Here is a 109,326-nt window from a genome sequence, read left to right on the forward strand (position 1 = left end):
AGGAGCAAGTTCGGCGCCGAACTTGCTCCTGGTAGCAAGATCATCTTTAGGAGGGGCCCAAGTCCGCCCCGTGCGAATCAGACCCGGACACGCCGCCGGATCTCGGGGAGCGCTTCGCCACCGCCCTGGGGGCAGTGGTACCAGCGTGCCTCGGCCTCGTGGCCGTTGAAGGCCACCTCACCGATGGTGTTGCCGAAGTAGGGGCGCTCGGCCAGCAGCCAGGACAGCGGGCTGCGGCGCACCCCGGCCAGTCGGGTCATGATCTTCCCGGCCAGGTGGAAGGGCCAGCTCGCGGACAGCGCGGCCGCGCGCCGGAAGTTCGGCGGGAGCTGGTTGCACAGCGCGGAGGAGACCAGCTGGGCCACCCGGGAGGTCGTCTGGCTCGTGCGTGCGCGTGCGCGCGCCAGGTAGGAGAAGTGGACGTCCCCGCTGAGCAGGAGGATGGTGGCGGGGGCCGGGCCGCGCCCGCCGCGGGCCACTTCCAGCACGGCGTCGGCGAGCCGGTGGAAGGAGTACTGGAAGGCGCCCCAGTGCTCCAGGTCCAGGGCCTGGCGCAGCTTCTCCGCGGGGCCGCGCGCCGCCGACCCCCAGGCGCCGCCGCAGACCGCCTCGTTCCAGGCCTCCAGGTGGTGCACGGAGGGCGGCAGCAGGATCGGGACCGTGGAGGCCACCACGAGGTGCTCGGGGCCGCCGGTGAGGTGCTGGTCGAGCCAGTCGTGCCCCTCGGGCCCCAGGATGGACCTGGAGCCGTCGTGGGGGTCTCCCTCGCCCAGGGCCCGCCCGCAGCGGGTGTCGGCCACCAGGACGCGCACACCGCCGATGTCGTGGCGGTGGCTCCACCGGTAGGAGGCGGGCTCGTCGTGCGCCCGCCAGGCGAAGGAGTCCAGGGTGTCCCCGGCATCGGTACCGCGCTCCCGGTGGTCGCGCACCACGGCCCACAGCGGGTCCTTGTCGCGCGCGTCGGGGGAGAGGTTTCCCACGTGCTGGTACACCCAGTACGCGCCGAGCCCACTGGTCACCCGGGTCCGCCACCACGGGTGGCCGTCCATGGAGCGCCGCCAGGCGGCCGAGGTGTTCCAGTCGTCGCGGATGTCGTGGTCGTCGAAGACCATCAGAGTGGGGACGGTCGACAGCAGCCACCGCACCTGGGGGTCGGACCAGGCTTGCCGGTAGAGCTCGGCGTACTCGTCGTAGCGCACGACCTCGTCCTCGGGCGCGTCGTCACCGGGATCCTCGCCGCGCACCTGCTTCAGCCGTGCTTGCCGGAGGAAGGCGCGCATGGGCTCTTGGAGCTCGTCGGCGTAGACCTGGTCGCCGATCAGCAACAGCGCCAAGTTCTCCCGTGCCTCGCCGTCCACGGCACCCAGACCCTCCCGGGCCAGCCGGCGCGCGGTGGCACGGAGCATGTCGGGACCGTAGCGCACCAGGCCCTCGGGTGTGTCGCCGGTGGGGGTGTGGCAGGAGCCGTACAGCAGGCGCGCGGGCGCATCCGGGGCCAGAGTGCGCAGGACGCTCGGCGGCAGCGGGCTGTCGGGTTCGGGCCAGACCCGGTCCTCAGCGAGAAAAACCTCGTAGGGAAGGACCGAACCGGGGGCCAGACCCTCGATTTCGCACACGGCGTAGTGGTGTCCGTGGACGGTGAAGGTCTGGGCGGCCGCGACCGCCACGCCGTTCACACGGACCCGGACGTCACAGGGCGCGTCAGTCTCCACCCACACCGTCGCCGTAGTGGGTCCCACATGTCGGAGCACCGGCCCCAGACGTAACGAGACAGTCACCCTTTTCCCTTCTTTCCACCAGTTTCACATACACCGACGACGAGTATGGTCGCTCCACGGCGCCCCCGACCATCCCTAAGCTGACCGGGGATGGTTGCACCGCGGGCCCGGCTGCGCGAAGGTGTCGCTATGCGGACACAGATCCTTGAGCTGCACACCGGCGGATCGGAGAGCATCACCGACATCACCGCGCAGTGCGGCGACTTCGTCGCCCAGAGCGGCGGCGACGGCCTACTCAACGTCTTCGTCCCGCACGCGACCGCGGGTGTGGCCATCATCGAGCTGGGAGCGGGGTCCGACGACGACCTCCTCGCCTCCCTCGACGACCTGCTACCGGCCGACGACCGGTGGCGCCACAAACACGGGTCCCAGGGGCACGGGCGTTCGCACGTCATGCCGGCGTTCGTCGCGCCACAGACCACGGTGCCCGTTCTGTCCGGCAGACTCGAACTGGGGACATGGCAGTCCATCGCGGTCGTGGACCTGAACGTGGACAACCCGGACCGACAGGTGCGGTTGTCCTTCCTAGGGTCCGGATGACGCGGATTCGACGCGTGCCGGGTTCGGCCGCGCGTTGACGGGAGATGCCACTAGCGTGTGAACTAGGCCATCAGCGATGGTTACGGACCCACGTGACGGGCGACGAAAAAGCCCGGCATCGTTGTGACAACTGCTTCGTGCAGGCAAGATTGAGAAAAACCATCTGTGGAGGAGAACTTTCGTGAGCGCGACCGCGGGCCAGGCACAAAGCGAACGCGGCTTGGCTGACCGACTCGGATTCAAGCCGGGTCAGGTGGTGCAGGAATTCGGCTTCGACGACGACGTCGACGAGGGGCTGCGCGCATCTATCGCCGAACTCACGGGCGAGGCGCTGGTCGACGAGGAGTACGACGGCGACGTCGACGCGGCACTGCTGTGGTGGCGGTCCGACGAAGAAGGCGACCTCACCGACGCTCTGATGGACACGGTGACGACCATCGCCGACGGGGGGACCATCCTGGTCCTGACCCCGAAGGCCGGCCGTGATCTGCACGTGTCCCCGAACGACGTCGCCGAGGCGGCCAACACATCGGGCCTTTCCCAGACCAGCGCGGTGAGCATCGGCGCGGACTGGTCGGGCACCCGCCTGGTCGTTCCCAAGCGGTGACGGACAGCACCCTCACCGGGTGAGACGTCCGGTGCCGCGCGCCCCAGCCAGAAAGGGCGCGCGGCGCTGAAGGGCGCCCGCTGACCGGCGGGCGCCGACTCCGGCCTGTGCAGCCGACGAACACGAACGTGAGCATGACCGACACCGCCACCGTGGGCAGCCGTGCGCCCGAGATCACACTCCAGGACCAGTACGGCCAGGACATCGTCCTGAGCTCCCTGCGGGGCGGCCCCGTGCTCGTGGTCTTCTACCCGCTGGCCTTCTCCGGCGTGTGCTCCGGCGAACTCGCCGACCTGCGCGAGCACCACGCCGAACTCAAGGCCCTGGGCGTCACGGTCCTGGCGGTGTCCGTCGACTCAACCTTCGCCCTGCGCACCTGGTCCGACCGGGAGGGCTTTCCCTTCGCGCTGCTGTCCGACTTCTGGCCCCACGGCGCCACCGCCCGGGCCTACGGGGTCTTCGACGACCAGCGCGGCGTCGCCCGCCGGGGCAGTTTCCTCATCGACGCCGAAGGCACCGTCCGCTGGACCGTCCACACCCCGGCCGGTCAGCCCAGGGACGTCAAGGAGTACATCGACCAGGCACGCCGCCTGGCTGGATAAATCAGGCGCGAGTACCACCACAAAGCGGTATGATCACTCGCGACGCACAAACGGGGCGCGTAGCTCAGTTGGTTAGAGCAATTGCCTTACAAGCAATAGGCCAGGGGTTCGAGTCCCTTCGCGCCCACCCTGGACGGCTTGCTGGAACCCTTGACCAGGTCAGGGGAGTCGAGAAGCGCGTCCACAGAGATCCACACGGCGCTCTCTCCGCCACCGGAGGGAGCGCTGTCGCCGTTCCGGGGCAAGTCCATCAACTTTTGTCCCGTTCGTTCCGTGTCGGCGCCCTGGAGGGCGGGAGCCGGTCGATCACAGCCGCGTCAGCCCTACAAGTAGCCGCCACATGTCTTCCGAGCCGAGAGGCGCGGGCGGGCGAAACACGGTGCGGAGCGTGCTGGTCGGCACTGGTCGTGGCCGGTACGTCATGGAAGGTCTGGGAGGGGGCGCCTCTCCTGGTCGATCCTGCGTCGGCCTTACGGAGTTGCGGGCGAGTACGCACCACACGGTCTTGCCGTCACGGGGTGAAGGGGTGACGCCCCATCGTTGGCTGAGCATCTCCACCAGGAGCAGCCCGCGGCCGTTCTCGGCGGCCTCATTGACGGGCTGTCTTGTGGGGGTGCCGTCTCCGGCGTCCCAGACGTCGAGGTAGAGCTTGCCGCCCTGGACGCGAAGTGTGAGGCGGATGAAGTGGCGCCGGGAGATGGCCGACACCGGGGTCGTCATGGTGAGGCCCTCGGCCTCGACGGGATTGGTCACCAGCTCGGAAGCCAGGAGTTCGGCGCTGTCCACCACGTCGCGGAACGGCAGGTGCGCGAGCGCGTGGCGGGTGAACTCGCGGGCGAAGGACGGCGCGTTTGGCAACGCCACTAAGGTCAAGGAGGCGAGCATCAGCGCCCCACCTCCCACACCGTGACGCCGAGCGCTTCGATCTGCGTCACCACACCTGCTTGCAGGCTCGGGAAGCGGGTGAAGTGCTCCAGGGCGGGCACCAGCACCTCGGTCGCGTCGCCTTGCTTGAGCCGTGCCACCAGGCGTCCGAAGCCGGATTCGCGCGAGGTGGACAGATCCACGAAGACGTCCCCGAGGGTGAAGCCCCGCTCTTGGGCGTAGGCGCTCATCTGGCTGCGAAAGCGCATCAGCCTCTCGCGGTCGGCTGGGCCGGTGACGCGCACATAGCCGTAGGCCAGTGGTCCGGCCTCGTCGGTGATCACGGGCGCCGCCCCTTCACCAGGTGCAGGCAGGGGCGAGCGTCAGCCTCGTCGTGTGCGTGAGGCCGGTGGCGGTAGGCGAGCACCAGTCGGACGGCTTCGCGGATGTTGCTGAGGGGGCAGTGGATGACGCGGAGCTGGTTGGCGTCGTTGTCGAGGTGCTCCACCACGTAGTGCTCGTTCGTGGCCGAGACGCTCACACAGCCGATGTGCAGAAACACCAGGGTGGTGCCTTCGCGGTCGGTTATCGGGTGGATGCCCTGCTGGCACAGGAGGTTGCTGAGGCGGCGAAGGGCGATTGGACCTTTTGGCCGGTTCATTAATCACCTCTAAGGAGGAAAGTAGGGGCTTTGTAGTGGGCTTGCCACACCCCGACCTTTCCATCGCCCCAGGTGAAAGGGGTATGACTACACGGCGATTGGCCACAAGGGGTAAAGCGGGGTTGTCTTTGGTTGTGGCTGTGTAGTTAACTGCCAGTCATGGCACGAAAACCCCCGGCGGAAAACCCCGCTATACGGCGCTTCGGGCGAGAATTGGCTCGCTTGCGCAATTTGGCCGGTATGTCACAAAGCCAGTTGGCCAAGGCGATCAATGTGTCGGGTGCGCTGGTTGGGCACATCGAGAGAGCGGAGCGCACGCCGACGCAGCGCTTCGCCAGGAAAGCCGACGAGGCACTCGAGTCCGGTGGCCACCTGATGGGCCTGTGGAAGGACGTACAGCAAGCGGCCTACCCGGAGTACGCCGGGAGCTTCATGGAGGCCCTGCCCCACGCCCTGATGATGCGGGACTACCACCCCATGCTCGTACCAGGGCCGCTCCAGGCTGAGGAGTACGTCCGCGCTTTCTGCCGCTCCAGCAACCCGATGGAGACCGAAGACCGTATTGACCGCTTGGTCGAACAGCGCATGCGGCACCAAGAGCTACTCACGGAAAGCGATCGGCCGGTCATCTGGACGATCATCACCGAGTCGGTGCTGAGCTGCCTGGTTCATACCCCTGACATCCTGCATGCCCAGGTCGACCGGCTACTCGAGCTCACCGGATCCGGGCGAGTACAGCTCCAGGTCATCCCTGGTACTGTCCGCTTCGACGAACACCCTGGCATGGACGGCCCCTTCACCATCCTCTCGTTGCCCGACAGGCAAGAGGTGGCCTACATCGAGGGTGTGATCTCCGGCAACCTCATCACTGAGCCGGAAGCTGTCGAGCGGCTGTCCCTCAAGTTCGGCAGTTTGCAGGGCGTTGCCCTCTCCCCGGGGCAGACAACGGAGTACTTGAAGAATGTGCGAGGCGAGATCAATGGACAACATTCAGTGGCACACCTCGAGCTACAGCAACGCGGATGGTGGCCACTGCGTGGAAGTAGCGGAGACTCCCCGAACGGCGCTGGTGCGGGATAGTCAGAACCGACAGCTCAGTCACCTGGTGTTTCCGGTGCTGGAGTGGGGGGCGTTCTTGGGGGATGTGAAGGGCGAGGCTGTGTAGTTCTTTACGCTGGATAAGGTATGGCGCTCGCTCTCAAAGGAGGGCGAGCGTTCTTCAAGAAGAATCATCTCTACTTGTGTCGATTTTCTTATATTCCATGCCATGGTTGTAAACCATGGTTGCAGTCGATCCACTCTTCTGGGCAAGTAGATGCTTGAGTTTATCTTTTTTGACGGTTTGGTCTGGGTGTTTTGATCGAAACTTGAGTGTCATGCTGACCTGTGCAACAAGATTCTCCTGATTTACCTCGTTTGAGACTACGAGGGGACACCCGTTTCCCATATTAAATCCTATCGTGCAAGGGCTTTCTGTGAATTCGATTATGATTGCATCTGAATTAGATCTAAGTTCTCCCTTGTGAATTAATGGCCAGAAATCTTCTGGTGTTAGGCTATATGGCTCGTGGACTGGGTCTCCTGTTACGCGTAGGCAGTCGGTCGAGCAGGGGTCGACTAGTTCAGATCTCATAAATGCAAGGATGGCCGGAAGGATGTTTTGACTGTGCTCCCGAATTACTTCTAGATCTACAGCATCGCTTTTAATAAAATTCCAGGGTGAGCATACTAGGGGGACTGCGGCTTCAGGGGGCAAGACCCGGAGGGCACCAAGGAGTATACGGGAGACAGCTGCGACAGCCCTCATGTTTTCAGTTGGCCGAGGTGCTTTCTCATTTGGCAGTATGCACGGCATGACGACAAGAGCGTATTGTGTTGCCTGGGCGGCGTTCCCCTCGTCGATTAGGCTCCACCAAGGGCGTTTTCTGGGAAGTGGAATTCCCTCAAAGTAGAGAAAGGTTCCGATCGCCTCAAAGAAGAGAGTGTCATCCTGCTCTTTCAGCCAATCGCGCTTGCTCCAAAAGTAGTCGGCATCGCGAACTGTGGGTTCCTCACCGAGTTCCGAAAATCGCTTCGTGAGCAGCCGCAATCGGTCGCTATCTGGTAGGTTTGTAGGCAATATTCTTGCGGCGATCTCTGGATATTTGCGAACCAAGGATTCGATCTTGTCTCGATCCCAGAGTCTTACTTTGAAACCTTGTCGATCGCGAACACGTGAATCAACCCAATCTCTCGTTGGATTGCTGAATCGACTGCTTGTTGCGACGACAAGAACATCTATGTCACTCGCCAGCGCATCGTTTACTGCGTTCTGTACGGCGCTCTTTTCGAGGGTTGATGAGCGCCTCTTGCACTCAATCCACCATTTTTGCTGTTCGAGCTCTCCGTCTGGAGTTGGTTGATTGAATGTAGCTTCAAGGTCTCTGCCTCCATCGGCTGCATTGATGCCAGAGTTGGTGCCAGATCGCCAGACTAGTCTGTTTGCTCCCATAGCTTCGAGAAGGCTATAGAGAAGCTCCTCGAACTGTGAATCAGATACCTCATTCCAGAGTACCTTGGTTACTGTGCTTGTCGCCCCTGGTGTTGTCATCTAATTCTCGCTCTCGTGAATATATAGATATGGTATTCGATGAAGTGGGTTGGTAGTGGTCCAGCTCATGGCTGGCTTATGACCATTTATCCCCAGTTTGCCGTCCTGTCGTGGGCATGTTTACCCCATCCATTCCCTGGCTCAGGGAATGTTGTGGGCGGATCCGATCCTTCATAGAACCACTCGTCTGATGGCTTGTCTTTCGCTCCTATGCCGAGTACCCACCCTGTGATTGTCCGCCGATAGGCATACCATGCCTGTCCATCGGGGTGAACTTCCATGATGACCCCATGATTCTTTGGGAGGTTGTGCCGGTCGAAGATTGTTCCTTCAGTTAACATGTTCAGGAGTTCGGGGCGGTAGCGGCCTCCGCGGTTTCTGTACCATCCCATCTGACAAGAAGACAATTTGATGAGAAAATTCTTCGTTTCTGCAAATTCACGCCTATCGAGTCTTTGGCCGTTTTCGTCCACGCCTTCCACGCCAGCATATTCTTTGAGGCGATCGTGGTTTTCTTGCTCTCGCTTTGTTCGCTCATTTTGTTCGTCTAGGAGATTCCGAACGGCTTCAACGCCGTCGCGGAACTTCTTTACTCGACCTCCATGGTATGCGGCGCGCCCTTGAAATGTGTGTATCTGTCGCAGGTTGCCTCGGAGTGCGTACATCACTCCAAGCTTGGCTCGCAGCGGTGCCGGTGCGATCTTCCCTTTGCTCCGTTTCTTCATAAGTCCAAAAATGGTCTGGTATCCACCAATGACAGCGATCGCGTAGATAAATGGCAGTGCGCCCATGGTCAGCCAGACCGGCATGAGAAGTTTCTGGAACTCAAGGACCTTGTCGATCTGATCCCAACTCGTTGCAGCCCAATGGATCGTGTAGACGGTCAAACCTAGCCCGATGAGGCCCAGAAACACATGGGCGAAGGTGCGCTCGCCGGTTCGTTCCGTGGAGACCTGCCTAAGGACGAGCAGGGCGATGATCGGTTGCAAGATCAGTTCAAGCCAAAGGCTGAGCGGTTTGATGTTGATGAAGAATTCAAAGAGCACACCAAGCTTTATGGTGTCTACAACCTTGTCGCGAAAAAACTTGGCTTTCTTGCTGGCGTCCGTAGATGAAAACAGCAGAGAGATCGCTGCACCCGACCAGAACAAAGACTGGCCTACAAGGCTTGTTTCCCAGAGTCCTATCTTCCAAGCGAGCCAGTGGATCGCAATTATCCAGATGCCGTATAGGGCGAATATTGGGAGGAGCTTGAAGTCTAGGATTTTCTTGATGGTGCTCGCGAACGACTTATGCACGTCTCCTTTTGTTGTCAGAGAGTAGATGATTAATAGGGCTGTGGAGAGGGCGAGTATTATGAGGGTGGCCGTCTGGCGATTGTCAAACATGGGTAGCTCAATTATATCGCAGTCCGGGATCTGAGCCTGATGTCTAGATGTATGAGGTGTTTGTAGCGCCGTGTCGGTTCGAGAGATGTCGATGGCTGTTGTTCGAGTATGGCGCTGTACCGCTCGATCAGGTGAGACTAAGTGGCCTTCCTGTCAACACTTACAGTACTCCGCACCTGGAAGCACACGCGGGGGCGCTTTCGTGTTCCATATGCTGCCACCGTCGGCAGTCGGTCACGAGGGCGGTACCGACTGGTTAGGGTAACCGTCACGCCGAATCCCTCCTATGGAAGCGGTTCGCGCAGTACCGGGGCAACCGCTCCAGTGGAAGAAATTACCGGGCGTCGATCACGGCCTGATTTTGCAGGCAGGGCTCGGTCCGGCCAAGAGCTATCGACATCATGGGCTCGCGATGACACGCAACTTCACCCTGTGTGTTTCCGCAAGGAAGCGATCAGTTGCTCCAAGGAGAGCCCTCATGTCCTCGCTCGCACCAGACTTCGACATACCAGGCTGCACGATCGCAACGGTGACGTGAAGAGCACGGTAGCGTGCCTCACTAACGATGGTTGCCAGGCTTCTAATGTCTCCGGTGATGAGGCCACTTCTTCCGTCAGCTTGACGCTCTTGCTCGCGCCGGAGGAGTCGTTTCGTGAGCAACTCCGGCATCGACTTCGCCCGGTTCATCTTCATCGATTGACCGCACACGTCGTAGAGGTCCTTGATCCGTGCACCCGGCCTATCGTCCGTCGAGTACTTGCAGTGAGCGAGCAAGACCTCCAGCGCATCATCTGTTCGCCTCAGGAGTACAATGTCGGCCAGCTCACCAGGGCCGTCGTCGTCGAGCACGACCTCCCACTCCTCTTCGGCTGACAGAGCTTGGATGGCGCGATGTTGGATCGTTGCCGGGTCACGCTCGATCCCCTGGGACTCCCGCTTCAAGTTGATGCCGGACCAGTTGATCGTCTCGATGTCCTCGATGGGGAAGAGGCGCCGTTCTCGATCTGGTTTCAACAGGAATCCCTGCTCCACCATGACCACCTCGTCCTCGAACGTCACCAGCAGCCCGTGGGCGGTAAGAAATGCGGCAAGGCTACCCGCCCCGGAAGCGGTAATGATCTCCCCATCGTTGCCCACGGGGCGGATCGTCGGCGGCTCATCTTCGTGGAACTTGAATTCAAACTCGAGTTCCCAAGATGGTGTCCTGAGCTCGAACCGCAAGGGCTGGTCAGGAGTGTGATTGGTGAGGGAGAATTCAGTATCGAGCAGCGAGAATGCTTGTTCGTTGTAATTCACCTTCCGTCGATCGCTGAGCGTTGCGGTGAGCTGATGCGGCCACTCGATTGACAAGGGAACGTATGGAGGCCGCTGCCGCGCGGGCTCGGGAAGCAGGAAGCCCGACATGACGGACTCAAGCGAGATGGAAGTATCCGTAATGGTCGGTCCGACCTGGTTCGCCCAACGGACCCAGTCGTGAATGTCACGAGCTTGTTCATGACTCCAGACACGCCCCTTGCGTGATGCACCAAAGCTCACTGCGCGACTCTCTGAGAAACCATGAGCGAAGATGTTCGTCTTCATCTTCGTACCGCCCTCTCCACGCCATGCATGAAGTACGTCCTGGCCGACGTGCAGAGAGAAACGGCGATTGCGGCTGACAGAGTCGAGGAGACCGACGTTGGTCGGTATCCTGCGCTTGACCTTGGAGAGTATCCGGTAGACTGTCTCTCCCTCGATCAGCGCGACATCGTTGCCGCCTACAGCTTTCGCGATGGTCTCATGCATCGATTCGTTATTTGTGCTGTTGATGTAGAGGAATCCAGCAGTATCGTCGACATAAACGATGTGAAGGTGGTGGACGAGTTCGTTAAAGCTAGCGAAGTCTCCCCACCTGACGGGTATCGCCTCTCGTGAGACCCACCACACGACCTTGTCCCTGTTGTTGATGCCGAGCTGAGTGGTCAGCAGCCTGTCCTCGAACAGGTCGTAGATGCTCTCCGGGTTCCAGGTGAGCGGCTGTGTGGATTGGTAGGTGACCGTGCTCATCTTTGGGCGAATGCTGCGCATCGCGACTTCGTGAGGAAGCGACCCGAAGGCCAACTCGAATTCAGTGCGATCTTTCTCGTCGCTAACCCCGTGCTCAGTAAGGTCGCGAATGACCTCGTTCCAATCGGCATCTTCGCCGTAGAGCTTGCGTAGCCGATCGTCGACTCCTGCGACTTGTAGTGGGACAAACGCGGAGGCGTCTCCGAGTGAGTCGCTACCAGCTCGAGTGAAGCGTCCAACGAACTGCAAGGTGACGGCAAGACTCTTTTGTGGATCGTGGATGGCTGCGATCTTGAGCGACGGCAGATCGAAGCCTTCTCCGAGCATGTTGACGCACACGACGATGCGACTCTCGCGGCTGAAGAGTTTGTCTCGGTGCTTGCGCCGAGTCGACTCCGCCATTCCCGTGTCGATGCGGACAGGAGCGAAGTCGGAGCCGAGCTCCTCGTACACCTTGATGATCTCCTTGGCCCGTTCCACGGAACGCACCCGCGCCATGAGGAGATGATCGAGTCCAGAGTCCCTGTCCGCGCGGAGCTGCTCGATCGCCGCGGAAGCTACGGCATGGTCAGGGTCGGCGAGGTCGATCACGGAGTGGTAGTTGATTCGAGCGAAATAGCCGTGAACCTGTGCCAGCCGGAGCGGGTAGGCGTATGCGATGCGGCCGCCGAGGTGCCGACCGTCCTCGCGGTACGGAGTGGCAGTGAACTGAACAACTTCCTTCTCAGTGAACAGATCGACTACTTCGCGCCAGGTTCGGGCGCCCAGGTGGTGCGCCTCATCGACAAACAAGCGCCGACAGGACTCAGCGAGGTAGGAGCGTGCCTCAGTCGAGCACGCGTTCAGAGCTTGGGCCGTGGCCACGACGACGCTCGAGCGCGCGAGAAGGTGCTGAACCTGGTCGACCGTTTGGAGGCCACTTTTTAGCACGAGGACGGGAGGGCAAAGGAAATCGCCGTCTACGGCGTTGACGAGCGGTAGTACTCCGAGCGTTACGAACTTCTCCGCGATCTGGGTTCGGAGTGCATCGGATGGCACCACCGTCAGTGTCAGAGCTGGCGAGTGGCAGTAAGCCGCGAGCATTGTTTCCGTCTTACCTGTACCGGTCGGCATCACCACCGTGATGGGTTCGCGTTCCTCTGTGGAGCGGTAGGCCAAGATTGCATGCAGCGCCCCGAGTTGCGGCCTTCGAAGTCCGGCCTTCGTTTCCGACTCTTCAACGAACCGGAAGCGCCCAGCTAGAGACGCAGCCACGGCCTCGCCGTCCTGCGGCTCTCGTGGGTGCGCCCCGTGTCCCTCACTGAGCCACCACAACTCGTTGCCGTCGATGTCGCGCTTCCCGATTGCCGTCACGTGGGCACCTCTTCGTTCCTGGACTTGCGAAGTGCCCTTGGGTCGTGTTGACCTGGGCGCCTCCGTCTTCAGTATGGACGTGGTAAAGGATCCTGGTGTTGTTCCCGAGCGCTGTGTCGAGACAGCGCGTGAGCAGTTCCAGTGGTCCTTCCTGGCCCACACCGGGCTGAAGATCCACCCTTCAACCTGACAGAACTGAAGAAAAACTCAGCAGAGTAGGTGATTTCGCACTGTGGTCGAGTGGGTCCCAAGCTTCCGCGCGATCTCCGCCAGTGGCCATCCCTGTTCGTGTAGCCGCGCCGCCTCGTCCACCTGCTCATCGGTGAGGCGGTTCCACCGGGTCTGCACACCGTGGCGCTTGAGGATGTTGCTCACCGTCTGGCGGGTAACCCCGAAGCGCTCGGCCAGGTCGTAGATTGTCGCGCCGTCCCGGTAGGCGGCGACCAGCTTCTCTGCCTCCTCGCCCCGGATATGCTTGGCGGTCTTCCTCCTGGCTCGTGGTGTCGGTGAAGCCGCTGGGGTCGAGGCGTCGGGCAGCTTGCGGAGGAGTTCCTCCAGAGAGTCCGCCTGGTACCCAGGGTTGTAGTTGGCTTGCCCAGGGTCCACTCCTCACTTCGGAGCGCTCGCGAGGGCGCTTTCGTCGTTTCACGATGCTGGCCATCGCCAGCCGTCGGCCTCGATGGCGGTGGCGACCAACTCCGGTAACCGTTCTGTGTAGTTCGCGCTGAATCGCTCTGCCTGGGGGCGATCTCCATCCACGATTGTCATGACCCGGCAGTCGGACCAGGAGCGCGACTCATGGCACAACGAGCGACGTATGCCTGGCTCACCGAGTTCCTACGCGGCAGTACGCGGGACGTGGTGACCGTGGCATGGGACGAGCTGGACGAGGTCGTCGGCGGCCTTCCCGCCTCGGCCGTCAACCACTATCCGCAGTGGTGGCACGGTGATCGCTCACATACGCGGGCGTGGCGGCGTGCGGGATACGAGCTGGAGTCCGTGAGCCCAGGGCATTCGGTGACCTTCCGAAGGAAAGGGGAACCCGATGTTCCTCAGGGGCGGGGTTCCGTGCGATCGAGTCCGTCTGCGGCAAATCGATCCAGCACAGAGCTGCCCCCGTTAGATCCCCGTAGTGCTTTGCTGGTCATCGCCTGTTCATCGGCCAAGGCCCCAGGAGGGCGCCATCTCGCGGAGTACGGCGGTGATGCCGGTTGGCCTCGGGAACTGATCGAGGCCCGAGCCCGTGTGCTCGCCCAGGCTGGAGCGGACGACGGCCGCTTTCTCCCCGCGTGGCAGCGCTATACCGGCCACTTCTACAAGCATGCCGAGCCCGCGTTAGCCGAGGCGGTCGCCAGCGGCCGGGTGCTGATCATCAGTGGTGGATACGGCCTCGTACGGGCCGATGAGCCCATCGCGTACTACAACCGCCGCTTGCAGCTGGCGGACTGGTCGCCGGGACTACTCGAACGAACCCTCGTCGCGGAGGCCTGCCGTGTCGGTGCGCGGTCCGTCGTCGGATTTCTCGCAACCTCGAGCGATTACGCGAGGCTGTTCCGTCGTGTCGACTGGCGCGTGTCGGGTGCACAGGTGGTGCTGGCCACCATCGAGGGAGTTCAGGGCGGAGCGCAGGCGCGCGTGCCGCGGGCACTGGGCCAGGCCTTCTCCGCGTCCTGGCGACAGAATCCCGGCGGCCAGCCAGCCGGACTGGCATGGGAGCCGCTGACGTGAGTACCACGCGACAACGCCACATCGACGAGTTCTACGCGCTGCTGGACGACCTCGCCCGCGTGGTTGGTGGCCCGCGCCTGCTGCGCGATTGCACCGGCCGCGATGGTTGGCCGAGCCACGGCGTCTACTTCTTCCTCGAGGAGGGTGAGCGGCTTCCCTCGGGCAAGCACCGAGTCGTCCGAGTTGGAACGCATGCCCTGACCTCCACCAGCCGGACCACCCTCTGGAAGCGGCTCGCCCAGCACCGGGGTAACCGCTCTGGCGGCGGAAACCACCGGGCGTCGATCTTTCGCCGCCATGTCGGTGCAGCGCTCATCGGCCGCGACGACAGCCATGACGGCCTCTTGGAGGCGTGGCTGGCCCCGTCCCGGAGTCCTGCGTGGACGAGCCACGAAGCCGAGGCCGAGCGGCGGGTCAGCGAATACGTCGGCCGCATGCCGTTCCTCTGGCTGCCGGTGCCCACGGGCGCCGACGGGAACAGTGACCGGGGCTTCGTCGAACGCAACTGCATCGCCCTGCTCTCTGGAGCCTCGGGCACGCTCAAAGCCCCGAGCCGGACATGGCTCGGGTACCACGCGGTCAGCCCCAAGGTGCGAGCCTCGGGGCTGTGGAACGTCAACCATGTCGACGAGTCCTACGACCCCGCCGTCCTCGACCTCATCCGCGACCTGGTGCGCCGCTGCGGACACCAAACCGAGTAGAGGCAAGGCAGCCGTTGACACGCAGCCGGTCAACCGCTCCCGGAGAAGCCTGAGAGAACCGCTAGAGGCGAGGCCAGCGAGCAGACGCGGCCCTCGCCAGGCGGTCAGAGTTCGTGTCGGCAGGAGGTCGGGTCCGACGGCGGGATCTTCTCGTGCTCGGGCGCGGCAATCATGCGGGTGTTGGAGAAGGAGATGAAGACCTGATTTCTACATACCTCGTTCGCGCAGCCTCTTACGCACCGTTCCGGGTTTGGAGCTCAGCTCCTCGGCCTCCCCGCCCCGGATCTGCTTGGCGGCCTTCTTCCTGGCCCGCATGTGCACCCGCCCTGAGCCGTCGCAGAACCGTGCGGTCGGGTGGGAAAGGGGCCAGCACCCCGCCCCGCCGGAGACTCGCCCCTTCCTGGCCGGACCGCTCAGCGGTCCTTCCACGCCTGTTCCAGCAGGCGCTTGACCCGTTGCACGTCCCCGTGTTCGGTGCGTCTGATCACGGCACTGATCACAGGGCGCAGCAGGCGGTCGCCCCCGCTCAGGGTCACCCGCTTGACAAGGTCCACCCGGCACGCGTTCGTGTCGGTTGGGGTCACCGAGCGGCTGCCCTCGGCGTTCGAGCCCTCGACGACCCGCCACGAGAACGAGTGCCCCTCGTGTACGTCGCGGACTTCGACCAAGCTCTCCACGGTCCTACCCAGCACGCGGAGGGTCTCTTCTACCCGGGCGCCGTTCCGTACCGCGCCCGACGGGCTCTGGGCCATCTTCTGCAATCCGGACCGCCAGGCCAGATCGTTGTCGTATACGCGCAGGAAGTCCCACACGAATCCGGCGGGGGCTCGCACGGTGGCGCAGGAGTGCACGGCGATGGGTTTCATAGGGCACCTTCTCCATATAGTTAACCAGTTCACTATATACTGGTTGCAGTACACTCGCCGTATGGCCGACAGAACCGACCCCCGCCCCGACTTCGCCGACGTCGCCGTGTCCCACTGGGAGCGGGAGCGACCAGACCTCGACTTCTCCGCGATGGCCACACTGGCGCGATTCGCCCGCCTCCACATCGCTGGCAGCCGTCACGTGGAAGCGGTCTTCGCCGCCCATGGTCTGGACCGCGGGGAGTTCGACGTCCTGGCCAGCCTGCGCCGCACGGGAGCGCCGCACGAGCTCTCGCCCTCCCTGCTCGCGGAGACCCTCCTCATCACCCGGGCGGGAATGACCAAGCGCGTCGACCGTCTCGAGGCGCGCGGCCTGGTCACCAGGCGCGCCGCTCCGCAGGACCGCCGAAGCCTCCGCATCGGCCTCACCCCGGAGGGGCTCGCACTGGTCGACGCCGCCGTCGCCGACCACGCCGCGAATGAGAACCGCCTCCTCGCACTGCTCACCGAGGATGAGGTGCGCACGTTCGACACCGTTCTGCGGAAACTGTTGGACGCCCTCGAAGAATGAGCACCGGGCCGACGCCGTCACCTCCGGCGCACAGCGGTGGGGCGGCCCTGTCCCGCCGGAGCACCTCCGCAGCACGGGGTGGGCCCTCCGTCGCCTCTCGGGACGCGAGGCACTGACCAGACCGTGACCGTCCAGGTGCCCCCGCGGTGGTTGCGGTCGCTGCCGTCGGGGTTCGTAACCGACCTCGGTGTTGACGGCGATGTCCACCACGAACCAGTGGACGGTAGTCGTCATCACCCGTTCCCGTGTCGACCATTGGCGTTATGGTCGGGCCTCGAGGACCATGAAGTTAGGGGTTTCGGTGGCCTGGCGGAACCGGGTGAACCCGGCCTCCTCGGTGATGTGTCGGAGCGCGGTGAACCCGGCTTGTGCCCCGAGGGCGTTGCTGCTGCCCTGGGAGAGCGCGCTGGGAGTACAGACGAAGGTCGACACCGAGTAGAACGTCCTGCCGCGGACGCTCTCGACGGGGTGGTCGTCGGTGCGCGGCTCGGTGAACATCCAGGTCCCGTCGGGTGCGAGCGCGTCGAGGATGTGGCCGGCGGCGGTGACGGGGTCACCCCACTCGTGCAGTGCGTTGAACACACAGACCAGGTCGAAGCCCTCCCCGGTGAAGTCTTCGGCACCGGCGACCTCGAACGCCACCCGGTCGGAGAGCCCGGCCTGTGACGCCTGCGCGCGGGCGGTGTCGATCGACGGTGCGTGGTAGTCGAACCCGGTGAACGTCGAGGCGGGGTAGGCCCGGGCGAGAAGCATCAGCGAAGCGCCGTGTCCGCAGCCGACATCGGCGACCCTGGCCCCCGCGACCAGCTTGTCGTGTACTCCGGAGAGCGCCGGGATCCAGTGGTCGACGAGGTTGGCGCGGTAGACCGGTCCGAAGAAGCGCTCGGTGCCGGTGAACAGATGGGGGTGGTGCTCGTCCCACCCGATACCGCCGTCGGTCGTGAACGCCTTCTGGACGCGTTCGGTGTCCTTGTGGGTCGAGCTGGCGACCATCGCACCGCCCGCGACGAACGCGGGGCTGGCCGGGTCGGCCAGGCAGGCGGCCTGTTCCGGGGTGAGCCGGTAGGTGTCGTCAGCCGGGTCGTGTTCGCAGTAGGCGCTGGCGGCCTGTGCGTTGAGCCATTCGCGTACCAGCCGGGGATGGCAGTCGGTGGCCGCCGCCAGTTCGTCGGCGGTCTGCCGGCCACCGTCGGCCAGTGCCCGGTACAGGCCGAGCTGGTCGCCGATGACGACCGTGGCCGCGTGCATGGTGGCTGCCTGGTCGGCTGCGTATCGCTGGAGGAACGCCCGCAACCGGTCGGTGTCGAGGTCGTTCATGTGGCTCGCCTCCTCGTGCCGGGGTCCTGTATCCCAGGACGGTACGCGTGGCGGACCGGTCCCGGCATCGCCGGAGCTGACCATTTCCGATGCGGCGCGGATGGTCAGAACGGACCATCGGGCCCTTCCCTTCGGACGAGGCCGTGCTCGAACGCGAAGGCGGTCGCCGCGGTGCGGGATGACACCCCGAGCTTGGGGTAGATGTTGCTGAGGTGACGCGCCACCGTGTGCTCGCTGAGGACGAGCTCGGCGGCGATCCGGCGGTTGGTGTACCCGGCGGCCACCAGTCGCAACACCTCGCACTCCCGGTCGGACAGGTCCCCTGGGCGGGCGCCGTCAACTGTTGTTCGCGGAGTCAGCCGATCGGTGTGCGCGCCCAGGCGCGTGAACATCCGTCGGGCGGCGTCGATTTCGAGTGCGGAACCCTCCTCGTCACCGAGAGTCCGCAGGGCCACCCCGGTGAGCAGTCGTGCCTCGGCCAGTTCGCATTCCAGCCCGAGCGCCCGCCATGTGGCCATCGCGGGACGGAGCAGGGCCAGCGCGGACTCGGCGTGCCCTCTGGCCAACCGCAACCGGGCTCGCGTAACACCCGCCAGCGCCGAGACGGCTTCGCTCGACGCGGCCTCGGCGACGGTGTCCAAGTCGTCACAGGCGGCACCCGCGAGATCGGTCCGATCGGCGTCGAGCGCCACCTGCACCTGCGCTGCCAGGAGGGACGCCCTGCGGAACGGCAACCCGCCAGAATCGGCGAGCGCGGCGCGCAGCGCGGTCATCGCCGCATCGGTGCGCCCCTGCGCGAGCCGGATCATGGCCAGGCCCGGCTGTGGGTCGTGGCCGAGCTCACGGGCCTGGGCGAACGCCTGCTCGGCCGCGGAGGTCTCACCACGGCGGCGCAGGATCTCTCCCGTCACGTAGAACGCCTCGCCCGCCAGGTGGGGTTCGAAGAGCAGCATCTCCTCGCAGGCACGCCGCGCTTCGGTCGCGGCCTCCGCCAGCTCGCCGCGCAGGCACATCACCTCCACCTGCCGCACCCGGCACAGGCCCTGGTAGGGCGTGGCTTCGGGCAGGGACGACGCCCAGTTCCACGCTGTCTGCGCCCAGCTCGCGGCGCGGCGCAGGTCAGCGACGCCCATACACATGCCCACCGCGAAACACGAGATCCAACCGGTGAAGTGCGCGTCCAACTCCCCGGACACGACTGACGCCATCGCCTCGTCCAACAACCGCAGACCGTCGTCGACTTCGCCGCGCATCAGATGGCACAGCCCTTGCCAGGAAAGTGCGAGCGCCACCAGGTTGGGTGCGCCGAAGCGCTCACCGGCCACCAGGGCCCGCCTGGCATGGGCCTCGGCCCGATCGACCTCCCCGGCGCCCAGCGCGGCCTCCGCCTCGCTGCACGCCAGGTAGCCGAACTCGACGCAGTCGGGGTGGTGCTCCAGTTGGCGCTGCGCGCGGCGCAACCACCCCGATGACGCCACCGGCTCGCCGTGCAGGCCGTAGCGCACCGACAGCATCCACGCCGTGTACGCGGCCTCGCAGGGGCGGCCCGAGCTGACGAACCCGCGAAACGCCCGCTGCCGCAGCCCGATCTCCTCCGGTACTCGACAGCACCACCAGGCCGCGTCGGCGAACAGCACGAAGTCGTCAGGTGACAGTTCGGTCGGATCGATGCCCTGGAGGAGCCGGTACGCCTCGCTCCACCGCAGGTCGCGAGCAGCATGACGGGCGTGCTCCACCACCTGTGCGAGCTCACCCATCGCCAACCACCACCACGAGGTCATCGCCGACGGACGCACCATCGACCGTTCCCTGATTGTAGATCGCCGCTGCTCAGCGGTGCTTGGGTGGTTCAACTCCGCCCGCTGGGCCGGGGCGCCGGTCTCCTGCGCCAGCTCCGGTACGTACGAGCCTGGAAGGTGTGATGGGGGTGCGTGTGCTCGTCTCGGTCGATATGGAGGGCGTGGCCGGAGTGGTCCGTCCTGACGACATTCGGCCAGGGCACAGTGAGCACGAGCGCAACCGCGCACCCATCACGGCGGAGGCCGGCGCGGCCGATCGCGAGGCCTTCGTCGCACGCCACCCGAAGACCGTCGCGGACGCCGACGGAGCCCGTGTCCTCCGCGGTGTCCTGATGAAACCGGAGTCGGAGCACCACGTGGAACGCGTCCACGCCCGAGTCGAACAGATCACCCGCGCGCGGTAAGCGCCCGAGTTTGACTGGAAATAACCCTTTCTTTTTCTGTTCGATCCTTCCTCTTCGGGACGTTCGTCACATTCACGGCGATTGGTGCAGATGGCGAACAATGAACTTAGGAAGGTTAGGCTAACGTAACCCGCGTTGCGAGAAGCGGCTTGCCGGATCGGCGGGCCAGATCAAAGGGCGGGGCCAGTGGAAACTACGGTGCGAACACGATTCGCTACTTTTGGTGTTGTCGGTTTGCTGCTGGCCTCGGCTGGTTGCGGGGCCTCCGAACCCGTGCCCGAACACACCGCCGTCGCCGGTGAGAACGCAACGAAATATCCCCTGGCCGTGGAGAACTGCGGTCAGGAAGTCACGTTCGACGCCGCTCCGCAGCGGGTCGTCTCCCTCGACCAGGGGTCGACGGAGATCCTGCTCTCCCTCGGGCTGGAGGAGCGCATGGTGGGGACGGCGTCGTGGACCGACCCCGTGCGCGAGAACCTGGCCCAGGCCAACGGCGAGGTGCCCCGACTGGCGGACGAAGCGCCGACATACGAGGTGACCCTGGACACCGACCCCGACTTCGTGACGGCGTCGTTCGGACGCCACTTCGCCCAGGGCGGAGTGGCCGAGCGCAGCCGGTTCGCCGAGGCGGAGATCCAGACGTACCTGTCGCCGACGGACTGCGACGGTGAGATGAGCATCAACGGCGGCGGCACCCGCACCAACCCGCTGACGCTCGACCCCCTCTACCAGGAGATCCGCGAACTCGCCCGGATCTTCGACGTGCCGAGCCGGGGCGAGGAACTGGTCGACGAGTTGGAGACCCGGCGCCAGACCGCGCTGGACGACATCGACGCCTCGGACTCGAGCATGGTGTTCTGGTTCTCGGACCTGAAGACGCCCTACGTCGCCGGAGGGATGGGGTCGGGGAACGTACTGGCCGCCGAGGTCGGCGCCTCGAACGCGTTCGCCGACCTCGACGACGACTGGCCGGCCACCACCTGGGAGGTCTTCGTCGACCGGGACCCCGACGTCATCGTCCTGGGTGACCTGAGCCGCGAGCGGGCACCCGGTGACCAGCTGCAGGAGAAGATCGACTTCCTGCGGACCGATCCGGTCACGAAGGATCTCGCCGCGGTCCGGGAGGAGCGGTTCGTCTCCCTGCACGGAGCCGAGATGAACCCGTCGATCAGGATCATCGACGGGCTGGAGGGCCTCGCCGAAGGACTGCGTTCCCTTGAGGAGACCCGGTGACGCTCAGCCCCTCCCGGCCGGCGTCCGGCTTCCTCCCGACACTTCCGGACCGCTCAGGGCTGCGGTTCCTGGGGGTCACCTCGGGAACGCTGGCGCTGCTGCTCGTGTCGATCGGGGTGGCGATCACCCTGGGACCCGCCGACGTGTCCCTGGTCAACGTGCGCGACATCGTGCTCAACCACCTCGGGATCACCGACGTCCCGGTCCGGGTATCCAAGGACGCGATCGTGTGGAACGACCGCCTGCCCCGGTCCCTGGTGGCCGCGGCCTGCGGCGCCGGACTGGGTCTGTGCGGGGTGATCCTGCAGTCCCTGCTGCGCAACCCGCTAGCCGACCCCTACGTCCTGGGGATTTCCTCGGGGGCCTCGACCGGCGCCGTCGTCATCGGGATCCTGGGGATCGGCGGCACCGCGCTCGGTGTCTCCGGGGGTGCGTTCATCGGCTCGGTCACGGCCTTCACCATCGTCCTGCTGCTCGTGGGCATGACCGGCGGAGGCAACGACAAGGTGATCCTGGCCGGGATCGCCGTGACACAGCTGTTCTCCGCGCTGACCTCCTTCGTCGTCTTCGCCTTCGCCGACTCGGATCAGGCCCGGGGTGTGATGTTCTGGCTGCTCGGCTCCCTCGAGGGGGTGCGCTGGAACGACGTGGTGCTGTGCGGCCTCGTCGTCCTCGCCGGAACGGTCTTTTGCCTCCTGCGGGCTCCGGTCCTGGATGCGTTCGCGTTCGGAGACGACGTGGCCTCCTCCCTGGGCGTGTCCGTGCGACAGGCCCGCATCACGTTCATGACCGTCACGGCGCTGCTCACCGCGACGATGGTGAGCGTGGCCGGTGCCATCGGGTTCGTCGGTCTCGTGCTCCCGCACGCGGCCCGCTTCCTGACCGGCCCCCTCCACGCCCGCCTGGTGCCCGTGACCGCGCTGGCCGGAGCGGTCTTCATGGTGTGGGTCGACGCGATCTCGAGGGTGGCCTTCGCCCCCTCACCGCTGCCCATCGGCGTCGGTACCGCCCTGGTCGGTGTGCCCGTCTTCATCGGCATCATGTTCCGTCGAAGGAGGACCCTGTGACACTCCGGACCCGAGAGGTCACGTGGAGCCGCGGCGGCCAGCTCGTTGTCGACGGCATCACCCTGAGCCCGCGCCCGGGCGAGACCATCGGGCTCCTGGGCCCCAACGGCTCGGGCAAGTCCTCTCTGATCAGGCTGCTCTGCGGTGCGGTGCGGCCCACCTCCGGCGCCGTCGTACTCGACGGCACCCCGCTCACCGAACTCGCACGGCGGGACGCGGCCCGTGCCATCGCCACCGTCACCCAGCACGCCGACACGGTCGTGGACATCATGGTCCGGGACATCGTCGCCCTCGGCCGTATCCCCCACCGGGGCGCTTTCGGGGGCGACCGGGAACGGGACTCCGAGGCCGTGGCCGACGCGCTGGAGCGAACCGGGCTCACCCACAAGGCAGGGGAGCTGTGGCACCGGCTCTCCGGCGGCGAGAAGCAGCGCGTTCACATCGCCCGCGCGCTGGCCCAACAGCCTCGGGAACTGCTCCTCGACGAGCCCACGAACCACCTCGACATCCGCTACCAGCTCGATCTGCTCCAACTCGTCACCGAGCTGCCGGTCACTACCGTCGTAGCCCTCCACGACCTGAACCTCGCGGCGATGTTCTGCGACACGCTCATGGTGCTCAAGAGCGGTCGTGTCATCGCGGCCGGTCCCCCCGACGAGGTCCTGACACCGGAGCTCATCGCCGATGTCTACGAGGTCAACGCCGCCGTCCGGATCGATGACCAGACCAACCGTCCGCTGATCACCTTCCGCCCGGGCCGGGTCCCCGGCCAAGCCCCGGCGCGCAGCTGACGCGGGGCGTCACGGCCCCGGCCCCGGGCCCGGGGCGGTGTTCGGTGTCGGTGAGCTCCGCACTGGCACGGCAGGGCCCTGCCCGGGGCCTGGGATCCCCGGGCAGGGCCGTATCTTGGCCGGTGCGGTCGGGTCAGTCAGTGATCGTCCAGGTCCCCCTGCGGTGGTTGCGGGCGTTGCCGTCGGGGTCGTAGCCGCCCTCGGTGTTACCGGCGATGTCCACCACGAACCAGTGGACGGTGGTGGTCTCCTCGATCAGCAGGGTCTCCAGCTCCCCGCGCACGCCCGTGAGCTCCAGCTTGGGCGAATCGAAGTCCGGTCGGCTGCCGTCGAGGGTGTAGTAGATCTCGGCGGGTTCGTTGGTCTGGAAGGTGACCTCCACCGGGCCGGAGTGCTCACCCGGGCGCGGCGAGACCGAAGAGCGCGGGCGGTACCGGTCGTTCTGGTACTCCAGCGCCACCTCCAGCATGGTGTAGAGCCCGTTGGCGTACTCCATGCCCTGCGCGTGGGCCTCGTCCCACGGAGGCTGGAAACCCGCCTGGCCCAGCTCGAAGTTCCAGGCGAAGATGCCGTTCTCGTACCAGAGGTGGTCGCCGGAGTTGCCTGCGGCCGAGTACAGGACGTCGATGATCGGGCCGGTACGCGCCGGGGTCACCACGGTGCCGCGGTGTTCCTTGATCGCGGTCAGGATGCTCGCTGAGGACTCCCAGAAGTAGGCCTCCTCCATCGCCGACGGCCGCGGCGTGGGGACGCGCCCCTGCGCGATGTAGGCGCCCGGCGACCACATGAAGTAGTCGCCCGAGGAGTGGATGTTCATCGAGAAGTCGATGTTGTCGTGGGTGTCGACCAGCCACACCAGGTTCTGGTTCTCCGGCTGCGACAGCGGCCCCAGCTCCTCCGGCCCGGCGAACGTGGTGCTGGTGCAGCTGAAGGATGCGCCCGCGTAGCCGTCCCACAGGGTGTAGGCGCCGTAGTTGCGGTTGTTGTCCACACCCCACTGCGCGCCCCGCTCCACGGCCCACTGGTCGCGTGCGCCGTCGGTGTCGCAGTAGTTGGTCATGTTCTTGCGGTGCATCGGAACGTCGTAGAACGAGTAGTTCGCGCCGTCGGGGTTGAACGAGGGCATCAGGAAGATGTCCAGTTCGTCCACCAGCTCGGTGGTGGTGTCGTGGATGCCGTAGTTGCGCACCAGGCGCTCGGCGGTCTCGATGGTCACCAGCGGGGTCTGCCACTCCCGGGCGTGCTCCTGTGCGTAACCCAGCACACCGGTCTTGGAACCGTCCCGGGTGGCGCCGATGCGCAGTGCGTACACCGTCGCCGGTTCACGGGAGACCTCGTCGGGGGCGTTGAGGAAGTCACTGGCCTGGACCTGCTCGGCCCGTACCGTTCCGTCCCCGGCGTTGCCCCGGAAGGTGAAGGCCCGGACCAGGTCACCGGCCCCGGCGTTGACCGCGTCCACGACCTCGGCCGCGGTCGTGGTGATCTCCCCACTGCCGTCGGTGGCCAGGGACACGGTGATCTCGTCGCCCTCGACGCCGACCGACAGGTCGGAGCTGGGCGCGGAGGGGGCGTGCAGGTCCACCACGACGTCGTTGCCGCCCTCGTGCCCGTAGGCGAGCGACTCCACGATCACACCGCGGTCGGCGTTGCGGCCGTTCACCTCCACCCCGAGGATCGCCTGGGCGTGGCGGCGGTAACCGTTGGTCAGGTGGGGCAGCTCGATGACCTCGGCGATGTCCGGGTACTCGTCGGCGATATGGTGAATGCGCTCGTACAGCTCACCCGGGGTCATGTAGGCGTTGAGGAAGTCCGTGTAGGGCAGCGGGTCCCCGGGGCCGTCAGGATCGGGCAGCCACTCGTCGACCTCGGCGACCGCGGTACCGCCGTGCGGGCTGGTGACCCGGATCCGGTCGGGCCGCTCCTGCACCTGTGCCTGGCCGCGGTGGTACATGTACACCCCGACGTCGACGAAGGGGTTTAGGGTCTGTGTGCCGCCGTCACCGATCTCGGTACCGGGCCCGGCGTCGCGCTCCACGGTCAGCTGGAAGCGCCCGTCCTGCCCGAGGCTGGAGCCGACCTCCACGGACAGGAAGGAACCGCTGCGGCTCTCGAAGTAGTCCGCCCGCAGGATCTGCAGGTCGTCGGAGTCGGTTGCGGAGAAGGTCCCGACTTCGTTCTCGGCTCGCAGCTCCTCGATGGCGGCTTCGCGCTCCTCGACGCGCTCCTGGGCGTCGGACTCGGTGTAGACGACGTCGCCGAAGGTGAACCCGGCGTCGTTGTAGGTGTCCAGGTCGAAGGGTCCGATCACGGCCTGTGCGACGAACCCGTGCTCTCCGTCCGGGTCCACCTGAGCGATGTCACCGCCCAGCTCCACGAGCTGGTCGAGTTGCTCGCGGTCGTTCAGGAAGACCTCCACCACGGAGACCTCGTCGAGTTCGAGAGTGGTCGCGCCGGGTTCGGCCGTCGCGGGCACCGAGGTCGGCAGCAGCAGTGCGAGAGCCGCTCCGACGACGATCCCGGTGCGTGCACCGCGCCGCGACCGACTCCATGTCACGTATCCCATCCAGGTCCTTTGCGCTCAGCGCGGAGCAGGCGGGTGGCCCGGCATCCGCGACAAGGGGTGCCACCGCCGGTCGGGCGGTGACGGACGGGCACGATCGGACCGGCCGCGGGACCACAGGGCAGCACTCACACCGTCGGGATCAACGTGCTCTGCGAGGAGATGGGGGAGGTGGGGGTAGGGGACACGGGGGAAGTACCCGGGGTGGACGGCGCGGCCACCGTCACGCACCCGAATCTGGCTGTCGGTCCGAGGCTGCCGTGGGGCCGGGGCCGCGTCAAGGACGGTAAGGCGAGAAATGTGAGCGGAGTGCCGTCACGGCTCGCAGTGGCACTGTGACACGATCGAGCAGCGCACTGAACGGGGGAGTACGGTCCGCCGATGACCGAGAAGACCGACTTTAAGAAGAGCCTCGACTCCTACCAGGCCGAACGCGGCCGGTTCCGGATCTTGGAGGTCCCCGACCGCCAGTACCTCGTGGTCGACGGCCACGGCGACCCGAACACCTCGGCTCTCTTCAGCGAGGGCATTGAGGCGATCTACCCGGTGGCCTACAAACTGAAGTTCGCCAGCAAGCGCGAGCTCAGCCGCGACTACGTGGTGCCGCCCCTGGAGGGCCTGTGGTGGGCCCGGGACATGGACACCTTCACAGTGGCGAGGGACAAGTCGAAGTGGGACTGGACGCTGATGCTCATGGTCCCGGACTGGATCGGCCCGGACATGGTTTCCGTCGCCGTCGAGCAGGCGGGGCGGAAGAACTGCCCGACCCGGCTCGACGACGTCCGGCTGGAATCGCTGCACGAAGGCCGTTGCGTGCAGACGCTACACCTGGGCCCCTTCGACGACGAGGCCGCCGTGCTCGCGCGCATGCACGACGAGTTCATTCCGGAAAACGGGCTGCGGATGGTCGGCAGGCACCACGAGATCTACCTCAGCGACCCCCGCAGGAGTGCACCCGAGAAGCTCCGCACCATCCTCCGGCAACCCGTCAGCTCCGCTGACTGAACGCCGAAGTACCGAATTCCTGCTCTGAGTGCGCGGGCTGCCGACCGTCCCGGCCCCGAGATCAGGACCGGAACGGGAGGTGCGCTCCGCGGTACACACGGGGTTCGGGGCGGGAGTTCTGCGCTCAGTCCTTGGCCAGGGCGCCCTCGGTCACCAGACGCGCCTGGAGGTCCGCGACCCGCTCGCGGCACTCCACGGCCGTCCACACCAGGGCGGTGACGCCCGTCAACAGCCATGCATCGGTGATCGCGGGCAGGAAGGAACGGACGATCCCGGCGAGCTCCTCGACGCACTTCCTCTTCTCGGGCAGTTTCATGTCCCGAGGCTCCGCCCGGTCCGTGGCGGAGGCGATTCCACGTCCCAGATCCTCCGGCACGGCTTTGAGGAGGGTCGCGGCCAGCTCCGCGTCCACGGCCCGGAGCGCGGCCGACCCCTCCTGGTCCCGCACCCGCATGTGCTGCCACCAGCCCGGCGGAAGCACCAGCGCCGTTCCCGCCGCGTACCGGTGGCAGTACTCACGGACCGCCATCAGGCCGCTGGAACCGCCCCGGCCGATGCGGTGGGCGGCCAGGATCCGACCCTCGGAGTCCACCAGCTCCTGGTGGCGTCGGCTCACACGGCGGACGGTGACCTCCGCGCCGCCGGGGAAGCGCCCCCGTTCCTCCGTGGCCTCTCCCGGACCCTCACCGTGTTCGTGCGTGCACCCCTTGAGCGGTCGGCCTCCGACCTGGGCGGTGAGGCACACCGAACACCACCGCTTTTCGACGGAGGACCCCAAGCGGGTCGTCAGCACCGGTTCGAGACCTTCGGGCCTGACCTGCCTCATCGAGGAATCGAAGGTCCTCACCCCGTAGGCGAGGTACAGGTCGGGCCCGCACTCCTCGAGAGCGTAGGAGTAGTGGGGATCCAAGCCCTCCAGCACGGGGAAGTGCAGCTCATCGGTCACACCACCGCTCAGGGTCACGGCCAGGGACTCGGCCACCCGGGCCCCGGCCAGGATCGGCCGCACCCGATTGATGACCTGCGGGGTGGGTTCCCTCCAGAGGAAGCGCTCCGCCGCCCGCACCGCCGCGTAGAGCACGGGCAGCCCCGGAGCGGTCGGTCCGCTGATCCATGTGCGGTGGTCGGCCAGGATGTCATCGACGACGTCGGCGCAACCGGGTGTGTGGACCAGGCCCCGCGTGTACTCCGCAATCCGCTCCCGGATCTGGCGCGCGTGATGGTCCCCGTCTTCGGGGATGGGCGAATCCGTGGAACGCCCGAACCCCGACGTGCTCTCGAACCGCGTATCCCCGTCCACCGCGGCCCGCAGGCGTTCACGCCACTGGGGATCGGCTGCCAGACCGGTGAGGTCGTGTGGTGCCGGGGCCTGGAGCAGCCAGCTCTTCGGGTTGATCGCCCGGAGCCACTCCGCTCCCTCCGGGTTCTGGCCGCGGTAGCCCTCGAGCGGCACTCCGCAGGACACGACGAAGTCGAGTGTTCCCAGCGGCTGCGGATCGTGCCAGCTGTAAGGGGACAGCAGCGGCGAGCAGTCGGCGGCCAGGCCCGCCTCGCGCAGCACCGCCCCGGCCTGGCGGAGGGGTTCACGGAGCTCTTCGGCCGGAAGCGCCATCCCCGCGTAGGTGCGCAGGAACGCGTCCGCCCAGCGTTTGACCGCTGCGCTGGAAAGCCCCGAAGCCGCACCGAAAGGCTCCTTGACCCCGCTCTCCCGGAGCACACGGGCCCAGAGTTTGGCGGCGGCGGCCTTCGCTTTGGCGGTCTGCCCGGAAGGAGCCGGGACCTGGATGGCCAGCAGCCCGCCCAACCGCGGGTCCTCGGCGACCATGGAACACAGGAGGGGGAGCAGTGCGGTCCACGTCTTGGCCGGAACCAGGGCCAGGGAACCGTTGGTGAGCATCGCCCGGACCGCGCGTGCGTCGGCTGCTCGGTCGTCGGTTCCCTCACCACCCGGCACGATTCCAGCTGCCTGGGCCAGGGTGACCAGTCCGGTCGCGAGGTCCTTGGACGCCCGGTTCTCGGCTTCGCACCAGGCGGTGACCAGTTCACGGTGGCGACGGTAGGCCTGGGCCGGGTCCAGCCGGGCGGCGAGGGCCTTGGCGTGGGTTTTCAGGCTGTGGGGGAGGGAACCGGGGGAGGGGAAGTGAGCGTAGGAATCGATGACGGCTTCCTCGTCCACGTGGTCGAGTTCGCGCTCGGCCGCCCTGGCCTGGTCGTGGAACCCGGTGGCGTAGGAGGTGTTACCGACCTCGGCGAGGACCTGCGCGCATTCGTCGAAGAAGAGGTAACGCAGGTCGGGGGCGGTCTGGAGTAGGTTGTCGGCGGCCTCGCCGAGCGCCTTGCGGGCTCGTCCGGGTTTGGCCAGGGCGACCTCGCTCTGGGCGCGGAGCACCGGCAGGAGTGCGAGAGCGTGTTCGAACAGGGCGGGGTGGCGGTCGAGCACGGCGGCCAGGAACTCGGGCGGGCGGTGGCGGGTGGTGCCGACCTCGGTCTCGGACTGCTGGACCAGGCCCAGAGCCTCCCAGAGGGCCCGCCGACCCGCGACCGAGTGGTCGGGGACGAGCATGACGATGTGTCCGTCGAGTGCGGAGTGGGACAGCCCGAGCGCGATGAGCGCGTCCTCCCCGTCTCGGCTGGGGGAGAGCGCGACACCGCCGGCATGGACGAGGGAGGCGCGTTCGTCGCGCTCGGGCAGTGGTGTGGGCGGGGCCGGGTCGCCGGTTCGGTAGTCCCTCGCGGGCACCTGCTGTTCGGTACCATCCTGGTGGTCCTTGGCGTCGGGGCTGCGCTTGTACAGCTCCATGAGGATGTTCACGCCCTCGGACCAGGCGACGTCGTCGACGGGGCCGGACGGCGTGTGCCAGGCCAGGTCGTTGACCGCCACGCAGCTCTCCAGTCCCTGCCAGCGCAGCCATACGGCCACGGGGATCGGTCCGGCGGCGTGATCGGCCCCGTAGACCTGGAAGTGTGCTGTCTCGTCGCGGATCCGCCCGCCGAGCCGATTCACCTGCTTCTCGAAGGCCGCGCCCAGGTCGTAGCCGAAGAAGGGCTGGAGCCCGACGGAGCTGGTCTCGGGGGCGAAGTCGTCCGGGCGTAGCCACACGGGCCGGTCCAGCTGAGGGGATCCGTCTGCGGCGCCGTGCTTGTCGGCGAGCGCGCGCCAGGACGGCAGGTCGGCGCCGAGTCGGACGGGATGGGGGAGGGTGAACACGGCCGCCGATGACCAGGTGCGGGTGCCGTTCAGGGCGACCAGTTCCACACCGTGCTCGGGGTGGGTGTCGCTGATCAGGCCGGGCGACTGCGTGTGCGGGGCGTCTGAGGTGGGGACGACGACGGTCCCGGCCAGTACCTGCCGCCAGACGGGGTCGGACCAGACCGCGGTGACCAGGGCGGCCGGGATCGACAGTGAACGCAGCACCCACGTCCGGACCTGTGCGCGGACGTCCTCCTCATGCCGGGCGAGGCGTCCGCGCAGGTCCCGTAGGGCGACGACGACCGGATCCCTGCCGAGGGAGGAGGGCACGCGTGCCAGCTCACGACCCTTGGGGTTACGGCAGACCAGCTGTGTCTGGGAGCCCTCGCCCCGCAGACACACCGTGTACCCGTCGCTGACGGTTACCCATCCCATTGCTGCCGCCCTCTTCGTCCGTATGTCGAGTGAGTGGCAAGCATCGTGGCACAGGGCTCTGACAGCGGTGCGGAGCGGTACTCGGGGGTGGTCTGGAACGGCTTCCTCGTAGGGGGTTGCGGGGTTCCGGGTCGGCGTACCCCCTTCACGATCGAACCCAGGGACATGCACGGTGGCATGGGAGGCGGCGGCGCTGAAGGCGGCCGGGACGGTCGGCAGTAGGGCGGGCCGGAGGTGGCTGGCCCAGCGGTCGGCGGCGGCTGACCGGGGCAGGGACCTCACCGAGCTGATCCGGGTCAACTTCCGCGACGGCATTGCCCGCCGGAAGGTTCAGCACCAGCTGGACGGGATCGTGCCAGCGGTGATGCAACGACTTCAACCACTGTGTGAGCAGGAGTTCCGCGGGCTGGACGATGCGACAAGGCCTCGCTGCCAGCAGAGCTGGCCAACCTCCTGGAGCGCGCGGACCCGTCCGGCGAAGTGGTCTCAGGGGGCAACGGGAATATGTGCCACTTCGATTCTGATTCCGTCGGGGTCCTCCACGAAAACCGCGAAGTAGCCTTCGCTGTACTCAGGGTACTCGCGTGGTTTGTGGACCACGGTCCAACCGCCGGAAGTAACGGCTTCGTGCACTCTCAGGACGCTTTCTCTTTCAGTTACCGAAAAGGAGGCGTGGTGCCAGCCGGGGCGCCCGAGTGTGTGCGGTGAGGAGTCCTCTCCCTCGACCTCGAAGAGGAGGATCTCGGGATGGGGGCCGTGCCAGGTGGTGAGCTTGTCGTTGCAGGAGCCCCTCTCGTAGCCGAGCGGCAGCAGGACCGCGTCGTAGAACCGGCGGCTCTCCGCCATCTGGGAAGTGGTCAGGGCCAGGTGGTGCAGCATGGTCATGCTGCTAATTTATCATGTTGGTTCAATGATTTATGGTAAATGCCTGTCCGTGAAATTCCCAGGGCTATTATCGGAAGTCCCTTTTTTTGGAAAAAGGGCTGGGGGAATCCCTGACCCCGTGTTCGCCGACGCGCAACGCCCCCGACCCCGGGCGGATCCACCGCAGCGGTCTTCGTGACACGGTGTCCACGACACGGAGGTGCGCCAACGGCCCTGACCATCGGGGTGGCGTGAGAATGGAGCCAGCTGCGGGTATCCGCGGCCAGGGACCGGTCTGCGGTTCCAGGGCCTCCCGGGCGGGCCGGTGTCCGACAGTCCGTAGATATCGGTCATCTCGAACCCGTCTTCCGGCCGCCCCCGGATGGCTCCCCGGCACCCTCCGCACCCACCCGGTTGTGGCAAACCTCGCGTCCGGCGTCCCCCAGCGGCCCCTAACCGAGTACTTTTTGTAGGGATCCCACAAATCTGGGGCTCCGGCGTGAGCAATTCGGGACATTGGTGTACCAGGAGGTAATCCACCAAGCTAGAAGACAGGTGCAGGCGGCGCTCCGAGACCCGGACGTCGCCTTCTGCGTGTTGGTACTTGGGAGGGGCATACCGGTGTTCAGTCGTGTCGCCATCGTCAACCGTGGAGAGGCCGCGATGCGGCTCATCCACGCCGTTCGGGATCTCTCGGCGGAAACCGGGGCCCGGATCGAGACGGTCGCCCTCTACACCGACGCCGACCGGAACTCGACCTTCGTCCGTGAGGCCGACGTCGCCTACGACCTGGGTCCGGCCTCGGCCCGGCCCTACCTCGACCTCGCCGTCCTCGAACGCGCCCTGCTGGAGACCGAGGCCGACGCCGCCTGGGTCGGCTGGGGCTTCGTCGCCGAGGACCCGGCCTTCGCCGAGCTGTGCGAGAAGATCGGCGTCACCTTCGTCGGACCCAGTCCCGAAGCCATGCGCAAACTCGGCGACAAGATCGGCGCGAAGCTGATCGCCGAGGAGGTCGGCGTCCCCGTCGCCCCCTGGAGCCGCGGTGAGGTCTCCACCCTCGAGGACGCCCTGCGCGCCGGGGACGAGATCGGCTACCCGCTGATGCTCAAGGCGACCGCTGGCGGCGGCGGCCGCGGTATCCGTATGGTCGCTTCCTCCGAGGACCTGACCGACGCCTACGAGCGCACCAGCCAGGAGGCCCTGCGCGCCTTCGGCTCCGGTGTGGTCTTCCTGGAGCGCCTGGTCACCGGCGCCCGCCACGTCGAGGTTCAGGTCATCGCCGACGGCCAGGGCACCGCCTGGGCCCTGGGCGTCCGTGACTGCTCGGTGCAGCGCCGCAACCAGAAGATCATCGAGGAGTCCGCCTCCCCGGTCCTGGAGCCCGAGCAGGTCGCCGAGCTGAAGGCCTCCGCCGAGCGCCTCGCCGTGGCCGTCGGCTACCGGGGCGCCTGCACCGTCGAGTTCCTCTACCACCCCGGTGAGCGGCTCTTCGCCTTCCTCGAGGTCAACACCCGCCTTCAGGTCGAGCACCCCATCACCGAGATCACCACCGGCACCGACCTGGTCCGCTTGCAGCTGCACGTGGCCGCCGGCGGCAAGCTCGAAGGCGTCCAGCCCGAGGAGTCCGGCCACGCCGTGGAGGCCCGGCTCAACGCCGAGGACCCCGACCGCGACTTCGCGCCCTCCCCTGGCCGCATCGCACGCCTGAACATGCCCGCCGGCCCCGGCATCCGGGTCGACACTGGTGTGCGCGAGGGCGACAGCATCCCCGCCGACTTCGACTCGATGATCGCGAAGATCATCGCCTACGGCCGCGATCGCGAGCAGGCGCTGGGCCGACTGCGCCGCGCCATGGCCGAGACCACCGTCATCATCGAGGGCGGCGCGACCAACAAGAGCTTCGTGCTCGACCTGCTCGACCAGCCTGAGGTGATCGACGGCAGCGCCGACACCGGCTGGATCGACCGGGTGCGCGCCGAGGGCCGCCTGGTCACCCACCGCCACTCCGCCGTCGCCCTGGCTGCCGCCGCCATCGAGGCCTACCGCGACGAGGAGGAGGCCAGCCGCCAGCAGCTGCTGTCCACCGCTCACGGCGGCCGCCCGCAGGTGCAGCACGACTCCGGCCGTCCCCTGGACCTCAAGCTCCGCGGGGTCGGCTACCGGGTGAGTGTGGCCCGCGTCGGGCACAACCGCTTCCGCGTCGGCGTCTCCGGCGGCGGCGACGTGTACCCGGCCGACGTCGAGGTGGAGCGCTTCGATGCCCACAGCGGCCACATCGTCGTCAACGGCGGCCGGTTCCGGTTCGTGTCAGCCACGCACGGACCGGTCCACCTGGTCGAGATCGACGGCGTCACCCACCGGGTCAGCCGCGACGAAGGCGGCGTCGTCCGTTCCCCCGCCCCCGCGCTGGTGGTCGCCACCCCGCTGGCCGTTGGCGACGAGGTCGAGGCGGGCGCGCCCATCCTCGTGCTGGAGAGCATGAAGATGGAGACGGTGCTGCGCGCGCCGTTCCGCGCCCGCGTGCGCGAGTGCCCCGTGGCCGTGGGCGGCCAGGTCGAGACCGGCGCCCCGCTGATGCGCCTGGAGCCGCTCGGCGACGACGACGCCGAGGACACCGAGGCTCAGGCCGAGACGGTCGAGATCGACCTGCCCGCACCGGTCCCGGCCGCCTCCGCCGCCCAGCGCGCCGACCAGGGCCTGAACGACCTGCGCGGCCTGCTGCTCGGATTCGACTTCGAGCCCGACGAGCGCGAGCGTGTGCTCAAGGACTACCTCACCGCCCGCTCCGGGATCGGTGTGCAGCCGGTCGAGGGCGAGCTGGACCTGCTCACCGTGTTCGCCGACCTGTCCGAGCTGAACCGCAACAAGCCCGGCGGCGGCGTCGACGCCGAGCAGGACAGCCGCGTGCACAGCCCGCGCGAGTACTTCCACAGCTACCTGCAGAGCCTGGACGTGGAGCGCGCCGGGGTCACTGAGGACTTCCAGGGCAAGCTCGCCCGGGTCCTCGCCCACTACGGCGTCACCGACCTGGACCGCACCCCGGAGCTGGAGGACGCGGTCTTCCGGATCTTCCTCGCCCAGCAGCGCATGGGCGGCTACGTCACGATCGTTTCGGAGCTGCTGCGCTGCTGGCTGGCCGACGCCCCGCCGCAGGAGGAGGTCAGCGAGCGCGCCGGTCTCGCCCTGGAACACTTGGTCGAGGCCACCCAGGTGCGTTACCCCGCCCTGTCCGACCTGGCCCGCGGCGTGGTGTTCCGCTGGTTCACCCAGCCGCTGCTGCGCCGCAACCGCGCCAAGGTCTACGCCGCCGTCCGCGATGACCTGCGCCACCTGGACCGCGACCCGAACGCTCCGGACCGCGCCGAGCGGATCCAGTCCATGGTCGCCAGCTCCGAGCCGCTGGTCCGGATCATCGGGCAGCGGATCGGCCGTCCCGGCAAGGACCACGCGCCGCTGCTGGAGGTACTGACCCGCCGCTACTACGGCAACCGCGGCCTGTCCGAGGTCACCGCGGGCCAGAGCGGGGGCTGCCAGCTGGTCACCACCGAGCACACCAACTCACACGGGGTGACCCGTGTGGTCACCACCGCCGCGGACATCACGGCTCTGCCCGAGGCTCTGGGCGCGGTCGCCGAGCTCGCCGCCGGTGCCGCCGAGCACAGTCTGGTCGCTGACCTGTACCTCACCTGGGAGGGCCAGCCGGACGCCGACGCCATGGCGGTGCGGCTCGGCCAGATCCTGGCCGAGAACCCGCTGCCCAAGGGCGTGCGCCGGGTGACCGCCACCGTGGCGGGGACCAGCGGTGCGGTCATGCACCACCACTTCACCTTCCGGCCCGAGGGCGGCTCCCTGGTCGAGGACCGGCTGATTCGCGGCCTGCACCCGCAGATCGCCCAGCGCCTGCAGCTGCAGCGGCTGCGGGAGTTCGACCTCACCCGACTGCCGTCCGCGGACGAGGAGGTCTACCTCTTCAAGGCCGTGGCGCGCAGCAACCCGTCCGACGAGCGTCTGATCGCGCTGGGCCAGGTCCGCGACCTGACCCCGCTGCGCGACCACGACGGCCGCCTGGTCGCCCTGCCCGCCGTGGAGGGCACGCTCGCCGCCTGCCTGGACGCCATCCGCAACATCCAGGCGCAGCGCCCGCACAACAAGCGCTTCGACACCAACCGCATCCTGATGTACGTGTGGCCGCCCACCGAGCTGAGCATCGACGAGCTCAACGCCCTGGTGGAGCGCATCCTGCCGACCACCGACGGAGCCGGTCTCGAAGAAGTCCAGTTCGTGGCCCGCCAGCGCACCGACGAGGGCGAGCTCACCGAACTCGCCGTGCGGATCAGCCTGGACCCGGGCAACGGCGCCAGCGTGCGCGTCGAGGAGCCCTCGACCGAGCCGGTCCTGCCGCTGGACGACTACCGGCAGAAGGTGCTGCGCGCGGCCCGCCGCGGCACCACCTACCCCTACGAGCTGACCGGCATGCTCACCGGGCCCGACGGCAGCTTCGTCGAGCACGACCTCAACGAGGACAACATCCTCGTCCCGGTGGAGCGGCCCCGCGGGCAGAACTCCGCCGCCATCGTGGCCGGTGTGGTCACCACGCCCACCGAACGCCACCCCGAGGGCGTCACCCGAGTCGTCCTGCTCGGCGACCCGACCAAGGCGCTGGGCGCGCTTTCGGAGCCCGAGTGCTCGCGGGTGATCGCCGCGATCAACCTGGCCGAGAACATGCGGGTTCCGCTGGAGTGGTTCGCGCTCTCCGCCGGTGCCCGGATCTCCATGGCCTCCGGCACCGAGAACATGGACTGGGTCGCGGCCGCGCTCAAGCGGATCGTGGAGTTCACCCAGGACGGCGGCGAGATCAACATCGTCGTCGCAGGCATCACCGTCGGCGCCCAGCCGTACTGGAACGCCGAAGCCACCATGCTCATGCACACCAAGGGCATCCTGGTGATGACGCCGGATTCGGCGATGGTGCTCACCGGCAAGCAGTCGCTGGACTTCTCCGGCGGCGTGTCGGCCGAGGACAACTTCGGTATCGGCGGCTACGACCGGGTGATGGGCCCCAACGGCCAGGCCCAGTACTGGGCGCCTAACCTGCCCGCCGCTCGCGATGTGCTGATGGCGCACTACGACCACACCTACGTCCTTCCGGGCGAAGCGGCGCCGCGCAAGGCCCTCACCATCGACCCGGACGACCGCGACGTCTCGGACTTCCCGCACAGCATCGAGGGAAGCGACTTCAGCACGGTCGGCGAGATCTTCTCGGTCGAGCACAACCCGGACCGCAAGAAGCCCTTCGACATCCGTACGGTGATGCGGGCCCTGGCCGACCAGGACCACGCGGTCCTGGAGCGCTGGGCGGGCATGGCCGACGCCGACACCTCCGCCGTCCAGGACGTGCACATCGGAGGCTGGCCGGTCTGCCTGATCGGCATCGAGTCCCGCTCCGTCGCCCGTCGCGGCTTCCCGCCCACCGACGGCCCGGACACCTACACCGCGGGCACCCTGTTCCCGCGCTCGTCCAAGAAGACCGCTCGGGCGATCAACGCCGCCTCTGGGAACCGGCCTCTGGTCGTGCTGGCGAATCTCTCCGGTTTCGACGGCTCTCCGGAGTCCATGCGCAAGCTCCAGCTGGAGTACGGCGCGGAGATCGGCCGAGCCATCGTCAACTTCGAGGGCCCGATCGTCTTCTGCGTGATCTCCCGCTACCACGGCGGGGCGTTCGTGGTCTTCTCCAAGGCGCTGAACCCGAACATGACGGTCCTCGCCCTGGAGGGCTCCTTCGCCTCCGTCCTCGGCGGCGCCCCCGCCGCCGCGGTGGTCTTCGCCGGTGAGGTCAACAAGCGCACCGCCACCGACCCGCGCGTCACGGAACTCCAGACCCGTGTGTCGGAGGCCAGCACCGACGAACGCGCCGAGCTCAACGCCGAACTCACCGAGGTCCAGTCCGCGGTCCGCGCCGAGAAGCTCAGCGAGGTCGCCACCGAGTTCGACGGCGTCCACAGCATCCAGCGCGCGGTCGAGGTGGGTTCCGTCGACGCCATCATCAGCGCAGCCGAGCTGCGCCCGAAGATCATCGAGGCCATCGCCAAGGGCATGAAGCGCTAATCCCGGACAGCGAATGTGAGCGGCCGGTCCCGAGCGGGACCGGCCGCTCATGTGGTTTCCAGGGGCCCGAAGCGGTCCTTGGTCTGTCATGATGTGCGCCTGGGGCCAGAAACTCGCTGATCCGCGATATGGTCACGCGGAGATAACGCCCCGCGTCGTCGCAGGTCGTTAAGTGTGAGCCCCGCGCACGCGGGGATGGACCGTTCTTGCCAGCGCCGTTGTAGTGCAGGACGGCGTGAGCCCCGCGCACGCGGGGATGGACCGCGGTCCGAGCAGCGCAAGAAGCAGGCGGTTCCGTGAGCCCCGCGCACGCGGGGATGGACCGCTCCCGCCCCTGCCCCGCTGCACGCTCACGAGGTGACCGAGAACGACGCCGCGATGATCCGCATGATGGCCGGTGCGAACTTCGGCGACGGTGCGACCGTGACCCTGCCGTCCGGGAAGACGATCACCGGCGCGGAGATGCGCAAGTGGATCGAAGCGCAGGACAACTGACCCCACACACAGCAACGCCCCGGACCACACGGCCCAGGGCGTCCCTCGTGTTCCGCCTACTCCTTGACCTCCAGCACCGCCACCGACGGGGCATCCCACGCCGCCGACAACAGGGCCGACTCCATCACAGTGCCCGCCTCCACCTCGAACGGCAGTCGCACCGTCACCGATCCGTTCGGGTTCACATCCTCGTACAGGGCGTCGTCCTCATCCAGGGCGAACAGGGCGTCCGTGTGGTAGCCGTACCGGTTGCCGTCCGCGTCCATCACCTCGGAGTTGTCAACCTCTGGCATCTGCGGGCCGTTCGAGGTGTTCGTCAGCTCCACCTCCAACACCACGAACTCCCACCCGTCATCGGCGACAGCGTTGGAGTAGGACCCGTTCACCTGGTCGGTGCGCTCCACCCCGGACAGGGTGATGTCCCAGATCCCATCGGAGGCCGCCTCACCCATCGGGGCGGCGTCCGGGAGTTCCTCGACCAGCTCATCCGACTCGTCTACGGCTGCTTCGTCCACGTCGTCGGTGTCAGAGGTGTCCTCGAACTCTGCGCCGATGTCGTCGAACGCGGCCGTGAACTGGGCACGAATGTAGGCCTGGTTACCGAACCAGCCGACACTGAACCCGAGAAGTAGCGCGACCACACCTGTGGCGATGGTGGCGATCCAACCGGTTCTGTTCATGGGGGGCTCCTCGCACAGGGGGCCAAACGGAGCGGGCGTCCGGCAGATCATCAGGTCGACGAACTCTACCCGCGGACACCGACATCCCGGAGCTATTCAAGGTGATCGCCGTACACTCGAAACCAGAAGGCCCGCATGCCCAAATACCAGGCTGTGTTCCACATCGATGACGCCCGACCGCTCGGTATCGCCATCACCGCAAAGGACGAAGCCGAAGTCGAAGTCGAAGAACTACTCGCCGGTAAAATGGAGCGGCGCCTCGAATCCGTGGACACCGACAAAGGCCCCGTCCTCTACCCGGCCCGCCCCCGGTTCGCGTGCTTCCCCGCCGCGAAGGGGGACGGGTTCACCATGATCCCCGTTGGCAGGTGAGCCCCGCGCACGCGGGGATGGGCTGCCCGCGGCCGCCGACGATCGCGAGCGGGGCCTGTGAGCTCCGCGTGCGGGGACAATTCCCTAGCTGAGACAGCAGGACCATCTCCGTAGGGTCCGGTCGCCAGCCCCTCATCGCAGGACGTCGAAGACCTGCTTCTGCACGCCGTTGGAGTACACCTCGTGCTCGACCAGCTTCAGCTTGGTCAGGTCCTTGTCGGCTTCGCTGAACAGGCGTTTCCCGGAGCTCAGGAGCAGCGGGAAGACCAACAGGTGGTAGCGGTCGACCAGTCCGGCGTCGGCCAGGCCCCGCGCGAGTTCGGCGCTGCCGTGCACGGAGATCGGCCCACCCTCGGTCTTCTTGAGTTCGGCGACCTCGTCGAGCGTGCGCAGGACGGTGGCGGGCCAGCGCGGGTCGTCTTCGGTGAGCTTGCCGGAGACCACGTAGCGGGGCATGGAGTTGTAACCCGCGAACTCCTCCATCGAAGGCCATACGGGGGCGAATGCTTCGTAGCTCCGACGCCCCAGGAGCAGCGCGGCGGCCTCCTCCTGTTCGCGGCTCTTGATCTCGTAGGCCGCCTCGTCCATCGGAACCGTGTTGAAGGTCCAGCCGGAGTTTCGGTATCCGGGCTCTCCGCCCGGTGCCTCCATGACGCCGTCGACGGACACGAAGGCGGTGATGATCAGGGTGCGCATGCTCGATTTCCTCGCTGGTCGGTTGCCTGACGTCCTCTCGTCGTACGGCGCGACCCGTATTCGACACCTCAAGCGGACTTTTTCGAAGTTTTCTTGTGGCGCCGATAGTGGCATGGGCGGTGGTCCGGTCTCTGGCCGCTTCGGTCTGGTCGGGGCCGCCGCGGTCCGAGGGGCCGACGTTCGGGCCGGGGTCAGGGCACCTCCACGCCCACCAGGTGTTCCGGGGTGGGCAGGGCCTCCTCGGAGGCGAGCAGTACCTCGTGCAGGGCCGGGCTCGTCGCGTCGCGGCGCCAGGCCAGACGTGCGTAGGAGGGGGTGAATTCCTCCGCCAGCCGCACCAGCCGGATCCGGTCTCGGGGCACGTTGGCGACCGCCGTGTCCAGGGTGAAGCTCAGCCCGACCCCGGCGCCGACCAGTGCCATCAGCGTCCACGAGTCCGAGGCGACCTGGACGATGTCGGGGGAGAACCCCGCTTCGTAGGCGGCCCGGATGAACGTCTCGCGCACGATTGAACCGGGGGCCGAGGGCAGCGCCACGAACGGCTCGCCCCGGCATTCGGCGATGCTCACCGTCTCCCGTTCGGCCAGCCGGTGGTGCTCCGGGACCACCAGCACGTAGTGCTCCTCGGCCACGACCCGCTGGGCGATCTCCGGCGGCCGCGCGCTCCACCGCACCAGCGCTAGGTCCAGCTCGCCGTCGATCACCGAGCGCAGCGCCTCGTTGGCGTAGGTGGTGCTGCGCAGTCGGAGCTCGATGCCGGGGCGCCGCTGGCGGACCAGCCGACTCAGGTCGCCCACCAGCAGGTGCGAGGAAGGACCCGCGAAGCCCAGCCGAACCAGGCCGGTCTCGCCCTCCCCGGCGGATCGGACCGCGCTGCGCGCCACCCGGCAGCCCTCCAGAACGTCGTTGGCGGGCCCGATGAGCGCCTGTCCCGCCGTGGTCAGGTGCACCGAACGGGTGGTGCGCACGAACAGCTGGGCGCCGAGGTCGCGTTCGAGCTGCTTGATGGCGCGCGTCAACGGGGGTTGGGCCATGTGCAGGCGCTCGGCGGCACGGCCGAAGTGCAGTTCCTCGGCCACGGCGAGGAAGGCCTCCAGGTGGTGCAGGTTCATGCAGGGCAACCTTATGTCACGCGACCTGTGCCGCCGGGCGACTGCCTTCACCCCGGAGGCTTCAACACCTCCTGATTGTTCCATTTGAAGCAATAATGCGGCGATATCAGGTATTGGACGTGTATGAGAGCTGTCCGTCATCATCGTGCCCATGAGTTCTGAGCCCGAGGTCACCGCCGAAGACTTCACCGACATCCACGCCCAGGTGCGCGACTTCGTCCGTACGAAGGTCGTCCCGCGTGAGAACGAGATCCTGGCGACCGACGCCATCCCCGATGACCTCCGCAAGGCCGCCGCGGACATGGGCCTGTTCGGGTACGCGATCCCCCAGCGCTGGGGCGGACTCGGCCTGAACCTCGTCCAGGACGTCGAGCTGGCCATGGAGTTCGGCTACACCTCGCTCGCCCTGCGCTCGCTGTTCGGTACGAACAACGGCATCGCCGGTCAGGTGCTCGTCAACTTCGGCACCGACACCCAGCGCGAGCGCTGGCTGGAGGGGATCGCCTCGGGCGAGGTGATCGCCTCCTTCGCCCTCACCGAGCCCGGCGCGGGCTCCAACCCGGCGGGTCTGCGCACCAAGGCCGTCCGCGACGGCTCCGGCTGGGTCATCGACGGCCGCAAGCAGTTCATCACCAACGCCCCGCTGGCCGGTCTGTTCGTCGTCTTCGCCCGCACCCGCGAGCCCGGCCCCGACGGCAACGGCATCGCGGTGTTCCTCGTACCCGCCGACGCTCCCGGCGTCACCGTGGGCCCCAAGGACGCCAAGATGGGCCAGGAGGGCGCCTGGACCGCCGACGTCACCTTCGACTCGGTGCGGGTGGGTGAGGACGCGCTGGTCGGCGGGGACGAGAAGGTCGGCTACAAGGCCGCGATGAGTTCTCTGGCCCGGGGGCGAGTGCACATCGCCGCGCTGTCGGTCGGCACCGCCCAGCGCGCGCTGGACGAGTCGGTCTCCTACGCCGCCGCCAACACCCAGGGCGGCGTGCCCGTCGGCGACCACCAGCTGGTCCAGGCCATGCTCGCCGACCAGTACACCGGAGTGGAGACCGGGCGCGCGCTGGTCCGGGACGCCGCCGCCAAGTACGTCAGCGGCGAGGACCGCCGCACCGCCCCGTCGGTGGCCAAGCTCTACTGCACCGAGATGGTCGGCAAGGTCGCCGACCTGGCCGTCCAGGTGCACGGCGGCGCCGGTTACATGCGCGAGGTGCCGGTGGAACGCATCTACCGGGAGGTGCGCCTGCTGCGCCTGTACGAGGGCACCAGTGAGATCCAGCGGCTCATCATCGGCGGCGGACTGGTCCGCCGGGAGAAGGCGAGACTCCGGTGAGCCCAGCGGCCCCGGACCCCGAAACCGGGGCGCTGCCGTTGGAAGGCGTGCTGGTCGTCTCGCTCGAACAGGCGGTGGCCGGCCCCCTCGCCACCCGTCACCTGGCCGACCTGGGCGCCCGCGTCGTCAAGCTGGAACGCCCGGGGGAGGGCGACTTCGCCCGCGGCTACGACGACGCCGTGCGCGGTCTGGCCTCGCACTTCGTGTGGCTGAACCGTTCCAAGGAGTCCCTGGCCGTCGACCTGAAGTCCGAGCGGGGCCGCCACATCGCCCGGGCCCTCATCGACCGGGCCGACGTGTTCGTGCAGAACTGCGCCCCCGGCGCTGTCGAACGCCTGGGCCTGGACGCCGCCACCCTGCGTGAGAGCAACCCCGGCCTGGTCGCGGTCAACCTCTCCGGTTACGGCACCGCCGGGCCCAAGGCTGCCCGCAAGGCCTACGACATGCTCGTCCAGGCCGAGTCCGGGATGATCTCGGTGACCGGCACCCCCGACGCCCCCGCCAAGACCGGGGTGCCCAACGCCGACATCGCCGCCGGGCTCTACGCCGCCGTGTCGGTGCTGTCCGCCCTGTACCGCAGTGAACGCACCGGCGGGGGCGCCACCGTCGACGTGTCCATGTTCGACTCGGCCGTGGAGTGGATGGGCCACGCCCTGTACATGCAGATGTACGCCGACCGGCAGATCCCCCGCATGGGGCTGAGCCACGCCTCCATCGCCCCCTACGACGCCTATCCCACCAAGGACGGCGACATACTCATCGGAGTCCAGAACGACCGCGGCTGGCGCGCGCTGGTCAGCGAGGTCTTCGGTGAGCAGGAGTACGCCGACGACCCGCGCTTTCGCACCAACCCCGACCGGGTGCGCCACCGTGCCGAGTGCGACGCCTACGTGGCCAGCCGGACCGAGCTCTGGACCACCGCGGAGCTGGACGAACGCCTGACCGGGGCCGGTATCCCCGCCGCCCGGCTTAACCAGCTCTCCGACGTGGTGGACCACCCGCAGCTGTCCGAACGCGACCGCTGGCGCACCGTCGGCACGGAGAAGGGCGACATCCGCGCGGTCCTGCCGCCGATGACCTTCGGCGACGTCGAACTGCGGATGGGCCCGGTCCCCGCCCTGGGCGAACAGACCCAGGCGATCCTCGCCGAACTCGGTTTGGCGGACGAGCAGGAGGAGCGCGGTCGTGGATGATCGCCGCCCCCGCACCCTGACCCGCTCACCCAGACCCCCGCACCCCGATCGAGAAAGGCGTGACCCATGCGTGACGTCGTCATCTGTGAACCCGTCCGTACCCCCATCGGCCGCTACGGCGGGATGTTCAAGACCGTCACCGCCGTGGACCTGGGCACCCAGGCCCTCACCGGGCTGCTGGAGCGCACCGGCATCGACCCCGCCGAGATCGACGACGTCATCCTCGGTCACTGCAACGGCAACAGTGAGGCGCCCGCCATCGGCCGCGTCGTGGCCCTCGACGCCGGGCTGCCGGTCACCGTCCCCGGCCAGCACCTGGACCGGCGCTGCGGTTCCGGCCTGCAGTCCGTGGTCAACGCCGTCATGGGTGTGCTCAGCGGAGCCCAGGACCTGGTCGTGGCGGGCGGGGTGGAGAGCATGAGCAACGCCGTGTTCTACTCCACCGACATGCGCTGGGGCGGGGCCCGCGGCGGCATCACCGTCCACGACGGGCTGGTGCGCGCCCGCGAGACCGCGGGCGGCTCCCGTTACCCGGTGCCCGGCGGCATGATCGAGACCGCCGAGAACCTGCGCGCCGAGTACGGGATCACCCGCACCGAACAGGACGAGCTCGCCGTCGCCTCGCACGCCCGCGCCGTCGCCGCCCAGAACTCCGGGGTCTACGCCGAGGAGATCGTCCCGGTCACCGTCCCCGGCCGTAGGGGCGAGACCGTCATCGACACCGACGAGCACCCGCGCGCGGACACCAGCCTGGAGAGCCTGGCCGGGCTCAAACCGATCATGGCCGGGCAGGACCCCGATGCCACCGTCACCGCGGGCAACGCCAGCGGCCAGAACGACGCCGCCGCCCTGTGCGTGGTCACCACCCGGGACAAGGCCGAGGAGCTGGGGCTGCGCCCGCTGGTGCGGCTGCGCACCTGGGCCGCGGCCGGGGTGGCGCCCAGGGTGATGGGCATCGGCCCGGTCCCCGCCACCGCCCGCGCGCTCGGACAGGCCGGTCTCACTCTCACCGACCTGGACGTCATCGAGCTGAACGAGGCCTTCGCTGCGCAGGCGCTCGCCGTCATGCGCGAGTGGGAGTTCACCGCCAAGGACCTGGAACGCACCAACGTGCACGGTTCCGGGATCTCGTTGGGCCACCCGGTCGGCGCGACCGGAACCCGGATGATCGGCACACTCGCCCGCGAACTCGACCGCAGCGGCGGCCGCTACGGGCTGGCCACCATGTGCGTCGGCGGCGGTCAGGGGCTGGCCGCGGTGTTCGAGGCGGTGGGGGACCGGTAACCGGCCGCGTCACCGGCACCACCGGCACCACCGGCACCACCGAGCGAGGTCCGGCAGCGGCCCGGGCGTCCGATCACCGGCCGCCGCCTGCCGCAGGACCACAGGCTCCGACCTGACGCCCGCCTTCCACGTGGTCCTGGGCCGACCCCGCCCCGCGGCGGCGCGGGGCGGGCGCTCGGACGCTATGCGGGCGAGTCCTGTGCGGGCGGTTCCTCTCCGAGGTAGAAGGCGGTGGTCCGGTCCCTGGCCGCCTCGGCCTGCGCGCGCGGGGTACCGAACTCAGCGCTCACCTCGCCCCAGCGTTCACTGCTGGCGGTGACGAACCTGCGGCCCTCGTCCGTGGCCTCCCAGCCCTCCTCCTCCAGCGTCTCCGCCCCGGCGTGCAGGTGCTGGGCCAGGCCGAGGAAGGCCAGGTCCCAGCCCACGCCGGTCGCGCCCGGGCCAAACCGCTGCCAGAAGTCCGCGTCGGTGTCGGCGTGCGCGGTGTGCTTCAGCGTCAGTCTGGCCCCGTCGTCCTCGGGGTCCACCCGGACGGTGATCCAGCTCGTTTCTCCGTTGAACTCCCAAGTGGCGCTGAAGGAGTGGGGTGCCGTGCAGGCCTCGACCGTGCCGTTGGCGTTTCCCTCCACCTGGTAGTCCCCGCCCAGGCGGAGGTCGCCTGTTACCGGGGCGAACCAGAGGCGGAGGCGCTCGGCCGAGGTGCACGCCTCCCACAGGTCCTCGACCGTGGTGTCGTATCGCTGGCTGAGCGTGGCCACCAGCGTCTGCTCCCCGTCACGCTCCCCGGTTCTCAGCCCTCGGGACACGGCCCCGATCTGCCCGTCCACGTCGACGGTCCCCTTCGCGCTCATTCTTCCTCCTGGACGCTTCGTCGCTGCTTCCCCGGCCGGTTCCGGGCTCCAGCGCGGTCAGGCACGGTGCCCGCGACCGGCGAAACCGGTCCAGCCGCCAGTCCACCGGAGGCAGCGCCTGGGCGCCGACCCGGTAGAGGCGCCGCCCCTGTGCCCCGTGCCCCGTGCTCCCGGCGCGCGGCCGTGTGGACCCGCGTTCGGGTCCTACCCGGTGGCGGTGCGAATCAGCGGACCGGCCGGCCCCGAATTGTTCGGAGCCCACCGCGGTCGGCTCCTGCGAACCGAACTACCGTCGGTGGGACTCCAGGGGCGCCTCCCACCAGGAGTGCTCGAACTGCCGAAGCCGTGCGGGGTTCCGGGCCGGTGGCTGCCATTCGCGTAAGCGCGTGCGGGCCATCTCTCCAAGGCCGGGAACGCGAGTGCCCCGCGCACGTCCCGACCGGGGCGTACGCGGGGCACTCCGTCGAAACGGCTCAGCCCAGGACCACGGGCAGCCGGGCCGATCCGCGCGAGACGATGGACGGGGACTCGGGGACCTCTTCGCCCTCGGCCAGGCGGATGTCCGGGAACCGGGAGAACAGCGCCTCCAGGGCGAGTGTCCCCTCCATCCGGGCCAGGCCCGCGCCCAGGCAGAAGTGCGGCCCGTGCGAGAACGCCAGGTGCCCGCGCTGCTCACGGCGCAGGTCGAAGACGTGCGCGTCCTCGCCGTGCTTGCCGGGGTCGCGTCCCGCCGCGCCGAAGCCCATGAGCAGGGCCTCGCCCTTGGGCACGTGCACCCCGCCCAGGGTGACGTCCTCGGCGGTGTAGCGCAGCGGCAGGTACTGGATGCTGGCGTCCCAGCGCAGGGTCTCCTCCACGGCGTCGGCCCAGGACGCCTCACCGCTGCGGACCAGCGCGAGCTGCTCCGGGTGGGTGAGCAGGGCGTGCGCCGCGTTGGCGATGAGGTTCATGGTGGTCTCGTAACCCGCGCCGATCATGAGGATCAGGGTCCACACGAGCTCGGTCTGGGAGAGCTTCTCGTCGCCCTCGGCACGAGCCTCCAGCAGGGCGCTGGTGAGGTCGTCGCCGGGGTTCTTCGCCTTCTCCTCGGCGAGCTCGGCCAGGAGGGCGAGCATGTCCGCGTTGGTCTGCGCGGCCACCTCCGGGGGAGTGGTGGTGTCGAAGACCCGCTCGATCAGCGTGTGCAGGGTGTCACGGTGCTCGGCGCCGACCCCGAACAGCTCGGAGATCACCGTCATGGGCAGGGGCAGCGCCAGCGCGGCCTTGAGATCGACCGGACCGGGCCCGGCAGCCGCGGCGGCGTCCAGGAGCTCGCTGACGATCTCCTCGACGCGCGGGCGCAGCAGCTCCACCCGGCGCGGGGTGAACGCCTGGGACACCAGGGTGCGCAGCCGCCGGTGGCGGTCGCCGTCCGCGGTGAGCATGTTGTCCGGGGCCACCCAGGAGATGAGCGGCCACTCCATGGGGATCTCCCCCTGGGCCCAGGGGCGCCAGTGCCGCGCCTCCTTGCGCACGTCGGGGTGGGCCAGCGCTTCCATGATGACGTCGTGGCCGGTCAGCGCCCGAACAACCACGCCACCAACGATCTCAACTTCGACGACGGCGCCTCGGCTCCGGAGTTCGGCTGTCTGCCGGTGGAGGTCGTAGGGGTAGAGGACGGGGATGTCTGTTGCCATGGGGGTGTGGTGCCTTTCGGGGCGTCGGGAGTGAACGTGACCGGCAACCGGGACAGCGCCAGTGCGAAGGGGGCGGGGCGCCGCTGCGGGGCGTTGCCGGAGGTCCGCAGACCGGAAAGTCGTTTGGTCAGGGTTTCGACGCCGACCTGGGCGATGGCGTAGGCGAACCCCTGGGCCGGGCAGCGGTGCGGCCCCACACCGAAGGCGAGGTGGGCCCGGTTGCCCTGCTCGATGTCCGGACCGCCGGAGGACATCGCGTCGTGCGCGGCCGCGTAGCCGAGCAGGATGGGCTCACCCGCCCTGATCAGGGTTCCCGTGCTGACCCGCACGTCCTTCACCGGATACAGGACGGGGTAGTTGTTGACGGGAGGGTCGCGCCAGAGCACCTGGTCGATCGCCTCGCTGACGCCCACCCGGGCGCCTCGGAACGCCTGCCGGACCTCCTCGTCCGCCAGGATCGTGTGCGTGGTCCCGGAGATGAGGTTGGCGGTGGGTTCGGCTCCGGCCCCGATGGTCACGACGAGCTGGGCCAGGAGTTCCTCGTCGCTGAGGCCGACCCGGTGCTGGAGCATCCACGAGGTGATGTCGTCCCCGGGCGCGGCGTGCTTGGCGGAGATCGCGTCGGACAGGGCGCGCTCGTACTCGCCGTTGGCCTTGGCGGCGTCGATGCCGTCCCACAGGTCGCTGAGGGAGTTCAGGACGCGTTCACCGACGTCGCGGGAGAAACCGAAGAGGTCGCACAGCACCAGCAGCGGCAGCAGGCGCGCGTACTCGGAGACGATTTCGGCGTGGCCCCGCAGGCAGAAGGCGTCAATGAGGGCGTCCGCGTGGTGGCGGGTGATCTCCCCGACCCGGCTCTCGGGGACCCGGCCCAGGGAGTCGACCACGGCGCGCTTGAGACGGGCGTGCTCGTCACCGTCCGCGTAGAGGAGGTTGGGCCGGTGAGTCATCATCGCGACGACCGGGGCGTCGTCGGGGACCCGGCCCTCGCGCCAGTCGAGCCACCGGCGTGAGTCCCGGCTGAAGGTGCGGGCGTCCCGGCACCAGGCGGTGATCAGCGCGTAGTCGGCGACGACCCATGCCTTGATGCCGGGGAAGATCTCGGCGGGGAAGACGGGGCCGTGCTCCTCGACCATGCGCTGGTTGACCGCGTGCGGGTCGGCCTGGAAGTCGGCGGAGTGGAGTTCGGCATACGGACAGCGGGGGGCCAAGGCAATCCTGTCATGGGAGGGTACGAGGCGCTCAGTCTAATGTCACAATGCGGACTTTTGACACCTTGAGGCGCACCCGAAACACCTGCCCCACAAGGATTTCAGCTCCCGGCTCCGCTCCTGAGGTGCTGGCCGACCCGGGCAGGCGCGGGGCGGCGGGGCCGGCGCTACGGCCCCGGGAGGGCGTCGAAAGCGCGGACCAGCTCTTTGGCCAGCGTTTCGCTGCTTCCGGTCCGTTTCGCCGACCGGTTGGCCCTGACGCCAGTTCCTGCTTCCGTAGCGCACGGCGGAGAGCGTCATGTCCGAGGTCAGGCGCAGCCGGACGTCCTGGCGGCTGTCGACCCCGAACGCCTCCTCCAAGGGACGCGGTGATCCTGCCCCTTTGGGGCGGACGCCGTCGCGGTCACCCCCGCCCGATCGCGGCGTCTGGTCGAGCGGTCGCCCCGCCGTCGCCCGGCGCCGTTCGACGACCGGCATACTGACAGCGGCGGGTGCGGATCCAGGAGAAATCGCCATGGTGCACATCGCACCATGTTTTGCTCGATCTGGTGCAGATCGTCACTGGCCGCTCGGGCACCCATGCTCCACGATGGTGGAGTCCGCACGCCGTCGCCTGGAGTCGCCATGTCTTCCGCCTCATCCGCCCCGGATCCAGCCACAGCCGAGCACCTCGACGTCCTGATCGTCGGCGCCGGGATCTCCGGCATCGGGGCCGGTCGCTACCTCAAGGCCGAACTCCCCTCGAAGTCCTTCGCGATTCTGGAGGCGCGGGCGGCCTCCGGCGGCACCTGGGACCTGTTCCGCTACCCGGGCATCCGGTCCGACTCGGACCTGCACACCTTCGGATACGAGTTCAAGCCCTGGCGGGACGAGGAGTCCATCGCCTCCGCGCCGCGGATCCTGGACTACCTGCGCGAGACCGTGGTTGAGAACGGCCTGGACCGCCACATCCGGTACCACCACAAGGCGATCTCGGTGTCCTGGTCGAGTGAGCAGGCACGGTGGACCGTCCTGATCGAGCGCACCGACAGCGGCGAGCAGACGACGCTGACCTGCTCGTGGCTGTTCGCAGCTGGCGGCTACTACCGCTACGACCAGGGGTTCACCCCGCACTTCGAGGGCCGGGAACGTTTCCGCGGCACGATCGTGCACCCGCAGCACTGGCCCGAGGAGCTCGACTACGCGGACAAGCGCGTGGTGGTCATCGGCAGCGGCGCCACCGCCGTCACGTTGCTGCCCGCGATGGCCGAGACCGCCGCGCACGTGACGATGCTGCAGCGCACCCCCTCCTACATCATGGCGGTGCCCAAGAAGGACGCCCTCGCCAACGCCCTGCGCAGGTTCTTCGGCCCCGAGCGCGCCTACGCGCTGACCCGGCGCAAGAACATCGCCCAGCAGCGCCTCGTCTGGTCCTTTTGCCAGCGCTACCCCAGGGCTGCGCGCAGGATCATCCGGTGGGCCAACACCAGGCAGCTGCCTAAGGGATATCCGGTCGACGAGCACTTCAACCCGCCCTACGGCCCCTGGGACCAGCGCCTGTGCGCGGTACCGGACGGGGACCTGTTCAAGGCCATCCGGGAGGGGAAGGCCTCCGTCGTCACCGACCGGATCAGCACGTTCACCGAGAACGGGGTGCTCCTTGAATCCGGCCGCGAGCTGGCGGCCGACGTCATCGTCACCGCCACCGGCCTGAACGTGCAGGCGTTCGGCGGTATCGGGGTCACCGTGGATGGCGAGCAGGTCCGCCTCCCCGACACCGTCGCCTACAAGGGCATGATGCTCTCCGGGGTGCCCAACCTGGCCTTCTCGATCGGCTACACCAACAGCTCCTGGACGCTGAAGGTGGGCCTGCTGTGCGAGCACTTCTGCCGCCTGCTGGCCCACATGGACGCCCACGGCCACGACACCTGCCGCCCCGAGATCTCCGACCCGGCGATGCCGACCCGGCCCCTCCTCGACTTCGACGCGGGCTACGTCAAGCGGGCGATCGACCAGCTGCCCCGGCAGGGCGACCGGATGCCCTGGCTGACCTCGATGGACTACCGCTCGGACGTCAAACTGCTGCGCGCCGACAGCGTCCTGGACCCGGAGCTGCACTTCGGCCGGGCCGGGGCCGCGCACACCGATTCCACGCACACCGAGACGGCGGCTACCCGATGAGCGCCGAGCACACCGAGAGCCCCGAGCACGTAGAGACCCCCGAGCACACCGAGAACGAAGGCGCTGACCCGGCGCCCGCGCCCGCGGACGCGTTCGGTGACCGGTTCGCGGACCTGCCCGGCGGGGTCCGGATCTGTTACCGCGTCGACGGCCCCGCCGACGGGACCCCGCTCCTGCTCATCGCGGGCCTGGCCCTGGACCTCACCTCCTGGCCGCAGCGCATGGTTCAGGGGTTCACCGACCGCGGGTTCCGGGTGATCCGTTTCGACAACCGCGACGCGGGCCGCTCCACCCGGATGAGCACACCTCCTCCGGGACGGTTGCGGCAGCTGCTGGCCCGACCCCGGGCGGACGCCTACGACCTCACCGACATGGCCGCCGACACCCACGGCCTGCTCGACCACCTCGGCGTCGACCGCGTCCACCTGGTCGGGATGTCCATGGGCGGAATGATCGGGCAGACCCTCGCGGCCCGGCACCCCGACCGCGCCGCCACCCTGACCTCTATCTTCTCCACCACCGGCAACCGCCGTGTCGGTCAGCCCGCCACCTCGACCCTGATCCGGATGGCCAGGCCCACGGCCCGCACCGCCGAGGAGTCGGTGGAACGGCACCTGTCCCTGCTCGCGCACATCGGATCGAAGGTGCACCCGCCCGACGAGCACCTGGAGCGGACCTGGGCGCGTGCCGTCTGGGACCGTCGTGGCGGCCCCCGCAGCGGCGCGGAGGTGGCCCGCCAGATCGGCGCCATCCAGGCGTCCGGCGACCGCACCGCGCAGGTGCGCCGGATCACCGCGCCCACCCTGGTCGTCCACGGGGACGCCGACCCCATGGTCCACCCCAGCGGCGGCCGCGCCACGGCCAAGGCGATTCCCGGGGCCCGGCACGTCCTCATCCCGGGCATGCGCCACCACCTGGCCCCCGGGGTCCTCGACCATCTGGTCGACCTCACCACCGGCCTCGTCCGCACAGAGCGTGTCAAGAGCGAGAGCCGCCAGAGCTGAGCTCGCGGTACCCCTCAGCCCGCTGTCGAACGCACTCCTCCCCGCCTTCCGCTGTCGAAAGAAGCCCCGCCATGAAGAACCTCGCCAATAAGGTCGCCGCGGTCACCGGAGCCGGATCCGGGATCGGGCGCGCACTCGCGCTGGCCCTCGCTGCCCAAGGCTGCCACCTCGCCCTTTCAGACGTGGACGAGGCGGGCCTGAAGAAGACCGCCGCCCTGCTCGCCGGCTCCGGGGTCACCACCACGACCACCGTGCTCGACGTCGCCGAGGAGGCGGGTGTGTACGCCTGGGCCGACCAGGTCGTCGCCGACCACGGCCGGGTCAACCTCGTCTTCAACAACGCCGGAGCGGCGCTGTCCGGCACGGTCGGCGGAATCGGCCTAGACGACTACCGCTGGATCATGGGTGTCAATTTCTGGGGTGTGGTCTACGGGACCAAGGCCTTCCTGCCCCACCTGGAGGCCTCGGGGGAGGGGCACGTCGTCAACGTCTCCAGTGTCTTCGGGCTGAGCGCCCAACCCCTGATGAGCGGGTACAACGCCAGCAAGTTCGCGGTGCGCGGGTTCACCGAGTCCCTGCGCCAGGACCTGAAGGTGGCTGGCTCCGCGGTCTCGGCGACCTGCGTGCACCCGGGCGGGATCAAGACCAACATCGCCAGGACGGCCCGCCACGACGACAGCGTCCGCGAACTCACCGGCAAGAGCGGCGCTGAGGCCGGGCGGGAGTTCGAGAAGCTCTTCATCACCTCGCCGGAGAAGGCGGCCGCGGTCATCCTGCGCGGGGTGCGCCGGGACCGGCCTCGCGTGCTCATCGGCGCCGACGCCCGTCTCCTCGACGTCCTCGTCCGCGTCCTGCCCACCGGCTACCAGCGCGTCTTCACCGCCGCGGTGCGCTCACGCCGCAGCAAGGACTGACCGGTAGGGGCAGAACACCTCATCCACAGCAATGGGGCGGTATAAAATCCACCGGTGAAAGACGACTGGGAAACCCCCTCCCCACGGGCGCGCGAAGTCATTCGCAAGGGCGCCGAACAGGCGCTGGACCCGCCGGCAGAATGGCTGGACGAGCTGTTCGACGCGGTCCGGCACGCCAGCGGCACGTCCCCCGCGCACGTGGACCCGGTGCTGGAGGACGGTGCCCGCCGGGCCAACCTCTCCAACCTCCTGCACTGGGCAGCCGCCAACATCCAGCGCCCGGGGGCCCGGGTCAGCGCCAACCTGAGCCCTGAGCTGCTGGAGTCCGTCCGGGACATGGTCCGCCGCGACCTGGACGAGAAGGCCCTCGACATCTGGCGGCTGGGCCAGAACGTCGCCTGGCGCCGCTGGATGGAGATCTGCTTCGGCCTCACCTCCGACGCCGGGGTCCTGCACGAGGTGCTCGCCCTCACCTCGCGTTCGATCTACACCTTCATCGACGACACCATCGACGCCGTCAGCGAGGTCATGCGCCAGGAGCGGCGGGAGCTCAGCCGGGGCACCCACTCCGAACGGCTGACCACCGTGTCCCTGATCCTGGAAGGCGCACCGGTCTCCCGTTCCAGCGCCGAATCACGCCTGGGCTACCACCTGACCGGTAGCCACCTGGCCGCCATCGTCTGGGGAAGCGACGTCACCGGCGACCAGCTCGAACAGGCTGCCGAGCTGGTCCTGGCCGCCGCCCGAACACCGCGGCGGCTCACTCTGCTCGCCACCGGGTCGTCGATGTGGCTGTGGCTCCCGGTGTCCACCGCGCCGCGCACCGAGGACCTGGAAGCGGGGCTCGCGGCCCTCCCCGCGGTCCGGGTCGCCCTCGGCCGCCCGCGGGCGGACCTGGACGGATTCCGGCAGAGCCACCTGGAGGCCGCGGCGGTCCAACGCATGATGGCCCGCCTGGGCACCTCCCGCCGCGCGGGCGGTTACACGGACGCCCAGCTGGTAGCGCTGCTCAGCCAGGACGTGGGCCGGGCGGACGAGTTCGTCGCGGACACCCTCGGCGACCTGGCGCGTGCCGACCCCGTCCTGCACCTGACCCTGCGTACCTACCTCGACCAGCAGTGCAACGCCGCCCGGGTGGCCGAGCGCCTGTACACCCACCGCAACACCGTGGTCCGGCGGCTCGCCCGCTGCGACGAGCTGCTGCCGCGCCCGCTCGCCCACGACCCGGTCAGCGTCGGCGCGGCCCTCCACCTGCTGTCCTGGAGCGGCCCGAAGGAGTGACGGCCCGGGGCCATGTGGACCCCAAGACGTGCCTGAGGGGCGCCAGGTCGTCGGGGGCACATGGGCCTGGCGTGCTCGGGCTGGGGAGAGAGGGCTTCTGCGAACAAGACGAGGGGCACCGACTCCAGGTCGACTCGTAGGGCCACCGCGATCCTACGGTTTCCATCGAGGGTGCCGAACTTCTCGTTGTTCGAGGGGAGGGGCACCCCGAGTCATGTGTCGGGGTACCCGTTTGCGTCAGCGCTGAAGAGTGTTCAGCAGGTTGGCCCACTCCGCACTCTGGAAAGACAGATAGCCGAGTTCGCGATGCTGAGTATCGCGGACAGCAGTCGATCCAGGTAGATCCGCGACCTCCACGCACTGAGGGCCGTCAGGGTTGCTGTAGCTGGACTTTCGCCACTGCGCGGTGGTCATGTCCATGGGAGGCCTCGTTTCAGGTCAAGCGCTTCATGAGATCAGGCCCTCAAGGAACTCGGCTGAGTCCTGCACGGACAGAGCACTGCCTTGAGTGCGGCTGAACACCAGCCTATGGCGGTTGATCTCCTCAGCAGATTCCAGGCAGAACCCGTCTCCTCTGGACTCAAGGAAGACCACGCTGTCGGCACTGTTGCCCTCGCCGAAGCTCAGGATGGTGAAGGGGAGGCCTGCTGCGGCGTGCGCGCCTGAGGCGAAGGGGAGGATCTGGATCTCGATGTTGGGCCGACGCCCGACGTCGAGTAGGTGGCCGATCTGCTCGCGCATGACTTGTTCTCCGCCGACCTGTCGGCGGAGTGCGGCTTCGTCGATGACGGCCAGCAACAACGGGGGTTGTGGTCCTTCGAGGACGTTGCGTTGGCGGGCGAGCCTGCTTTCAAGTCGTTGAGCAGCCTGTTCTTCGGTGCTTCCGGCCGCTGAGGCAAGGAGCGCGCAGATGTAGCTTTCGGTCTGGAGCAGGCCGGGGACCAGTCCGATGTTGACTTCCTGGATCATCGAGGCTTCGGCTTCCAGCCCGACGAAGGCGCCGGGGAGTACTTCCTTGTACTGCAGCCACCACGGTTTGTCGGTGCGGGAGTCCCGTGCGATCTGGATGAGTTCCTGGCCCACTTTGTGTGGGGCGTTGTACAGCTGGCAGAGGGCCATCACGTCGCCCGCTTTGACCCGTTGGAAGTCGCCTGCTTCCAGGCGTTGGATTTTCGCGCGGCTCCACCCGAGGTCCTTCCACACGTCGTCCTGGGTCAGCTCGGCTGCATCTCGTAGTCGTTTGAGCTGAATCGCCAGGTATCGCCGACGAACCGGTACGCCTGTGGCCACGGGGTCTCCTTCTGCTGCGACTGTCTTCACTCTAATCCTGATGCCCCTGACTCGAAACAGTCATTTACGACTTTGAAGCTAATACTAGACGAGGCTCTTGTTAAATGAGGCGGCCTCAAATAACGTCTGACGCATCGACAGGCTCTGGCTCAGATATTCGTGACTCTGAGTCAGTTCGCTGTCTCTGAGTGATGGATCTGTATGGAGGGGCTATGGGTGCTGGTCGGAAAGTGGGACCCCGGCGACCTGGCGGTGGGGTGGGGCTGTCGTCTGCGGCGTTTTGCTACATGGACGGCAACGAGCAGGTGGTGCGGCGGGTGCGTTCGTGGCTGACCCGGGACGAGCGGCTCCAGGGGGACCGCGGGTTCTGGGTGGCGCTGGTCGGCAGCGAGCTCGCGACTAACGCGGTGAAGCACACGGCGAGCTGTGAGAAGTACGGGCGGATCGGGGTCTCGATGGAGTTCCTGGGGCACACGACCGTGCTGCTGGGGGTGCTGGACCAGGGGCGCAAGTGGGGCGGGCCCAGGTTGCGGCCCCGGGTGATGGTGCCGGAGTCCGGAGAGCCGTGCCCGGGCGGGCGCGGGCTGTGACTGGTGGACCAGGTCGCCGAGTACTGGTGGTGGGAAGGTCGGCCGGACCAGCCCTTGTACATGCGGGCGATGATCCGCCTCGACCGGGAACCCGACCTGGGTAGCTAGACGAACACGGGTGCGGATCGCAGCTCAGGCCAGCGCAGCGGGAAGCGCAGCCCCGGTGCACAGGGGCCATTGACACCCGCGCGCTCTGGGCGATCGGCGCACCCCCAGAAAGCACAGTGCCCGGGTCGGTGCACCAATCACCGGCCCGGGCTGATCAACCACCTGAATAAGACAGGGGATCGACCATGGAGAACTCTAGCGGAGGAAGGCACCGCAAGCCTCGGCAGACGATGGCCTCGCGGTTGTGGTGGGTGTTCGCGTCGGTGGTGGCGTGGGCGTTGTGTCAGGTGATCGGGGCTCCGACCAGGACCGAGCCGGTGAGGGTGGCGTTGGCGCCAGTGCCTCGGAGGTTGGAGCTGGCGGGGGACAACGGGCAGAACTGGGAGGACCCGGACCAGGTGGCGGGGGCTCTGGTCCGGCCCTACCTGTTGCGCAGGTGAGCGCGGGGAGCGCAGAAAAAGGAGGGCCCGGGTTAGGGGGCCAAGTCCTCCCGAAGGCTCAGAGGGTGGCGAGGAAGTCCAGGAGGGCCTTGTTCACCTCGTCGGGTCGCTCCTGCTGGGTCCAGTGGCCGCAACCCGGGAGGGTGATGTCGGCCTGCAGATTCGGGACGAGCAGGGGCAGCATCCCACGCAGCTCCGGCACCCCCTTGAGCACGCTGACCATGTCCTTGTCGCCCACCATGTACAGCGCCGGGACCTCGATGCGCAGGCCCTGGAAGGCCGCCATCAGGCTCTGGTTGCGGTCGATGTTGCGGTACCAGTTGATCGGCCCGGTGAAGGCGTCCGGCGCGGAGTAGTCCTCGGCGAAGACCTCGATGTCCTCGGTGGTCAGCCAGTCGGGCAGCTCGGCGGGCTCGGGCATGGTGTCCAGCAGTTCGCCGCCCTCGGGGATGATCCAGGGGGCGGGTTCGTTGGCGCCTGAGACGCCGACCAGCAGACGGCGCAGGGTCGAGGCCGGGTCCGCGGAGAGTTCGGCGTCCGCTCTGCCGGGCTCCTGGAAGTAGACCTGGTAGTAGCCGTCGCCGTAGGTGCGGCGGGACGACTCGATGGACGGCACCGCGGTGGGCGGCAGCGGCGGCACACTCAGGCCCACCACGCCGCGCACCAGGTCGGGGCGGAGCAGCGCCGTGGTCCAGGCGACGGGCGCACCCCAGTCGTGGCCGACCACCACCGCGTTCTCCGCCCCCAGCGCGGTGATCAGCGCGGTGACGTCGCCGACCAGGTGCGGCAGCGTGTACTCGTCGACGCTGGCGGCACGGTCGCTGCGGGCGTAGCCGCGCTGGTCGGGCGCGACCACCCGGTAACCGGCCTCGGCGAGCGGCCCGAACTGGTGCCGCCAGGAGTACCAGCTCTCCGGGAACCCGTGCAGTAGCAGGACCAGCGGCCCCTCGCCCTGTTCGGCGACGTGCAGGCGGAGCCCGTTCACCTCGACGTGGTGGTGCTTGACGCTCAACTCGACTCCTCTCGTGCCCCGTCCGGAAAGTCGGAACGGGGGCCGGACCGGCGGAGTCAGCGTAGGGGAATGGTGTGACCAAGGACAGGCGCGGCCCCTCCCGCGCGCACGGGGACCGCGGCCCGAGCCGGGTGGGAGGGGCGCACCGTCCACGGGTTTCAGGGCGGGCCTGGGCGGGGTCAGCGTTCCCGGTTGAAGGCCCACACCGCCAGGGGCGCGAACACCGCCACCAGAGCGGCGGACCAGGCCAGGGTGAGCGCGACCGAATCACCCGCCGGGGTTCCGGTGAGCAGGGACCGGGCGGCGTCCATCGCGTGGGTGACCGGGTTGATCCCCGCCCAGGCCTGTAGCCAGCCCGGCAGCGTCTCGACGGGGGCGGCCATGCTGGTGCCCAGCAGCAGCGGCAGGATCGAGATGAACGTGATCGCCATGACCCCGTTCTCGTCGCGCAGCAGCACCCCCAGGAACACCATCACCCAGCTCATCGCGAACCCGAACCCGATCGCCAGGGCGCAGGCGGCGAGCGCGGAGGGCAGGTCGGTCTCGGCCCGGAACCCCATCAGGAAACCGATCGCGAACAGGATCAGCACCGTGATCAGGTAGCGCACCAGGTCGGCCAGGACCGAGCCGAGCAGCGGGGCGGAGCGGCCGATCGGCAGGCTGCGGAAGCGGTCGTAGACGCCCTTCTTCATGTCGATGTTGATGGTCAGCCCCGAGGAGAGCATCCCGGCGATGCCCGCGCCCATCACCAGCACCCCGGGGAAGAGGTACTGCAGGTAGGCGCCGGTGGAACCGGACACCGACCCGCCGAACAGGTACACGAACAGGACCATGAACAGCGCCGGGGTCATCACGCCGTTGACCAGCGAGCCCGGGTTGCGCAGGGACTTGGCCAGGCTGCGCCGGGCCAGGACGAGGCTGTGGCGCGCGAGCGGGGCGGGCCGGGGGACTGTGGCGGTTCGGGCTGAGGTACTCATGCGCTGGGCTCCACGGTGCTGGGTTCCTTCGGTGTGTTCGCGGCGGTGCCGGTGAGGGCGAAGAACACCTCGTCGAGGCTGGGCAGGTGGAGGGAGAACTCGGTGACCGGGACCCCTTCCTCCCGCAGGCCGTCCGCCATCTGCCAGGCCGCGGCGTCGCTCGCCACCGGGACGGACAACGTCTGCCGGACGCGTTCGGGCTCTCGGCCGGCGACCCGCGCCATGACGGCGGCGGCCGCCCCGATCCGGACGGGGTCGGCAGGCCGCAGGGAGACGGCCTGGCCGCCCACCACCCGCTTGAGCTCGGCGGGCGTGCCGTCGGCGATCACGCGGCCGTGGTCGATCACCGCGATCTCGTCGGCGAGGGAGTCTGCCTCTTCCAGGTACTGGGTGGTGAGCAGGACGGTGGTGCCTTCCGCGGTGAGTTCGCGGACCATCCGCCACAGCTCCTCGCGTTTGCCCGGGTCCAGGCCGACGGAGGGTTCATCGAGGAAGACCACTTCGGGCCGTCCCACCAGGCCGGCCGCCAGGTCCAGGCGGCGGCGCATCCCGCCGGAGTAGGTGGCGACCGGGCGCGTGGCGGCGTCGCTGAGCTCGAAGCGGTCCAGGAGCTGGTCCGCGCGGGCGAGGGCTTCGGTGCGGCGCAGGTCCAGGAGCCGGCCGATGAGCACCAGGTTGGCCTGGCCGGTGAGCTCCTCGTCGATCATCGACTGCTGTCCGGTCAGCCCGATCAGCCGACGCACGTCGGCGGCCTGGCGCACCACGTCGAAACCGCCGACGGTGGCGGTGCCCTGGTCGGGCCGGGCGAGGGTGGCGAGGATACGGATGGCGGTGGTCTTCCCGGCGCCGTTGGGCCCCAGTACACCGAGCACCGAGCCGGGGCGGGCCGCCAGGTCCACCCCGGCCAGCGCGGTGGTTTTCCCGAACTGCTTGACCAGTCCCTCGGCTCGGAACGCGTACTCAGCCATGGCTCACGCCACCCTCCAACGAGTTTCAGATGCTTACGTCATTTGAATGTTGAGAGTATCTGAGTGTTGTTGGTATCTCAACGTAGGATGGGGTACGGCGGCAAGGAGGAAGATGGTTCGGCTCAGCAGGGCACAGCAGCAGGAACGCAACCGGGCACGTGTGCTCACAGCGGCACGGGAGGAGTTCGCCGAACGCGGCTTCCGCGATGCCAAGATCGACCGCATCGCCGACCGCGCTGAGCTCACCCGGGGCGCCGTCTACTCCAACTTCCCGGGCAAACGCGCCCTCTACCTGGCCGTTCTGGCCGAGGCTGCGGAGATGGCGGAGCGCGCGCCGCAGGGGGAAGCCGCCGACCCGGTCAGCGCGTCCGAGGCCCTGGGCGCCTTCGCGCGTGCCTGGGTGGCCCGCCTGCCCCTCTCCGGCACGGACGAGCGCGTGGGCGCCGAACTCATGGCCGAGGTCGCCGCGGACCCCCGGGTGAGCCGGGTGTACGCCCAACTCACGTCCTTGCAGGCGGTCCTGGTCGGGCTGGCTCTGGAACACCTCGAAGCCGCTCCCGAGCCTGGTCAGCGCCGGGTTCGGGTCGCCGAGAGCGTCCTGACCACCCTGCACGGGGCCGGACAGCTCGCCGCGGCCGCGCCCGGGTTCACCGACCCCTTCACCGTGATCCGCTCCTGCGAGCGCCTGGCCGGACTGGACCTGGACGACAGCTGGCCGCTCCCGCACATCGCCCACATCCCGGCCGCCCGCCCCGTGGACGAACCCTGGTCGGTGCCCACCGCCCTGGACGCCCTGCACGGGGAACCTGTCCGGGTCGACGACGGGGTCGTGGTGGTGCTGGGCCTGCACCGGCTGGAAGCCGTCGAGGAAGCCCTGCGCGCCGCGCCCGAGGACGTGCCGGTGACGATCGTGCCGGTCACCGCCGAGCCCGCCGAACTCCTCCCGCTGGTTCGCCTGGTCCTGGCCGAACTGCGCGGCGGGCTTTCGCGGGCCTTCCCCGCCCGTACCTGGGCACGGCCGCGGATCGTCCTCGACCCGAACGTCGCCGCCGCGGCCGGAGTGTTCGAGTTCGACGACGACACCGAAATCGCGCTCCGCCTGCACGAGGGGCGGGTCGTCGCCCGCTCGGCGGAGAGGGGAGCGGCGCATGCCGTGGCGGCCTTCACTCCGGAGGCCGGCCGGGCCGAGATCCACAGCGGTCGCTGACCCCGGGTCCTCATGAGCCGGGCCCTCCTTGGCCGGGGGCACGGCCGCCCGGGGAGCGCAGCGCCGCGGCCTGCTCCACGGTGCGGCCCGCCGCCACCGCGCTTGCCGCCTCCTCCGGGCTGAACCCGGCGACCACCCAGGCGGCCACGTCCTGACGGGGCACCCCCGCGTCCCACCAGGTGCGGAGCAGCTCCTCGGCGTCCTTGCCCGCCTCCGCCGACCAGGCAGCGGCCTCCTTCGGGGTGAAACCGAGCGCACGGTAGAGCACCGCCTGGGTGGCGTTCACCCCGGCGCGTGCCCAGGGCACCGCCTCCGGGCCTCGCCACCCCGCGTCCAGGTAGGCGCGGGCGTCGGCCGGTTGGATCCCTGCCCGTAGCAGCGCGGTCATCGTCTCGGCCTGCGCGTCGTCCAGGTCCAGATCACGGTCGCGGTGGCGCCGGAACAGCCGGGCGAACAGCCTCCGGGGGCGCGGGCGCTCCCCGGCCAGGTGTCGTTCGGCGGCCTCCGTGTGGTCATATCCCAGTTCGTGCCAGCGCACGACCTCGCCCGGTTCCATCCCGGCCCTCAACGCCGGGCCGACGGTGTGGGGGGTCAGCCCCGCCGTCCGCCAGAGGCGGGCCGGGCCCGGCCGGTACACCCCGCGCTCCCGCCAGCGTTCGGCGGCGGCCAGGACGAACCCGGCGTCGATCCATGTGCGGGCCTCGGCCACCGCGAAGCCCCGCGCGGTCCAGGCGGGCAGGCCCTCCGGTTCGGGCGCGGGGTCGTCGAAAGCGGTCTTCATTGGAGCTCCTCTGTCCGGTTTCGTGATGAGTCTGAGCCGGAGGGCCTCGTTCCGGGTTGTTCCGCGGCCCGTGCACCTGGCGGTCCGCTGGGGCGAGCGGAGCTTTCGATACCCCAGATTGTCAACTTAAGTTGACCGTGCGAGAAAGTCAACCAAAGTTGACTCCAGGAGGTGCGAGTGGCCTGAAAATCCGCTTTGACCTGCTAAGGGACACGCGAGTACGAACACTGGGTCAGCGGTCGAACCGGTGCGACACTGAGGGCTGCGGAGAGCGGGGGCATCCGGGGGTGAGCGCGTGGAAGAGGACGGCGAGGCGGTGACCCCGTCCGGCGAGAGCGAACGACTGTTCCAGGACCTCGTCAGGTCCGTGCACGAGAGCGATCCCATCGAGGTCCTGGAGGCCGCCGACCGCTACGGTACGGCGATCGGGCTCGGCAAGATCACCGTGCACCTGGTGGACCTGCAACAACGCCTACTCGTCCCGCTCACCGGAGGGCCCATACTCGATGTCGACTCCACCGTCGCCGGGGAGGCCTTCCGCTCCGACACCCTGCGGCTGGGCGAGGGCGGGGCGGAGGCGCTCAGCCTCTGGCTGCCCCTCAAGGACGGCGCCGACCGCATGGGGGCGCTGCACATCCGCACGTCCTACCTCGACGAACCCACCCTCCGCCGCTGCCAGACACTCGCCGCACTACTGGCCCTGGTGATCACGTCCAAGCGCGCCTACAGCGACACCTACGTCCGGCGCACCCGTGCCCGCAACGTGCAGCTGCGCACCGAGATGCTGCGCGCCTTCCTGCCGCCGCGCACCCTCGGGACCCGCCGAGGGATCTCCACCGCCGTCCTCGAACCCGCCTACGAACTGGGCGGCGACGCCTTCGACCACTCCATCACCCGCAACACCCTGCACGCCGTCATCCTGGACGCGATGGGCCACGACCTCGCCTCCGGGCTGACCGCCTCGGTCGCCATGGCCGGGGCCCGCAGCGCACGCCGCAACGGCGCGGACCTGACCGAACTCACCGCCAACGTGGAGCGCGCCCTGGTCACCTGGCTGCCCGAACGTTTCTGCACGGCGATCTTCGCCACCCTGGACCTGTCCACCGGCCTGTTCTCCTGGGCCAACTGCGCCCACCCCGCGCCCCTGCTCATCCGCCGCCAACGCCTGGTGGAGGGGGCCATGGAGCGCGCCGCCGAACTTCCGCTCGGCCTTGACGGGATCGTTCCCGGCACCTCCCCGCGCACCGTCCACGAAATGGCCCTCGAACCCGGCGACCAGGTCCTGCTCTACACCGACGGGGTCACCGAGGCGCACGACAGCGAGGGCAGGATGTTCGGGCTGGAACGCTTCGCCGAATTCGTCATCCGGGCCGCCTCCGCCGACGAACCCGCCCCCGAGACCCTGCGGCGCCTGATCCACGCCATCCACGACCACCAGCGCGGCAGCTTCACCGATGACGCCACCATCATGCTGCTGGAATGGACGCCCGACGGCGTGGAACCGCACCACCGCTGAGTACCCCGAGGGGCTTACCGGCAGAGGCTCACCACAGGGCGAGGACCCGGCTCGGGCCGCCGGAGGCGTCCAGGCCCGGCAGTACCCCCACCGTGATCACCGCCCCGCTCGGCGGTAGCTGCTCCAGCCCGGTCAGGGCCTCCAACCCCCACCGGTCGGCGCGGCCCACCACCTCGTGGGCTGCGAACTCGGTGGAGTTGCCGGGGTCGGTGCTCAGCGTGTCCACCCCGGTCCCGGCGATGGCCCTCTGGGATACCAGGAACTCGCAGGCGTCCGCGGAGAAACCGGGGAAGTGCCATGAGCCGTCCCCGGCCACGCCCCGGACCCGCTCGTCGCCCTCCGCCCAGCGGGTGCTCCACCCCGAACACATCAGGACCGCGGACCCGGCCGGGATGCGGCCGTGGACGCGTTCGAAGGCGTGGATGTCGTCCACGGTCACCGTGGTGTCGGGGTCCTCGGCGGCCCGGGCACGGATGTCGATCACGGCGGCGGGCGCCACGAGTTCGTTCGGGTCGATGTCGGGCACCAACCGCCCGCCGCCGATCACGTGCCCCGGGGCGTCCAGGTGGGTACCGGTGTGCTCGGACATGCTCCACCGCTGCACGTAGAACCCGAACTCCCCTTCGGGCGCGGGCCGCGCGAGCGTTTCCCGGACCGGCTTGTCCTCGTCCCAGGACGGCATGTCGGGGGAGAGGGTGTGGCTGAGGTCGGCCACCCGCCGGAACCCCTTCGGCCAGGGGCGCGGGGCGAGCGGCGGGGTCGGCGGTCCGGCGGGAGCGGAGCCGTCGGAGCGGGCCCTCACGGTCTCACCGGTTCCGTGCAAGCACATGGTGTCCCCTTCGTCTACGTGTCCCCTGGGAAGCGCCCGCGGGAACGGTCGGGGCAACCTTAGACTCCCCGCAAGTCGCTCCGAAAGCCGCCGCGATTCCCCTCCCCAAGCGGGGCCCGGAGCGGTTGAATGGTGAACCGGACCCGAGCGGAGAAGGAACCCATGCCCGAACCCAGCGCCGACTGGTGGAAGTCCAGCGTCGTCTACCAGATCTATCCGAGCAGCTTCAACGACAGCGACGGCGACGGTGTCGGTGACCTGGCCGGGATCGTCGAGAAACTGGACTACCTCAAGCTCCTCGGGGTGGACGTGGTGTGGCTGTCGCCGGTCTACCCCTCGCCGTGGGACGACAACGGCTACGACATCAGCGACTACACCGGCATCGACCCCCGGTTCGGCACCCTGGAGGACTGGGACCGGCTCCGGGACGGGCTGCACGGGCGCGGGATGCGCCTGGTCATGGACCTGGTCATCAACCACACCAGCGACCGGCACCCCTGGTTCACCGCCTCCCGCGAGGGCGACGAGGACAAGAAGGACTTCTACTTCTGGCGGCCCGGGCGCGACGGCGGCCCGCCCAACAACTGGGGTTCGGTGTTCTCCGGTCCGGCCTGGACCTACGACGAGACGCGCGGCGAGTACTACCTCCACCTGTTCAGCCCCTCCCAGCCCGACCTGAACTGGGAGAACCCCCGGGTGCGAGCGGCCGTGCACGAGGTCGCCCTGTGGTGGCTGGCCCGGGGCGCGGACGGGTTCCGGATGGACGTGATCAACTTCGTGTCCAAGAACCCCAAGTTCCCGGACGGGCCGGTGGTCGGCGACTACGGGGTCTTCGCCGACCACGCGATCAACGGGCCGCGCCTGCACGAGTTCCTGCACGAGATGTACGAGAGGGCCTTCGCTGGGCGCGACGTGCTCACCGTGGGGGAGATGCCCGGGGTGAGCGTGGAGCAGGCCCGCATCCACACCAACCCGGTCAACCAGGAGCTCGACATGGTGTTCCAGTTCGAGCACGTGGACCTGGACCACGGCCCGGGCGGCAAGTTCGACCCCCGGCCGCTGGACCTGGTCCGGCTCAAGGCCTCGCTCAACCGCTGGCAGGTGGGCCTCAACGACCGGGGCTGGAACAGCCTGTACTGGAACAACCACGACCAGCCGCGCGTGGTCTCCCGGTTCGGTGACGACGGCCGTTACCGGGTGGAGTCGGCGACCGCGATCGCCACCACCCTGCACATGATGCAGGGCACCCCGTACGTCTACCAGGGCGAGGAACTGGGCATGACCAACGCCCACATGGACGACATCGCCGACTACCGCGACCTGGAGACCCTCAACTACCACCGCACCATGGTGGAGACCGGCAAGGTCGACGCGAAGGCGGCCATGGCGGGGATCACGAGGATGAGCCGGGACAACGCGCGCACCCCCATGCAGTGGACCGCGGGTGAGAACGCCGGGTTCACCACCGGGACGCCGTGGATCGGGGTCAACCCCAACCACATCGGGATCAACGCCGAGGCCGCGGTGGCTGACGAGGGCTCGGTCTTCCACCACTACCGGCGCCTGATCGCACTCCGCAAGGAGCACCCGGTCATCGTGCACGGCAGCTTCACCCCGCTGCTGGAGGAGGACCCCCGGGTCTACGCCTACACCCGGACGCTGAACGGCCAGGTGCTGCTGGTGCTGGCCAACTGGAGCGACCAGAGGGCGGAGGTGGAGCTGCCCGGGGAACTGACGGAGGCCGATGCCGAACTGCTCCTGGGCAACCTCCCCGACCCCGGGCCGGTCACGTCCCCGCTGCGCCCCTGGGAGGCCCGGGTCCACCTGGTCCGCTGAACTCTGATCCGCGCACGGACCGGGCGGTCCGGCGGCCCGCCCACGGCCGGTTGACCGTCGGGCAGGATTCGTCCCGACGCCTGCCCGGCCCCCGGTCCGTTATGTTCGGTCTGTCAGTAGCGTGCAGGCAGTCGAACGTTCAGGGGTGCGTCTTTGATGCGTGTCGTCATCGTCGGAGCCGGGGTGGGCGGTCTGGCCCTGGCCCGCGGCCTCAGCGACCAGGGCCATGAGGTCGAGGTCCACGAGCGCGCCCCCGGGCTGCGCAGAGGAGGCGCGGGGCTCGGACTCCACGCCAACGGGGTCGCGGCCCTGGCCGCACTGGGCGTGGACGTCTCCGGTGTCGGCCGCCGCCTGGACAGCCTGGAGAACCGCGACTCCTCGGGCCGTGTTCGCTACACGGTCGACCTGGGCGCGGTGCGCGACCGCTACGGCTTCGAGAGCCGGGCCGTGCCCCGGCGTGCGCTGATGGAGCTCCTCGCGGGCGGACTGCCCCAGGACACAGTGAGGTTCGGCCGTGTCTGCACCCGGGTGCGTCTGAACCCGGACGGTACGGTGAGCGCGCTCTTCGGGGACGGCAGCAGCGCCACCGGCGACGTGGTGGTCGGCGCCGACGGAGTCCGCTCGGCCGTCCGCCGCGACCTGTGGGACGGTGACCCCGCCCGTCCGACCGGGTGGGCCAGCTGGCAGGGGCTCACCCGGGTTCCCGTGGAGCTGGCGGCGGGCACGCGCGCGGCGGTCGTCCAAGGGCGCCAGGGCCTGTGCGGGATCATGCCCGCCGGCGAGGGGCTCGTTCAGTGGTGGTTCGACGTGCGCTGGCGGCCGGACACCCCCGTGCCCGGGTCACCGGCTGCCGTGCTGCGCAGGCTCTTCGAGGGGTGGGACGATCCGGACGTGAGCGCGGTCCTGGAGCACGCCCGCGACGAGGACCTCGCCCTGTTCGAGCACGTCCGCTACCGGATGCCCAGGAAGGTCTGGGGGCAGGGCGGGGCGACCCTGCTGGGCGACGCCGCGCACGCCTTCTCGCCCTCCACCGCCCAGGGCGCGAACCAGGCGCTGGAGGACGCCCTGGAGTTGTCCCGGGCGCTGGCCGAGCAGCGGGCCGGAGCTGATCCGGCCGCCGCGCTGCGCCGGTACGAGCACGCCCGAAGGGGGCCGGTCTCACTGGCCTCGCTGGCCTCGGGCGCAGAGCTGCTCAAGCGCTTCGGGCCGCCTCGCCTGCTGGGGGCCGAACGGCTCGGTGCCCTGGCGACCAGCCAGTACATCGGTTACCTGGGTAGGGCGAGCAACGTGCTCACCGACCGCAACACCTGAGCCGTCCGCCGAGAGCGCGGACGCCGCGCCGCCGGTCCCTCCTTCCTCCGCGGGAGCTGAGGAGGCGGGTGAGCAGGCGCGCGGCCCTGAACCGGGAGGGAACGCCCCTCCCGGTTCAGTTTTTTTGAAATGGCCTGAAGTGAGGTTAGACTAACCTTCGTTGAAGTCGGGGTTCTCCCGTTTCGCGGTCCTTTCGTGCTGCCCTCCTCCGAGGGCTCCCCCTGCGCGCAACCGGCCCGCCCGTCAGGGCGCGGCCGCTCCCCGTGACGAAGAAAGCAGTGAGCATGCACCCCACCCTGCGCCGCGCCGGCGGCATCGGACTCACCACTGCCCTCGCCCTCGGCCTGGCCGCCTGCGGCTCCGGCCCCGGCGCCGAGGACGCCTCCGAGGGCGGCGACGCGGACGGCACCTTCCCCGTCAGCATCGAGAGCGCCCTGGGCACCGCGGAGATCCCCGAGCGCCCCGAGCGCGTGGTCACCCTCGGCCAGGGCTCCGCCGAGACCGCCATCGCGCTGGGCACCGTGCCGGTCGGCATCGAGAGCTACGAGTGGGGCAGCGACGACACCGGCTACCTCCCCTGGATCCACGAGGCCGTCACCGAGGCCGGTGAGGAACTGCCCGAGCAGTTCGCCGGGGCCGACGACATCGACTTCGAGGCGATCATCGAACTCGCCCCCGACGTCATCCTCGCCCCCTGGTCCGGGGTGACCCAGGAGCAGTACGACATCCTCACCGACATCGCCCCCACCGTCGCCTACCCGGACCTGGCCTGGAGCACGGACTGGGACGAGCAGATCGAGATCATCGGCCAGGCGCTCGGCCAACCCGAAGAGGCCGGGGAACTCATCACCGAGGTCGAGGAGCGCTTCGAGGAGGCCGCCGCCCAGAACCCCGAGTTCGCCGACCTCACCTTCTCCTACGTCTACAACACCGGACCGGGCACCCTCGGCGTCTTCCTGCCCGACGAGCAGCGCGTGGCCATGGTGCGCGGTCTGGGCCTGCGGGTCGACCCGGTCGTGGAGACCTTCCCCGAGACCGAGGGCACCGACTCCGCCCTCATCGGGCTGGAGAACGCCGACCAGCTCTCCGACAGCGACCTGATCTTCACCTTCTACAGCGATGAGGAGAACCGCGCCGAGATCGAGTCCCAGGATCTCTACCAGGCCATCCCCGCCATCGGGAACGGCGCCGTGGTCGCCTCCGACGACAACTCCTTCGTCACCGCCTCCTCCATCATCAATCCGCTCACCGTCCCCTGGGCCCTGGAGCGCTACGTCCCCCTCATCGAGGAGGCCGCGGCCCGAGCCGACGGCTGAAGCACTCCCGAACAAGGGTGAACGTGAAGACGCACATGGCACCACCCCAGGCCGGGCCCGCCCGCGCCGTGCTCGTGCTGGGCGCGGCCTCGGCGGCCCTGGCCGGCGCCGTCCTGCTCAGCCTGGTGGCGGGCAGCCGACCGACCCCTCCCCTGGAGGTGCTCCAGGTGTTCACGGGCGGCGCGGACCCCTACACCACCACCGTGGTGGAGAGCCGCGTGCCCCGAACCCTCCTGGGGATCGTGGCCGGAGCCGCCCTGGCCCTCGCCGGAACCCTCATGCAAGGCGTGACCCGCAACCCTCTGGCCGACCCGGGCCTGCTCGGCGTCAACGCGGGCGCGGCCGCCGCCGTGGTCACCGCAACGGCGCTGCTCGGACCCGCCTCGACCACGGCCACCGTCTGGTGGGCGCTGCCCGGCGCCCTCCTGGCCGGGCTGGCCGCCTACACGGTGGGCACCCGCGGCGGCGACGGCGGCATGGTGCGCCTGGTCCTGGCCGGGGCCGTGGTCTCGGCGGTGCTGCACGCCTACGTGCAGGCCGTCACGCTGAGCATGCCCGACGTCTTCGACAGCTACCGCTACTGGGTGGTGGGCTCCCTGGCCGGGCGCGGGTACGACGTGATCCTCTCCGTGCTGCCCGTCATCGGCCTGGGCGTCGTACTGGCCCTGCTGGTCATGGGACCGCTCAACGCCCTTGCCCTGGGGGAGGAGGCGGCCGTGGCCACCGGCGCCAACGTCTTCCTGGCGCGCTCGGGCGGGTTGGTCGCGGGCACCCTGCTCGCGGCCGGGGCCACCGCCGCGGCAGGTCCCATCGCCTTCGTCGGCCTGGCCGTCCCGCACGTGGTGCGCGGCCTGGTCGGGGTGGACTTCCGCTATCAGGTGCCCTTCGCCCTCCTGGTCGGCCCCACCCTGTTGCTGCTCTCCGACGTTGTGGGCCGCACCCTGGTGCGCCCCATGGAGCTCATGGTCGGCGTGGTCACGGCTTTCGTGGGCGCGCCCGTCCTGCTGTACGTGGTCCGGAAGATGAGGGCGAGCTCGTGAACCACCAGACCCGAACCCGCGTAGGCGAACAGCGCCCGGAACAGCCCTGCGAACCCCGGCCCGGGCCGGAGCCGCGCCCCTCCTTCCCCGTCCTGCGTCTGGGCGGTCACGTCGCCCTGCCGGTGCACCCGCGTTCGGTCGTGGTCGGCCTCGTGCTGCTGGTATTCCTGCTCGCGGCGGCCGCCGCCACCCTGAGCCTGGGCCGCCTCGGCGTGCCGCTCACCCAGCTGCCCTCGCTCCTCGCCGGTCAGGGCGAGGCCACCCACCTGTTCGCCCTCGAACGCCTGCGCGGTCCCCGGCTGGCCGTCGCCGTGGGCACCGGGATCGCCCTGGGCCTGGCCGGTGCGCTCTTCCAGTCCGTGACCCGCAATCCGCTGGGTAGCCCCGACGTGATCGGGCTCGGCGCGGGCGCCGGGGCCGGGGCCGCCTTCGCCGCGCTCATGCTCCCCGGGATCGTCCCCGTACCGATCGGCGCGCTGGCCGGGGCCACCCTGGCCATCGTGGTCGTGGCCTCGGTGACCGGCACCGGGCTGCGCAACCCCGGGCGGCTGATCGTCGCGGGGATCGGCGTGGCCGCCATGGCCCAGGCCTTCACCCACTTCGTGGTCTCGGTGATGGCCCGCGACCAGGCCAGCGTGCTGGCCTCCTACGTCAACGGCAGCCTCGGTGCCCGCTCCTGGGACCACGCCGCCACCATCTGGCTCACCCTGGCGCTGGCGGTGCCGTTCGTCCTGGCCCTGGCAGGTCCGATCACCGTCAACGAGATGGGCGACGAACTCGCCGACTCCCTCGGCGCCCGGGCCTCGGCCAGCCGCACCGCCGCCGTCGTGCTCTCTGTGGTCCTGTCCGCGGCGGCGGTGAGCGTGGCCGGGCCGATCGCCTTCATCTCCCTCACCGCCCCGCAGATCGCCCGCCGGATGAGCGGCGCTCCCGGCCCCAACCTGGTCCTGTCCGCCCTTGTGGGGGCGGTTCTGCTGGTGGCGGCCGACCTGGCCGTGCAGCACGCGCCGATCGGGGAGGGCCTGCCGGTCGGTGTCTTCACCCTGGCGATCGGCGGCGTCTACCTGGGCTACCTGCTCATCCGTGAATGGCGAAAGGGAAATCTGTGAGCAGTACGAGCACACCGGTGCTGACCGCGAAGGGTCTCACCCTGGGATACGGTGCCGACCCGGTCGTGAGCGACCTCGATCTCACCGTGGCCGAAGGCGAGTTCACCGTCATCGTGGGCCCCAACGGCTGCGGAAAGTCCACCCTGCTCAAGGCGCTCGGCCGAGTGAACAAACCCGAATCAGGAAGAGTTCTCCTGCACGGTCGCGACATCCGCTCCCTGCGTCCCAAAGCGGTCGCCCGCCAGCTGGCCCTGCTCCCACAGAGCCCCCTCGCCCCCGAAGGCATCACCGTCCGAGCCCTGGCGGCGCGCGGCCGTTTCCCCCATCACACCCTGCTCAAACAGTGGAGTCCGCAGGACGAGACGGCCATCGCCCGTGCCCTGGAGCTCACCGGGCTCAGTGACCTTGCGGACGTCCAGGTGGGTTCGCTCTCCGGTGGTCAGCGCCAGCGCGCCTGGGTGGCGATGGTTCTGGCCCAGGACAGCGACACCCTGCTGTTGGACGAGCCCACCACCTACCTGGACATCGCCCACCAGTACGACCTGCTGGAGCTCTTCGCCGACCTGCACCGGCGCGGCCGCACCGTCGTCGCGGTCCTGCACGACCTCGCCCAGGCGGCCCGGTTCGCCACCCGCCTGGTGATGATGGACGGGGGAGCGGTGGTCGCCGACGGTGCCCCCGGGGAGGTCGTGACGGCCGAGCGGGTGGCGGCGGTCTTCGGTCTGGCCTGCGACGTGGTCCCCGACCCCCGGACCGGCACCCCGCTGGTCATCCCGCACGAGCGCGCCCTGAGCTGACCCGGGTCAGCGCTTGCGAGCCACCGCGCACAGCTCCGCGATCTCACGGTGGTCGCCCACGTCTACCGGGGCGGGCCGCCAGAGGGTGCAGGCCACGATGCCCGGCTCCACCGGCTCCAGACCGTCGAAGAACGACCGGATCTCCTTCGGGGGACGCAGGTTGTAGGGCAGCGGGGCGTTCTCGTTGTACTGGCGGTGCGCCTCCACGGAGGAGGGGGCCGTGTCGGTGCCGTCGGCCAGCACCAGGTAGCTGCCGGAGGGCAGTTCCGCGAGCAGGGCGGTGATGATGCCGCGCGCGGTCTCGTAGTCGGGCAGGTGCCCCACGATGCCCATGAGGATCAGCGCGACGGGCTGGTCGAAGTCCAGGGTGCGCCGGGCCTGGGCCAGAACCCGCTCGGGCTCGCGGAAGTCGGCGTCGACGTACTCGGTCACGCCCTCGGGGGTGCTGGTCAGCAGCGCCCGGGCGTGGGCGAGGACGAGCGGGTCGTTGTCCACGTAGACCACCCGAGCTTCGGGAGCCGCCCGCTGCGCCACCTCGTGCGTGTTGTCGGCGGTGGGCAGACCGGTGCCGACATCCAGGAACTGGCGGATGCCCGCTTCCTCGACGAGGTAGGTGATGGCCCGCCCGAGGAACGCGCGCTGGAGCCGGGCGATCTCGACGATGTCCGGGAAGACCTGCTTGACCTGGTCACCCACCGCGCGGTCGGCGGGGTAGTGGTCCTTACCGCCGAGCCAGTAGTTCCACACCCGCGCGGAGTGGGGGACCTCGGGGTTGATCTCACGGGCGGCCTGGGGGTCGGTATTCGCCATCGGGGGTTCCGTAAGTTGGTAGGTGACCCGGCAGGGCCGGGCATACACCGGACAACCCTAGTCCCGTGGGGCTTGTCGGTCCTGTGGGCCTTCCGGCCGGTTCCGCGGGCTCCTCTGGGGGCGGGCCGCCTTGTACTCCTCCCAGTGCTCGAGGAGGACGTCGTGGTAGCCGTCCAGCCAGGTCATGTAGTCGTACATGTTGTGCAGTCGGGCGCGGGAGGACTCGCCGAGGTCGGGCAGGCGCTCCAGAGCGGAGGCGGCCAGGTCACGCTGCTGGCGTAGGTAGGAGCGTTCGTTGCGCAGGAAGCCGCCCCACACGTCCTCGTCCATGCTGATCAGCCGGGAGCGGCTGTCGGGCGCCTCGACCAGGGTCACGAAGCCCAGCTCGCGCAGTCGGCGCACCGACTGGGAGACCGAGCCGCGGCTGACTCCGGCACCCTCGGCAACCTCCTCGGCGCTGACCGCGTCCCGGTCGGCGACCAGCAGGAACCCCACGATCCGACCCTCGGCCTTGGGGCGTCCCTGGGACTGCCAGTAGGCGGCGAAGCGCCCGACGAAGTCGTCGCGGAACGCCTGCGTGCCGTCCCCGGCCCCGTCCACCGCACCCGCGTCCAACGCCTGTTCCCCCTTCACTCCCTGCGCCATGGGCGCCACGATATCGCCCGCGATGACGGCCCCGGCGTCAGTTGTCCCGGTCGCGCAGGGACTCCAGCATGAGGGACAGCGGCGCCCACACGTCATCCAGAGCCTGCTTGCCCTCCTGTGCGTCCCCCGAGTCGGCCAGCCACAGCGCGGCCTCGTTCATGGCCCCGGAGAGCAGGTGGGCCAGCGGGGCGACCGGCTGCGGGGTGAGGATCCCCGCTTCGATCAGCGAGGTGAGCGCCTCGCCCAGGTGGCGGGCGGAGGAGGACTCGTCGAGCGCGCGCCACTCACGCCACCCCAGGACGGCGGGTCCGTCCACCAGCATGATCCGGCGTACGTCCGGGGCGGTGCTTGCGCTGAGGAAGGCCCGGCACCCTGCCGTCAGCTGCTCCCAGGGGTCCGTGCGGGCGCCGGCGGCCCCGGCCACCGCCTCGCCCACTTCCTGCTGCACCTGTTCCAGGACGGCGCGGAACAGGTCGGCCTTGCCGCCGAAGTGATGGTAGAGCGCGCCCTTGGTGACCGCGGCCGCGGTCACGATCTCGGACAGCCCCACCCCGCCGTAGCCGTGTTCGGTGAACAGGCGGCGGCCCTGCCGGATCAGGGTCTTCCTGGTGCGGGCCCGCTGCTCGGCTCGGGCCCCGGTGTCCTTGGGCAACGCCCTTCCTCCCGCTCTCTTGACATACCGATGGTACGTGAATAGCGTAACTCGACATACCGTTGGTATGTTAAAGTAATGCGCGAAAGGTGAGTCATGAAACTCAGCGGTTTCTACCCCGTCCTGTGCACGCCCCGGCTGTCGGAGAGTCACGCCTTCTACCGGCGCTGGTTCGGCTTCGAGGACGTCTTCGTCAGCGACTGGTACGTCAGCTTGAGGCGCCCCGGTCCGCCCGACCGCGAACTCGCCTTGCTGGAAGCGGGGCACCCGACCCTGCCCGAGGGCTTCCGCGCGCCCTCCGCCCAGGGGGTGCTGCTCAACTTCGAGGTGGCCGACGCGGAGGCCGAGTGGCAGCGCCTCGTGGTCGAGGGCGGTCTGACCCCCGTGCTCGAACTGCGCAGTGAGGACTTCGGCCAGCGGCACTTCATCGTGGCCGACCCCGCCGGGGCCCTCGTGGACGTCATCACCCCGATCGCTCCCTCGGCCGAGTTCGCCGCCCAGTTCCTGGAGTGACCAACCGGGCGGCGTAGGCCATCGGCAGTCGGAGGCGGCCACCTGGATTCGACCGCCTCGCCCCGCCCTGAATCCCCTCGGGAACCCTCGCGCACACGCACGGGGTACCATCCGGTCGGTATGCTGGTCGGATCGGTAGTCGACTCGCCACCGGGAACGGGGGCACGAGGTGAGGCAGGACATGGCACGAGGACAGCGGACGGCCGAAGCCGAAGCCGGGCGCGGTTCGGTGCCCGAACGCCTCTTGCGCGCCGCGACGAGGCTTTTCGCTGAGCGGGGTTTCGAGAGCACCTCGGTGCAGGAGGTCGTGGCTGCCGCCGGGGTCACCAAGGGCGCCATGTACCACTACTTCGGGTCCAAGGACGACCTGCTCTACGAGGTCTATGGCCGCGTCCTGCGCATGCAGACCGAGCACCTCGTGGAGATCTCCTCCCGCGACGTTCCCGTCGCCGAGCGCGTCCACGCGGCCGCGTGCGACGTCATCGTCACCAGTATCGCCAATCTTGACGACAGCAAGATCTTCTTCCGGTCCATGCACCAGCTCGCTCCGGAGAAACAGCGCAGCGTGCGCGCCGAACGCCGCAAGTACCACGAGCTCTTCCGGTCCATGGTCGAGCAGGGGCAGAGCGAAGGGGTCTTCCGCTCCGACGTACCCGCCGACCTGGTCGTGGACTACTTCTTCGGCTCCGTGCACCACCTGGGCACCTGGTACCGCCAGGACGGGCAACTCACCGGCGACGACGTCGGCCGCCACTTCGCCGACCTGCTCATCGCGGGCCTGCGCCCGCAGCCCTGACCCGCAAGGGCCCGAACCGCACCGCGAACACGAGAGAGGGACCGGGGCACCCACTGTCCCGGTCCCTCTGGTTCGTGCCGCTTCGCTACGCGACAGCGCCTTTCGAGTCCTCTACGCGTACTTACGCAGCTCCGCGCGGGCCAGGGAGCGCAGGTGCACCTCGTCCGGGCCGTCGGCCAGGCGCAGCGAGCGCACGCCCGCCTGCCAGCCCGCCAGCGGGGTGTCCTGGCTGACCCCGGCGGCGCCGTGGGCCTGCACGCACTTGTCCAGGATCCACTCCACCGTGCGCGGGGTGGCGATCTTGATCGCCTGGATCTCGGTGTGCGCGCCCCTGTTGCCCACCGTGTCCATCAGGTAGGCGGTCTTGAGCACCAGCAGGCGCAGCTGCTCGATAGCCACCCGGGCCTCGGCGATCCACTCGCGGACCACGCCTTGCTCGGCCAGCGGACGGCCGAAGGCCACCCGGTCCAGTACCCGCTTGCAGGTCAGCTCCAGGGCCCGCTCGGCGACACCGATGGAACGCATGCAGTGGTGGATCCGGCCAGGGCCCAGCCGGGCCTGGGCGATCGCGAACCCCTCGCCCTCTCCGCCGATCAGGTTCTCCGCGGGAACGCGCACATCGTCGAAGAACACCTCAGCGTGGCCGCCGTGGTCGCTGTCGTCGTAGCCGAACACGCTCATGCCGCGCCCGATGCGCAGCCCGGGGGTGTCACGCGGCACCAGCACCATGCTCTGCTGCCGGTGCCGTTCGGCGTCGGGGTCGGTCTTGCCCATCACGATGAGGATCTCGCAGGCCGGGTTGAGCGCCCCGCTGATGTACCACTTGCGCCCGTTGACCACGTACTCGTCACCGTCGCGGACGATGCGGGTGGTGATGTTGGTGGCGTCGGAGGAGGCCACCTCGGGTTCGGTCATCGCGAAGGCGGACCGGATGCGTCCGTCCAGCAGCGGCTCCAGCCACCGCTTCTTCTGTTCGTCGGTGCCGAACATGGTCAGCACCTCCATGTTCCCGGTGTCCGGGGCCGCGCAGTTCAGAGCCACCGGTGCCAGGTGGGAGCTGCGTCCGGTGATCTCGGCCAACGGGGCGTACTGGAGGTTGGGCAGCCCGCCGTGCTCGGGGTGACCGGCCAGGAAGAAGTTCCACAACCCCTGTTTGCGGGCCTCGGCCTTGAGGTCCTCGACCACCGGCGGGATCGCCCAGGGGTCCTCCCGCTCCGCCAGCTGGGCGGCGAACACCGGCTCGGCGGGGTAGACGTGTTCGTCCATGAAGGCCAGGAGCCGCGCGCGCAGCTCCTCGGTCCGGGTGTCGAAAGCGAAGTCCATCGGTCCTCAGTCCTCCTTGAGCATGGTGTGGGCGCGCTGTACCAGCGGGGCGACGACGTCGCCGATCCCGTCGAAGCCGGCGCCCACGGTCAGTCCCCGGCTGTGCCGGAAGTGGATGCCCTCGGCGATCACCGCGAGCTTGAAGCAGCCGAAAGCCACGTACCAGCCGAGTCGGGACACGTCCCGGCCGGTCGCCGCCGCGTACATCTCCACCAGCTCGGGGGAGGAGGGGAAACCCTCGGCCGAGGTGGCCGGTCCCGAGCCGCCGATGACCGGCTGCTCCCGGTAGACGAGCATCAGTCCCAGGTCCACGAGGGGGTCGCCGAGGGTGGCCATCTCCCAGTCCAGTACGGCGGTGAGCCGCCCGTCGTCGGTGACCAGCACGTTGTCGAGCCGGTAGTCGCCGTGCACGATCGCGGGCGCGCCCTGCTCGGGCAGCATGGCCGCCAGTTTGTCGCGCAACTCGTCGATCCCGGGGATGTCCCGGCTGCGCGAGGCCTCCAGCTGCTTGCTCCAGCGGCGCACCTGGCGTTCCAGGAAGCCTGCCGGACGGCCGAAGTCGCCCAGGCCCACCTCGGCGGGGTCCACCGCGTGCAGGTTGCCCAGGGTCGTGATCAGCCCGTCGGCGACCTTGCGCACGCCCTCCGTCCCGAGCGGGGCGATCTCGTCCAGGGTGCGGAAGGGCGTTCCCGCCACGTGTTCCATGACGTAGAACGGCGCGCCGAGCACCTCGGTGTCCTCGCACAGCACGTGCGTGTGCGGTACCGGCACGGAGGTGTCGCGCAGCGCGGTCATCACCCGGTACTCGCGGGGCATGTCGTGGGCGGTGGCCAGCACGTGCCCCAGCGGCGGGCGGCGCACCACCCAGGAACCGGTGCCGTCGGTGACCACGTAGGTCAGGTTGGACTTGCCACCCGCGATCACCCTCCCGCGGAGCGGCCCCGAGACCAGCCCGGGCAGCTCGCGGTCCAGGTAGGAACGCAGCCGCTCCAGGTCCAGTCCGGGTAGTTCGGCGTCGGAGGGTTCGTCGCCGGAGAGTTTGTCGCTCATGCCTGCTCCTCCGCGCCGAACACCTTGGCCTGGAGGCGCCGCATCCCGGCCAACCAGGCGTCGGTGTCAGCGGCCCGGGCCGCGTAGTAGTCAGCGACCTGGGGGTGCGGCAGGATCAGGAAGCGCCCGTCGGCGAGCCCTGCCATCACCGCGTCGGCGACCTCCTCCGGCGTGATGGCGTCCCCGGCCAGGATGGCCTGGCCCTCCGACCCGCTGTCGTCGAGCATGTTGGTGCGCACCCCCAGGGGGCACAGGCACTGGGTGGTGATGCCCCGGTCCCCGTAGGTGGCCGACATCCACTCGCCGAAGGCCAGGGCGGCGTGCTTGGTCACCGAGTAGGGTGCGCTGCCGAGCATGCTCAGCAGACCCGCCGCGGACACGGTGGTGAGCAGGTGGCCGCGGCCGCGCTCCAACCAGCCCGGGACGAGCTCGCGGGCCGCACGCACGTGCGCCATCACGTTGACCTGCCAGGACAGGTCCCAGTCGGACTCCAGAGCTTCGGGGCCGCCGCTCACGGCGACCCCGGCGTTGGCCACGTAGAGGTCGATCCCACCCAGGTGCGCCCCGGCCTCGGCGATCAGGGCGGTCACGCCGGCCTCGCCGGCGGCGTCCCCGGGCACGGCGATCCCGCCGATCTCCGCGGCCACGGCCTCGGCGGCGCCCGCGTCCAGGTCGTTGACCACGACCCGTGCCCCGGCACCGGCCAGGCGGCGGGCGATCGCCGCGCCGATCCCGTTACCGCCGCCGGTCACCACTGCTCCGACATCCGTCAGCTGTGTGCCTTTCGGCTGCGTGTTCTTGAGCTCCACGTCGGTCACACCCCTCCGGTCAGGGTGACGCCGCCGTCCAGCACCAGGGTGCGGCCGGTGACCCACGCGGCGTCCTCGGAGAGCAGGAAGGCGACCGCGCCCGCGACGTCCTCGGGCAGGCCCAGGCGGTTCAGCGGGTAGGCGGCGGCGACCTTCTCCTCGCGGCCCTCGTACAGGGCCTCGGCGAAGCGGGTCTTGACCACGGCCGGGGCGACGCCGTTCACCCGGATGTTCGGCCCCAGCTCGACGGCGAGCTCCTCGGTGATGTGGCTGAGCATCGCCTTGGTGGCGCCGTAGAAGCCGATCCCGGGGGCGGGCTTGATCCCGGCCACGGAGGAGACGTTGACGATGGCGCCGCCGTGCTCGGCCAGCCAGGCCTTGTAGACCTTCTGCACCCAGGAGATCGCGGAGAGCGCGTTGACCTCGAAGATCTTGCGGGCGGCGTCCAGGTCGAGGTCGACCATGCGCCCGTAGACCGGGTTGATGCCGGTGTTGTTGACGAAAAGGTCGACGCTGCCGAAGGCCTCCAGGGTGGCGGCGATCGCCGCGTCCTGGTGCTCGGGGTCGTCGGCGCGGCCGGGGATCCCGATGGCGTGCTCGGGGCCGCCGAGGGCCGTCACGGCTTCCTGGAGGGGCTCGGGCTTGCGCGCGGTGATGCACACGCGAGCGCCCTCGGAGACGAGCCGTTGGGCGATGGCCAGGCCGATGCCGCGGCTGGCACCGGTGACGATGGCGGTGCGCCCGTCGAACCGCGAAGTCATACGTACTCCTTAGACCGACTGGTCGGTATGTCACGGAGACTCTATGTCCGCCAGGGCGCGTGCCGCAAGGGGGACGCGGGCAGGTCAAGGGCGAGAATGGCTCGGACGCGGGCGAGGCCGCCCGTGCCCTACAGCTGTACCCCACACCCAGGAGGTTCCGGCATGGCAACCGAGGTCACCGACATTCCCGACAGACGCCGATACGAGGTCAGGGCCGACGGCGAGGTCGCCGGGTACGCGGAGTACATCCTGACTGAAGGCCTCATCACCTTCACCCATACCGAGATCGACCCGGCCTTCGAGGGGCAGGGGATGGGCAGCACCCTGATCCGCGAGGCGCTGGACGACGTGCGCACCCGTGAACTGGCTGTCCTTCCACTGTGCCCCTTCGTCAAGGGCTGGATCCAGCGACACCGCGACTACGCGGACCTCGTCTACCAGTGATCGGTCATGCAGACGGGGCGAGTGAGTGAGCAGGAGGCGCGAACGTGAGTGTCGACTACGGGCGTGAGATCGCCTTCGGGGTCTTTCCCTCCCCTGACGCCGGGGTGGAGGCGCTGCGGCGGACCTGGGCGGTGATCGAGGCCGCCGACTCCCTCCTGGCGGAGATGGAGCTGATCCGGCTGGAGTGGGCGGACCAGCGTTCGGTTCGTTTCGAGGGCGAGCACTAGCGGCTCGCAGGGGGCGGTCCAGGTCAGGCCCCGCGCCGTCCGTGGTTTCTCCGTTCCGGGTGGCCTTACCGCCACCCGGAACGGAGAAGCCGGACAAATGCAAATCTACTTCGTAAAGGTGGGCGTTCTGAGGGCGATGGCCTATCGGAAAACTACAGCGACGGGTCGAGGGTCAGCTTGCCGACCGTGCCGCGGGACCGCAGGTCCTCGTGGGCTCGGCGGGCCTCGGCCAGAGGGTAGGTCTGCCCGAGAATCGGCCGGAGACTGTCCTCGGCGACCATCGTGAAGAGCTCGTTCATCGCCTGACCGACCACGTCTCCCGGCAGCAGGAAGGCGTGTGGCAGCCACATGCCGCCCACGGTGGTCGAGAAGCGCATCAGGTTGGGCAGCTTCACCGGGGAGGGCAGCTCACGCGAGGCCATTCCGTAGAAGCCCAGCCGTCCGAACGGAGCCAGCGCCCGGATGCTCTCGTCGGTGACCCGGCCGCCCACCATGTCCAGGATGATGTCCACCCGGCGGCCCTCGTTGGCCTCGATCAGCGCGGCGGTCATGTCGGGGGCGGCGGAGTCCACCACGGCGTCGGCGCCCAGTTCCAGGGCGAGCTTGCGCTTCTCCTCGGTGCTGGCCACCGCGATCACGCGGCCGGCGCCGAACTGCTTGGCCAGCTGGACCGCGAGCGTGCCCACGCCGCCGCCCGCGGCGTGCACCACGACCGACTCGCCGGGGGAGATCCGGGTGGTCTTGCGCAGCAGCAGCCAGGCCGAGGTGCCCTGGACGATCAGGGCCAGGGCGGCCACGTCGGAGACGCCGTCCGGGATGTCGTAGGCGAGGTTGGGGTCGACGGTGGCGCGCTCGGCGTAGCCGCCGCTGCCGCTGAGCAGGCCCACGACGCGGCGGCCGTCGGCGGTGTGCCCGGCGACCTCGCCGCCGGGGACCATGGGCAGGCTGGAGGGGGCCAGGTAGCTGTTCTCGGCCTGGTGCGTGTCGGCGAAGTTCACCCCGATCAGGGAGACGTCGAGGAGGAGTTCGCCCTGGCCCGGCTCGGGGTCGGGGAGTTCCGTGGGTACGAGGACCTCGGGTCCGCCGAACTCGGTGATCTGGATGGCGCGCATGGTGGACCTTCCTGGTGGTCGGCTGTGGAGGGGAATCATACCGACCGGATGGTATGCGTAGTGGGCGAGGGCCCCTCGTCCGTGAAGCGCTGGACGGGGGCCCGGATGTGACGCTGGTGAAGCTGCCCGCGGGTGGGGCCTATCCGCTGATGTGCCTACCTGCGGCGGCGGCTGCTGCCACCGCCGGACCGACCGCCACCGGAGCGGCCGCTGCTGGACCGACTACTGCTGCTGGAGCGGCTGCTGAAGCCGCCACCGGAACGGCTCGCCCCGCCCCGTGAGGACGTGCTCCGCGAGGACGACCGGCCCGAAGCGGACGTGCCGCGCGAGGCCGAGCTGGACCGTGAGGTCGACGTGCCACGGGAGGACGAGGTGCCCCGCGAGGAGGAGGCGGATCGCGAGGAAGAGCCCGAGGGGCGGTTGATTCCCGAGGACGAACGCAGGCCGCCACTGCCGCCACTGCCGCCGGTCATCCCGTCCCTGGCGCGCCTGGCCGTCGTGCCCTGGGAAGCATCGCGCTTGAGCCTGGCCGCTCGGGAGGTACCGCCACCACTCTGGGCGCGTCCCTGACGCTCACGGCGGGCCGCCGCCCCGGTGGAGGGGGCCTCCGACCGTGACGCGAACCCCGCCCCGCCGCGGCGTTCCACCCGCGGTGTGCGGTTGACCCGGGGTGCGGGCGCTTCCGAGCGGGAGGAGAAGGTGCGGTATCCGGCCCGGGAGCTGGTCGCGCGTTGGCGGACGGGGACGTAGCCCCGGCGGCGCACCGGCTGCCAGGTGTGGACCACCAGCGGCGGACGCCTGCGCCGGGTGGCGACGTAGCCGCGCCGGGGGTGGTGCCAGTGGTGGCGGGGCTGGTAGCCGTACTCGGGGTAGCGGCCGAAGTCGGCGTAGTTGGAGTGGTAGAACTCCGGCTCGCGCTCGTGCAGCAGGACGTCGATGGTGATGGCCGCGCCGATGACCAGGCGGCGCAGCGGCCAGGGCAGGTCGTAGGCGAACTCGAGCGCGTAGCGGTCCTCGGTGGTGAAGAACTGCCCGCCCAGGCCGGGGTGCTCCTTGCCGATCCGGGCGATCTCGACCCCGGCGTGGTCCAGGACGGTGAAGTCCCAGCCGTTCCAGTCGCCGCGGATCTCGGCGACGGTGTGGCCGCGGGGGTCGTTGAGCCGGAAGCGGGAGCCCATGAAGGAGCGGTCCTGGACGATGCTGCCGTAGGGCTCGTTGTGCGGGCCGCTCACGTGGATGTAGGGGCGGCCCCGGTCCCAGGGCTTGTCCAGGGTCAGGAGCGGGTGTCCGTCGGGCGCGTAGATCGTGAACCGGTGCGGTAGCTGGGAGCTGCGCCGGTGCGTGTTCGACCACGAGGTCATGTGCTCGTTCACGTACGCCAGCGGCTGACCGGCCTCGCTGAGGACTTCGTAGTGTCCCTCGGAGGAGAACAGGCGGCGGGGCTGTTCGACCAGCAGCACAGGGGCGGTAAACAGGGGTGCGTGCATGTGGGGCCTTTCCGGCGCTGTCGCCCGGCCGGGCGGCGGGGTCGGTGGGGTTCGGGCCAGTGGGGGTCAGGACAAGCAGGCTCAGGCGGGGAGGGATTCAGGAGAATCCAGCTGAAAACCTATCGTCTGGCTTCGACGCCCGCGCCCCTTTCCCGGTTCCAGTTCCCGGCTGAGTCTTGCGCGGGCAAACCTAACGATGTTAGGTGGATGGAGCGCCGATCCCCAAGGAGGAACACGTGGACGCCGAGTACATCGTGAGGACCGCGAACGGACCGGTTCGCGGTACCGTCTCACCCCGCTCACAGGACGGGCGGATCGTGGTCCACCGGGGCATCCCCTATGCCGCCGCGCCCTTCGGGGAGCACCGCTTCGCCGCACCCGCGCCCGCCACCGCCTGGGACGGGGTCCGCGACTGCACCGAGCCCGGCCCGCCCGCACCCCAGGGCACCCAGCTCATCGGAGCCGTGCCCTGGAGCCCGGACACCTCACTGGAATGCCTGGTCCTCAACGTCTGGTCCCCGGCAGCCGCAGGCGGTTCCGCCCCGGTCCTGGTATGGATCCACGGCGGCGCCTACATCGTCGGTTCCGGTGACGGGGCGGTCTACGACGGCACCCGTCTGGCCGAGACCGGGCTCGTCGTGGTCAGCGTCAACTACCGCCTCGGTTTCGAGGGCTTCGGCCATGTCCCGGGACGCCCCGACAACCGGGGCCTGCTCGACCAGATCGCCGCCCTGCGCTGGGTGCGCGACAACATCGCCGCCTTCGGAGGCGATCCCGGCAACGTCACCGTCGCCGGTGAGTCCGCCGGAGCCGGTTCCGTGGTCTGCCTGATGGCCTCGCCCGAGGCCGACGGGCTCTTCCACCGCGCCGTCGCGCACAGCGTCCCCGGCGACATGATCACCGTTGACACCGCCCGCCTGGTCTCCGAGGGCGTGGCCAAGGCCGCAGGTGTGCCGCTGGAGGCCGAGTCCCTGGCGGCCCTGGCCCCCGAGAAGATCCTGGCCGCCACCGACGAGGTCCTCTCCGGCAGCGGAAGGACGGGTAAGGGCGTGCGCACCAAGGCGTTCACCTGCTACGCCCCCGTGGTCGGCGGCCCCGAGCTCCCCGAACCCCCGCTGGATGCGGTCGCCCGTGGCGCCGCCTCCGACGTGGCGCTCCTCGTCGGCCACAACACCGACGAGTACCGGCTCTTCACCGAGCTCGGCCAGGAGGTGGAGATCGAAGGAGACGAGGCCCTCACCGTCACCGCCGGCCGCCTGGGCCTGGGGGAGGGGGCGGTGGAGGCCTACCGGTCCATGTACCCCGAGGCCTCCCTGCGGGAGCTGTTCAACAAGATCAGTGGCGACGCCCTGTTCTGCGAGTACTCCGTCCGGTTCGCCGAGGCGCACGCGGCGGCGGGCGGCAGCGCGTACTTCTTCCGGTTCGCCGCGCAGAGCCGCACGATGGAGGGGCGCCTGGGCGCCTGCCACGCCTTCGACCTGCCCTTCGCCTTCGGCAACCTGGACAGCGACCTGGCGGTGTTCCTGTGCGACGGCGAGCCGGACGAGGGCTACCAGGGGCTGGCCGAACGCATGGTGGGGGCCTGGAGCGCCTTCGCGGCCACCGGCGACCCGGGGTGGCCCGCAGTCCGGCCGGACGCGACGGTGGTGCGGGTCTGGGACATCGAGGACTCCCTGACGGAGGGTGACGCGACCGCGGTGCGCGCCCTGTGGAAGGGCGTGCCCCTCAGCCCCAGGTAGGGCCTCCGAGCACCCCTGCGCCCCGGCCCTCCGTAGTTCGGGGCCCGGTGCGGCAGCCCCCGTCACACGATGCTTCTCGCTCCCGAAGGTACCTGTCACCAGGCTCGGTAACATGCAGTTACGGGGATCGGTACTGGTGTGACGGGGGTTGTTTTCGTGGTGGATGACGTGCCGGAGGCGTTGCTAGCGGCCCGCGACGATGTGGCGCGGTTTCTGATGTCCTACAAGTTCGCCATCGACACCGTGATGGCCAAGGTCAACATCCTCAACGAGGAGTTCCGCTACACCCACGACCACAACCCGATCGAGCACGTCAGCTCCCGGCTCAAGACCCCGGCGAGCATCATGGAGAAGGCGCAGCGGCGCGGGGTGCCCTTCGACCTCAACGCGATCCGCGGGGCGATCCTCGACATCGCCGGTATCCGGGTGACGTGCAGTTTCGTCTCGGACACCTACTCGATCCGGGACATGCTGACCGGGCACGAGGACATCAAGGTGATGGAGGAGCGCGACTACATCCGCTCTCCCAAACCCAACGGCTACCGCAGCCTGCACCTGCTGGTGGAGACCCCGGTGCGGATGTCGGACCGGACCGTGGACGTGCCGGTGGAGATCCAGATCCGCACCATCGCGATGGACTTCTGGGCCAGCCTGGAACACAAGATCTACTACAAGTACGGCAAGTCGGTCCCCGAGCGCCTGTTGGACGAGATCCGCGAGGCGGCCGAGACCGCCAACCGGCTGGACGTGACCATGGAGCGCCTGCACGGCGAGGTCCGCGAGCAGGGGGACCGGGCCAAGACCACGCTGCCCGGGCCGGAGGAGCTGCGCAAGCTGCCGCTGGCCGAAGAGCTCCTGCGGGCGCTGGCCGACCGGGTCAACTCCGAGCGCTCCGACTGACGAGCGGGGCGAAGAAACCAGCGAGGGCGTCAGCGACCCGTCCGGGCCGGCCATCGTTGTCCGCAGCCAGATGAACGAGCCCGCCGAACTCCACCCGCCCGGTGTCGGGCAGGCTGTCCTCAAGGGCGTCCAGCGCCTCGCGGAGGTAGCGGGCGCTGCGGGAACCGCCGAGCAGGAGGACCTGGGCGCGTACGGTCGCGGCGGCCCCGGCCAGCCCGGCGGACTCGCGCGCCATCCGGGCGTCCGCGCAGGTCGGGCAGGTACACGGTGAACCGGTCGCTGAGCGCGGAGCCGAGCCGCAGCAGGTTGTGCGAGGACGTCATCGAACCGTGCCAGAGCACGGTCGCCGGTCCGCCGCCCAGTCGCCGGTAGCCGATGACGGTGCTGTCGCGGGAGGTCGCCGAGCCGGTCTCGTGCACGGGGGCGCGGTCATCGGGTCTGCTCCTCGAGCCGCGCGCGGACCGCGTCCCGGTCCACGTCCAAGGCGTGCAGGAGGGCGCACACCGGATCGGGGCGTGTGCGGTTCAGCAGCCCGCGCAGGACGTGCCCCAGGCCGATGCTCTCCTTCCCGGCCTCGGTGCGCAGCCCTTTGAAGACCGCTTTGGCGGCGGGGGTCAGGGGCAGGCGGTCGCTGGCCCGGCCGGGCAGGACCGGGCCGGGGGAGCGGGGCGTGATCCCCAGCGCTGCCAGGGCCTGCCCGTCCAGGTGCTCCAGCGCCCGGCGGGCGACGGTCAGTTCCACGCCCAGCGCCCGTGCCGGGGTCGAGTCCGCGTCGTGCAGGAGCGCCAGCAGTACGTGTTCGGTGCCGACCTTGCGGTCGCCGCGGAGCAGGGCTTCGGTGTTGGCGTCCAGGTAGACCTGGCCCAGGCCGGTGCGTGTTCGGGCTGCCATGGCTGACTCACCTGCCGTACTTGGCGTGGATGGACTGCCGGGTGACCCCGAGGGCGTCGCCGATCTGCTGCCAGGACCAGCCCGCCCGGCGGGCGGCGGCCACCTGGTTGGCCTCGACGCGTTCGGCGAGGCGGCGCAGGGCCAGGGCGGCGCGCAGGCCGGTCTCGGGGTCCTCGGTGGTTTCGGCGGTGGGTGAAGAAACCGTGCTCATGGTGTCAGTTTGAACTGACACTCCCGGGCGTGTCAAAGCAAACTGACACCTTGGAGTGGGGGCGTCCTTCCCCCGTACAGGGCAAGGCCGGGCAAAACCGGGTTTCGGTCAGCTCACACCGGGTTAGGCGAGGGGAGTACAAGGGGCCGGCCCGGGGCCGGGAAGCGTCGAGGAAGGTCGTCACCGGTGGAGACCACCATCACCCTGCACGTGGACGGTACGGAGCACACGCTCACCGTCGACACCCGAACCACACTCCTGGACGCACTACGCGACCGACTGGAAGTGACCTCGCCCAAGAAAGGCTGCGACCACGGCCAGTGCGGTTCCTGCACCGTCCTGTTGGAGGACCGCCGGATCCTGGCCTGCCTGGCCCTGGCGGTCGCCCACGACGGCGCGCGGGTGAGAACGGCCGTCGGGCTGGCGGACGGGGGAGAACTCCACCCGGTCGCCCGGGCGATGATCGACCACGACGGCTTCCAGTGCGGCTACTGCACCCCCGGGCAGGTCTGCTCCGCCGTGGGGATGCTGACCGAGGCCGAGGCCGGGTGGCCGAGCCACGTCACCGACGACCTGACCGCCGCCGTCGAACTCGACGACGCCGAGATTCGCGAGCGCATGAGCGGCAACCTGTGCCGTTGCGGTGCCTATCCCAACATCGTCGCCGCCATCCGGGAGGTGTCCGGGTGAGGCCCTTCGACTACGTGCGCCCCGCCCACGCCGACGAGGCCGTAGCCGCGGTGGCCGCCGACCCCGGCGCCCGATTCCTGGCGGGCGGCACCAACCTCGTCGACCACCTCAAACTGGGCCTGACCGAGCCCACCGCCCTGGTCGACGTACGCGACGCCGTCGACGCCCGGGTCCAGACCCTGAGCGACGGTGGGGTCAAAATCGGCGCTGGGGTCCCCAACAGCGAACTGGCCGCCCACCCGGAGATCCGGCGGCGCTACCCGATGCTCAGCGCCGCCCTGCTGGCCGGGGCCTCCGGGCAGCTGCGCAACATGGCCACCACCGGCGGAAACCTGTTGCAGCGCACCCGCTGCGTGTACTTCCAGGATGTCACCACCCCCTGCAACAAACGCGAACCCGGGGCGGGCTGCTCGGCCCTGGACGGGCACGGCCGCGACAACGCCGTCCTGGGCGCCTCGGAGTCCTGTGTGGCCACCCATCCCTCCGACATGGCGGTCGCCCTGTGCGCCCTGGAGGCCAGGGTCAGGGTCCTGGGCCCCGACAGTGAACGCGTCCTGCCACTCGAGGGCTTCCACCGGCTGCCCGGCGCGACCCCGGAACGGGACACCGTCCTGTCCCACGGCGAGCTGATCACCGCCGTCGAACTCCCGCCCCCGCCCACGGGCGCGCGCACCGCCTACCGCAAGGTCCGCGAACGCGCCTCCTACGCCTTCGCGCTGGTCTCCGTGGCCGCACTGGTCCAGGTGCGTGACAGCCAGTTCACCGACGCGCGCATCGCCTTCGGCGGACTGGCCCACGTCCCCTGGCGGGCCCACCGGGCCGAGGAGATCCTGCGCGGCAGGCCCGTGACGGAGGAGTCCTTCCAGGTGGCGGCCGACGCCGAACTCGCCGAGGCGCGCACCGGCCGCGACAACGCCTACAAGGTGCCGCTGGCGGTCAACACACTCGCGTCAGTCCTGCGCGAACTCACCGAGGAGTCCCGATGAGCACACCACGGCCCCCGGCGGTCGGCGCACCGATGGCCCGTCTCGAGGGCCGAGCCAAGGTCACCGGTACCGCGCCCTACGCCTACGAGTACCCGACCGCCGAACCCCTGTACCTGCACCCCGTGCTCTCGACCGTGGCCCGGGGGAGGATCACCGCCGTGCACACCACCGAGGCCGAACTCCTCAAGGGCGTGCACGCGGTCCTGACCAGTGAGAACGCGCCGCGACTGGCCGACACACAGGATCTGGAGTTGGCCGTCCTCCAGAGCGAGGAAGTGTCCTTCCGGGGTCAGATCGTCGCCGCGGTCGCGGCCCAGACCCCCGAGACCGCGCGGGAGGCGGCCGCACTGGTGGACGTGGACTACGAGGAACAGTTCCATGACGCGGTCCTGCGCCCTGACCACCAGGACCTGTACACACCCGACGAGGCCGGCACCGGGGCGCCCGCCGACACCCATCAGGGGGACCTCGACGCCGCCCTGGCCCGGGCCGTGGCGGTGGTCGACCAGACCTACCGCACACCCCGGGAGCACAACAACCCGATGGAGCCGCACTGCACGGTCGCGTTCTGGGAGACCCTTCCCGACCGGCTCACGCTGTACGACTCCACCCAGGGCACGCACACCGTCCGGGCGGCGATGGCCACCGTTTTCGGCCTGCCCCCGGAGAACGTGCGCGTGGTGGCGCCCCACGTCGGCGGAGGCTTCGGTGCCAAGGGCGCGGCCAAAGCCCATAACGTCCTGGCCGGGCTCGCCGCCCGCGCCCTGCCCGGCCGCACCGTCAAACTGGCTCTCACCCGGCGGCAGATGTTCAGCCTGACCGGCTATCGCCCGCCCACTGTCCAGCGGATCCGGCTGGGCGCCGACTCCGGCGGCCGCCTGGGCGCGCTGGCGCACGACTCCACCGAGCTGACCTCCCGGACCAAGGAGTACGCGGAGATGAGCGGGCTGTGCTCGCGGGTGATGTACGCGGCGCCCGCGCGCGCCACCTCGCACCGGCTGACCGCCCTGGACGTGCCGATCCCGTTCTGGATGCGCGCTCCCGGCGAGGCACCCGGCATGTTCGCGCTGGAGACGGCCATGGACGAGTTGGCCCAGGCCTGCGGGATCGACCCCGTCGAACTGCGCGTGCGCAACGAACCCGAGACGGAGCCCGAGACCGGGCGGCCGTGGTCGGGTCGCCACCTGGTGGAGTGCCTACGCGAGGGGGCCGAACGCTTCGGCTGGCCCGGGCGCGACCCCTCGCCCGGACCGCACCGGGACGGCCAGTGGCTGGCGGGCACCGGGGTGGCCTCGGCGGTGTACCCGCGCCTGACCAACCCCGGGTCGGTGGCCGAGATCGAGTACGGTGCCGACGGCCGCTACACGGTTTCCATCGGCGCCGCCGACATCGGCACCGGCGCCTGGACGGTGCTGACCCAGATCTCCGCCGAGGCGCTGGACTGCCCCGTGGACCGGGTGCGGCTGCGGATCGGCGATTCGGACCTGCCCAAGGCCACCGTCGCGGGCGGCTCCTCGGGGACCTCCTCGTGGGGGACGGCCGTCCACGCCGCCGCCCGCGCCTTCCGGGAGGAGCACGGCGACGAGCCCGAGCCGGGGGCGCGCACCCGTGCGGCGGCGCCGGAGAACCCGGACCTGGAGCGCTACGCGATGTACTCGTTCGGCGCGCACTTCGCCGAGGTGCGGGTGCACGCGGACACCGGGGAGGTACGCGTGCCGCGGATGTTGGGCGTGTACTCGGTGGGGCGGGTGATCAACCCGCGCACGGCACGCTCGCAGTTGGTGGGCGGCATGGTCATGGGGCTGTCGATGGCCCTGCACGAGCACGGTGTGGTGGACCCTCGCTTCGGCCACGTGGTCAACGGCGACCTGGCCGGGTACCACGTGGCCGCCAACGCCGACGTGGATCGGGTGGAGGCGCACTGGCTGGAGGAGACCGACCCGCACCTGAACCCGATGGGCGCGGCGGGGGTCGGCGAGATCGGCATCGTGGGGATGCCCGCGGCCATCGCCAACGCCGCCCACCACGCGACCGGCGTGCGGGTGCGCGAGCTCCCGCTGACCCCGGACCGCTTCCTACGCTGATCGGAGGGGATCATGCACGGACACGGGGCCCGGGTCGCCGAGGAGCTCACGCGGGCCGTCGAAGCCGGGGAACTCGACCTTCCACTGCCAGGTGCGGGGAACACCCGGGAGCGCTGGCGCTGCTTTCGTGACCTTGCCGAACGCGACCTCTCCCTGGCCCGGCTGGCGGAGGGGCACACCGACGCCGCCGCGATCCTGGCCGAACTGGACGCTCCGCCGCCCGAACCCGGGCAGGTGTGGGGGGTGTGGGCCGCGCACCCGCCCGGCCCCGTCCTTCGAGCGGTGCCCTCCAACGGGCGGTGGATCCTGCACGGCACCAAACCCTTCTGCTCGGGCGCGCACACCTGCACCCACGCCCTGGTCGGTGCCGAGACCGAAGCGGGCCAGCGGCGGCTGTTCGCAGTGGACACCGGCCGGACCGCACCGGTCCCGGACACGTGGGCCAGTGCGGGCATGGCGGACAGCGACACCCTGACGGTCACCTTCGACGACGTGCCCGCCGATCCCTTGGGAGCTCCCGGGGCCTACACCGAACGGCCCGGATTCCACCACGGCGGGGCGGGCGTGGCCGCGTGCTGGTTCGGCGGCGCCCTGGCCCTGACCGCGCCGCTGGCCGCGCGCGCCGCCAGCGACTCCGCTGACGCCCACACCCGTACTGCCTTCGGGAGGGCCGACCGCGATCTGCACGCCGCGGGCGCGGTGCTCGAACTGGCGGCGGAGGAGATCGACGCCGACCCGCTGGACGGCAAGGGACAGGCGGCCCTGCGCGCCCGACGCGTGCGCGCCGTGGTCGCGCGCGCCTGCGGCGACGTCCTGCGCGGCACCGGTGAAGCGCTGGGCGCGGGGCCGCTCGCCGCCGATGCCCGCTATGCCCGGACCGCAGCCGACCTAGCGGTCTACCTGCGCCAACACCACGCCGATCGTGACCTGGCCGCCCTGGGCGGCGAGGCCGCAGGAGAGGAGGGGAACACATATGGCCTCCGACGGTGACACACGAGTTGACACACAAGAGGACGTGCACCCGATCGACGCCGAGGGCACGCCGGAGCGGCTCTGGCGGGGGTGGGGCGCCCTGGAGGCACTGCCGACCCTGGACCTGAGCGGAGCCGCGCGGGCGGTGGTGGTCGCACCCCATCCCGACGACGAGACCCTGGGCTTCGGCGGCGGCATCGCCCTGATGGCCGCCCAGGGCACCGACGTCACCATTGTGGCCGTGACCGACGGCGAGGGGTCCCACCCTGGCAGCAACGTGCTGACCAGGGCGGGGCTGGTGGCCGCGCGGGCGGGGGAGCGCGGGCGCGCCCTGTCGTCCCTGGGCGCGCGCGGTGTGGACATCGAGCGGCTGGGTATTCCGGACGGGCAGGTGGCCGCGCACGAAGGTGAGCTCGCCGAACGCCTGGCCGACCTGTGTGCCGAAACCGACCTGTGCGTGGCCCCCTGGGAGGGCGACCTACACCCCGACCACGAGGCCACGGGACGCGCCGCCCGCGCCGCGGTCCGGGACCGGGATACGCGGTTGCTCTCCTACCCGGTGTGGATGTGGCACTGGGCCCGCCCTGGTGACGACGCGGTGCCCTGGTCGCGGGCGTACCGGATCGACCTCACGCCGGAGGTCGTTCACCTCAAGGAGAGCGCGCTCGGTGCGTTCGTGACCCAGGTGTCCCCTCTCGGCGGGCTCCCCGAGGACCGGGCGGTCCTGACCCCGGACATGCTCGCCCACTTCTCCCGCGACCACGAGGTGGTTTTCCAGTGAGCGTCAGTGACGCGTACTTCGACGCCATGTACGCGGGGTCATCGGACCCTTGGGGGTTTCGTAGCCGCTGGTACGAACGGCGCAAACGCTCACTGACCCTGGCCGGCCTGCCCCGGGAGCGGTACGCGCGCGCCTTCGAGCCGGGGTGCGCGATCGGGGTCCTGACCCGGGGGCTGGCGGACCGGTGCGACGAACTCCTGGCTTGGGAAGGCGCACCGGAGGCGGCGGCGCGGGCCCGAGCCGACCTGGCCGACCTGCTCCACGTGGAAGTGGCACAGGCCAGGGTGCCCGGCCGGTGGCCGCGGGGGGCCTTCGACCTCGTGGTCCTGTCCGAGCTGCTCTACTACTTCGACGACCGCGACCTGGACACCCTTCTGGAGCGGTCCTTGGACTCGCTCGGTGCCGGGGGGACGCTGGTGGCCGTGCACTGGCGGCACCCGGTCGACGACCACGTCCGCTCCGGGGACGACGTACACCGTGTGATCGCCGCGCGGGCCGCGCGGGGCGGGTTGGACCGGACGGTGCACCACGAGGAGCGGGACTTCCTGCTCCAGGTGTACGAGGCCGCCGGAGACGGCAGACCTCGATCCGTGGCCGAGCGGGAAGGGCTGGTGTGACCGGCGCCGTCGCCGTGGTGGTCCCGGCGCACGACGAGGAGTACTCGATCGTGTCCTGTCTGCGCGCGGTGCGGGCCTCGCTGAGCCTGAGCGGAGTGGCCGCGCGGCAACGCCACGTCGTGGTGGTGGCCGACGACTGCTCGGACGCCACCGCGGCCCTCGCCCGCGGGGAGGGCGCGCACGTCGTCGAGGTGGCCCACCGCAACGTGGGCGCCGCCCGTCGTACGGGAGCCGCGCGGGCACTGGAGCTGGTCCGCCCCCGGGAGCTGGAGGAGGTGTGGCTGGCCACCACCGACGCCGACACGCTGGTCCCCGCGCACTGGGTGCCCGCACAGCTGACCCTGGCCCGGGTGGCGGACGCGGTGGTCGGCACCGTGGAGGTGCGTGACTGGTCCGAGCGCCCGCCGTGGCTGGCCGAACGCTTCGCCCGCTCCTACCCGGTGGCGCGGCCGTACGGGCATCCCCACGTGCACGGCGCCAACCTCGGGGTGCGCGCCTCGGCCTATCTGGCCTGCGGCGGGTTCCCCGCGCTGGCCCGCTCGGAGGATCACGCCCTGGTGACCGCGCTGGTCGCCGGGGGCTACCGGGTGAACCGCCCGCGCGGCCTGACGGTGGTGACCTCCGCCCGGCGGGCCTCCCGGGCGGCCGGAGGGTTCGGCGACCACCTGAGCGGGATCAGCGGTCCGGGCCTGCCTCGGAACGGGGCAGGCCCGGACCGAGAGGCCCCAGGTCCAGGTTGAGGTCGCCGAACGTCGGGCCGTAGCGCTCGCGGAGCTCGGTCATCCGGTCCTCCAGCAGCATGAGCGTCACGCCGATGCGCTCCTCCTGCCAGCTCTCGTCGTCGAGGCCGTACACGTATCTCTCCTGGGGCTCCTCGTTCATGTCCGTCCCCTTCCGACGACGCCCCGGATGAGCGACTGTCGCTGGATCTTCCGGGTGAAGAAATTTTCGGGACTGTCAGATCCGAGGCGGTGACCTGGGAAAACCGAGGTCCATCCTTGTCACGCCGCTGTTCAAATCCCCCTCGGCCAAGGGCGGATCGAAACTCTCCGTGTTTGGCGGGAACGGAGTGTGCGTGGTTTCGGCACGAGAAAACGGAGGGGGCGCGCGGCCCCCTCCGTCTCGTGGTCCTACGGGTTGTTGCTTGTCGTTACTTGCCCAGACCGGCGCGGCGCAGCGCGTCGGCCATCGCTCCCGAGGGCGCCGGAGCGCTGTCGCGTCCGCCGTTGCCGCGACCGCCGCGGTTCTGGCCCCCGTTGCCGCCGTTGCCACCGCCACGGCGCTGCTCGCCGCCCCGACCGCCGCGGCCACCTCCGCCGTTGCCGCGCTCACCGCGGCCGCCACCCCTGCCGCCCTGGTTTCGGCCGCCCTGGTTTCGACCACCCTGGTCCTGGCCGCCGGGGGCGGGGGTCTCGTCGTCCAGGCGCATGGTCAGCGAGATCCGCTTGCGCGGGATGTCGATGTCCTGCACCTTGACCTTGACGATGTCGCCCGGCTTGACGATGTCGCGCGGGTCCTCCACGAACTTGTGCGAGAGCGCCGACACGTGGACCAGCCCGTCCTGGTGAACGCCCACGTCCACGAACGCGCCGAAGGCGGCCACGTTGGTGACCACCCCCTCCAGGATCATGCCCTGCTCCAGGTCGCTCAGCTTCTCCACGCCCTCCTTGAAGGTGGCGGTGGTGAAGGCGGGACGCGGGTCGCGGCCGGGCTTGTCCAGCTCGCTGAGGATGTCGGTGACGGTCGGCAGACCGAACTTGTCGTCGACGAAGTCCTCGGGGCGGATGCCCGACAGCGCCTTCTTGTCACCGATCAGCGAGGGCAGGTCGGTACCGACTCGGTCCAGGATGCGCCGCACCACCGGGTAGGCCTCGGGGTGCACCGCGGAGGCGTCCAGCGGGTCGTCGCCGTTCGGCACCCGCAGGAAGCCCGCGCACTGCTCGAACGCCTTGGGGCCCAGCCGCGGCACCGAGAGCAGGGCCTCACGGGTACGGAAGGGGCCGTTGGCGTCGCGGTGCGAGACGATGTTGCGGGCCAGGGTCGACGTCACACCCGACACCCGGGTCAGCAGCGGCACCGAGGCGGTGTTGACGTCCACGCCCACACCGTTCACACAGTCCTCGACCACGGCGTCCAGCGAGCGCGACAGCTTCGACTCCGCCAGGTCGTGCTGGTACTGGCCCACGCCGATGGACTTGGGGTCGATTTTGACCAGCTCGGCCAGCGGGTCCTGCAAACGCCGGGCGATGGAGGCGGCCCCGCGCAGGGACACGTCCAGGTCCGGCAGCTCCTCGGAGGCGTAAGCCGAGGCCGAGTAGACCGAGGCACCCGCCTCCGAGACCATCACCTTGGTCAGCTTGAGCTCGGGGTGGCGCTTGATCAGGTCGCCCGCCAGCTTGTCCGTCTCACGCGAGGCGGTGCCGTTGCCGATGGCGACCAGCTCCACGTCGTGCGCGGCGCACAGCCGGGCCAGGCTGTCGATCGACCCGTCCCAGTCACGGCGCGGCGCGTGCGGGAAGACGGTGTCGGTGGCCACGACCTTGCCGGTGGGGTCGGTGACAGCGACCTTCACCCCGGTGCGCAGGCCCGGGTCCAGGCCCAGGGTGGCGCGGCTTCCGGCGGGGGCGGCCAGCAGGAGGTCGCGCAGGTTGGCCGCGAAGACGTTGACGCCGTCGTCCTCGGCCTGCTGCCACAGGCGCATCCGCACGTCGATGTCCAGGCGGACCAGGATGCGGGTGCGCCAGGCCCAGCGCACGGTGTCCTGGAGCCAGCGGTCGGCGGGGCGGCCCCGGTCCACGATTTCGAAGTGGGACGCGATGGCGTTCTCGTAGGTGCTGCGCGGTACGGTGCCGTCGGCGCCCGCCTCTGGGGTCTCCTCCGGCTCCAGGTTGAGCGTGAGGACCTCCTCCTTCTCCCCCCGGTACATGGCCAGGACGCGGTGCGAGGGGAGCGCGGTCAGCGGTTCGGAGAAGTCGAAGTAGTCGGCGAACTTGGCGCCGGCCTCCTCCTTGCCCTCGCGAACGGTCGAGCCCAGGCGGCCCTTCTCCCACAGGCGCTCGCGCAGCGTGCCGGTGAGGTCGGCGTCCTCGGCGAAGCGCTCCACCAGGATCGCGCGGGCCCCGTCCAGGGCGGCCTTGGTGTCGGCCACGCCCTTGTCGGCGTCAACGTAGGCGGCGGCGACCTCCTGCGGGTCCTGGTTCGGGTCTTCGAACAGGCCGTCGGCGAGCGGTTCGAGACCGGCCTCGCGGGCGATCTGAGCCTTGGTACGGCGCTTGGGCTTGAAGGGGAGGTAGATGTCCTCCAGACGGGCCTTGGAGTCGGCCGCGTTGATGCGGGCCTCCAGCTCGTCGTCCAACTTGCCCTGGGAACGGATCGACTCCAGGATCGCGCTCCGGCGTTCGGCCAGTTCACGCAGGTAGCGCAGGCGTTCCTCGAGGGCGCGCAGCTGGGCGTCGTCCAGCGCTCCGGTCGCCTCCTTGCGGTACCGGGCGATGAAGGGCACGGTCGACCCGGCGTCGAGCATGTCGACGGCGGCACTGACCTGGTGCGTGCCCACGCCGAGCTCCTCGGCGATGCGCTGGTCGATCGTGGGTGTCACAGGGGTCGTCACGAGTAAACGTCCACTCTCTGGCTGTTCGGTGCGCGGACATTCTCGCGATGCGCGCGGGCGTTGTCACCCCGGCGCGTCGCTGTCCGCACTTCCAGGTTCCCGCACGATAGCCGGTGCTCGGTCCCGGGGCGGGTCGGAGAGGGGGATCGAAGCGGGACGGTGCTTCGGCCCTGGCGGGGTCTGGTCGAGGTTCACCCGGGGCTTGCTCTGTTCGGACCGGAGCTGGTCGGGCGGGGCCCGGACAGGGGTGGGCGAGGGCTGGCAGGGATCAGGGGTTGGTGCCGTCGAGGTAGTCCGGGGCGTAGTACTCGTCTACGGGCATCGGGCCGCGGTAGCCCTGGCACATGCACTGGCGGTAGGTGGAGTTGGCCTGGCCGGTCCAGCGGCCGGGGATGACCACCTGGGTCTGGCAGCGCTTGGTCTCCTGGTCGTGGAAGACCAGGTTGTGGCCGCAGCCGCAGACCGGTTGGGGGGTGCGCTGCCCCTGAGGCGGGATCTGGGGTGCGGCCTGGTGCTGCTGGAGTTCCCGCCTGGCCTCGCGGTGGGCGGTGCGCCGTCCCGCGAAAAAGCTCACGGCCGCGATCGCCGCCCCGATGACCATGAAGAACGGTTCCATGCGGTGACACCCTCCTCTGCACCCCGGGGCTCCGCATCGCCGCGGACCCGTGTCCATTGTCGCCCATCGGACGGTTTTCCAGGGGGTGGGGTTCCCCGGGAGTCCTGCACCCGGCGCCGAAAGTTTCCCAGAGAAATCTTTGCAAAGTTATTTTTGCAAAGAAGTCTTTGCAGTATGGTTCTGGCATGAGCGAAGAGGAAGAGACCGAACAGGCCACCCCGAACCCCAAGCCGATGGAGGTCGGGGCCGAGGCCCTGCGAGGGTTGGCTCACCCGCTGCGCGCCCGGATCCTGAACGAACTCTCCGTTCAGGGGCCTGCTACCGCCACCATCCTGGGCAAACGGCTGGGGGAGAGCAGTGGCTCCACCAGCTACCACCTGCGTCAGCTCGCCCGGTTCGGGTTCGTCGAGACCGATCCTGAACGCTCGGGCGGCCGCGACCGCTGGTGGCGGGTCCGCCCCGGCGGCTGGCACATGAGCGGTACGCGGTTCCTGCGCAGCCCCGCCACCCGCGAGGCCGCCGAGATCGTCCTGGACGGCTACTACCGCGGACGCCAGGAACGAGCCGAGCGCTGGCGGCGCGTCACCCGGGAGCACGCCGACTCCCCGAAGGTGCGCCGCTGGAGTGAGGCCTACCAGGACTCGGTCTCCCACCTGCGGCTGACCCCCGAGGAGGCCGAGGAGTTCGCCGGGGAGATCAACACATTGGTCCGGGAATGGGCGCGCCGCTTCCAGGACCGGACCGCCCAGAGCCACCCGGACACGGAGCCGGTGGAGCTGCAGACCGACCTCTTCCCCAACCTCACTGACCTCACCGCCCCCTCCGACCTCCCTGAACGGGAGACGGATCCGGGTGAGAACCGCGAAGACACCGGCCCCGATGACGCGGGCGATCCTCCGCAGTAGAGGCCACCTGAACCCACCCCTCTCAGGAGCACCACTTGACCACCGCGACACCACCCGTATCCGCAACCGCGTCCGGCAACCAGCGCCTCGGCGGTGCCTTCCACCGCTTCTGGGGCGCCGGGCTCTTCACCAACCTGGCCGACGGCATGATCCTCGTCGCCCTGCCGCTGATCGCCGTCACCCTCACCCAGGATCCCCTGCTGGTCGCCGGGCTCACCGCCACCCGCTTCCTGCCCTGGCTGCTGCTGGCCCCGCTGTCCGGCGTGCTGCTGGACCGGGTGCACCGGATGCGCGCCATGGTGGTGTCCAACACCGTCGCCGCCTTGGTCATGGTCGCTCTGATCCTGACCCTGGTCACCGGGAACCTGACCATCTGGGCGCTGTACGCCGCGATGTTCGCGTTGATCTGCTGTGAGACCGTCACCGACCCGGCCAACCGTCTGGCCGTGGTCCAACTGGTCCCCGCCCGCCTGCTCGACCGGGCCAACAGCCGGGTCGAGGGCGGCCGCCTGGTCGCCCAGGACTGCCTGGGCGGACCGGTGGCCGGTTTCCTGTTCGCGGCCGGTGCCGTCGCCCCGCTGCTGGGCATCGCCGGTTCCTACGTGCTGTGCGTGGCCCTGCTGTGCGCGGTCCCCCTGGTCTGGCGCCGCTCCGGGCCTGAGCACAAGGACGCGGACGCGGGTGGTGAAACGGAATCAGCCGGGTCCGAGGGGTTCTGGCGCTCCACCGGTGAAGGGTTCCGGCAGGTCTTCGGAGACCGCATCCTGCGCGGCAACATGCTCTGCAACGCCGGGATGATGGTCGGGGGGAACATGGGCGGAGCCGTGATGGTGCTCTACGCCCAGCAGGACCTCGGGGTCCCCGCCGTGTTCTTCGGGGTCTTCATGATGTCCATGGCGATCGGAGGGCTGGGCGGAGCCCTGGCGGGTGACCGGCTGATCACCCGGTTCGGTCGGCGCGCGGTCGTGCTCGGCGGCTACCTGGGAATGGCCGCCTGTTTCGCGGGAGTGGCTCTGTCCGTGGCGCCCTACACGGCGTTCGTCCTGCTCACAGGGGCGGGTTTTTTCATGGTCGTTTCCAACATCGCGGCCAGTCCCTACTACCAGACCGTGGTCCCCGACCACGTGCGGGGCCGAATCGCCGGGGTCAGCAGGATGATCGGTTGGGGAGTCACCCCGGTCGGCGCCCTGGCGGGCGGGGTGCTCGGCCGGATCGACCTGGCGCTGCCGTTCCTGGTCGGCGGGGTGCTCATGGTCGTCACCGCGCTGCTCGCACGAAGGGTCGTCACCGAGACCGCCCGTCGGGTCGACCTGAGACTGACCGAGATGAACGAGGCGGCGAGCACGGGAGAAGAGGACCCGGAGACAGGCACGGAGGAGCGCGCCGGGGAGACCGGGGACGAGGCGACCGGCTTCGCAGGGGAGAAGACGGCTGAGGGGCGTCAGCGGTGACCAACGCTTCCCGGTCTTCCGTGACCTCCGGCCGGGAACGGCTCGGCGGGGCCTCCCACCGCTTCTGGGCGGCGGGAGTGTCCACCAACTTCGGCGACGGGCTCCCGGCGGTCGCCCTGCCGCTGATCGCCCCCTCGCCCAGGACACTGCTGGTGGCCGGGCTGACGGTGGCCCGCTTCCTGCCCTGGCTGCTGCTGGCCCCGCCGTCCGGGGTGCTGCTGGACAGGGCCGACCGACTACGGGCACTGGTGTCGGCCAACACGGCGGTCGCCGCGACCGTGGCCCTGCTCACTCTGGCCCCGGCCACCGGACACGCCACCGTGTGGATGCTCTGCGCGGCGGTCTCCTACGCGCTGTGTGCGGTGCTGGCCACCACGGTCGTCGTGCTGTGCAACGTACGCGCCATCATCGAGGCCTGGGACCTGTGCGACCGGGCGGTGGCCGAGCAGGGCCCCTCGGAACAGGAGTGAACCCGGGTTTGCTCCCGGGATCGGCCGGAGCCGACCCGCTTCCGAGGGGCGGGCGGCTCAGGTTTCGGCGCGCAGCTTCTTGAGGGTGACCACGTCATCGGCGTGCGGACCCTCCGGCCCCGGGGTCTCCAGGGTGATGGGCACCCCCGCGGTCACCGGGTGGCGGAAAAGCTCCGCGAAGGGCTCGGCGCCGATGTGGCCCTTGCCGATGTTCTCGTGCCGGTCCTTGTTGCTGCCGCAGGGCGCCTTGGAGTCGTTGCCGTGGATCAGCTTGAGCCGGTCCGCGCCGACCACCTCGCCGAAGCGGTCCAGGGCCTCGCGCATGCCCTCGACGGTGGAGATGTCGTGCCCGGCCGCGAACAGGTGCGCGGTGTCCAGGCACACGCCCACGTTCGGGTGCCAGTCCAGCGCCTCGAAGTAGGGGACGAGGTCGTCGACGGTGGCGCACAGGACCTGGCCCTGCCCGGCCATCGGCTCCAGCAGCAGCGGGGGCACGTCCTCGCCCAGGCGCTCCAGCATCGGCAGCAGGCGCTCCCGGGCGCGGGCCAGCCCGTCCTCGCGGGTGCCCGAGACGGCCGAGCCGGTGTGCATGACCGCGCCCAGGGCGCCGATCTGCGCGCTGCGGCGCAGAGCGTGCTCCATCGAGGTGATGGACTTGGCGGCGGTCTCCTCGCTGGGGGTGCCCGGGTTGATCAGGTAGGGGGCGTGCACGAACACGGGCAGGTCGGTGCGCTCGCGCATCTGAGCGTCCTGGGCCGGGTCGCCGCCGTTGGTGGCCCACCCGCGGGGGTTGGACACGAACACCTGGACGGTTTCGGCGCCGATCTTCTCCGCGTAGGCCAGACCCTTGGTGGCCATGCCGCCCGCGACCGGAACGTGCGCTCCGACCGGGGACTGGGGTCGCTCTTCGGTGTTGTTCATCGCCGAACCACTCTAGGCGCGGAGACGAGGTGGGTCGGGCGTGCCCCCGCTCACAGGGCCTCAGCGGCGGTCGCGGAGTTCGGCGAGCAGGGCGGGCAGTTCCCAGAGCACGGTGATGTGGCCGTGTCCGGGCAGTACCCGCAGGTCGGCGCCGGGCACCAGGGCGGCGGTGTGCGTGGCGTGCGCTAGCGGCACCACGGTGTCCTGGTCGCCGTGCACGACCAGGAACGGTGCCCTGGCGGCGTTCGGGTCGAACTCCCAGGGGCGGCCCTGCACCCAGGAGTCCTGGGCGTAACCGCCCACCCCCTGGGCGAAGGCGTCCTTGGCCGCGGCGGCCAGGTGCGGCACGTGCTGGGTGGCGAACAGTTCGAGATCGGGGGCGGGCAGGTCCGAGGAACGATCGCCGAGATGGTCCTCGGCCCAGGCCAGGGCGGCTTTTTCGTCGGGCAGGCGCATCATGGTGCACTCGTCCTCCCGGTAGCCCTCCCAGGCCGGTTCCCACGAGAAGTCGGTGACCCCGCCCAGCACGACCGTGCCGAGCACCCGCTCGGGCAGCAGGGTGGCGGTGACTACCCCGTAGGGCCCGCCGGAGGAGTGCGCGGCCACCAGGAAGCGGTCGATCCCCAGGGCGTCGGCGAGGGCGGACGCCTCCCCGGCCCAGTCGGTGAGCGTGCGCCCCGGGGCGGGGGAGGAGCCGCCGTAGCCGGGCCGGTCCGGGGTGATCACCCGCAGCCCTGCCGCGCCGAACTCCTCGTGCTGGTCGCCGAGGTTGCGTCGGCTCATCGGGGCACCGTGGAAGAACAGGACGGGGGTGCCCCCGGGGTCGCCGATGTCGGTGTAGGCGACCGTGCGTCCGTGGAGTTCGACCGTGGTGTCCCGCATCTGGCGCGTCCCCGCTTTCGTTGGCAGTCCCTGAACGCTAGGCGCTGTCCGCCACGGCCCGCAAACAGTGAGCAGAGCGGCGTTGCAGGGCCGCTGGTGTGCTCAGCCGCCGGTGGGGGAGGGGATCGGGCGGTTGGTGTGGATGCGTCCGTGCGGGTCCACGCGGTCCCGGATCTGCGCGAGCCGCCGCAGGTCGTCGGGGGCGAACATCGCGCGCACCTCCTCCTCGGTCACCGCACCGAAGCTCAGGTTGGCCGACCGGCCCCGGGCGCGGTTGCTCAAGAGCGCGGCAGCCTCGGCGCGCAGGGCGCGCGCTTCGCCGGTGTCGGGCTCGGTGAAGGTGAGCACGCTCAGGGCGTAGGCGGCATCCCGGTGGCCGACAGCTCCGGGCACCTTGGGTGGCCGGGCCAGGGCACCGCCCAGGTGGCGCAGCCAGACCACGCTCATGAACGGGCGGTCGGCGGTGGCCAGCCGTTGGAGCTCGGCCAGGGCCTCGGGGGTCAGGGCGTCCACCAGGAGCCCTTCGCCGCGGAACCCGGCTGGGTCGTCGTGTTCGTCGAACACCGTGCCGGATTCGGTGTAGGGGAGTTCGCGCAGGGTGTCCCTCAGGACCGGGGCCAGGTAGTACAGCGGCTCGGCCAAGGCCGGGCCCTCCTCCGGCGGCCCCGCCCAAGCCAGGGAGATCTGCACGATCAGCCGCCCGCGCATGGGTTCGGGCACGCCCTCCATATCCGGGTAGACCAGGGCGGACACCCCGGAGGTGAGTTCCTCGGGTGTTCCCTCGGCCCATCGGCGCCAGCCGTCCAGGGCCCGCGGGGTGCCGGTCGCGTCCAGGTACAGGCTGCCCCCGTACAGGAGGGACACCGGGAACAGGTCGAACTCCATCTCCGTGACCAGTCCGAACGAACTTCCGCCACCGCGCAGCGCCCAGAACAGGTCCGGGTCGCTGTGGGCGTCCACCAGTCGGAGGTGCCCGTCGGCGGTCACCAGGTCCATGCTTCGGACGTGGTCGGCGGCGTACCCGTACCGGCGGCCCATCAGGCTCAGACCGCCGCCGAGGGTGTTGGAGACCGCACCCACCCCGGGGGCACTGCCCGAGAGCGGGGCCAGCCCGTGCGGGGCGGCGGCGTCGATCACGTCCTGCCAGGTGGCCCCGGCGTCGACAACGGCCGTGCGGTGCCCGGGGTCGATCCGGACCCGGTTCAGCCGCCGGGTGTCCACCAGGATCCCGCCGCGCAGACCGGTGCCGTGGCCGTGGCCGCTGCGCTGGGCCGCGACGGAGCACCCGAGTTCGGCGGCGACCGCCACCGCGGCGCGCACGTCCTCGGCGTCGGCGGCCTCCACGACGGCGTCCGGTGCGTGCCGGTCCACCTGCTGCATCCCGGACCGGCCCCGTTCGTGGCCGGGGCTGCCGGGGGCGTGTACCGGCCCGCTTACCCGTTCCCGCAGCGCCTTCACGACCTGTGTCTGTTCCGTGGTCTCACTCATGGGGCCACCGTAGGAACCCATGCGGTCACATCCTGGCCGCAATGGCTGGCAGCATGGAAGACATGCGCGAACGGATCGGGGCGGGCGGGGAGGTCCGGGAAATCGGGGATTCGGTGCGGGGAACCCTGCCGCAGCGGTTGCTGCGGCTGCTGTCCCTGCTTCAGGTCCGACGTGAGTGGAGCGGCGCCGAACTCACCGAACGGCTCGGGGTCAGCGCCCGCACCCTGCGCCGGGACGTGGAACGCCTGCGCGACCTCGACTACCGGGTGGAGGGCACCCCCGGTGTGGCGGGCGGGTACCGGCTGGCCTCCGGGCAGGACCTGCCGCCGCTGCTGCTGGACGACGAGGAGGCGGTGGCGATCGCGCTGGCCCTGACCACCGCCACCGGGTTCGAGGACAGCGCGCTGCGCGCCCTGGCCAAACTCGAACGGGTCCTGCCCGCCCGGCTGCGCCCCCGGCTGGCGGCGGTCAGCGGGGCCGCGTCCGTGGTCCGGCACCCCGAGGCTCAGGGGGCGGACCCGACCGTGCTCGGGATGCTGGCCGCCTGCCGCCACGATCGTGCGGTCACCGACTTCACGTACCGGGACCGGGCCGGGAACCGCAGCGAACGCCGGGTCGAGCCCCACCACCTGGTCTCGCACGGCGGCCAGTGGTACCTGATCGCCCACGACACCGATCGCGACGACTGGCGGACCTTCCGGGTGGACCGGCTGCACGACGCGCGCCCCACCCACGGCCGTTTCCAGCCCCGGGAGCTGCCCGCGCTCGACCCCGCGACCTTCCTCACCCGGCTGTTCGCCCGAGGCACCTACCGGTACACGGTCACGATGACTCTGGACCTGGCCGAGGAGGAGGTGCGCGGGCGGTTGTACGGGCCGCTGCCCGGCCGGATCGAACCCCGCGGCCCCGAGTGCTGCGAGGTCCGTCTCAGCGCGGGCTCCCTGGATTTGGTCTGCCAGTACACGGCCGCGGTGCTGTCACTGGGCGCCACCGCCGAATGGGACGCCCCCGCCGAGGTCACCACCCGGCTGTCGGGAATGCTCTAGTCTCTTGGCCGTGAGCACCTCGACCGCGCAGCCAGTCACCCTGTCCGACGTCACCGCCGCCTTCGAGGAGGTCTACCCGCCGCGGTGGGCGGCCTCCTGGGACGCGGTCGGTCTGGTCTGCGGCGACCCCGCGCAGACGGTGGAGAAGATCCTGTTCGCGGTCGACCCGGTGGACGCGGTGGTCGACGAGGCCGTGACCTGGGGCGCAGACCTCGTCATCACGCACCACCCGCTGATGCTGCGCGGGGTGACCAGCGTGGCCGCCGACACCCCCAAGGGCCGGATCGTGCACCGCCTGATCCGTTCGGGGGTGGCCCTGTACACCGCGCACACCAACGCCGACACCGCCGCGCCCGGGGTGTCCGACGCCCTGGCCCGCGCGGTCGGGCTCACCGGCCTGCTGCGCCCGCTGGAGCCCGATGCCACCGACCCCGAGGGGCGGCGCGGTATCGGTCGGATCGGTGAGCTGGAGGAGCCGCTCGTCCTGCGCGACTTCGCCGAGCGGGTCGCCCAGGGGCTGCCCGCCACCGCGGGCGGTATCCGGGTGGCCGGTGACCTGGACCGGATCATCAGCACCGTCGCGGTCTCCGGTGGGGCGGGTGATTCCCTGCTGGGTGCGGCCCGCGCGGCCGGGGTCGACGCCTACGTCACCTCCGACCTGCGCCACCACCCGGCTTCGGAGTTCATCGAGGAACCGGGCGGGCCCGCGCTCGTGGACACCGCCCACTTCGCCAGTGAGTGGCCCTGGTTGGAGGACGGAGCCGCCCACCTGGCCGACGCGCTCGGGCGCACGGGTGGTCCAGATGGGGCTAACGTGGAGATCCGCGTGTCAACCACCGTGACGGATGCCTGGTCACGGACCTTCCAGCACGCGTAGCGCACAGGTAGTGCACATACGGACCACGTGTAGCAACTGCTCGACCACCACAACTGCACAGGGCGCGGGCGGCCTCCCCGGCCTCCCAACCGCGATTCTCAGGAGACCCCAAGTGAAAGCCGAACCCGCCGCTCAGGCCAGACTGCTCGACCTTCAGGAGCTGGACACCCAGCTGGAGCGTCTGGACCACCGTCTCCGGAGCCTGACCGAGATCGCCGAGGCGGCCCAGCTCAAGGAGCGCGTCGACGCCATCGACGCCGAGCTCATCACCGCCCAGACCAAGGCCTCCGACGTCGAGCGCCACCAGCGCAAGGCCGAGAGCGACGTCGACCAGGTGCGCTCCCGTGCCGACCGCGACGCCAAGCGCCTGGAGTCGGGCCAGATCACCAACGCCAAGGAGCTGCAGAACCTGCAGTCGGAGATCGAATCCCTGGGCCGCCGCCAGGCCGAGCTGGAGGAGGTCGTCCTGGAGGTCATGGAGCAGGCCGAGGGGCTCGGCACCGAGGTCGCCCGCCTGACCGAGGAGCGCGAGGCGGCGGTCGCGAAGTTCACCGAGGTCACGGCCCGCCGGGACACCGCCGCCGCCGAGATCCAGTGGGACCGCACGCGCGTCACCCAGGACCGCGAGCGGGTCAGCGCGGAGATCCCCGCCGACCTGCTGGCCCTGTACGACAAACTGCGCGCCCAGTACGACGGTGTGGCTGCCGCCCCGCTGCGCTACGGCCGCTGCAACGGCTGCAAGCTGGCGCTGAGCACCGTCGAGCTGAACGAGATCCGCGCCACCGCCGCCGACCAGATCGTGCGCTGCGAGGACTGCCGCCGCATCCTGGTGCGCACCGAGGAGTCGGGTCTGACCGCCCCCGTCGTCGAATGAGCACCGGCTGGGGCGGGCCGGACACCGAGCCGACCCGTCTGGTCCTGCTGCGGCATGGCCAGACTCCGCTATCGGTGGAACGCCGCTTCGCTGGGCGCGGGGACATCCCGCTCACCGACGAGGGCCACGCCCAGGCCGAGGCGGCCGCGCGCCGCCTGGCCGGGTGGGGGATCGAAGCGGTGGTCTCCTCGCCGCTGCTGCGCACCCGGCAGACCGCCGGGTACGCGGCGGACCTCCTCGGCCTCGCCGTCGAGGAGGACGAGGGGTTCGTGGAGACCGACTTCGGAGCCTGGGAAGGGCTGACCTTCGCCGAGGCCCGCGAGAGCGACCCCGAGCAGGTCAGCCGGTGGCTGTCCGACCCCGAGACGGGCCCGCCCGGCGGCGAGAGCTTCGCCGAGGTCTCGCGCCGCGTCGGCAAGGCCCGCGACGCCCTCCTCGAACGCCACCGCGGCCGCCGCGTCCTGGTGGTCAGCCACGTGACCCCGATCAAGGTCGCTGTCCAACAGGCGATGCTCGCCCCGATCGGCGCGCTGTACCGGATGCACCTGGACACCGCGTGCCTGACCGAGGTGGACTGCTACGCCGACGGACCCCAGGTGGTGCGTTCGCTCAACGACACCGCACACCTGGAAACCTAGGGCCCTTCGGGGCCGCCGTACCCCTGTGGGCCGGTAGACTGACCGGCAGAGGGGGAGTCGGCCAGACGGTCGCGGACCCGCGCCCAGCGCGGGTTCGAGGAAAGTCCGGACTCCACAGGGCAGGGTGGTCGGTAACACCGACCCGGGGTGACCCGCGGGACAGTGCCACAGAAAACAGACCGCCACCGCTCGCGGTGGTAAGGGTGAAACGGTGGTGTAAGAGACCACCAGCGGTCGGAGTGATCCGACCGGCTAGGTAAACCCCACCCGGAGCAAGGTCAAAAAGGGAACCTTCGGGTTCCCGCGCGGATGTTCGAGGGCGGCCCGCCCGAGTCCGCGGGTAGACCGCACCGAGGTCGTCGGCAACGACGGCCCCAGATGGATGACCGTCCGGTTCTCAGAACCGACAGAATCCGGCTTACCGGCCGACTCCCCCTCCTGCCTTCTCCTTCCCCCGCGCCTGCCGTCGAAAAGACGGAGGCGGCGCAAGCGGGTATGAGCGTCCGGAATCCGGCCTGGTGCGTAAAACCCCTGCACTCCCCGATGATCTTGCTACCAGGGGCGAGATCGGCGCCGATCTCGCCCCTGGTAGCAAGATCATCCCTGAAAAGGGGAGCCGGTCACTGGGTTACGGGTACGGGCTTGCAGCCCGGCGGTGATGGTCTGATCCCCTGGGGCACCGGTAGATTGGGGCTGCGCTCCGTACCCCGGTTGCTTCCCGGAGCGCGAACGCCCGTGGGCCGACATTTGCCGGGGTCGACGGCCCGTCGGGCATCCGCGTTCACGGGAATGGGTGACTCTTGTTCGAATCCACCGCCTTCTGGGTGGTCCTCTTCGGCCTGCCGATCCTGGCTATCGTGGTGATCATTCTGCTCGCCACGTACCAGGCCTCAGGTGTTCAGCAGGACGGGCGGGACGACGCGCCCGACGACGACTCGTCCAACGACTGATCCGGTGCCGCGCCCCCACGCGGGTGCGGTACCGCCTCGGGCACGTCCTGGACGCTCTGGACGGGGGAGAACTCACCGGTCCCAGCGTCCAGCAGGTGCACCCTGGCGGTCTCCAGGTCGTAGTACATCCCGGACAGGGCCAGCTCACCCGACTCCACCCGTTCGCGGACGGCCGGGTAACCCATGAGGTTACCGAGCTGTTCGATCACGTTGGCCTGGGACAGGCGGCGCAGCGCCTCCGGTGCGGGCAGTCCGGCCAGTTCGCCCCGGTGCGTACCGGCCCGGCGCAGGCTCCCCCGGCCGTTGGCCAGCCACCGGCGGATGTGGGTAGTCTCGGCCTCGTCGGGGCCCTCGTGGGTCTTCTCCGACAGGGCCTGCATGGCCGCGCAGTGCGAGTGGCCGCAGACCACGATCGAGGGCACCCGCAGGACGTTGACCGCGTACTCCACCGCCGCGCCCACGGAACAGTCGGAGCTACCGTGCGGCGGTACCAGGTTCCCCACGTTGCGCAGGGTGAACAGGTCGCCCGGGCCGCTCGCGGTGATCAGGTTCGGTACCACCCGTGAGTCCGCGCAGGTGATGAAAAGCGCGGTCGGGGACTGGCCGTGCGAGAGTCGGCTCATCACCGAACGCATCCGGTCCGCCGTGCCAGCGTGGTACTCACGGGCGCCGGCGGTGAGCAGCCCCAGCGGATTCGGTGCCAGATCGGCCCCCGATTCCCGGCGCATGTCCCACGGGGCCCACCAGCGGCCCTTGGGGATGGTCTTGGCGACCGGCGCCGAGTTGGTGGAGCTGCGCGCGTACCACTTCTCGTGGACCTCGTCGATGTCGACGCTGCCGCCGGTGCGCTCGTGGTCCACCCGCCAGGCGTGGATGGCTTCGAAGGCGGCGTGGTCCATGAAGTCCACGTGCAGGTCCAGGTCGACCTTGGCGCCCTCGGGGACGGTGCGCAGCACGTGCGCCAGCCGGGGCACGCCCAGGAAGGTGAGCGAACCGTGCACGGTGACGTGCACGCGGTCGGCCCGCTCCTCGGTGACCACGGTCAGCTTGGTCAGGCGGCGCAGCGCCATGATCATCGCCAGCGCGAACCCGATGAACACGCCCTCCAACAGGCCGAGGAAGACCACACCCGACAGGGTCACCAGGTAGATGCTGGCCTCGTGGTGCCTGCGCAGGTTGCGCAGGTGGGCCAGGGACACCATCTGCACGCCGATGAACACGAGCAGTGCGGCCAGGGCGGGCATCGGGATGAGCTCGACCACGTGCGCGAAGAAGGCGACGAACAGCAGGATCCACACACCGTGCAGAATGGTGGAGAGCGGGCTGCGGGCCCCGGCCCGCACGTTGGCCGTGCTGCGCACGATGACACCGGCGATGGGCAGACCGCCGAGGGCGCCGCTGACGGTGTTGGCCGCGCCCTGACCGCACAGTTCCCGGTTGAGCTGGACCCGGCGGCCGTTGTGCAGGCGGTCGATCGCGATCGCGGCCAGCAACGACTCCACGCTGGCGACCATGGCGACCGCGGCCACGGCCAGGGCGATGCCGTGCCACTGGCCGGACTCGGGCAGCATCGGGCCGTTCCAGGCCTCGGAGAGCGAGGCGGGCAGGGCCACGGTCTCCACCTCCCAGCGGCCCATGGTGGCGATGGCGGTAGCGGTGCCCACCGCGACCAGCGCGGCGGGGACCATCCCCGGCCGAACCTTGCCGATGGCGGGCAGCCGGTTCCAGCCGAACATGATCGCGACGGTGATGACGCCGACCGCGACCGCGGCGGTGTGGTTGTGCGCGATCTGCTGGGGCAGGTCGGTGATGTTGGCCAGGGCGGAGCTCTGCGGGGCCCCGCCGAGGACCACGTGCAGCTGGGCGAGGGCGATGGTGACGCCGACCCCGGCGAGCATGCCGTGCACGACGGCGGGGGAGACGGCGAGGGCGGCCCGCGCGATACGGAAGGCCCCCAGGGCGAGTTGGACCAGCCCGGCCAGCAGGGTGATCAGGCAGGTGACCCGCCACCCGTAGGTCATGATCAGGTCAGCGACGATGATGGTCAGACCGGCGGCCGGGCCGCTGACCTGGACCACGGATCCGCCGACCAGACCGGCGACGATACCGCCGACGACGGCGGCGATGATCCCGGCGATCAGTGGGGCGCCGGAGGCTACGGCGATCCCCAGGGACAAGGGGACGGCGACCAGGAAGACCACGAGGGAAGCGCCGACGTCGGCGGCGATTCCCTTGCGATCCGTGTGGGTCCCGGGCAGCGAGGAGGTGGCCTCCTGCCGACCGGGTGGTGCTCCCTGGGCGTCGTTGCGCATGGTTACTCCGTTCGGGTTGGACCAGGCATGTGTATGCGTCGGCGCACGAGGACGGAAGTGTCCGGAAGTGGGGGTGCGCAGCTGAACGCGTGACGACAACGGGACCGCGAAGGGTGCTTCGTCAGTAACTAACTGTAGTCAATGCTGGTGACTATGTGTTACATACTGTTGTGCTCTTGGTAACCAATTTCCCGACTTCACACGTCCCCTGGACAAACCGGGACAGAAAAAACCGAGGTGGCGGGGGTTGTCCCGCCACCTCGGATGTGTGAAGTGGTGATGCCTGGGCCGCGATGTCCGAACCAGGGCCGCTAGGGTCGCGCCCTAGCGGAAGCGGCCGTCCTCGTAGCCGCCTTCGTAGTAGTCCGGGCCCGGAGCGGGGCGACCGTAGGGGTCCTGGCCGCCGTAGCCGTCCTGGCCGTAAGGACCCGGTCCCTGCTGCTGCCGGGGGCCGTCCTGGCCCTCGTTCTCGCGCGGTGGCTGCCAGCTGTCCAGCGGCGGGTAACCGTAGTCGGGTTCCGGCGGCTGCGGCGGAAACCCGCCGCCCAGAACGTCGGAGTACCCGCCAGGCCCGCCAGGAGCGGCGGGGCCGCCCGGGCCGCCCTGCTGGCCGGGGTGCGACGGGTGGCCGTAGGGGTCGCTCTGCTGTGTATGACCCGGGTAGGCCGTGGGGAGGTCGCCGCGAAGCTGCCCGGCCGGGTAACCGCCGGTCGGGTAGCCGGGCCCCGCCGGGTAGGCCGGACCGACCTGGCCACCGGACGGGGCCGGCGGCAGCGCGGAACCGTGGTCGAACGGCGAGGGCTGACCGGGGTTCTGCCCCCCGCCCGGGACCGTCGGACGGCTCGGTGCCCCGAAACCGCCGGTGTCCTCCTGGCCGCCCCACAACGGCGCGTTGCCGCCGCCGTGCGCGTCCTGGTTGCCGATTCCGGACTGGTAGTCGGGTCGGTTGTGGGTTCCGCTGTCGAAGGAGTTGCGCTGGTGGGTGCCGCCGTCGTTGCCCATGCTGCCCTGGTAGTCGGACCGGGAGAACGAACCACTGTCGTAGGCGGGGCGGGTGTGGGTACCGGTGTCCTCGCCCATTCTGTTCTGGTACTCCGGCCGTGCGGGGCCGCCGTGGTTGCCGATTCCGCTCTGGTTGCCCAGCCCGCTCTGGTAGTCAGAGCGGGAGAAGGAGTCGGTGTCGTAGGCGGGGCGGGTGTGGGTACCGGTGTCCTCGCCCATTCTGTTCTGGTACTCCGGCCGTGCGGGGCCGCCGTGGTTGCCGATTCCGCTCTGGTTGCCCAGCCCGCTCTGGTAGTCAGAGCGGGAGAAGGAGTCGGTGTCGTAGGCGGGGCGGGT

At 69.6% G+C, this 109,326-nt stretch carries 101 protein-coding genes, 1 tRNA gene, 1 other RNA gene and 2 pseudogenes; 58 read left to right on the plus strand and 47 right to left on the minus strand.

Annotation, left to right across the window (positions count from 1 at the left end; all coding sequences use genetic code 11):
* Positions 1 to 77 precede the first annotated feature (77 nt).
* A complete protein-coding gene (locus D457_RS0111985) occupies positions 78 to 1,778 on the minus strand; it encodes an alkaline phosphatase D family protein (protein ID WP_026116565.1) in 1,701 nt (566 codons plus the stop codon).
* Between the two features lie 129 nt (positions 1,779 to 1,907).
* Between D457_RS0111985 and D457_RS0111990 the strand changes: the two genes are divergently transcribed.
* The 4 genes from D457_RS0111990 (at position 1,908) to D457_RS0112005 (ending at position 3,654) form a co-directional block, all read left to right on the plus strand.
* Positions 1,908 to 2,318, plus strand: coding sequence for a secondary thiamine-phosphate synthase enzyme YjbQ (locus D457_RS0111990; protein ID WP_017580908.1), 411 nt, complete (start codon positions 1,908 to 1,910; stop codon positions 2,316 to 2,318).
* 181 nt (positions 2,319 to 2,499) lie between these two features.
* Positions 2,500 to 2,925, plus strand: coding sequence for a DUF3052 domain-containing protein (locus tag D457_RS0111995; protein ID WP_017580909.1), 426 nt, complete (start codon positions 2,500 to 2,502; stop codon positions 2,923 to 2,925).
* A gap of 134 nt (positions 2,926 to 3,059) precedes the next feature.
* Complete coding sequence (locus D457_RS0112000) at positions 3,060 to 3,527, plus strand: peroxiredoxin (protein ID WP_017580910.1); 468 nt, start codon at positions 3,060 to 3,062, stop codon at positions 3,525 to 3,527.
* A 53-nt stretch (positions 3,528 to 3,580) separates the two neighbouring features.
* Positions 3,581 to 3,654: transfer RNA gene (locus tag D457_RS0112005), tRNA-Val, on the plus strand.
* A 179-nt stretch (positions 3,655 to 3,833) separates the two neighbouring features.
* Here D457_RS0112005 and D457_RS34080 read toward each other — a convergent pair.
* From D457_RS34080 to D457_RS0112020, 3 genes are read right to left on the minus strand one after another with little or no spacing between them, the layout of a single operon-like run.
* The gene (locus D457_RS34080) at positions 3,834 to 4,385 is read right to left on the minus strand and encodes an ATP-binding protein (RefSeq protein ID WP_160167400.1); all 552 of its coding nucleotides are present in this window, start codon (positions 4,383 to 4,385) and stop codon (positions 3,834 to 3,836) included.
* A gap of 26 nt (positions 4,386 to 4,411) precedes the next feature.
* Complete coding sequence (locus D457_RS32400) at positions 4,412 to 4,735, minus strand: recombinase family protein (RefSeq protein WP_017580912.1); 324 nt, start codon at positions 4,733 to 4,735, stop codon at positions 4,412 to 4,414.
* Positions 4,732 to 5,052 (minus strand): hypothetical protein, encoded by a 321-nt coding sequence (locus D457_RS0112020; RefSeq protein WP_017580913.1) that lies wholly within the window; start codon positions 5,050 to 5,052, stop codon positions 4,732 to 4,734. Before D457_RS0112020 ends, D457_RS32400 begins: the two co-directional genes overlap by 4 nt.
* A gap of 159 nt (positions 5,053 to 5,211) precedes the next feature.
* On the opposite strand from D457_RS0112020, the gene D457_RS0112025 reads away from it, so the two are divergent.
* Both D457_RS0112025 and D457_RS37000 read left to right on the plus strand, forming a co-directional pair.
* Positions 5,212 to 6,132, plus strand: a complete 921-nt coding sequence (locus D457_RS0112025; RefSeq protein ID WP_083926741.1) for a helix-turn-helix domain-containing protein — start codon at positions 5,212 to 5,214, stop codon at positions 6,130 to 6,132.
* Complete coding sequence (locus D457_RS37000; protein WP_239646078.1) at positions 6,089 to 6,217, plus strand: DUF397 domain-containing protein; 129 nt, start codon at positions 6,089 to 6,091, stop codon at positions 6,215 to 6,217. Before D457_RS0112025 ends, D457_RS37000 begins: the two co-directional genes overlap by 44 nt.
* Positions 6,218 to 6,271: 54 nt before the next feature.
* On the opposite strand, the gene D457_RS34710 is transcribed toward D457_RS37000, so the two are convergent.
* The 4 genes from D457_RS34710 to D457_RS32405 form a co-directional block, all read right to left on the minus strand.
* Complete coding sequence (locus D457_RS34710) at positions 6,272 to 7,642, minus strand: restriction endonuclease (RefSeq protein ID WP_083926747.1); 1,371 nt, start codon at positions 7,640 to 7,642, stop codon at positions 6,272 to 6,274.
* 86 nt (positions 7,643 to 7,728) lie between these two features.
* Complete coding sequence (locus D457_RS35720; RefSeq protein ID WP_152514224.1) at positions 7,729 to 9,030, minus strand: hypothetical protein; 1,302 nt, start codon at positions 9,028 to 9,030, stop codon at positions 7,729 to 7,731.
* Between the two features lie 399 nt (positions 9,031 to 9,429).
* Positions 9,430 to 12,429: a DEAD/DEAH box helicase gene (locus D457_RS0112035; protein WP_017580916.1), complete on the minus strand. Its 3,000-nt coding sequence runs from the start codon at positions 12,427 to 12,429 to the stop codon at positions 9,430 to 9,432.
* Positions 12,430 to 12,636: 207 nt separating this feature from the next.
* A complete protein-coding gene (locus D457_RS32405; protein ID WP_017580917.1) occupies positions 12,637 to 13,035 on the minus strand; it encodes a helix-turn-helix domain-containing protein in 399 nt (132 codons plus the stop codon).
* 192 nt (positions 13,036 to 13,227) lie between these two features.
* Here D457_RS32405 and D457_RS37880 point away from each other — a divergent pair.
* From D457_RS37880 to D457_RS32410, 3 genes and pseudogenes are all read left to right on the plus strand, one after another.
* A pseudogene (locus tag D457_RS37880) lies at positions 13,228 to 13,455 on the plus strand (DUF7662 domain-containing protein); the annotation flags it as partial.
* A gap of 111 nt (positions 13,456 to 13,566) precedes the next feature.
* On the plus strand, positions 13,567 to 14,157 hold the full coding sequence (locus tag D457_RS0112045; RefSeq protein ID WP_204367450.1) for a hypothetical protein: 591 nt from the start codon (positions 13,567 to 13,569) through the stop codon (positions 14,155 to 14,157).
* A complete protein-coding gene (locus D457_RS32410; protein WP_017580919.1) occupies positions 14,154 to 14,858 on the plus strand; it encodes a hypothetical protein in 705 nt (234 codons plus the stop codon). The genes D457_RS0112045 and D457_RS32410 overlap by 4 nt, the downstream gene beginning before the upstream one ends.
* Positions 14,859 to 15,271: 413 nt before the next feature.
* Here the strand turns inward: D457_RS32410 and D457_RS0112055 are convergent, their stop codons facing one another.
* On the minus strand, positions 15,272 to 15,724 hold the full coding sequence (locus tag D457_RS0112055; RefSeq protein ID WP_017580920.1) for an SRPBCC family protein: 453 nt from the start codon (positions 15,722 to 15,724) through the stop codon (positions 15,272 to 15,274).
* Between the two features lie 61 nt (positions 15,725 to 15,785).
* On the opposite strand from D457_RS0112055, the gene D457_RS0112060 reads away from it, so the two are divergent.
* The gene (locus tag D457_RS0112060) at positions 15,786 to 16,295 is read left to right on the plus strand and encodes a MarR family winged helix-turn-helix transcriptional regulator (RefSeq protein ID WP_017580921.1); all 510 of its coding nucleotides are present in this window, start codon (positions 15,786 to 15,788) and stop codon (positions 16,293 to 16,295) included.
* A gap of 261 nt (positions 16,296 to 16,556) precedes the next feature.
* Here D457_RS0112060 and D457_RS0112065 read toward each other — a convergent pair whose 3' ends face one another.
* A complete protein-coding gene (locus tag D457_RS0112065; RefSeq protein WP_017580922.1) occupies positions 16,557 to 17,612 on the minus strand; it encodes a class I SAM-dependent methyltransferase in 1,056 nt (351 codons plus the stop codon).
* Between the two features lie 104 nt (positions 17,613 to 17,716).
* Positions 17,717 to 19,411 (minus strand): helix-turn-helix transcriptional regulator, encoded by a 1,695-nt coding sequence (locus D457_RS0112070; protein ID WP_017580923.1) that lies wholly within the window; start codon positions 19,409 to 19,411, stop codon positions 17,717 to 17,719.
* A 128-nt stretch (positions 19,412 to 19,539) separates the two neighbouring features.
* On the opposite strand from D457_RS0112070, the gene D457_RS0112075 reads away from it, so the two are divergent.
* From D457_RS0112075 to D457_RS0112090, 4 genes are all read left to right on the plus strand, one after another.
* Positions 19,540 to 19,815, plus strand: a complete 276-nt coding sequence (locus D457_RS0112075; protein WP_193374494.1) for a M55 family metallopeptidase — start codon at positions 19,540 to 19,542, stop codon at positions 19,813 to 19,815.
* Positions 19,816 to 20,088: 273 nt separating this feature from the next.
* Positions 20,089 to 21,048, plus strand: a complete 960-nt coding sequence (locus D457_RS0112080) for an ABC transporter substrate-binding protein (RefSeq protein ID WP_239646079.1) — start codon at positions 20,089 to 20,091, stop codon at positions 21,046 to 21,048.
* Entirely contained in the window at positions 21,045 to 22,115 is a 1,071-nt protein-coding gene (locus tag D457_RS0112085; protein ID WP_017580926.1) for a FecCD family ABC transporter permease, read from the plus strand. The genes D457_RS0112080 and D457_RS0112085 overlap by 4 nt, the downstream gene beginning before the upstream one ends.
* Positions 22,112 to 22,906 carry an ABC transporter ATP-binding protein gene (locus D457_RS0112090; RefSeq protein WP_017580927.1) on the plus strand — a complete coding sequence of 265 codons (795 nt, stop codon included), beginning with the start codon at positions 22,112 to 22,114 and terminating at the stop codon, positions 22,904 to 22,906. Before D457_RS0112085 ends, D457_RS0112090 begins: the two co-directional genes overlap by 4 nt.
* Positions 22,907 to 23,039: 133 nt before the next feature.
* Here the strand turns inward: D457_RS0112090 and D457_RS37480 are convergent, their stop codons facing one another.
* On the minus strand, positions 23,040 to 25,469 hold the full coding sequence (locus D457_RS37480; RefSeq protein WP_017580928.1) for a M14 family metallopeptidase: 2,430 nt from the start codon (positions 25,467 to 25,469) through the stop codon (positions 23,040 to 23,042).
* Between the two features lie 378 nt (positions 25,470 to 25,847).
* On the opposite strand from D457_RS37480, the gene D457_RS0112100 reads away from it, so the two are divergent.
* Entirely contained in the window at positions 25,848 to 26,471 is a 624-nt protein-coding gene (locus D457_RS0112100; RefSeq protein ID WP_017580929.1) for a GyrI-like domain-containing protein, read from the plus strand.
* 124 nt (positions 26,472 to 26,595) lie between these two features.
* Here the strand turns inward: D457_RS0112100 and D457_RS37485 are convergent, their stop codons facing one another.
* Complete coding sequence (locus D457_RS37485) at positions 26,596 to 30,096, minus strand: DUF4132 domain-containing protein (RefSeq protein WP_017580930.1); 3,501 nt, start codon at positions 30,094 to 30,096, stop codon at positions 26,596 to 26,598.
* A 172-nt stretch (positions 30,097 to 30,268) separates the two neighbouring features.
* On the opposite strand from D457_RS37485, the gene D457_RS37795 reads away from it, so the two are divergent.
* Positions 30,269 to 30,655 carry an NACHT N-terminal Helical domain 1-containing protein gene (locus tag D457_RS37795; RefSeq protein WP_394297043.1) on the plus strand — a complete coding sequence of 129 codons (387 nt, stop codon included), beginning with the start codon at positions 30,269 to 30,271 and terminating at the stop codon, positions 30,653 to 30,655.
* Here the strand turns inward: D457_RS37795 and D457_RS0112110 are convergent.
* Complete coding sequence (locus D457_RS0112110; protein WP_017580931.1) at positions 30,583 to 30,981, minus strand: VOC family protein; 399 nt, start codon at positions 30,979 to 30,981, stop codon at positions 30,583 to 30,585. The two genes, D457_RS37795 and D457_RS0112110, sit on opposite strands and share 73 nt — an antisense overlap.
* Before the next feature lie 600 nt (positions 30,982 to 31,581).
* Here D457_RS0112110 and D457_RS0112115 point away from each other — a divergent pair.
* Together D457_RS0112115 and D457_RS36155 are read left to right on the plus strand one after the other, a co-directional pair.
* Positions 31,582 to 37,065, plus strand: a complete 5,484-nt coding sequence (locus tag D457_RS0112115; RefSeq protein WP_017580932.1) for an ATP-binding protein — start codon at positions 31,582 to 31,584, stop codon at positions 37,063 to 37,065.
* Between the two features lie 357 nt (positions 37,066 to 37,422).
* Complete coding sequence (locus D457_RS36155; protein WP_017580933.1) at positions 37,423 to 37,560, plus strand: hypothetical protein; 138 nt, start codon at positions 37,423 to 37,425, stop codon at positions 37,558 to 37,560.
* A gap of 56 nt (positions 37,561 to 37,616) precedes the next feature.
* Here D457_RS36155 and D457_RS0112125 read toward each other — a convergent pair whose 3' ends face one another.
* Positions 37,617 to 38,240, minus strand: coding sequence for a DUF4352 domain-containing protein (locus D457_RS0112125; protein ID WP_017580934.1), 624 nt, complete (start codon positions 38,238 to 38,240; stop codon positions 37,617 to 37,619).
* A 135-nt stretch (positions 38,241 to 38,375) separates the two neighbouring features.
* Here D457_RS0112125 and D457_RS0112130 point away from each other — a divergent pair, with 135 nt between their 5' ends.
* A complete protein-coding gene (locus D457_RS0112130; RefSeq protein WP_017580935.1) occupies positions 38,376 to 38,612 on the plus strand; it encodes a hypothetical protein in 237 nt (78 codons plus the stop codon).
* 132 nt (positions 38,613 to 38,744) lie between these two features.
* Here the strand turns inward: D457_RS0112130 and D457_RS0112135 are convergent, their stop codons facing one another.
* Positions 38,745 to 39,308 (minus strand): dihydrofolate reductase family protein, encoded by a 564-nt coding sequence (locus D457_RS0112135; protein ID WP_017580936.1) that lies wholly within the window; start codon positions 39,306 to 39,308, stop codon positions 38,745 to 38,747.
* A 191-nt stretch (positions 39,309 to 39,499) separates the two neighbouring features.
* On the minus strand, positions 39,500 to 40,420 hold the full coding sequence (locus D457_RS0112140) for a LysR family transcriptional regulator (protein ID WP_017580937.1): 921 nt from the start codon (positions 40,418 to 40,420) through the stop codon (positions 39,500 to 39,502).
* Positions 40,421 to 40,571: 151 nt separating this feature from the next.
* Between D457_RS0112140 and D457_RS0112145 the strand changes: the two genes are divergently transcribed.
* From D457_RS0112145 to D457_RS0112155, 3 genes are all read left to right on the plus strand, one after another.
* On the plus strand, positions 40,572 to 41,747 hold the full coding sequence (locus tag D457_RS0112145; RefSeq protein WP_017580938.1) for an acyl-CoA dehydrogenase family protein: 1,176 nt from the start codon (positions 40,572 to 40,574) through the stop codon (positions 41,745 to 41,747).
* Positions 41,744 to 42,940 (plus strand): CaiB/BaiF CoA transferase family protein, encoded by a 1,197-nt coding sequence (locus D457_RS0112150; RefSeq protein ID WP_017580939.1) that lies wholly within the window; start codon positions 41,744 to 41,746, stop codon positions 42,938 to 42,940. The genes D457_RS0112145 and D457_RS0112150 overlap by 4 nt, the downstream gene beginning before the upstream one ends.
* Before the next feature lie 66 nt (positions 42,941 to 43,006).
* Positions 43,007 to 44,224: an acetyl-CoA C-acetyltransferase gene (locus D457_RS0112155; protein ID WP_017580940.1), complete on the plus strand. Its 1,218-nt coding sequence runs from the start codon at positions 43,007 to 43,009 to the stop codon at positions 44,222 to 44,224.
* 182 nt (positions 44,225 to 44,406) lie between these two features.
* Here the strand turns inward: D457_RS0112155 and D457_RS0112160 are convergent, their stop codons facing one another.
* The 3 genes from D457_RS0112160 to D457_RS0112170 all read right to left on the minus strand — a co-directional run bounded on the left by D457_RS0112160 (position 44,407) and on the right by D457_RS0112170 (position 47,962).
* Positions 44,407 to 45,075 carry an SRPBCC family protein gene (locus D457_RS0112160; RefSeq protein WP_017580941.1) on the minus strand — a complete coding sequence of 223 codons (669 nt, stop codon included), beginning with the start codon at positions 45,073 to 45,075 and terminating at the stop codon, positions 44,407 to 44,409.
* 473 nt (positions 45,076 to 45,548) lie between these two features.
* Positions 45,549 to 46,649 (minus strand): cytochrome P450 family protein, encoded by a 1,101-nt coding sequence (locus tag D457_RS0112165; protein WP_017580942.1) that lies wholly within the window; start codon positions 46,647 to 46,649, stop codon positions 45,549 to 45,551.
* Positions 46,631 to 47,962, minus strand: a complete 1,332-nt coding sequence (locus tag D457_RS0112170; protein ID WP_017580943.1) for a cytochrome P450 family protein — start codon at positions 47,960 to 47,962, stop codon at positions 46,631 to 46,633. The genes D457_RS0112165 and D457_RS0112170 overlap by 19 nt, the downstream gene beginning before the upstream one ends.
* Positions 47,963 to 48,586: 624 nt before the next feature.
* Here D457_RS0112170 and D457_RS0112175 point away from each other — a divergent pair.
* The 4 genes from D457_RS0112175 to D457_RS0112190 all read left to right on the plus strand — a co-directional run bounded on the left by D457_RS0112175 (position 48,587) and on the right by D457_RS0112190 (position 53,321).
* Positions 48,587 to 50,122, plus strand: a complete 1,536-nt coding sequence (locus D457_RS0112175; protein ID WP_017580944.1) for a flavin-containing monooxygenase — start codon at positions 48,587 to 48,589, stop codon at positions 50,120 to 50,122.
* Positions 50,119 to 51,126 (plus strand): alpha/beta fold hydrolase, encoded by a 1,008-nt coding sequence (locus D457_RS32415; RefSeq protein WP_017580945.1) that lies wholly within the window; start codon positions 50,119 to 50,121, stop codon positions 51,124 to 51,126. Before D457_RS0112175 ends, D457_RS32415 begins: the two co-directional genes overlap by 4 nt.
* Before the next feature lie 71 nt (positions 51,127 to 51,197).
* Complete coding sequence (locus tag D457_RS0112185; protein ID WP_017580946.1) at positions 51,198 to 52,040, plus strand: SDR family NAD(P)-dependent oxidoreductase; 843 nt, start codon at positions 51,198 to 51,200, stop codon at positions 52,038 to 52,040.
* 54 nt (positions 52,041 to 52,094) lie between these two features.
* Positions 52,095 to 53,321, plus strand: coding sequence for a PucR family transcriptional regulator (locus tag D457_RS0112190; RefSeq protein WP_017580947.1), 1,227 nt, complete (start codon positions 52,095 to 52,097; stop codon positions 53,319 to 53,321).
* Between the two features lie 237 nt (positions 53,322 to 53,558).
* Here D457_RS0112190 and D457_RS34725 read toward each other — a convergent pair whose 3' ends face one another.
* Together D457_RS34725 and D457_RS0112195 are read right to left on the minus strand one after the other, a co-directional pair.
* The gene (locus D457_RS34725; RefSeq protein WP_083926746.1) at positions 53,559 to 53,741 is read right to left on the minus strand and encodes a DUF397 domain-containing protein; all 183 of its coding nucleotides are present in this window, start codon (positions 53,739 to 53,741) and stop codon (positions 53,559 to 53,561) included.
* A 27-nt stretch (positions 53,742 to 53,768) separates the two neighbouring features.
* On the minus strand, positions 53,769 to 54,611 hold the full coding sequence (locus tag D457_RS0112195; protein ID WP_026116571.1) for a helix-turn-helix domain-containing protein: 843 nt from the start codon (positions 54,609 to 54,611) through the stop codon (positions 53,769 to 53,771).
* A gap of 287 nt (positions 54,612 to 54,898) precedes the next feature.
* On the opposite strand from D457_RS0112195, the gene D457_RS32420 reads away from it, so the two are divergent.
* Positions 54,899 to 55,201, plus strand: a complete 303-nt coding sequence (locus D457_RS32420) for an ATP-binding protein (RefSeq protein ID WP_239646080.1) — start codon at positions 54,899 to 54,901, stop codon at positions 55,199 to 55,201.
* Between the two features lie 293 nt (positions 55,202 to 55,494).
* Positions 55,495 to 55,749 (plus strand): hypothetical protein, encoded by a 255-nt coding sequence (locus D457_RS0112205; protein ID WP_239646081.1) that lies wholly within the window; start codon positions 55,495 to 55,497, stop codon positions 55,747 to 55,749.
* A gap of 58 nt (positions 55,750 to 55,807) precedes the next feature.
* On the opposite strand, the gene D457_RS0112210 is transcribed toward D457_RS0112205, so the two are convergent.
* The 3 genes from D457_RS0112210 to D457_RS0112220 all read right to left on the minus strand — a co-directional run bounded on the left by D457_RS0112210 (position 55,808) and on the right by D457_RS0112220 (position 58,706).
* Complete coding sequence (locus tag D457_RS0112210; protein ID WP_017580952.1) at positions 55,808 to 56,761, minus strand: alpha/beta fold hydrolase; 954 nt, start codon at positions 56,759 to 56,761, stop codon at positions 55,808 to 55,810.
* A gap of 179 nt (positions 56,762 to 56,940) precedes the next feature.
* On the minus strand, positions 56,941 to 57,738 hold the full coding sequence (locus D457_RS0112215; protein WP_017580953.1) for an ABC transporter permease: 798 nt from the start codon (positions 57,736 to 57,738) through the stop codon (positions 56,941 to 56,943).
* Positions 57,735 to 58,706, minus strand: a complete 972-nt coding sequence (locus D457_RS0112220) for an ATP-binding cassette domain-containing protein (protein WP_017580954.1) — start codon at positions 58,704 to 58,706, stop codon at positions 57,735 to 57,737. The genes D457_RS0112215 and D457_RS0112220 overlap by 4 nt, the downstream gene beginning before the upstream one ends.
* Positions 58,707 to 58,818: 112 nt before the next feature.
* On the opposite strand from D457_RS0112220, the gene D457_RS0112225 reads away from it, so the two are divergent.
* Complete coding sequence (locus D457_RS0112225; protein WP_017580955.1) at positions 58,819 to 59,913, plus strand: TetR/AcrR family transcriptional regulator; 1,095 nt, start codon at positions 58,819 to 58,821, stop codon at positions 59,911 to 59,913.
* Between the two features lie 10 nt (positions 59,914 to 59,923).
* Here the strand turns inward: D457_RS0112225 and D457_RS0112230 are convergent, their stop codons facing one another.
* Positions 59,924 to 60,694: a hypothetical protein gene (locus D457_RS0112230; RefSeq protein ID WP_017580956.1), complete on the minus strand. Its 771-nt coding sequence runs from the start codon at positions 60,692 to 60,694 to the stop codon at positions 59,924 to 59,926.
* Positions 60,695 to 60,989: 295 nt separating this feature from the next.
* On the opposite strand from D457_RS0112230, the gene D457_RS0112235 reads away from it, so the two are divergent.
* Complete coding sequence (locus D457_RS0112235; RefSeq protein ID WP_017580957.1) at positions 60,990 to 62,210, plus strand: PP2C family protein-serine/threonine phosphatase; 1,221 nt, start codon at positions 60,990 to 60,992, stop codon at positions 62,208 to 62,210.
* Between the two features lie 28 nt (positions 62,211 to 62,238).
* On the opposite strand, the gene D457_RS0112240 is transcribed toward D457_RS0112235, so the two are convergent.
* A complete protein-coding gene (locus D457_RS0112240) occupies positions 62,239 to 63,039 on the minus strand; it encodes a cyclase family protein (RefSeq protein WP_017580958.1) in 801 nt (266 codons plus the stop codon).
* A 162-nt stretch (positions 63,040 to 63,201) separates the two neighbouring features.
* On the opposite strand from D457_RS0112240, the gene D457_RS0112245 reads away from it, so the two are divergent.
* From D457_RS0112245 to D457_RS0112270, 6 genes are all read left to right on the plus strand, one after another.
* A complete protein-coding gene (locus D457_RS0112245) occupies positions 63,202 to 64,875 on the plus strand; it encodes a glycoside hydrolase family 13 protein (protein ID WP_017580959.1) in 1,674 nt (557 codons plus the stop codon).
* A 156-nt stretch (positions 64,876 to 65,031) separates the two neighbouring features.
* Positions 65,032 to 66,186 (plus strand): FAD-dependent oxidoreductase, encoded by a 1,155-nt coding sequence (locus D457_RS0112250; RefSeq protein WP_017580960.1) that lies wholly within the window; start codon positions 65,032 to 65,034, stop codon positions 66,184 to 66,186.
* A 284-nt stretch (positions 66,187 to 66,470) separates the two neighbouring features.
* On the plus strand, positions 66,471 to 67,502 hold the full coding sequence (locus D457_RS0112255; RefSeq protein ID WP_026116573.1) for an iron-siderophore ABC transporter substrate-binding protein: 1,032 nt from the start codon (positions 66,471 to 66,473) through the stop codon (positions 67,500 to 67,502).
* Positions 67,503 to 67,537: 35 nt separating this feature from the next.
* Positions 67,538 to 68,542, plus strand: a complete 1,005-nt coding sequence (locus D457_RS0112260; RefSeq protein ID WP_017580962.1) for a FecCD family ABC transporter permease — start codon at positions 67,538 to 67,540, stop codon at positions 68,540 to 68,542.
* 92 nt (positions 68,543 to 68,634) lie between these two features.
* The gene (locus D457_RS0112265; protein WP_026116574.1) at positions 68,635 to 69,651 is read left to right on the plus strand and encodes a FecCD family ABC transporter permease; all 1,017 of its coding nucleotides are present in this window, start codon (positions 68,635 to 68,637) and stop codon (positions 69,649 to 69,651) included.
* Positions 69,648 to 70,448 carry an ABC transporter ATP-binding protein gene (locus tag D457_RS0112270; protein ID WP_026116575.1) on the plus strand — a complete coding sequence of 267 codons (801 nt, stop codon included), beginning with the start codon at positions 69,648 to 69,650 and terminating at the stop codon, positions 70,446 to 70,448. The genes D457_RS0112265 and D457_RS0112270 overlap by 4 nt, the downstream gene beginning before the upstream one ends.
* A gap of 6 nt (positions 70,449 to 70,454) precedes the next feature.
* On the opposite strand, the gene D457_RS0112275 is transcribed toward D457_RS0112270, so the two are convergent.
* Genes D457_RS0112275 through D457_RS0112285 form a run of 3 tightly spaced genes read right to left on the minus strand, consistent with a single transcriptional unit; the run spans position 70,455 to position 72,555 of the window.
* On the minus strand, positions 70,455 to 71,258 hold the full coding sequence (locus D457_RS0112275; protein WP_017580965.1) for an SAM-dependent methyltransferase: 804 nt from the start codon (positions 71,256 to 71,258) through the stop codon (positions 70,455 to 70,457).
* Positions 71,259 to 71,315: 57 nt separating this feature from the next.
* The gene (locus D457_RS0112280) at positions 71,316 to 71,903 is read right to left on the minus strand and encodes a GbsR/MarR family transcriptional regulator (RefSeq protein ID WP_394297044.1); all 588 of its coding nucleotides are present in this window, start codon (positions 71,901 to 71,903) and stop codon (positions 71,316 to 71,318) included.
* Positions 71,904 to 71,940: 37 nt separating this feature from the next.
* Positions 71,941 to 72,555, minus strand: coding sequence for a TetR/AcrR family transcriptional regulator (locus D457_RS0112285; protein ID WP_017580967.1), 615 nt, complete (start codon positions 72,553 to 72,555; stop codon positions 71,941 to 71,943).
* A gap of 96 nt (positions 72,556 to 72,651) precedes the next feature.
* On the opposite strand from D457_RS0112285, the gene D457_RS0112290 reads away from it, so the two are divergent.
* Entirely contained in the window at positions 72,652 to 73,068 is a 417-nt protein-coding gene (locus D457_RS0112290) for a VOC family protein (protein ID WP_017580968.1), read from the plus strand.
* Positions 73,069 to 73,249: 181 nt separating this feature from the next.
* Positions 73,250 to 73,864, plus strand: coding sequence for a TetR/AcrR family transcriptional regulator (locus D457_RS0112295; protein WP_017580969.1), 615 nt, complete (start codon positions 73,250 to 73,252; stop codon positions 73,862 to 73,864).
* 111 nt (positions 73,865 to 73,975) lie between these two features.
* Here the strand turns inward: D457_RS0112295 and D457_RS0112300 are convergent, their stop codons facing one another.
* Genes D457_RS0112300 through D457_RS0112315 form a run of 4 tightly spaced genes read right to left on the minus strand, consistent with a single transcriptional unit; the run spans position 73,976 to position 77,807 of the window.
* A complete protein-coding gene (locus D457_RS0112300) occupies positions 73,976 to 75,187 on the minus strand; it encodes an acyl-CoA dehydrogenase family protein (protein WP_017580970.1) in 1,212 nt (403 codons plus the stop codon).
* A 6-nt stretch (positions 75,188 to 75,193) separates the two neighbouring features.
* Positions 75,194 to 76,237 carry a phosphotransferase family protein gene (locus D457_RS0112305; RefSeq protein ID WP_017580971.1) on the minus strand — a complete coding sequence of 348 codons (1,044 nt, stop codon included), beginning with the start codon at positions 76,235 to 76,237 and terminating at the stop codon, positions 75,194 to 75,196.
* On the minus strand, positions 76,234 to 77,055 hold the full coding sequence (locus D457_RS0112310) for an SDR family oxidoreductase (RefSeq protein ID WP_017580972.1): 822 nt from the start codon (positions 77,053 to 77,055) through the stop codon (positions 76,234 to 76,236). Before D457_RS0112310 ends, D457_RS0112305 begins: the two co-directional genes overlap by 4 nt.
* Positions 77,052 to 77,807 (minus strand): SDR family oxidoreductase, encoded by a 756-nt coding sequence (locus D457_RS0112315; RefSeq protein WP_017580973.1) that lies wholly within the window; start codon positions 77,805 to 77,807, stop codon positions 77,052 to 77,054. The genes D457_RS0112310 and D457_RS0112315 overlap by 4 nt, the downstream gene beginning before the upstream one ends.
* Before the next feature lie 96 nt (positions 77,808 to 77,903).
* Between D457_RS0112315 and D457_RS0112320 the strand changes: the two genes are divergently transcribed.
* A complete protein-coding gene (locus tag D457_RS0112320) occupies positions 77,904 to 78,251 on the plus strand; it encodes a GNAT family N-acetyltransferase (protein ID WP_338043051.1) in 348 nt (115 codons plus the stop codon).
* A gap of 44 nt (positions 78,252 to 78,295) precedes the next feature.
* Entirely contained in the window at positions 78,296 to 78,478 is a 183-nt protein-coding gene (locus tag D457_RS0112325) for a hypothetical protein (protein WP_017580975.1), read from the plus strand.
* 152 nt (positions 78,479 to 78,630) lie between these two features.
* Here the strand turns inward: D457_RS0112325 and D457_RS0112330 are convergent, their stop codons facing one another.
* Both D457_RS0112330 and D457_RS0112335 read right to left on the minus strand, forming a co-directional pair.
* Entirely contained in the window at positions 78,631 to 79,590 is a 960-nt protein-coding gene (locus D457_RS0112330; protein ID WP_017580976.1) for a quinone oxidoreductase family protein, read from the minus strand.
* Between the two features lie 155 nt (positions 79,591 to 79,745).
* On the minus strand, positions 79,746 to 81,077 hold the full coding sequence (locus D457_RS0112335) for an LURP-one-related/scramblase family protein (RefSeq protein ID WP_017580977.1): 1,332 nt from the start codon (positions 81,075 to 81,077) through the stop codon (positions 79,746 to 79,748).
* Between the two features lie 236 nt (positions 81,078 to 81,313).
* On the opposite strand from D457_RS0112335, the gene D457_RS0112340 reads away from it, so the two are divergent.
* Together D457_RS0112340 and D457_RS0112345 are read left to right on the plus strand one after the other, a co-directional pair.
* Complete coding sequence (locus D457_RS0112340) at positions 81,314 to 82,816, plus strand: carboxylesterase/lipase family protein (RefSeq protein ID WP_017580978.1); 1,503 nt, start codon at positions 81,314 to 81,316, stop codon at positions 82,814 to 82,816.
* 216 nt (positions 82,817 to 83,032) lie between these two features.
* On the plus strand, positions 83,033 to 83,716 hold the full coding sequence (locus D457_RS0112345) for a GTP pyrophosphokinase (protein WP_086002198.1): 684 nt from the start codon (positions 83,033 to 83,035) through the stop codon (positions 83,714 to 83,716).
* Here the strand turns inward: D457_RS0112345 and D457_RS37015 are convergent.
* The 3 genes from D457_RS37015 to D457_RS0112360 form a co-directional block, all read right to left on the minus strand.
* On the minus strand, positions 83,694 to 83,951 hold the full coding sequence (locus tag D457_RS37015) for a hypothetical protein (protein WP_017580980.1): 258 nt from the start codon (positions 83,949 to 83,951) through the stop codon (positions 83,694 to 83,696). The two genes, D457_RS0112345 and D457_RS37015, sit on opposite strands and share 23 nt — an antisense overlap.
* Positions 83,952 to 84,145: 194 nt before the next feature.
* Positions 84,146 to 84,607, minus strand: a complete 462-nt coding sequence (locus D457_RS0112355) for a Clp protease N-terminal domain-containing protein (protein ID WP_017580981.1) — start codon at positions 84,605 to 84,607, stop codon at positions 84,146 to 84,148.
* 7 nt (positions 84,608 to 84,614) lie between these two features.
* Entirely contained in the window at positions 84,615 to 84,818 is a 204-nt protein-coding gene (locus D457_RS0112360) for a hypothetical protein (protein ID WP_017580982.1), read from the minus strand.
* Positions 84,819 to 85,004: 186 nt separating this feature from the next.
* On the opposite strand from D457_RS0112360, the gene D457_RS0112365 reads away from it, so the two are divergent.
* The 7 genes from D457_RS0112365 to D457_RS32425 are packed head-to-tail and all read left to right on the plus strand — an operon-like array spanning position 85,005 to position 91,688.
* On the plus strand, positions 85,005 to 85,508 hold the full coding sequence (locus tag D457_RS0112365; RefSeq protein WP_017580983.1) for a 2Fe-2S iron-sulfur cluster-binding protein: 504 nt from the start codon (positions 85,005 to 85,007) through the stop codon (positions 85,506 to 85,508).
* A complete protein-coding gene (locus D457_RS0112370; RefSeq protein WP_017580984.1) occupies positions 85,505 to 86,494 on the plus strand; it encodes an FAD binding domain-containing protein in 990 nt (329 codons plus the stop codon). The genes D457_RS0112365 and D457_RS0112370 overlap by 4 nt, the downstream gene beginning before the upstream one ends.
* On the plus strand, positions 86,491 to 88,578 hold the full coding sequence (locus D457_RS0112375; protein ID WP_026116578.1) for a xanthine dehydrogenase family protein molybdopterin-binding subunit: 2,088 nt from the start codon (positions 86,491 to 86,493) through the stop codon (positions 88,576 to 88,578). The genes D457_RS0112370 and D457_RS0112375 overlap by 4 nt, the downstream gene beginning before the upstream one ends.
* Before the next feature lie 12 nt (positions 88,579 to 88,590).
* A complete protein-coding gene (locus D457_RS0112380) occupies positions 88,591 to 89,568 on the plus strand; it encodes an acyl-CoA dehydrogenase family protein (protein ID WP_017580986.1) in 978 nt (325 codons plus the stop codon).
* A 25-nt stretch (positions 89,569 to 89,593) separates the two neighbouring features.
* Positions 89,594 to 90,331, plus strand: a complete 738-nt coding sequence (locus D457_RS0112385; protein ID WP_026116579.1) for a PIG-L deacetylase family protein — start codon at positions 89,594 to 89,596, stop codon at positions 90,329 to 90,331.
* Positions 90,328 to 90,948, plus strand: coding sequence for an SAM-dependent methyltransferase (locus D457_RS0112390; protein WP_017580988.1), 621 nt, complete (start codon positions 90,328 to 90,330; stop codon positions 90,946 to 90,948). Before D457_RS0112385 ends, D457_RS0112390 begins: the two co-directional genes overlap by 4 nt.
* A complete protein-coding gene (locus D457_RS32425; RefSeq protein ID WP_017580989.1) occupies positions 90,945 to 91,688 on the plus strand; it encodes a glycosyltransferase in 744 nt (247 codons plus the stop codon). Before D457_RS0112390 ends, D457_RS32425 begins: the two co-directional genes overlap by 4 nt.
* Here the strand turns inward: D457_RS32425 and gvpK are convergent.
* From gvpK to D457_RS0112410, 3 genes are all read right to left on the minus strand, one after another.
* Positions 91,624 to 91,830, minus strand: a complete 207-nt coding sequence (gene gvpK / locus D457_RS32430; protein ID WP_017580990.1) for a gas vesicle protein GvpK — start codon at positions 91,828 to 91,830, stop codon at positions 91,624 to 91,626. The genes D457_RS32425 and gvpK overlap by 65 nt on opposite strands.
* A 268-nt stretch (positions 91,831 to 92,098) precedes the next feature.
* Positions 92,099 to 94,558 carry a Tex family protein gene (locus tag D457_RS0112405; protein ID WP_039831229.1) on the minus strand — a complete coding sequence of 820 codons (2,460 nt, stop codon included), beginning with the start codon at positions 94,556 to 94,558 and terminating at the stop codon, positions 92,099 to 92,101.
* 268 nt (positions 94,559 to 94,826) lie between these two features.
* Complete coding sequence (locus D457_RS0112410; RefSeq protein ID WP_017580992.1) at positions 94,827 to 95,174, minus strand: hypothetical protein; 348 nt, start codon at positions 95,172 to 95,174, stop codon at positions 94,827 to 94,829.
* A gap of 185 nt (positions 95,175 to 95,359) precedes the next feature.
* Here D457_RS0112410 and D457_RS0112415 point away from each other — a divergent pair, with 185 nt between their 5' ends.
* Genes D457_RS0112415 through D457_RS0112425 form a run of 3 tightly spaced genes read left to right on the plus strand, consistent with a single transcriptional unit; the run spans position 95,360 to position 98,000 of the window.
* Positions 95,360 to 96,079, plus strand: coding sequence for an ArsR/SmtB family transcription factor (locus tag D457_RS0112415; protein ID WP_017580993.1), 720 nt, complete (start codon positions 95,360 to 95,362; stop codon positions 96,077 to 96,079).
* Positions 96,080 to 96,114: 35 nt separating this feature from the next.
* Positions 96,115 to 97,530, plus strand: a complete 1,416-nt coding sequence (locus D457_RS0112420) for an MFS transporter (protein WP_017580994.1) — start codon at positions 96,115 to 96,117, stop codon at positions 97,528 to 97,530.
* Positions 97,527 to 98,000 (plus strand): MFS transporter, encoded by a 474-nt coding sequence (locus tag D457_RS0112425; protein ID WP_017580995.1) that lies wholly within the window; start codon positions 97,527 to 97,529, stop codon positions 97,998 to 98,000. Before D457_RS0112420 ends, D457_RS0112425 begins: the two co-directional genes overlap by 4 nt.
* Before the next feature lie 57 nt (positions 98,001 to 98,057).
* Here D457_RS0112425 and D457_RS0112430 read toward each other — a convergent pair whose 3' ends face one another.
* The 3 genes from D457_RS0112430 to D457_RS0112440 all read right to left on the minus strand — a co-directional run bounded on the left by D457_RS0112430 (position 98,058) and on the right by D457_RS0112440 (position 101,291).
* Complete coding sequence (locus D457_RS0112430; protein WP_017580996.1) at positions 98,058 to 98,921, minus strand: deoxyribonuclease IV; 864 nt, start codon at positions 98,919 to 98,921, stop codon at positions 98,058 to 98,060.
* A 60-nt stretch (positions 98,922 to 98,981) separates the two neighbouring features.
* On the minus strand, positions 98,982 to 99,803 hold the full coding sequence (locus D457_RS0112435) for an alpha/beta fold hydrolase (RefSeq protein WP_017580997.1): 822 nt from the start codon (positions 99,801 to 99,803) through the stop codon (positions 98,982 to 98,984).
* Between the two features lie 102 nt (positions 99,804 to 99,905).
* Positions 99,906 to 101,291, minus strand: a complete 1,386-nt coding sequence (locus D457_RS0112440; RefSeq protein WP_026116580.1) for an FAD-binding oxidoreductase — start codon at positions 101,289 to 101,291, stop codon at positions 99,906 to 99,908.
* 41 nt (positions 101,292 to 101,332) lie between these two features.
* On the opposite strand from D457_RS0112440, the gene D457_RS0112445 reads away from it, so the two are divergent.
* The 6 genes from D457_RS0112445 (at position 101,333) to D457_RS36415 (ending at position 105,676) form a co-directional block, all read left to right on the plus strand.
* Positions 101,333 to 102,337, plus strand: coding sequence for a helix-turn-helix transcriptional regulator (locus D457_RS0112445; protein WP_239646082.1), 1,005 nt, complete (start codon positions 101,333 to 101,335; stop codon positions 102,335 to 102,337).
* Between the two features lie 4 nt (positions 102,338 to 102,341).
* Positions 102,342 to 103,214, plus strand: a complete 873-nt coding sequence (locus D457_RS0112450) for a Nif3-like dinuclear metal center hexameric protein (protein WP_017581000.1) — start codon at positions 102,342 to 102,344, stop codon at positions 103,212 to 103,214.
* A gap of 112 nt (positions 103,215 to 103,326) precedes the next feature.
* The gene (locus D457_RS0112455) at positions 103,327 to 104,088 is read left to right on the plus strand and encodes a zinc ribbon domain-containing protein (RefSeq protein WP_017581001.1); all 762 of its coding nucleotides are present in this window, start codon (positions 103,327 to 103,329) and stop codon (positions 104,086 to 104,088) included.
* A complete protein-coding gene (locus D457_RS0112460) occupies positions 104,085 to 104,726 on the plus strand; it encodes a histidine phosphatase family protein (RefSeq protein WP_017581002.1) in 642 nt (213 codons plus the stop codon). The genes D457_RS0112455 and D457_RS0112460 overlap by 4 nt, the downstream gene beginning before the upstream one ends.
* A gap of 53 nt (positions 104,727 to 104,779) precedes the next feature.
* Positions 104,780 to 105,163: RNase P RNA component class A (rnpB, locus tag D457_RS34085), an RNA gene on the plus strand.
* A gap of 363 nt (positions 105,164 to 105,526) precedes the next feature.
* Positions 105,527 to 105,676, plus strand: a complete 150-nt coding sequence (locus D457_RS36415) for a hypothetical protein (RefSeq protein WP_169542738.1) — start codon at positions 105,527 to 105,529, stop codon at positions 105,674 to 105,676.
* Here D457_RS36415 and D457_RS0112470 read toward each other — a convergent pair.
* Entirely contained in the window at positions 105,625 to 107,988 is a 2,364-nt protein-coding gene (locus D457_RS0112470) for a SulP family inorganic anion transporter (RefSeq protein WP_017581003.1), read from the minus strand. The two genes, D457_RS36415 and D457_RS0112470, sit on opposite strands and share 52 nt — an antisense overlap.
* Before the next feature lie 324 nt (positions 107,989 to 108,312).
* Positions 108,313 to 109,326: pseudogene (locus D457_RS36160) on the minus strand (hypothetical protein); the annotation flags it as partial.

The sequence above is a fragment of the Nocardiopsis valliformis DSM 45023 genome (genome assembly GCF_000340985.1).
Classification (GTDB): domain Bacteria; phylum Actinomycetota; class Actinomycetes; order Streptosporangiales; family Streptosporangiaceae; genus Nocardiopsis; species Nocardiopsis exhalans.

Coding starts and splice junctions, on each gene's coding strand:
- D457_RS0112380 (WP_017580986.1), top strand. CDS start 88,591: ATGCACGGACACGGGGCCCGGGTCGCCGAGGAGCTCACGCGGGCCGTC.
- D457_RS0112220 (WP_017580954.1), bottom strand. CDS start 58,706: ATGGCTGAGTACGCGTTCCGAGCCGAGGGACTGGTCAAGCAGTTCGGG.
- D457_RS0112140 (WP_017580937.1), bottom strand. CDS start 40,420: ATGAACCTGCACCACCTGGAGGCCTTCCTCGCCGTGGCCGAGGAACTG.
- D457_RS0112245 (WP_017580959.1), top strand. CDS start 63,202: ATGCCCGAACCCAGCGCCGACTGGTGGAAGTCCAGCGTCGTCTACCAG.
- D457_RS0112335 (WP_017580977.1), bottom strand. CDS start 81,077: ATGCACGCACCCCTGTTTACCGCCCCTGTGCTGCTGGTCGAACAGCCC.
- D457_RS0112070 (WP_017580923.1), bottom strand. CDS start 19,411: ATGGTGCGTCCGTCGGCGATGACCTCGTGGTGGTGGTTGGCGATGGGT.
- D457_RS0112410 (WP_017580992.1), bottom strand. CDS start 95,174: ATGGAACCGTTCTTCATGGTCATCGGGGCGGCGATCGCGGCCGTGAGC.
- D457_RS0112145 (WP_017580938.1), top strand. CDS start 40,572: ATGAGTTCTGAGCCCGAGGTCACCGCCGAAGACTTCACCGACATCCAC.
- D457_RS0112215 (WP_017580953.1), bottom strand. CDS start 57,738: ATGAGTACCTCAGCCCGAACCGCCACAGTCCCCCGGCCCGCCCCGCTC.
- D457_RS0112280 (WP_394297044.1), bottom strand. CDS start 71,903: ATGGCGCAGGGAGTGAAGGGGGAACAGGCGTTGGACGCGGGTGCGGTG.
- D457_RS0112020 (WP_017580913.1), bottom strand. CDS start 5,052: ATGAACCGGCCAAAAGGTCCAATCGCCCTTCGCCGCCTCAGCAACCTC.
- D457_RS0112260 (WP_017580962.1), top strand. CDS start 67,538: ATGGCACCACCCCAGGCCGGGCCCGCCCGCGCCGTGCTCGTGCTGGGC.
- D457_RS0112155 (WP_017580940.1), top strand. CDS start 43,007: ATGCGTGACGTCGTCATCTGTGAACCCGTCCGTACCCCCATCGGCCGC.
- D457_RS0112445 (WP_239646082.1), top strand. CDS start 101,333: ATGGCTGGCAGCATGGAAGACATGCGCGAACGGATCGGGGCGGGCGGG.
- D457_RS0112175 (WP_017580944.1), top strand. CDS start 48,587: ATGTCTTCCGCCTCATCCGCCCCGGATCCAGCCACAGCCGAGCACCTC.
- D457_RS0112055 (WP_017580920.1), bottom strand. CDS start 15,724: ATGAAACCCATCGCCGTGCACTCCTGCGCCACCGTGCGAGCCCCCGCC.
- D457_RS35720 (WP_152514224.1), bottom strand. CDS start 9,030: ATGTTTGACAATCGCCAGACGGCCACCCTCATAATACTCGCCCTCTCC.
- D457_RS0112440 (WP_026116580.1), bottom strand. CDS start 101,291: ATGAGTGAGACCACGGAACAGACACAGGTCGTGAAGGCGCTGCGGGAA.
- D457_RS0112345 (WP_086002198.1), top strand. CDS start 83,033: ATGTCCTACAAGTTCGCCATCGACACCGTGATGGCCAAGGTCAACATC.
- D457_RS0112430 (WP_017580996.1), bottom strand. CDS start 98,921: ATGAACAACACCGAAGAGCGACCCCAGTCCCCGGTCGGAGCGCACGTT.
- D457_RS0112320 (WP_338043051.1), top strand. CDS start 77,904: ATGGCTCGGACGCGGGCGAGGCCGCCCGTGCCCTACAGCTGTACCCCA.
- D457_RS0112160 (WP_017580941.1), bottom strand. CDS start 45,075: ATGAGCGCGAAGGGGACCGTCGACGTGGACGGGCAGATCGGGGCCGTG.
- D457_RS0112000 (WP_017580910.1), top strand. CDS start 3,060: ATGACCGACACCGCCACCGTGGGCAGCCGTGCGCCCGAGATCACACTC.
- D457_RS0112205 (WP_239646081.1), top strand. CDS start 55,495: ATGGAGAACTCTAGCGGAGGAAGGCACCGCAAGCCTCGGCAGACGATG.
- D457_RS0112110 (WP_017580931.1), bottom strand. CDS start 30,981: ATGACCATGCTGCACCACCTGGCCCTGACCACTTCCCAGATGGCGGAG.
- D457_RS34725 (WP_083926746.1), bottom strand. CDS start 53,741: ATGGACATGACCACCGCGCAGTGGCGAAAGTCCAGCTACAGCAACCCT.
- D457_RS0112130 (WP_017580935.1), top strand. CDS start 38,376: ATGCCCAAATACCAGGCTGTGTTCCACATCGATGACGCCCGACCGCTC.
- D457_RS0112135 (WP_017580936.1), bottom strand. CDS start 39,308: ATGCGCACCCTGATCATCACCGCCTTCGTGTCCGTCGACGGCGTCATG.
- D457_RS0112225 (WP_017580955.1), top strand. CDS start 58,819: ATGGTTCGGCTCAGCAGGGCACAGCAGCAGGAACGCAACCGGGCACGT.
- D457_RS32415 (WP_017580945.1), top strand. CDS start 50,119: ATGAGCGCCGAGCACACCGAGAGCCCCGAGCACGTAGAGACCCCCGAG.
- D457_RS37480 (WP_017580928.1), bottom strand. CDS start 25,469: ATGGGATACGTGACATGGAGTCGGTCGCGGCGCGGTGCACGCACCGGG.
- D457_RS0112290 (WP_017580968.1), top strand. CDS start 72,652: ATGAAACTCAGCGGTTTCTACCCCGTCCTGTGCACGCCCCGGCTGTCG.
- D457_RS34710 (WP_083926747.1), bottom strand. CDS start 7,642: ATGACAACACCAGGGGCGACAAGCACAGTAACCAAGGTACTCTGGAAT.
- D457_RS0112300 (WP_017580970.1), bottom strand. CDS start 75,187: ATGGACTTCGCTTTCGACACCCGGACCGAGGAGCTGCGCGCGCGGCTC.
- D457_RS0112295 (WP_017580969.1), top strand. CDS start 73,250: ATGGCACGAGGACAGCGGACGGCCGAAGCCGAAGCCGGGCGCGGTTCG.
- D457_RS32420 (WP_239646080.1), top strand. CDS start 54,899: ATGGACGGCAACGAGCAGGTGGTGCGGCGGGTGCGTTCGTGGCTGACC.
- D457_RS0112435 (WP_017580997.1), bottom strand. CDS start 99,803: ATGCGGGACACCACGGTCGAACTCCACGGACGCACGGTCGCCTACACC.
- D457_RS0112360 (WP_017580982.1), bottom strand. CDS start 84,818: ATGAGCACGGTTTCTTCACCCACCGCCGAAACCACCGAGGACCCCGAG.
- D457_RS0112065 (WP_017580922.1), bottom strand. CDS start 17,612: ATGAACGACCTCGACACCGACCGGTTGCGGGCGTTCCTCCAGCGATAC.
- D457_RS0112100 (WP_017580929.1), top strand. CDS start 25,848: ATGACCGAGAAGACCGACTTTAAGAAGAGCCTCGACTCCTACCAGGCC.
- D457_RS37015 (WP_017580980.1), bottom strand. CDS start 83,951: ATGGCGCGCGAGTCCGCCGGGCTGGCCGGGGCCGCCGCGACCGTACGC.
- D457_RS0112355 (WP_017580981.1), bottom strand. CDS start 84,607: ATGGCAGCCCGAACACGCACCGGCCTGGGCCAGGTCTACCTGGACGCC.
- D457_RS0112240 (WP_017580958.1), bottom strand. CDS start 63,039: ATGTGCTTGCACGGAACCGGTGAGACCGTGAGGGCCCGCTCCGACGGC.
- D457_RS0112025 (WP_083926741.1), top strand. CDS start 5,212: ATGGCACGAAAACCCCCGGCGGAAAACCCCGCTATACGGCGCTTCGGG.
- D457_RS0112305 (WP_017580971.1), bottom strand. CDS start 76,237: ATGAGCGACAAACTCTCCGGCGACGAACCCTCCGACGCCGAACTACCC.
- D457_RS0112185 (WP_017580946.1), top strand. CDS start 51,198: ATGAAGAACCTCGCCAATAAGGTCGCCGCGGTCACCGGAGCCGGATCC.
- D457_RS0112375 (WP_026116578.1), top strand. CDS start 86,491: ATGAGCACACCACGGCCCCCGGCGGTCGGCGCACCGATGGCCCGTCTC.
- D457_RS0112315 (WP_017580973.1), bottom strand. CDS start 77,807: ATGACTTCGCGGTTCGACGGGCGCACCGCCATCGTCACCGGTGCCAGC.
- D457_RS0112415 (WP_017580993.1), top strand. CDS start 95,360: ATGAGCGAAGAGGAAGAGACCGAACAGGCCACCCCGAACCCCAAGCCG.
- D457_RS0112255 (WP_026116573.1), top strand. CDS start 66,471: ATGCACCCCACCCTGCGCCGCGCCGGCGGCATCGGACTCACCACTGCC.
- D457_RS0112060 (WP_017580921.1), top strand. CDS start 15,786: ATGGCCGACAGAACCGACCCCCGCCCCGACTTCGCCGACGTCGCCGTG.
- gvpK (WP_017580990.1), bottom strand. CDS start 91,830: ATGAACGAGGAGCCCCAGGAGAGATACGTGTACGGCCTCGACGACGAG.
- D457_RS0112460 (WP_017581002.1), top strand. CDS start 104,085: ATGAGCACCGGCTGGGGCGGGCCGGACACCGAGCCGACCCGTCTGGTC.
- D457_RS0112125 (WP_017580934.1), bottom strand. CDS start 38,240: ATGAACAGAACCGGTTGGATCGCCACCATCGCCACAGGTGTGGTCGCG.
- D457_RS0112330 (WP_017580976.1), bottom strand. CDS start 79,590: ATGCGCGCCATCCAGATCACCGAGTTCGGCGGACCCGAGGTCCTCGTA.
- D457_RS37485 (WP_017580930.1), bottom strand. CDS start 30,096: ATGGGATGGGTAACCGTCAGCGACGGGTACACGGTGTGTCTGCGGGGC.
- D457_RS0111990 (WP_017580908.1), top strand. CDS start 1,908: ATGCGGACACAGATCCTTGAGCTGCACACCGGCGGATCGGAGAGCATC.
- D457_RS0112275 (WP_017580965.1), bottom strand. CDS start 71,258: ATGGCGAATACCGACCCCCAGGCCGCCCGTGAGATCAACCCCGAGGTC.
- D457_RS0112470 (WP_017581003.1), bottom strand. CDS start 107,988: ATGCGCAACGACGCCCAGGGAGCACCACCCGGTCGGCAGGAGGCCACC.
- D457_RS0112230 (WP_017580956.1), bottom strand. CDS start 60,694: ATGAAGACCGCTTTCGACGACCCCGCGCCCGAACCGGAGGGCCTGCCC.
- D457_RS0112250 (WP_017580960.1), top strand. CDS start 65,032: ATGCGTGTCGTCATCGTCGGAGCCGGGGTGGGCGGTCTGGCCCTGGCC.